This window comes from Actinacidiphila glaucinigra (assembly GCF_900188405.1).
Classification (GTDB): domain Bacteria; phylum Actinomycetota; class Actinomycetes; order Streptomycetales; family Streptomycetaceae; genus Actinacidiphila; species Actinacidiphila glaucinigra.
The window spans coordinates 113898-226932 of the sequence record NZ_FZOF01000003.1 but is presented as its reverse complement, the minus strand read 5'-3'; the positions used below and the strand labels follow the sequence as shown (position 1 = coordinate 226932).

Sequence of the window (113035 nt, the reverse complement as noted above, 5' to 3'; positions counted from 1 at the left end):
CAGGGATCCGGTTTGCGTTTTTCGGAGGAATCTACAAGGCCAGCTTAGCGACCGGCGAAGTGCTTCATGTGTTCGGTGACTGCACCCGGCACGGTGCCCGGACGTGTACTGGGTCACACAGCGTGAACAGGACATGAAAAGCCATCCCGTCCCCTGACGAAGAAGAGAGCGCTCATGGACTTCCTGCGTCCCGCGACCTGGGAGGAGGCCCTCGCCGCCAAGGCGGAGCACCCCACGGCCGTACCCATCGCGGGTGGCACCGACGTGATGGTCGAGATCAACTTCGACCACCGCCGGCCCGATGTCCTGCTGGACCTGAACCGCGTCGTCGACCTGTACGAGTGGGAGGTGGGGGAGGAGACCGTACGGCTGGGCGCCGCGGTCCCCTACACCCGCGTCATCGAGGCGCTCGGCAGGGAACTGCCCGGCCTCGCGCTCGCCGCCCGCACCGTGGGCTCCCCGCAGATCCGCAACCGCGGCAGCGTCGGCGGCAACCTCGGCGCCGCCTCCCCGGCGGGCGACTCGCACCCGCCGCTGCTGGCCGCGGGCGCCGAGGTCGAGGCGGTGTCCGTACGCGGCACCCGGCTGATCCCGGTCGAGGAGTTCTACACCGGGGTGAAGCGCAACGCCCTCGCCCCGGACGAGCTCATCCGCGCCGTGCACATCGCCAAGGCCGACGGCCCCCAGCAGTTCTCCAAGGTCGGCACCCGCAACGCCATGGTCATCGCGGTCTGCGCCTTCGGCCTTGCCCTGCACCCGGCGACCCGCACGGTGCGCACCGGCATCGGCTCGGCCGCGCCCACCCCGGTCCGCGCCGGCACCGCCGAGGAGTTCCTCACCGCGGCGCTGGAGGAGGAGGGCCTGTGGGACAGCGGGCGGACCGTCCCGCCGTCCGTGGCACGCCAGTTCGCGGACCTGGTCGCCGCCTGCGCCAGCCCCATCGACGATGTGCGCGGCAGCGCCGCCTACCGCCGACACGCCCTGCGGGTGATGGCCCGCCGCACCCTCGGCTGGACCTGGGACGAGTACCTCGGCAACGAGAGGAGCGCCCGATGCGCGTGACCTTCACCGTCAACGGACGGCGCCAGGAGGCAGACGACGTGTGGGAGGGCGAGAGCCTGCTGTACGTCCTGCGCGAGCGCATGGGCCTGCCCGGCTCCAAGAACGCCTGCGAGCAGGGCGAGTGCGGCTCCTGCACGGTCCGGCTGGACGGGGTGCCGGTGTGCGCCTGCCTGGTCGCCGCCGGCCAGGTGCAGGACCGTGAGGTCGTGACCGTCGAGGGCCTGGCGGACTTCGCCAAGGAGCGCGACACGGGCGCGGCGGGCCCCGGCACCGACCCGGGCGCCGCACAGCGGTGGCAGCCGCGCCCCGCCGGCCCGGCCACGGAGCTGTCCCCGGTCCAGCAGGCCTTCGTCGACGCCGGAGCCGTCCAGTGCGGCTTCTGCACCCCGGGGCTGCTGGTCGCCGCCGACGAACTGCTGGAGCGCAACGCCCAGCCCACCGACGCCGACATCCGCGAGGCCCTCTCGGGCAACCTGTGCCGCTGCACCGGCTACGAGAAGATCCTCGACGCGGTCCGCCTCGCGGCCGCCCGTACAGGGACGGAGGCCTGAGCGCGATGGGCGTGACCCGTACCCCCACCCCCACCACCCAGGGCAGCGAGACCACGGGCGGCATCGGCGAGTCCACGCTGCGCCCCGACGGCGTCCTCAAGACCACCGGTGAGTTCGCCTACGCCTCCGACCTGTGGCACGAGGACATGCTGTGGGGCCACACCCTGCGCAGCCCGCACGCGCACGCCGAGATCGTCTCCCTCGACGTCTCCCGGGCGCTGGCGCAGCCGGGCGTGTACGCCGTGCTCACCTACGACGACCTGCCCACCGACGTGCGGCACTACGGACTGGAGATCCAGGACACCCCCGTCCTCGCCCACGGCCGGGTCCGCCACCACGGCGAACCGGTCGCGCTGGTCGCCGCCGACCACCCCGAGACCGCCCGCCGGGCCGCCGCGAAGATCCGGGTCGAGTACCGGCAACTGCCCGTCGTGGTCGACGAGGCCACCGCCACCGCCCCGGACGCGCCGCTGATCCACGAGGGCCGCACCGACCACCACAGCGGCCACGTCCCGCATCCCAACGTCGTGCACCGCCAGCCGATCGTCCGCGGCGACGCCGACGCGGCCGCCCGGCGCGCCGACGTGATCGTCACCGGCGACTACGAGGTCGGCATGCAGGACCAGGCCTTCCTCGGCCCCGAGTCGGGCCTCGCCGTCCCCGCCGAGGACGGCGGCGTCGACCTCTACATCGCCACCCAGTGGCTGCACGCCGACCTCCGCCAGATCGCCCCCGTCCTCGGCCTGCCCGAGGAGAAGGTCCGCATGACGCTCTCCGGCGTCGGCGGCGCCTTCGGCGGGCGCGAGGACCTGTCGATGCAGATCCACGCCTGCCTGCTGGCGCTGCGCACCGGCAAGCCCGTCAAGATGGTCTACAACCGCTTCGAGTCGTTCTTCGGGCACGTCCACCGGCACCCCGCCACGCTCCATTACGAGCACGGCGCCACCCGCGACGGGAAGATCACCCACATGCGGTGCCGCATCGTGCTGGACGGCGGCGCGTACGCCTCCTCCTCCCCGGCCGTCGTCGGCAACGCCTCCTCCCTCAGCGCCGGCCCGTACGTCATCGACGACGTCGACATCGAGGCCCTCGCGCTCTACACCAACAACCCGCCCTGCGGGGCGATGCGCGGCTTCGGCGCGGTCCAGGCCTGCTTCGCCTACGAGGCGCAGATGGACAAGCTCGCCGCCGCCCTCGGCATGGACCCGGTGGAGTTCCGGCGGCTCAACGCCATGTCCCAGGGCGCCGTCATGCCCACCGGGCAGGTCGTCGACTCACCGGCCCCCGTCGCCGAACTGCTGCGCCGCGTCAAGGCGATGCCGATGCCGCCCGAGCGGGAGTGGGAGAGCGCCGGCGGCGGCGTGGACGTCCGCGCGCTGCCCGGCGGGCTGTCCAACACCACCCACGGCGAGGGCGTCGTCCGCGGCGTCGGCTACGCCGTCGGCATCAAGAACGTCGGCTTCTCCGAGGGCTTCGACGACTACTCCACCGCCCGCGTCCGCCTGGAGGTGATCGCCGGGGAACCGGTGGCCACCGTGCACACCGCGATGGCCGAGGTCGGCCAGGGCGGCGTCACCGTCCACGCGCAGATCGCCCGTACCGAACTCGGCGTCACCCAGGTCACCATCGACCCCGCCGACACCCGGGTCGGTTCGGCCGGCTCCACGTCCGCCTCCCGGCAGACGTACGTCACCGGCGGCGCGGTGCGGCACACCTGCCAGGCGGTGCGCGAACGCGTCCTGGAACTCGGCCGGGCGAAGCTCGGCACCCACCACCCGGCCTGGGCCACCGCCGAACTCCTGCTGGAGAGCGGCAAGGTCGTCACCGACGACGGAGAGGTGCTCGCCGGGCTCGCCGAGGTGCTGGGCGACGAGGCGATCGACATCGAGCGCGAGTGGCGGCACCGCCCCACCGAACCCTTCGACCTGCGCACCGGCCAGGGCCGCGGACACGTCCAGTACTCCTTCGCCGCGCACCGCGCCGTCGTGGACGTCGACACCGAACTCGGCCTGGTCAAGGTCGTCGAACTCGCCTGCGCCCAGGACGTCGGAAAGGCGCTCAACCCGCTGTCGGTCGTCGGCCAGATCCAGGGCGGCACGACCCAGGGCCTCGGCCTGGCCGTCATGGAGGAGATCCTCGTCTCCGACCGGGCCACGGTGCGCAACCCCTCCTTCACCGACTACCTGATCCCCACCATCCTCGACACGCCGCCCATCCCGGTCGACGTGCTCGAACTCGCCGACGACCACGCCCCGTACGGGCTGCGCGGCGTCGGCGAGGCCCCCACCCTGTCCTCCACCCCGGCCGTCGTCGCCGCCATCCGCGCCGCGACGGGGCTCGCCCTCCGGCGCGTGCCGGTGAGGCCGGAGAACCTGACCGGTACGTGAGGCAGTTCCGCCCGGCGCCGGACGGCGCCGGGCGGTCACACCGCACCACTCTCGGGCCGTCCCCCGGTCGTGCTGCGGACCATCCCAAATCCCGTACGGCGCGGGCCGTCCGGGTGTCCCTGTGAACCTTGGGAGTGGCACCGCATGACCCAGTCGACCCCGTCAGCCACGGACAGAACCGCCCCCGACGCCACCACCGGCGCGCCGCCTCCCCGGCCGGCCGGACGAACCCGGCTCGACCGGTACTTCCACATATCCGAACGCGGCTCGACCGTCGCCCGCGAACTCCGCGGAGGTCTGACGACCTTCATGGCGATGGCGTACATCCTGCTGCTCAACCCGCTGCTGCTGTCCGGCCCCGACGTGGACGGCCACCGACTCGGACAGACCGGCCTGATCACCGCCACCGCGCTGGCGGCCGCCGTCTCCACCCTCCTCATGGGCCTGCTGGGCAGGGTGCCGCTCGCCCTCGCCGCGGGCCTGTCCGTCTCCGGTGTGCTCGCCACGCAGGTCGCCCCGCACATGACCTGGCCCCAGGCGATGGGGATGTGCGTGCTCTACGGCGCGGTGATCGTGGTCCTGGTGGTCTCCGGTCTGCGGGAGGTCATCATGAACGCGATCCCGCTGCCGCTGAAGCACGGGATCACCATCGGCATCGGCATGTTCATCGCCCTGATCGGGCTGGTCAACGCCGGGTTCGTGGGCCGGGGCGAGGGCGGCCCGCTCACCCTGGGCGCCGGCGGGCAGCTGGCCGGCTGGCCGGTGCTGGTCTTCTGCGTCACCCTGCTGCTGATCTTCATGCTGCAGGCACGCGAGGTCCCCGGCGCCATCCTCGTCGGCATCGTCACCGGGACCGTCCTCGCCGTGGCCGTCCACGCGGCCGGCGGCACCGACGCGAAGGTGTGGGGGCTGACCGTCCCCGAACTGCCCGGCCACCTCGTCTCCGCGCCCGACTTCGGGCTGTTCGGGCAGGTCGAGTTCGGCGGCTGGGAGCACATCGGGGCACTGAGCGTCGGCATGATCGTCTTCACGCTCGTGCTGGCGGGCTTCTTCGACGCGATGGCCACCATCATCGGCGTCGGCACGGAGGCGAAGCTCGCCGACGACAGGGGACGCATGCCGGGGCTCGGCAAGGCCCTGTTCGTCGACGGCGCGGGCGGCGCGATCGGCGGCGCCTGCGGGGCCTCCGGGCAGACCGTCTTCATCGAGTCCGCGACCGGCGTCGGCGAGGGCGCCCGCACGGGCCTGTCGTCGGTGGTCACCGGAGTCCTCTTCGCCGCGGGGCTGTTCTTCACCCCGCTGGCGCAGATCGTCCCGGGTCAGGTCGCCGCTGCGGCCCTGGTCGTGATCGGCGCCATGATGATGGGCAACGCCCGGCACGTGGACTGGGGCGACCGCTCGGTGGCCGTACCCGTCTTCCTCACCGTGGCCCTGATGCCCTTCACCTACTCCATCACCGCCGGGGTCGGCGCCGGGGTCATCGCGTACACCGCGATCAAGTCGGCCCAGGGCAGGTTCCGCGAGCCCGGGATCTTCATGTGGGTGCTCACGGTCGTCTTCGTCGTCTACTTCGCCCTGCACCCCCTCGAGGGCTGGCTGGGCGTCGGCTAGGAGGAGTTGCCGCCATGCTCGACATCGCCGACGCGCTCGACCGCTGGTCGGCCGAGGGCAGGCCGTTCGCCGTGGCGACCGTCGTCGCGGTCGGCGGCAGCGCACCCCGGCAGCCCGGAGCGGCGCTCGCCGTCGACGCCGAGGGCACCGCCGTCGGCAGCGTCTCCGGCGGGTGCGTCGAAGGCGCCGTCTACGAGCTCTGCCAGGAGGTGCTGGAGACCGGCGAGCCGCTGCTCAGGCGCTTCGGGTACTCCGACGACGACGCCTTCGCCGTGGGGCTGACCTGCGGCGGCGTCATCGACATCTTCGTCCAGCGGATCGCGCCCGATGCGCGACCGCAGTTCGCCGGGGCACTGGCCGCCGCCTCCCGCGGGGAGGCGGCGGCGCTCGCCAGGGTCGTCGCGGGCCCCGCCGGCCTGCCCGGCCGGGCTCTGCTGGTGCGCCCCGGCGGGACGTACGAGGGCACCCTCGGCGATCCGGAGCTGGACCGCACCGCCGCGGCCGAGGCCCACGCCCTGCTGGGCGCGGGCCGCACCGCCACCGTCGGCATCGGCGCGGACGGCGGGCGCTGCGGCGAGCCGCTCACGCTGCTGGTCGAGACCAGCGTCCCGCCGCCCCGCCTGCTGGTGTTCGGGGCGATCGACTTCGCCGCCGCGCTGGTGCGGGTCGGCACGTTCCTCGGCTACCGGGTGACGGTCTGCGACGCGCGCCCGGTCTTCGCGACCGCCCGGCGCTTCCCCGAGGCCGACGAGGTCGTCGTGGAGTGGCCGCACCGGTATCTCGAGCGCACCCCGGTCGACGGGCGCACCGTCGTCTGCGTCCTCACGCACGACGCCAAGTTCGACGTACCGCTGCTGGAGCGGGCCCTGCGCATGCCCGTCGCGTACGTCGGGGCCATGGGGTCCCGGCGCACCCACGAGCAGCGGCTCGCCCGGCTGCGCGAGACGGGCCTCGGCGAGGCCGAACTGGGGAGGCTGCGCAGCCCGATCGGCCTCGACCTCGGCGCGCGCACGCCGGAGGAGACGGCGCTTTCCATCGCGGCGGAGTTCGTCGCCGCGCGTTGTGGCGGCACGGGGCGCCCCTTGCGGGGCGCCCGCACCCCCATCCACGGGGTGCGGTGAGCCAGTGCGTCGTGGTTGCGGTCCGTTGTTGTGTGCGGGTTGTTTGCGCCTGCGGCGGGCTGTTTCCCCGCCCGCCCTCCCGATTGCCCGGCGCGGTCGGTGCGGGTCCCGCACCGTGTGCGTGGGTCGGTGCCGCGCCGGCGCACGTCCTCAACGCTCGCGGTTTGGCCCGACATCATTCGGCGCCGGGTCCGCCGCTCGTCGTTTCCGGGCGCACCCCGCCACACCCCCTCCGGTCGTGTGGGCGCATGACGGCCGGAGGGGGTAGGGGGCGATTCGGGGTTGCCGCACGCGCCTCACGGAACGCCCACGGACGTGAGGCCTCCATGGGCAACGGAGCAGATCGGGGCGCGCGGGCACGGATCGCACTGCCGAGCGGCCGCCCTCCCTCAGTCTTCGGCCAACGGCGGCCTCATTCGCTGTGGGATGGCGTCCCGCCAAGTGATGTAGCCGATCATGCTGGCGGAATCCGCAGGTAGCGTCCCGAATCGTGCTCGCCGGAGGCCGTGTTGAGGCTCCCCGAGCCGGGACCAGCGGTGGTCGCACGACGCCGCGCATGGGCACGTGCCGGACGGCGCCGAAGCGGAGGCGACGGACCGTGATCGGCTACACCACGACGGGGGACACGACCCGCTGTGGCCGGTGTGGTTGTCGGCTGCTCGCCGGAGGTCGGAGTGCGTCCCCAACCCGCCGCTTGTCGTGTGCCGCGACAAGTCGGGCTCCGTGGCCGGCTGATGACCCTCGGCGTTGCCGTGACGCAGGAGCGCCGGTGGGCGTGTTGCCCCAGCCGTCCAGTGGGAGGTGTCCCCGGCGCGCACCCTTGCTCGGCCTGCGGCCGGGGGACCCCTGCTGGGGGCAGCTTCCAGCGGTGCGGGGAGGGGTGCACCCCATCACCACCCTCCGGCCGTTGGTCGCCGAACCGGCCGAGGGGGCGGGGTCGTAGGGGTGGGCGTTCTGGACGCTGACGTGTATTTGTTGTGCGGCATCGGGGGCGGGGAGCTGGGGTGCCCGCCATGCACATAAATATGCGGTACAGAATGCCCACCCCGGAGGCCCCGCACCCGGCCCACCACACACGCGCGCAGGCCCGCACCAACCGCGCCGGGCAATCGGGCGGGAGGGCGGGGAAACCCCCAACCGCAACCACGACGCACCCGCACACAACAACGCACCGGACACAGGACCGGCGCCCCCCGGAGGGTCACCGCACCTGCTGCTCGGCCCAGATGACCTTCCCCTCGGGCGTGTAGCGCGTCCCCCATCGTTCCGCGAACTGCGAGACGAGGAACAGCCCCCGCCCGCCCTCGTCCGTGGCGGCCGCGTAGCGCAGATGCGGGGAGGTGCTGCCGGCGTCGGAGACCTCGCAGATCAGCACCCGGTCGAGTATCAGGCGGACCTGGATGGGTTCGGCCCCGTAGCGGATGGCGTTGGTGATGAGCTCGCTCAGCAGCAGTTCCGTCGTGAAGGACAGCTCCTCCAGCCCCCACGCGGCCAGTTGACGCTGGACCGCCGCCCGTACCCCGGAGACCGCGGCCGGGTCGCCGGGTACGTCCCAGTCCGCGACGTGGGCGGGGTTCAGGACGCGGGTGCGGGCGACGAGCAGGGCGATGTCGTCGGACGGCCGGGCGGGCAGCATGGCCTTGAACACGTCCCGGCAGGTCTGTTCGGGGTCGCGGCCGGCCTCGGACAGGGACCGGCGCAGGAGTTCCAGGCCCTCGTCGATGTCCCGGTCGCGGTCCTCCACCAGGCCGTCGGTGTAGAGCACCAGGCTGCTGCCCTCGGGCAGTGTCAGCTCCACCGCCTCGAAGGGCAGTCCGCCCAGGCCCAGCGGGGGTCCGGCGGGTACGTCGGGGAACTCGACGGTCCCGTCGGGGTGCACGACCGCGGGCAGCAGGTGTCCGGCGCGGGCCACCGCGCAGGTGCCGGTCACCGGGTCGTAGACGGCGTACAGGCAGGTCGCGCCCGCGACGGTGGTCCCCGCGGGGGCGGCACCGTCACCGGTGGGCCCGGAGTCGTTCAGGTCGATGCGGCCGACCAACTCGTCGAGGTGCCCCAGCAGTTCGTCCGGCGGCAGGTCCAGCGTGCTGAAGTTGTGCACGGCGGTGCGCAGCCGGCCCATCGTGGCGGCCGCGTGCAGTCCGTGGCCCACGACGTCGCCGACCACCAGGGCGACCCGTGCCCCGGGCAGCGGCAGGACGTCGAACCAGTCGCCGCCCACCCCCGCCTGAGCGGGCAGGTAGCGGTAGGCGGCGTCCAGGGCGGTCAGTTGCGGCAGCTCCCTCGGCAGCAGGCTGTGCTGGAGGGTGACCGCCATGGCGTGCTCGCGGGTGTAGCGGCGGGCGTTGTCGACGCAGACCGCGGCCCGTGCCGCCAGCTCCTCGGCGAGCGAGAGGTCCTCCTCGTCGAAGGGCTCCGGGGCCTGCGAGCGCCAGAAGTTCACCATCCCGAGGAGCACACCGCGGGCGCTGAGCGGGGCGCAGATCAGCGAGTGGATGCCGAAGCCGACGACCCGCGCGCCGCGTTCCGGGTCCTGCGCCTGCCAGCCGGGGGAGTCGGCGAGGCGGGGTTCCAGGACGGCCCGGCCGCTGACGATGCCGGCTGCCTGCGGGCTGGACGGCACGAAGAGCAGCGGGTGCCCCGTGGGGTACAGCGGGTGGTCGTCGCGGACGCCGCTCACGGCGACCCGGCGCATCTCCACCGACGGGCCCGCCAGCGGTTCGTCGCCGCGCAGCACGCGTACCGCGAGGTCCACGGTGACGTAGTCGGCGAAGCGCGGCACCGCCACCTGCGCCAGTTCCTCGGCGGTCCGGGTGATGTCGAGCGTCGTGCCGATGCCCATGCTCGCGTCGTACAGCAGCCGCAGCCGGGTCCTGGCCGTCTCGGCCCGGCCGGACAGCGCCCGCAGTTCGGTCGCGTCGCGCAGGGTGGCCACGCTGCCGGGCGGGCCGCCGTTGCGGTCGGTGTGGCGGTTGTTGAGCACCAGCAGCCGCTCCCCGGCCGGCAGCACCTCGTCGGTGGCGTCCCGGCCGGAGGCCAGCAGTTCGCAGGCCCGCTCCTCGAGCCCGAGCCCGGTGACGGGCCTGCCCTCCGCGTCGGCCGGCAGGTCCAGCAGCCGTCGCGCCTCGTCGTTGGCGAGCAGCAGCCGCCGGTCGCCGTCGAGGATGAGGACGCCCTCGCGCACGGCGTGCAGCACGGCGTCGTGGTGCTCGTACATGCGCGTCATCTCGACCGGGCCGAGGCCCCTGGTCTGCCGGGTGAGGCGTCTGGCGATCAGCCAGGTGCCGGCGGTGGCCAGGGCCAGCACGCCCGCCGCGAACCCCAGCAGGACCGGCAGTTGATCGTTGACCGCGCCGCTGACCTTGGCGATGGTGATGCCCGAGGAGACGATGCCGACGACCCTGCCCCGGTCGTCGAGGACGGGCACGTTCGCCTGCACCAGGGGGCCGATGGTGCCCACGATGCTCTCCGTGACCACCTGGCCGCGCAGGGCCGGGCCGATGTCCCCGACGAACTTCTTGCCGATGCGGTCGGGCTTGGGGTGGGTGTAGCGGATCCCCTGACGGTCCGTCACCACGATGAAGTCCACCCCGGAGAGCCGGCGCGCCTGTTCGGCCCTCGGCTGCAGCACCGCGGTCGGATCGGGGGACTCCAGCGCCGCCGCGATCCCCGGTGAGCTCGCGAAGGTCGTGGCCACCGCCACCGACCGGTTGCGGGCCTCCTGTTCGCTGTCGTGCCGCGCCTGGACGAGGAGTTCGACGACGGCCGCGACGACCAGCAGGACGACGACCACGACCTGCAGCAGGAAGACCTGCCCGGCCACGCTGCGCCCCGCGGGCAGCGCTGGCAGCCCCCGCTCCGGTGGTTTCCTCGAGGCGCGATGATCGCTCGGCCCGCCCATAGGCTATGTCTACACTCCCGGGCACTTCCGGGGCGACTGTTACCCCCGAGTTCTTCGTGGCCGTACGGTGTCCGCATGCGCAGGACGACACCGGGGGCCGTGCTGGGCCGCCGTACGCTCAACCGGGCCCTGCTGGACCGGCAACTGCTGCTGGCGCGCTCGCGGATGGGCCCCGCGGAGGCGGTCGCGCATCTGGTGGGCCTTCAGTCGCAGGCCCCGCACGCGGCGTACACCGCGCTGTGGACCCGGCTCGACGGCTTCGCCTTCGGCGACCTGTCGCGTCTGCTGCTGGACCGCGGGGTCGTCCGGATCGCGCTGCTGCGCGGCACCGTCCACCTGGTCACCGCGGACGACGCGCTGCGGCTGCGGCCGGTGCTGCAGCCCCTGCTGGACCGGCAGATCGCCCAGGGCGCCTGGGCCCCCGGGGTGCGGGGCGTGGACCGCGAGGAGGCCATCGCCGCCTGCCGGGCGCTGGTCGAGGCGGAGCCGCGCACCCCGGGCGAACTGCGCGACCTGCTCGGCCCGCGCTGGCCGGACGCAGATCCGGTGTCGCTCGTCAACGCGCTGCGCAACTGGCTGGCGCTGGTGCAGGTGCCGCCGCGCGGCGTGTGGGGGGTGGCCGGGCGGACCGCGTACACCACGGCCGATTCCTGGCTCGGGCGTTCCCCCGCCGACGCCCCCGACGCGCGGGCGCTGGTGCGCCGCTACCTGGCGGCCTTCGGTCCCGCCTCCGTCGCCGACGCGCAGAAGTGGTCGGGGCTCACCGGGCTGCGGGAGGTCTTCGCCGCGATGGAGCTGCGCGCCTACCGCGACGAGGACGGCCGGGTGCTGTACGACGTCCCGGACGCCCCGTCGCTGCCCGACCCGGACCGGCCGGCGGCCGTGCGCTTCGTCGCCGACTTCGACAACCTGGTGCTCTCGCACGCCGACCGCTCGCGGATCCTGGCCCGGGAGCACGTGCGCCGGGTGATGACGGTCAACGGCATCGTCCGCGGCACGGTCCTCGTCGACGGCTTCGTGGCCGGCACCTGGCGCACCGACCGGGCGCGGGGCTCGGCCGTGGTCACGGTCGCGCCGTTCGCGCCACTGGCAGCCGCCGACCGCGACGCGCTGGAGGCGGAGGGCGGGCGGCTGCTGGCCGCCTCCGACCCGGAGGCCGGCCACCACGACGTGCGCTTCGCCTGACCGGCGCGGGCAGCACACGGGGCCGGGCGGAGGATCACTCCGCCCGGCCCCGGGCGCTGCCCGTCCGCCCGTTCGCCGGGCCGGGACGGCGCGGAGGTCAGCCGCGCAGCGGCGCCAGGGCGCTGCTCCACTCGATGACCTCGTCGATGAGGGTCGACAGGCTCGCGGCCTGGTGCTCGCCCGGGGCGAACTCGCTGAAGTTGACGAAGTCGGTGAAGAGGGAGAGCGCGACCTGGGTGCGCACGTCGGCCATCTTCAGCTCGCCGGCGATCAGGCGCAGGTGCTCGGCGGCACGGGCGCCGCCCACGGAGCCGTAGGACACCACGCCCAGCGCCTTGTGGTTCCACTCGGCGTGCAGGTAGTCGATGGCGTTCTTCAGCACGCCCGAGGTGGAGTGGTTGTACTCCGGGGTGACGAAGATGAAGCCGTCGAAGCTGCCGATCTTGGCGGCCCACTCCTTGGTGTGGGCGTTCTGGTACTGGCCCATGGCCGGCGGGATCGGCTCGTCGAGGTGCGGGAGCGGGTAGTCGGCGAGGTCCACGAGCTCGAAGGTGGCGTCGCCGGTGTGCTTGGCGGCCTGCTCGACGACCCAGTGCGCGACCTTCTCGCCGTTGCGGCCGGGGCGGGTGCTGCCGAGGATGATGCCGATCCTGGTCATGAGGCGTGATTCCCGATCTGTGTGGTGCGGGGTGTGGATTGAAGCTTCAACTTGAAGCTTCAAGTGCACTGTAACAGACCAGCTTGAAGCTTCAAGCGGTCCGATAGCCTGGCGACCATGACGAAGAACACAGCGGATCCGCCCGCGCCCGCCGCCGAGCCACGCTGGCTGCAGGGCGGCGAGCTGACCGCGTGGATGTCGATGGCCCGGGTCATGGCCCGGCTCCTGCCGGCCCTGGAGCGCGAGCTGGAGCGCGACGCGGATCTGAACTGGATGGAGTACCACGTCCTCGCGATGCTCTCCGAGCAGGAGCGGCACACCATCAGGATGAGCGTGCTCGCGGACCGCGCGAGCTCGTCCCTGTCGCGGCTGTCGCACGTGGTGCGGCGTCTGGAGCACCAGGGCTTCGTCCGCCGCGAGCCGGACCCCGGGGACGGCCGCTACACGCTGGCGATCCTCACGCCCGAGGGGTACGAGAAGCTGGTGGCCTCCGCGCCCGCGCACGTCGAGGCCGTGCGCCGGATGGTCCTGGATCCGCTGGACCCGGGCGAGCTGGAGGGCCTGGGGCCCGTCTTCGACCGGATCTACGCCGCCGTCGACGCCGCCGAGCGCGGCCGCTGACGTGGAGAGGGGTCGCTGCGGGCGGCTCGTGGCAGCCCGCAGCGACCCCCGGCTCGGCCTGACCTGACGTCAGGAGTCCGACCGGGCCCGCCCCCGGCGGCGCGGGTGCGGACGTTCCGCCGGGAACGAGGGCGGCGGCTCGCCTCGCCCGGGTGAGCCGTGACACGGAGCCCCTCGGGATGCCGGTGGGGGAACGCGCGGGTCGCCGGTGGGGCGGCGCCGCATCCCGCGCGTACGGCACGGACCGGGCCGGCGTCTTCGCCGGTGGCCGAGGACGAGGGGCGTTGGCGCACGTGCACTCGTGGGACGGGTCGGCCTGCTCGCTCTGTGCGGCACCCAGGCTAGGGTCGCGGCCCGGGCACCCCAAGGAGGGAATCCCCTGGCGCGGTCGCGTAGGGAAACCCCTCGGTCACGCCGCGTGCCCGGCCGAGGGCGCACGCGGCGGCCTGCGGCCCGTACGGTCGCGGTGGCCGCCTCAGCCGGCCCGGCGGCCCGCCGCCAGTCGCACGATGTCCACCCGTGAGCGGATGCCCAGCTTGCGGTACACGCGGGTCAGGGTCGCCTCGACCGTCTTCACGCTGACGAACAGCGCCGCGGCGATCTCCCGGTTGGTGGCGCCCTCCAGGACGAGCGCGGCCACCTGCCGCTCCATCGAGGCCAGCCCGTCCAGCTCCGGTGGCGCCGCCGCCGCGGGGGCCGCCGGGGCCTGGCCCGTCTGCTCCAGCCACGGCAGGGCCTTCGACCGCCGGAACAGCCGGCCGGCCTCGTCCAGCGCCGCCCCGGCCGCCCCGCGGTTGCGCCGGTCCGCCTCGACCCGGGCCAGCGCGAGGACGGCGCGGGCCTCGTCCAGCCCGTAGCCGAGGGCCGACATCCGCTGCCGGGCCCCGGTCAGCACCGCCACCGCCCCGTCGGTGTCGCCGCGCGCGGCGAGGAGCATCCCCTCGGCGCGCTCCAGGACGGCCAGGATGCTCTGCCGGCCGAGCCGCAGGGCGTGCCGGCGCGTCTCGTCGATGACCTCCCGCGCCTCACCGAGCGCGCCCGTCAGCACCAGTGCCTCGGCGAGGTCGCCCTGCCAGCGGCCGCGCGCGGGCTCCGTCACGCCCATCTCGCGTTCGAGCGCGCGCACCCGGCGCAGCGCGTCCACCGCGCCCTGCGGGTCGGCGCCGACCAGCCGGGCGTGCCCGAGCGCGTACAGCGCCCGCGTCATGTACGGCATGTCGCTGTCGGCCTCGGCCCGCCGCACCGCGTCCCCGGCCAGCGACAGGGCGCGTTCCACCGTGCCGCCGGCCGCCTCTGCCAGGGAGGCGATCTGCAGCGCGAAGCCCTCGCCGATGCCGATGTCCTCGGCCAGCCGCAGGCTCTCGCGGGCCAGGTCGAGCGCCGTGCCGCAGCGTCCCGAGCGCAGTTCGATCTCGGCGAGGCTGCGTACCGAGTAGACCTCCGTCTCCACCGCGCCGCGCTGCCGCGCCTCGCCGGCCAGCCAGGTCAACGCGGCCCGCGCCTCGTCGAGCTGATCGCTCATCAGCAGATAGCGGGAGCGGATGTAGACCGGGCCGTTGTGGTTCATGGCGACGTCCGGGTCCTGCGGCTCGGCGGAGGCCAGGGCCAGGGTCGCGGCGGCGTCGGGGTGCCCCATGGTCGTCTCGTTGAGGGCCTTGAAGGAGAGCGCCAGCAATTCGGTGCGCCGGTCCCCGGCCTGCGCGGCGAGTGCCGCCGAGCGGGCGGCCTCGGCCCGCGCCTCGTGCATCTGGCCGTCCACCAGGGCCCGCCAGGCGAGCTGGTAGCGCACCAGGCCCTGCAGCCGGGGGTCGTCGCCCGCGTCCGCCAGGGCCTGCGGGAAGACGTCGTCCACCTCGGACAGCGCCTGCCCGGCCGAGTCGATCACCACGCTCCACGCGCGCACCCGGTCCGCCGGGATCGTGGCCCGCGCGAGCACCTCGCGGGCGGTGGCGCGGGCGAGTTCGGGCTCCCCGGCGGTCAGCGCGTCCTCGGCGGCCCGCAGCCGCCGCTCGTCCGCGGTGGGCACCGCGCCCTCGGGGCTGTGCCGGGCGGCCAGCAGGCCGAGTTGGGCGGCCATCGAGGGGGCGCCGCGGGACCGGGCCTCTTCCGCGGCCTCGGCAAGGCTGGCCGCGACCCGCTCGTCCTTGCCGCTCGTCGCCAGCGCCAGGTGCCGGGCCCGTTCGATCGGGTCGACGGCGGCCGCGGCCAGCGCGGCGTGGGCGCTGCGCCGGTCCTCCGGGGTCGCCTCCGCGTACAGCGCCGCGGAGATCAGCGGATGCGCGAAACGCACCGGCCCGCTGCCGTCGTCGGGGTCCATCTCCACCAGGCCGAGGGAGGCGGCCACCCCCGTCTCGCCCTCGGCGTTGGCGCGACCGGCGCTGCGCAGCGTCGCGAGGGTCGGGCGGGCCCCCGCGCTGGCGATCAGCAGCGTGCGGCGGGTCTCCGCGGAGAGCATCTCCAGCCGGTTGAGCACCAGGGCGCGCAGCGAGGTCGGCACCGGCAGCGGCTCCCCGGGGCGCGGCGGGGTGCGGCTCTCCGCGAGGGCACGGCCGAGTTCCAGGGCGAACAGCGGATTGCCGCCGCTGGTGCGGTGGATGTCCCGGACGACCGCGCGCGGCAGACCCGTGTGGCCGCGCCCGTCGAGGAGCTCGGAGACGTCCGGGCGGGACAGCGGCGTCACCCGAAGCGTGAGCACGTCCTGCGGGAAGGCGCGCAGATAGCGGTCGTGCTGGTCCTGCGGATCGGCGTCGGTGCGGACGGCGCCCAGCACCCGCACCGGCAGTTCGGCGACCCGGCGGGCCGCGAAGGCCAGCAGTTCGGCGCTGGCCGGGTCCATCCACTGCAGGTCGTCCACGACGATCAGCACCGGGCCGTCGGCGGCCAGCGCCCGCAGCACCGACAGCACGGCCAGCCGCAGCGCCAGTCCGTCCCGTTGCAGCGAGGACTCCCCGCGGCCGGTGAGCGCCGACTCCAGCGCGGCCCGCTGCGGAGCGGGCAGCCGGTCGGACACCTGGTCGGCGACCAGGCCGAGCAGATCGACCAGGGCGAGGAAGGGGAGGTGCGATTCGGATTCGGTCGCGGAACAGCGCAGCACCGTGGGTTCGCCGTTGCATTCCTCGGCGAGTGTCCGCAATACGGTGGACTTCCCGATTCCGGCCGGTCCGTACAGCAGCAGGCTGCCACCGTGGGCGAGGTGCCCGCGGGCCCGTGCGAGCACATCGGCGCGCCCGATCACCTGGTCGGGCCGGGGTCTGGCCGGCACGTCGAAGACCTGCTCCACGGTCGCCGCTCCCCTCGTGTCGTGTCCGGGACAATGTTATGCAGAGAGCCGTGGAAATCCGCCGTCGTTGGCGTGGCTCTTCGGCTTCCGTCCGGTGCAGGGAAATTCACCGCCGCCGCCGAAATCGATGTCGCGCGAGGGGCGGCAGGCCGGGAAATGCGCGGGGGCAGCGACCTGTTGAACACCGGACCGTTCGTCAGGCCGGCCCCCGTCCCGCGCGTGCCGGTGGACACACCCCGAATGATCGGTCCGATCCCGCCGGCGGTCAAACCCCGAAATCGCCCCGGGCGAGGCGAACGCGGCGGCTTGTCCGCGGTTCCGCTGCTGCCCCGATCACGGTGCTTTGCGGGTGAACGCCGTACCGGTGCGCGGCCGGCGCGGCCGTTTCCGCCGCCGGCATCACCCCGCGGGCGCCGCCGGCGTGCACCGGCCGGCCACCGGTCCGGGTCCGCGTCTCAGGGGAGCAGGCCGGCCCGGCGGGCGGCGACGACCGCCTCGAGACGGGTACGCGCGCCGAGCTTGCGCATGGCCGAGCGCAGATAGCTCTTCACCGTCTCCGGACGCAGTCCCAGCCGGTCGGCGGCAGCGGCGTTGGTGGCCCCCACGGCCACGCACGCCAGGACGTCCAGCTCCCGCGAGGAGACGGCGACCGGCCGCCCGGCGGGGAGGCCGTCGCCGCCCCCGGCGGCCCCGGTCGCCGCGGCGAGCCGGCCGCACACGGCGAGCAGTTCCTGCCGCAGCAGCGGATCGGCGACCCGGCCGGCCAGCGCCCGCAGCTCACCGTGGGCCTCGCGGACCTCCTCCCAGGCCGCCGGGTCCCCGGCGGTCGGCTGGCGGCAGGTCGACAGCAGGCGGTCGGCCTCGTCCCGAACCGCCAGCCGCTGCTCCAGCTCGCGCGCCGCCTCCACCGCGGCGCTCACCGGGCGGTCGCCGAGCGCCAGCGGATGGCGCAGCGCACCGTAGAGCACCCCGCGCACCCGGCGGCGCACGACCACCGGCACGGCCAGCACCGAGCGCAGGCCCTCGGCGGCGACCGCCGCGTCGTACTCGTGGCTGATCACCCGCGAGGTGCTGTAGTCGGTGACGGCCAGCGGCCGGGACAGCGCGATCGTCTTGCCGCCCAGGCCGTTGCCCGCGGTGATGGTGAGCCCCTGCAGGGAGGCGGTGGCCGTGCCGGACAGCTCGGTGATCCGCAGCCGGCGCGGTTCGGGGAGCAGCCCTCCGAAGGCCACCGGCAGACCGCTGGTGCGCCTCATCCGCAGCAGCGCCGCCCGCAGCTCCGCCGCCTCGCCCGGTCCCGTCACGCCCCCGCCGCTTCCTCACCCCCGTTCGGGGGTAGTGAGAGCCTCGTCACTGACAACAGGATGCTACCGAGGGGGCCGGCGACGAGGAGGACACATGACGGCAACCAGCCGGACGGAAGAGTTCCGGGCGGCCCGGGACTTCCTGCTGCGCCACCGCGAGGACTACCGGGCGGCGTACGAGGGCTTCCGCTGGCCGCGTCCCGAGCACTTCAACTGGGCGCTGGACTGGTTCGACGTCATCGCCCGTGACAACGAGCGCCCCGCGCTGCACATCGTCGAGGAGGACGGCAGCGAGTCCGTCGTCTCCTTCGCCGCCATGTCCGAGCGCTCCGCCCGGGTCGCGAACCGGCTCCGCGGCCTCGGGGTGGGCGCCGGCGACCGGATCGTGGTCATGCTCGGCAACCAGACCGAGCTCTGGGAGACCGCCCTGGCCGCCATGAAGCTGCGCGCCGTGGTCATCCCCGCCACCCCGCTGCTCGGTCCCGCCGACCTCAGCGACCGCGTGGAGCGCGGCCGGGCCCGCCATGTGATCGTCCGGGCGGCGGACGCGGCGAAGTTCGAGCAGGTGCCGGGGGAGTACACCAGGATCGCCGTCGGCGGCACGCCCGCGGGCTGGCACGCCTACGAGGACGCGTACGACGCCCCCGCGGACTTCACGCCCGACGGGGACACCCGCGGCGACGACCCGCTGATGCTCTACTTCACCTCGGGCACCACCGCCAAGCCCAAGCTCGTCGAGCACACCCATCTGTCCTACCCGGTGGGCCACCTGGCGACGATGTACTGGATCGGCCTGCGCCCCGGCGACGTCCACCTCAACATCTCCTCGCCCGGCTGGGCCAAGCACGCCTGGTCCAACCTCTTCGCCCCGTGGAACGCCGAGGCGACGGTCTTCATCCATAACTACACGCGCTTCGACGCGGGCCGCCTGATGGCCGAGATGGACCGGGCCGGCGTCACCAGCTTCTGCGCTCCGCCCACCGTCTGGCGGATGCTGATCCAGGCCGACCTCGGTGTGCTGCGCACCCCGCCGCGCGAGGTCGTCGCCGCCGGCGAACCGCTCAACCCCGAGGTCATCGAGCACGTACGGCGCGCCTGGGGGCTGACCATCCGGGACGGCTTCGGCCAGACCGAGACGGCCGTCCAGGTCTCCAACCCGCCCGGGCAGCCGCTCAAGCCGGGCTCCATGGGCCGCCCCAGCCCCGGGTACGCCGTGGAACTCGTCGACCCCGTCACCGGCAAGCCCGGCGACGAGGGGGAGATCTGCCTCGACCTGTCCACCCGCCCGGTCGGCCTGATGACCGGCTACGAGGGCGACCCGGAGCGCACCGCCGAGGCCATGGCCGGCGGCTGGTACCGCACCGGCGACATCGGCTCCCGCGACGCCGAGGGCTACATCACCTACATCGGGCGAGCCGACGACGTCTTCAAGGCCTCCGACTACAAGATCTCCCCCTTCGAGCTGGAGAGCGCCCTGCTGGAGCACGAGTGCGTGGCCGAGGCCGCCGTCGTCCCGGCGCCCGACGCGCTGCGGCTGGCCGTGCCCAAGGCGTACGTCGTCCTCGCCGAGGGCTGGGAGCCGGGACCGGAGACCGCCGCGGCGCTGTTCGCGCACTCGCGGGCCGTGCTCGCCCCGTACAAGCGGGTGCGGCGCATCGAGTTCGCCGAGCTGCCCAAGACCGTGTCCGGCAAGATCCGCCGTATCGAGCTGCGGCAGCGCACCGCCGAAGGGGCCGTCGGCACCGAGTACCGCGAGGAGGACCACCGGTGAGCACCCCCGCGACGCCCGTCGAGCCGTCCTACGCGAGCGGCACCGGCACCACGCCCCTGCTCGGCGACACCATCGGCCGCAACCTGGACCGGGCGGTCGCCGCCTGGCCGCACAGCGACGCGCTGGTCGACGTGCCCAGCGGCCGCCGCTGGACCTACGCGCAGCTCGGCGACGCCGTCGACGACGTGGCGCGCGGCCTGCTCGCCAAGGGCGTCGGCAAGGGCGACCGGGTGGGCATCTGGGCCGTCAACTGCCCCGAGTGGGTGCTCGTCCAGTACGCCACCGCCCGCATCGGCGCGATCATGGTCACCATCAACCCGGCCTACCGCGTCCACGAGCTGGCGTTCGTGCTCGACCAGGCCGGCATCGAGGTGCTGGTCGCCTCCACCGAGTTCAAGTCCAGCGACTACCGCGCCATGGTGGAGCAGGTGCGCGGCGGGTGCCGCTCGCTGACCGAGGTCGTGTACATCGGCGACCCCACGTGGGACGCCCTCGTCGAGGCCGGGTCGAACGTCCCGTACGGGCAGCTCGCCGAGCGCGGGGCGGAGCTGTCCTGCGACGACCCCGTCAACATCCAGTACACCTCGGGCACCACCGGCTTCCCCAAGGGCGCGACCCTCTCCCACCACAACATCCTCAACAACGGCTACTTCGTGGGCGAACTGGTGGGCTACACCGAACAGGACCGGGTCTGCCTGCCGGTGCCCTTCTACCACTGCTTCGGCATGGTCATGGGAAACCTGGGCGCAACCTCGCACGGCGCCTGCATCGTCATCCCCGCGCCCGGCTTCGACCCGGCGGCGACGCTGCGAGCGGTCCAACAGGAGCGCTGCACCTCGCTGTACGGGGTGCCGACGATGTTCATCGCCGAGCTCAACCTGCCGGACTTCGCGGGCTACGACCTCTCCTCGCTGCGCACCGGCATCATGGCGGGCTCGCCCTGCCCGGTCGAGGTGATGAAGCGGGTCGTCGCCGAGATGCACATGGCCGAGGTCTCCATCTGCTACGGCATGACCGAGACCTCGCCGGTCTCCACCCAGACCCGCCGGGACGACGACCTCGAGCGCCGCACCGGAACCGTCGGCCGGGTGCTGCCGCACGTGGAGGTCAAGGTCGTCGGCCCGGACGGCGTGACCGTGCCGCGCGGCACGGCGGGCGAACTGTGCACCCGCGGCTACTCGGTGATGCTGGGCTACTGGGACGAGCCGGAGAGGACCGCGGAGGCGATCGACGCCGGCCGCTGGATGCACACCGGCGACCTGGCGGTGATGCGGGAGGACGGGTATCTGCAGATCGTCGGCCGCATCAAGGACATGATCATCCGCGGTGGGGAGAACGTCTACCCGCGCGAGATCGAGGAGTTCCTCTACGCGCACCCGAAGATCGCGGACGTCCAGGTGGTCGGCGTCCCCGACGAGCGGTACGGCGAGGAGATCCTGGCCTGCGTCGTCCTCAAGGACCCGGCTTCCGCGCTGACGGTGGAGGAACTCGGCGAGTTCTGCCGCGGCCGGCTCGCCCACTACAAGGTCCCGCGCCACCTGCGGCTGATGGACGCCTTCCCGATGACCGTCAGCGGCAAGGTCCGCAAGGTCGAACTGCGGGAGTCCTTCCGCTCCATGTGATGAGGGCGCGCTTGCCGCGGGTGATCGCCCGCGCCACTGCAGCCGCCGCCGCTACCCTGGCAACACACCTGACACGTACGGGAGACGGGGGCGACGGGGATGGGTCACTGGGAGGACGTCCGGCCGGGGGGCGGTGACCAGTCCGCCATTCCGGAATTGGTGTCCGCCGTGGTCGGTGCGGGCGGTGTGGTGCTGCTGAGCTCGTTCATGCAGGCCATGGGGACCAGGCTCGGCGAGATGACCGCCGCGCGCATGGGCGGCCGGGGCTTCTGGCGGCGGCGCGCGGCCACCGAGGAGGAGCAGATGGCGGCCGCGTTCATCGCGGCGGTGAGGAAGCTCGGCTCGGTCCGGCGCGAGGGCGGCGGGGTGCTGCGGCTGGAGGACGAGGCCTCGCGGACCAAGGTGCAGGTGCACCCGTTGCTGCCGGTCGGGGCGGTCGCCCAGTTCCAGCGGCTGGACCTGAGCCACCCGGAGGTCGCCGGACTGGAGATCGCCTGGACCGACACCCTCGGCGGCCACCCGCAGGGCGTCTGGGCCACCACGGGCGGCGCCGGGGGCGCCGGCACCCGCTACCTGTGGAACGACGTCCGCCGCACCTGGGAGCCCCACCGGCGCACGCCCTGAGGGACACCGTCGCCCGCGGGGAACCCGCAGTTCACGCAGCAGACACCGGGCCGTCATGGTGCGCGTCGTCCCGGCCGGGAGCGGTTGCTAGGGTGCGTGCTGCGCCGCCGCGGACACCCCCTTGCGGGGTGACGGTGCGGCGCGGATGCCCCGGGGGACGGATGTGCCCGAGCCCCGGCCCACGCGGCGGGGCGGCTCTCGGCACATCTTGGGTTTGGAAGGATTCATGACGGCTTCTCCCGACGATCCGGCGGCCGGCGAGGCCCCGGAGGCGGGCTCCCCCGCCGGTACGGCGCTGCCCCGGCGGACCCGGAGGACGTCCGCGATCGCCGACGCCTCCGCCACCACCAGCCGGACCCCCACGGAGTGGAACGGCGGCGACGCGCCCACACTGCGGGCCAGGCCGACCGCCGCCGCCCTGCCGGAGCGTCAGGAGGAGGGCGCGGAGCCGGAGTCCACCTACGCGGACGGCTTCGCCGCGGGGCTCGCCTTCGCGTCCCGCCCCGCATCCGAGGCCGACGAGGAGCACGCTCCGCCGGCGGTCGCGGGGACGGCCCCGCAGGCGCCGCCCCCTGCCGCTCCCCCGGCGAAGCGCCGCGGATGGTCCCGCCCGCTGCTGCTGGTCGGCGGGGGCCTGGCGGTCGGCGTGCTCGTCTGCGTGCCGTTCCTCCTGCGGGGTTCGGGCGGGCAGGAGCGCGGCGGAGCCGCCGTCACCCTCGCGGACGAGGACCCGGTGGTCGGGACCCCCGGGACCGGCCCGGCCACGGCGAGCCCGAACGGCGGCCGGTCGCCGTCCCCCGGGGACACTCCCCGCCGGCGGGCGGAGTCCGGGTCCCCGGACGGGCCGACCGCCACCCCGAGCACGACCGGGGGCAAGGCCACCCCCCGCGCAACGGGCGGGGGATCGGCGCAGCAACCCGCCTCCGGGCCCTCGCACTCCGCCGCAGCCTCCGGCATGGCGATCCGGAGCCACGACTCGGGCCGCTGCATCGACGGGAGCCCCCCGTGGGGCAGTCCGCTGCAGCTCTGGGACTGCACCGGCGGCGCGGCGCAGTCCTGGCAGATCAAGGCCGACGGCAGCATCCGCTCCCGGGGCCAGTGCATGGACGTCGCCGGGGGTTCGCGGGACGACGGCGCGGCGGTCCAGCTGGTCGACTGCAACGGCACCGGCGCCCAGCAGTTCCGCCTCAACGCCGCTCACGACCTGGTCAACGTCCAGGCCGACAAGTGCGTCGAGGCGGAGGACTCGCCGGGGGGCAACGGCACCAGGCTGCGGCTGTGGAGCTGCAACGGCCACGACAACCAGAAGTGGAGCCGCGGCTGACCGCCGTTCCGGCGGTCAGCGCGGGCGGCGGTCAGGTGTTGTCGTTCGACGCCAGGCACAACACGTACTTGGTCGAGCCGCGTTCCGCCTGCAACGTGGCCACCGTGCGCGGGTAGGCGGCGCACCCGCCGGTGTCGGTGGTGTTGTCGAAGCGGCCGACGACCTCGAACTGCGCCTCCGCCGAACCGCAGTCGACGACCGTCACGTCCGGGAAGAGGACTTCTCCGTTGCTGTGGACGCAGTCGCCGACCTCGGCGAACTCGGGGTCGTTGTGGAGCACCAACCAGCCTGCACCGATGAGCAGCACGGGTATCAGCAGGCCCAGGGCGGTGGGGCGGAGCAGGATCGGCCGGCCGGGGTCGGCGGGCGTGCCGGGGGCGCCGGGGACCGGCTCGGGCAGGCGGCTGATCCTCCACCGCTGGAACAGGTTGACCAGCAGGGTGAGCGGGTTGAGCAGCATCGAGGCCGGACTCCACCAGCCCTGCACCAGGCTGTCGGACACCATCTTGCGGTGCGTGGCGATGCCGCAGCGCCGGCAGAACGGGGCCCGGACCTTCAGGAAGCGCATCATCACGACCATGCCCTGGTGGCCCCGGACGGTCGCCTGGACCGCCGGCACCGAGCCGCAGAACAGGCAGGAGCGTCCGTAGCCCGGCACCTCCTGCCCGAAGGGCGGCAGCGGCCTCGGCCGCGCGGCCGGGGGCGCCGCCGGTGCCTGCGGCTCCGCCTGCGTCTGCGTGTGCGCGGGCGCCTGCGGCGGGGGAGCGGACGGCTGGGGCTGTGCGGGCGACGGCGTCGGCGTGGTCAAGGAGATCACCTGGGGTCCGTGTGAAGCCGATGTGAAGGGCGAGCGGAACCCTAGTGGGTGGTACCGACATCGATCGAGCGGATTGTCGAACGGCTTTGGCGTCTCCTTCTTGACCCGCGAGCCGGGGGCGCCCTATGTTCGCAGTAGTTCCGCATGACAAAAGAACACTTCCGCAATGTGGAATGCAGCACCGGGCGCGACAACCTGGACCGCAGGACGACGCAGGAGTGACCGAATGCCTCGAATGACCGCCGCCCGAGCGGCAGTGGAGATCCTCAAGCGCGAGGGCGTGGACACCGCGTTCGGCGTGCCCGGCGCCGCGATCAACCCCTTCTACGCCGCCCTCAAGGCCGCCGGCGGCATCCAGCACACGCTGGCCCGGCACGTGGAGGGCGCCTCCCACATGGCCGAGGGCTACACGCGCACCGCCCCCGGCAACATCGGCGTCTGCATCGGCACATCGGGCCCCGCGGGCACCGACATGATCACCGGCCTCTACTCGGCGACCGGCGACTCGATCCCGATCCTGTGCATCACCGGCCAGGCGCCGACCGCGGTGATCCACAAGGAGGACTTCCAGGCCGTGGACATCGCGTCCATCGCCGCGCCCGTGACCAAGGCGGCCACCACCGTCCTGGAGGCGGCCCAGGTCCCCGGGGTCTTCCAGAAGGCGTTCCACCTCATGCGCTCCGGCCGCCCCGGCCCGGTCCTGATCGACCTGCCGGTCGACGTCCAGCTCACCGAGATCGAGTTCGACCCCGACACCTACGAGCCGCTGCCGGTCTGGAAGCCCACCGCCACCCGCCGTCAGATCGAGAAGGCGCTCGCCATGATGGCCGCCGCCGAGCGGCCGATGATCGTCGCGGGCGGCGGGGTGATCAACGCCGACGCGGCCGGTCTGCTGGTGGAGTTCGCCGAACTGACCGGCACGCCGGTGGTGCCGACCCTGATGGGCTGGGGCGCCATCCCGGACGACCACGACCTCAACGCGGGCATGGTCGGCCTGCAGACCTCGCACCGCTACGGCAACGCGACCTTCCTGGAGTCGGACTTCGTCCTCGGCATCGGCAACCGCTGGGCCAACCGCCACACGGGCCGGATCGACGTCTACACCAAGGGCCGCACCTTCGTGCACGTCGACATCGAACCCACCCAGATCGGCAAGATCTTCGCCCCCGACTACGGGATCGCCTCCGACGCCGGCGCCGCGCTGGAGCTGTTCGTCGACGTGGCCCGGGAACTGAAGGCCGCCGGTGAACTGCCGGACCGCTCCGAGTGGGCCGCCTCCGCCCGGGAGCGCAAGGCGACCCTGCACCGCCGTACGCACTTCGACGACATCCCGATGAAGCCGCAGCGCGTGTACGAGGAGATGAACCGCGCCTTCGGCCCCGACACCCGGTACGTCACCACGATCGGCCTCTCCCAGATCGCCGGCGCGCAGATGCTGCACGTCTACCGGCCGCGCCACTGGATCAACTGCGGCCAGGCCGGGCCCCTCGGCTGGACCGTGCCGGCCGCCCTGGGCGTGGCGAAGGCCGACCCGTCGTCTCCGGTGGTGGCCCTGTCGGGCGACTACGACTTCCAGTTCATGATCGAGGAGCTCGCGGTCGGCGCGCAGCACCGGATCCCGTACGTCCACGTACTGGTGAACAACGCCTACCTGGGCCTGATCCGCCAGGCGCAGCGGGCGTTCGACATCGACTTCGAGGTCAACCTGGAGTTCGAGAACGTCAACTCGCCCGAGCTGGGCGCCTACGGCGTCGACCACGTCAAGGTCGCCGAGGGCCTGGGCTGCAAGGCGATCCGGGTCACCGACCCGGACGGGCTCGGGGCCGCCTTCGAGCAGGCGAAGAAGCTCGCGGCCGAGTACCGGGTGCCGGTCGTGGTCGAGGCGATCCTGGAACGGGTCACCAACATCTCCATGAGCGTCACCAACGACATCGGCAACGTCGTGGAGTTCGAGGAGCTGGCCACCGAACCCGGCCACGCGCCCACCGAGATCATCCCGCTCACGGGCTCCTGAGCCCGTTCGACCGCCGTGCCACCGGCCGCCACGTCCTGACCTCCCGGGCGCGGCGGCCGGACTCCACACACACCGTCCCGGGCAGGCTCCCGGAGGGCCCCGGACCGGTCCGCCCTACAGCGGCCCGAAGAGCCAGTTGCCGGGAGCCTCGGGGTCGGTGCCGATGTAGTAGGCACGGATGGCCGCCACCAGTTCGGCGGTGCTCACACAGCCGTCGCCGTCGGTGTCGATGCGGTTGAAGGCGGCGGCGATGTCACTGACGGGGGTGTTGAAGGCCCGCTGCAGGACCTCGAACTCCCCCCGCACGACATGGCCGTCGCCGTCGGTGTCGCACAGATGCGCGACGGCCTCGGCCGCCGGATGGAAGACGGGGTCGAAGGCGGGTCCCTCGATGAAGGCCTTGGTCATCCCGTGGTGGTACTCCGCGGAGGACAGCCGCCCGTCGCGGTCTCTGTCGGCGTACGCCGCCAGCTCCGCCCAGACGGCGTCCAGGCGCACCGCCACCGCCTTGCCCTTGGGCGAGGTGGGCGACATGCCGAAGCCGTGGATCAGCCGCGCGCCGACGTCCTGGAAGTCGGCGCGCTCGGCATATCCGTTGCCGTCCGTGTCCAGACGGCGGAAGGATTTGTCGAGCTTGCGCTTCAGAAGGGCCGTAGACATCGCTGCGTCCTTGACGTAGTCCTGGGTTGCCGTACGGAGGGGGAACCTCTCGATACTCCCCCGGGAGCGGCGGTCGCGCGACCCGAGTGACCACGGACGGTGAAGGGTTGGGCTGAGCTCGGCCCGGTTCAGGGTGTGGCGTGCGGGCCGGTCCTGATCAGGGCGTCGGCGGCGTCGTTGACCGGTTGCGGCGTGCCGGTGAGGTCCATGACGAAGAGCGGCACCCCCAGCCGGTCCGCGCGCAGCCGGGCGTCGTGGGCGTAGCCGGCCAGCGAGAAGAAGGCGCCGGTGGAGTCCTCGTTGAGGCAGTTCAGCCAGAGGGTCTCGACGTCCCGCAGCGGCGTCGGCCGGGTCGTCGGGTCGACCTGGGCCACGACCCCGTCGCCGCGCAGGTCGATGCCGTTGGCCGAGCGGTCCCCCGCGGTGCGCACACCCGCGAAGCCGAGCCACTTGAGGTACTGCGCGGCGGCGGTGACGGCGTCCCGCGCGGTACGGATGGTCACCGGCCGGAACGGCGGCCGCGGTGCCGCCGCCAAGGGCCCCGGGCCGGTCTGCCGCACCGGGGGGACGGGGCGCCGCTCGGGCGCGCGCAGGGCCCGGGTGTCCACCGGCAGCCGGACCACCGCCCCGCAGTCGCAGCCGAGTTCGGGCTGCGGCCACTGGTCGTCGCGTCCGCAGTCAGGGCAGCGCATGGCCACCCAGGAGTCGTCCCAGGACCGGTGGCGGATCTGCAGCGGGACGCCCCCGCGAAGGATCGGCAGGGCCAGCGGCGTGCCGCAGGCGCAGGGGAAGGTGGGTGCGGTGTAGGCGTGCTCCCGGCGGCAGGCCGGACAGCGCACGGGCACGCTCTCTGCCATGGTTCGCGACTCCTGGGCGGTGCGGGCGGTGCGGAGGGACGGCGGTGCTCGCCGGAACGGTCCTGCGCTCCATCGTCCCGCACGGGGAGCCCGTCGCGCACCCGTCTTCGCGTCCCCGGTCGCCCCGGGACACACCACCGCCCGGGGACCCGGTCCGCGTCCGGCCCGGTCGCGGCTCGGGTCCCCGGGCGGGGCCCGGCCCGCGCCGCCTCGACCTACCCCTCAGAAGCTCTCGGCGGCGCGGACGTTCGTGGTTCCGGGCGGCGGCGCCCCATCGGGCGCGACAGGACAGGTCGGGGCGCCGCCGCCCGGAAGTCGGGGGTCAGCCGGCGACCGGCCGGCCGGACAGGCGCTCCACGCCGCGCAGCAGGGCGGAGTGGTCCAGGCCGCCGTCGCCCTGGGCCCGCAGCGAGGCGACGAGGTTCGCCACCACCGAGCCGACCGGCAGGGCCGCGCCGACGTTGCGGGCGGCGTCGGTGACGATGCCCATGTCCTTGTGGTGCAGGTCGATGCGGAAGCCCGGGGCGTACTCCCGGTCGAGGAAGTTGCGCTTCTTGCGGGTCAGCACCGTGGATCCGGCGAGGCCCCCGTTCAGCACCTCCAGGGCCGCCGCCAGGTCGACCCCGGACTTCTCCAGGAAGACCACGGCCTCGGCGCACGCCTGGATGTTCACCGCCACGATCAGCTGGTTGGCCGCCTTGACGGTCTGCCCGGCGCCGTGCGGACCGCACAGGACGACGGTCCTGCCGAGGGCGTCGAACAGGGGCCGCGCCTCGTCGAAGTCTGCCCGCTCGCCGCCCACCATGATCGAGAGCACCGCCTCGACGGCGCCGGCCTCGCCCCCCGAGACGGGGGCGTCCAGGACCCGGATGCCCCTGGCGGCCGCGGCCTTGGCGAGGTCGACGGAGGTCTGCGGGGTGATCGACGACATGTCGATCAGGAGCGCGCCCGGCCGGGCGTTCGCCAGGATGCCGTCCTCGCCGTAGGCGACGGCCTCCACCTGGGGCGAGGCCGGGACCATCGTGACGATGACGTCGGCGTCCTTGACGGCCTCCGCGATCGAGCCCGCGGGAGTGCCGCCGGCTGCGGCCAGGCGGTCGAGCTTGTCCTGCTCCAGGGTGTGGCCGGTGACGGAGTACCCGGCCTTGATCAGGTTCTCCGACATCGGGGAGCCCATGATGCCGAGGCCGATCCACGCGACCGTGGGAAGTGAGGTGGTCATGATGTCCTCTCCGGATTACTTGTCGGCGTCGGCGAGCCAGTCGAAGGAGGCGGCGCTGCCCTGCGGGCCCGGCTTGTACTCCAGGCCGACCCAGCCGTCGTAGCCCGCGTCGCGCAGCCGGCCCAGGAGGGCGGCCAGCGGCAGGGAGCCCGTACCGGGCGCGCCGCGGCCGGGATTGTCGGCGATCTGGACGTGGCCGGTGCGGTCCGCGTAGGCGTCGATCGCGGCGGGCAGGTCCTCGCCGTTCATCGACAGGTGGTAGAGGTCGAGCAGGAACCTGGCGTTGCCCAGACCCGTCTCGGCGTTGACCTTGTCGACCACCTCGACCGCGGCGGCCGCGCTCACCAGCGGATAGCGCGGCGACTCCGGCTTGTTGAGGGTCTCGACCAGCAGCACCGCGCCGACCCGGTCGGCCGCGTGCGCGGCCCGGACCAGGTTCTCCAGGGCGAGTTCGTCCTGTGCCTCGGGGCTCACGCCGTCCACGCGGTTGCCGTACAGCGCGTTGAGCGCCGTGCAGCCCACCGAGTGGGCGAAGTCGGCGGCGACGTCGATGTTGGCGCGGAAGCGCGCGGACTCCTCGCCCGGCACGGACAGGGCGCCGCGGTCGGGGCCGGGGAGTTCGCCGGCGTAGAAGTTGAGGCCCACCAGTTGGGTGCCGGCCTCCCGCAGCGCGTCGCGCAGGGCGTCGAGTTCGGACTGCGGAGGGCTCGGCATCCGGGTCCACGGCCACCACAGCTCGACCGCGGAGAAGCCGGCCGCGGCGGCGGCCGCGGGGCGCTCCAGGAGCGGGAGTTCGGTGAAGAGGATCGAGAGGTTCACATCGAAGCGCGTGGAGTCGAAGCCCATCGCCTGCGCCCTTCCGTAATACGGAAACTTGTTTCTACCTAACGGAAGACTCCATGAGCCGGACGGCGGCTGTCAAGAGGGATGTTCCGGAAAGCCGCTGACCAGCTAGGTTGAAGGCGTGCGCCTGAGACTCGAATTCACCACCGAGCCGTTCGACCTGGACGAGCCCCCGCGGCACGCCGTGGTGGGCCGCGAGGTCCTGGAGGCTGCCGGGCTCGACGCCGTCGACGTCGGGCCCTTCGGCAACTCGGCCGAGGGCGGCACGGAGCAGGTGGTGGCCGTGGTCGGCGATCTGCTGCGGCGCACCCTGGAGGCCGGCGCGACCCGGGTGTCGCTGCAGGTCAACGTCCTCGGCGAGGCGGACCGGTGACCGGGCCTGCCGAGCATCCGTTCAGCGCGGCGATCAAGCCGCTCGCCGACGCCATGGGCGCGGAACTGGTGCCTCCCGGCGAGGCGCGCGGTGACGACGTCGTGCTCAGCTGGCAGGGCGCGGAGGTCGTCGCCGTACGGCTGCCGCACCTCGCGGACTCGCTCGACCACATCCTGGCCGACCTCGAGAGGCGGCACGGCAAGGCGCTGTCGGAACTGGAGCGCAAGGAGAAGCAGACGGTCGTCCGCATCCTGGAGGAGCGCGGTGCCTTCTCGGTGCGGCACGGGGTGGAGACGGTCGCCTCGGCGCTCGGCGTGAGCCGCTTCACCGTCTACAACTACCTCAACAGGGAGAACGCGGCGAAGGGCGGCCGCCAGAGCACCGCGTGAGGCGTCCGTCCGGGCGTTGCGGGCAGCGACTTTTCAACAAACTGTTGACGTCATGCGGTGGGCGCTCCTAGCGTGCCCTTGTGACTTCCAGCCCATCCCCGGGCCTGGCCCGGTTCAACGCCGCCGGCGGACCGGAGGCGATCGCGCTGCTGCACGAGGTCTGCGCGAGCCGCTCCTGGGGTGCCGCCGTCACGGCGGCCCGCCCGTACGACACCCTTGACGCGCTGCTCGCCGCCTCCGACGACGCGACGGCCGACCTCACGCCGGACGACCTGGCCGAGGCGATGGCGGGCCACCCGCCGATCGGCCGCCCCCGGCCCGGTGACCCGGTCTCCGCCCGCGAGCAGGGCGGGGTGCGGGACTCCCAGCGCGAGGAACTGCTCGCACTGAACCTCGCCTACCAGGAGCGGCACGGCCACGTCTTCCTCATCTGCGCCACCGGCAGGACCGGCGACCAGATGCTGGCCGCGCTCAAGGAGCGCATCGGCAACGACCCCGGCACCGAGCGCGAGACCGTCCGCACCGAACTGGGAAGGATCAACCGCCTCCGCCTCACCCGGCTCGTCGAGGCCGCGAAGGAGGACCCCGCATGACCTCCGTGTCCACGCACGTCCTGGACACCAGCGCCGGCCGCCCCGCGCGGGGCGTCGCCGTCACCCTGGCGGTACGTGCCGGAAGCGGTGCCCCCTGGGTCCCGCACGGCACCTCGGAGACCGACGCCGACGGCCGCTGCAAGGACCTGCCCGACCCGCCGCAGGGCACGAGCCACGTACGGCTGGAGTTCGCCACCGAGCCCTACCTCACCCGCCAGAGCACCGACCACCGCAGTCGAGCCGAGGACCAGCAGGACGCCCCCCGCACCAGGGACAGCGGAGCCTTCTTCCCGGAGGTGGCGATCGTCTTCGCCGTCGAGCCGGGCGAGCACTACCACGTACCGCTGCTGCTCAACCCGTTCGGCTACTCCGTATACCGAGGGAGCTAGCACCGACATGTCGCCCACCCGGCTCGGCCAGAACCAGTACGGCAAGGCGGAGACCCGCGTCGTCCGCGTCACCCGCGACGGCGCGACCCACCACGTCAAGGACCTCAACGTCTCCGTCGCCCTGTCCGGCGCGATGGACGACGTCCACACTTCCGGCAGCAACGCCGCCGTGCTGCCCACCGACACCACCAAGAACACCGTCTTCGCCTTCGCCAAGCAGCACGGCATCGACTCCGCCGAGCAGTTCGGCATCCACCTCGCCCGGCACTTCGTCACCGGACAGGAGTCCATCGAGCGGGCCAGGATCCGCATCGAGGAGTACGACTGGGAGCGGATCACGCCGGAGCACTCCTTCGTCCGCGGCGGACGCGAGACCCGCACCACCGAGGTCACCTTCGACGGCGCGCGCTGGCAGGTCGTCTCCGGGCTGAAGGACCTGGTGGTCATGAACACCACCGACTCCGAGTTCTGGGGCTTCGTCAAGGACCGCTACACCACGCTGCCGGAGACCCGCGACCGCGTCCTGGCCACCGAGGTCAGCGCCCGCTGGCGGTTCCACTGGGCCCGCGACGAGGACCCCGCCCCGCAGTGGCAGGAGTCCTGGGCCGAGGTCCGCGGGCACCTCCTCGACGCCTTCGCCGGCACCTACTCGCTCTCCCTGCAGCAGACGCTGTACGCGATGGGCGACCGCGTGCTCGAGCACCGCCCCGAGATCGACGAGGTACGGCTCTCGCTTCCCAACAAGCACCACTTCCTCGTCGACCTGGAGCCGTTCGGCCTCAAGAACGACACCCCCGACAGCGCGGTGTACTTCGCGGCCGACCGCCCCTACGGCCTCATCGAGGGCACGGTCCTGCGCGACGGAGCCGAGCCCCGCATCCCGGTGACGGACTGAGAGGCCACACCATGACCGCCCCAGCAGAGCGCATCGTCATCGAGAACTGCGCCGTCGCCACCGTCGACGCGGACGGCACCGAGTACCCGGCCGGCCACCTCGTCGTCGCCGGCGACCGCATCGAGTCCGTCGGCCCGGGACCGGCCCCCGCGGGACTGGAGGGCGTCGTACGGCGGGTGGACGGCACCGGCCACCTGCTCACCCCGGGCCTGGTCAACACCCACCACCACTTCTACCAGTGGATCACCCGGGGGCTGGCCACCGACCACAACCTCTTCGACTGGCTCGTCGCCCTCTACCCCACCTGGGCCCGCATCGACGAGGCGATGACCCACGCGGCCGCCCAGGGCTCCCTGGCGATGATGGCCCGCGGCGGCGTCACCACCGCCATGGACCACCACTACGTCTTCCCCCGCGGCACGGGCGACCTGTCCGGCTCCATCATCCGGGCCGCCGCCGGCATGGGGGTGCGCTTCACCCTCGCCCGCGGCTCGATGGACCGCGGCGAGTCCGACGGCGGACTGCCCCCGGACTTCGCGGTCGAGACCCTCGACGACGCCCTCGCCGCCACCGAGGAGACGATCGACAAGCACCACGACGCCTCGTTCGGCGCCATGACGCGGATCGCCGTCGCCCCCTGCTCACCGTTCTCGGTCTCCACCGAACTGCTGCGCCAGGGAGCCGAACTCGCCCGGCGCAAGGGCGTGCGGCTGCACACCCACGGTAGTGAGACCGTGGAGGAGGAGCAGTTCTGCAGGGAACTGTTCGGCATGGGCCCCACGGACTACTTCGAGTCCACCGGCTGGCTCGGCGAGGACGTGTGGATGGCGCACTGCGTCCACATGGCCGACTCCGACATCGCCGCCTTCGCCCGCACGCGGACCGGCGTCGCCCACTGCCCGTCCTCCAACGCCCGCCTGGCCGCCGGCATCGCCCGCGTGCCGGACATGCTGGCGGCCGGCGTCCCGGTCGGGCTCGGTGTGGACGGCACCGCGTCCAACGAATCGGGCGAGCTGCACACCGAGTTGCGCAACGCGCTGCTCATCAACCGCCTCGGCGCGCACCGCGAGGCGGCACTGACCGCCCGTCAGGCGCTGCGCCTCGGCACGTACGGCGGGGCCCGGGTGCTCGGCCGGGCCGGCGAGATCGGCTCCCTGGAGGCTGGCAAGCTCGCCGACCTCGTCCTGTGGCGGATGGACACCCTCGCCCACGCCTCGATCGCCGACCCCGTCGCCGCCCTCGTCCTCGGCGCGGCCGCCCCCGTCACCCTCTCCCTGGTGAACGGCCGGCCGGTGGTCGAGGACGGCCGCCTCGTCACCGCCGACGAGGACGCCATCGCGCGCGCCACCCGCGAGCAGGCCCGGCGGCTCGCCCGGATCGCGGGCCTGACCGGCTGATCACCGCTCACCCGCGGACCCCGGTCGGGGGAGGGACGGCCCTCCGACCGGTGCCGGGTCCCGCCCCCGCCGGGGCGGGACCCGGCGAACCCCGCGCCCGGCCGGGAATCCCGTTGGAGCACCCCGCACCGGCTCTGTTACGGTCGCCGTGCCGGCCGCGGGACTACGGTGCGACTTCCGGAACCTGCCTCTGAAGCAATGATTCGCTGCTCGTGCCCCCATTCCCCGGCCGGCGTCCAAGACAGGGGGAGCCGACGCCATGAGCGAGCGGGGGGCGGCCGTCGCCGCCGAGGACGTGCTGCTGTTCGTCAACGCGGCGATCACCGCGACCGGCCAGCGCGAGTTCCGTTCCGGCGCGGGGGAGCAGCGGCTGTCGCTGGACTTCCTCCACGCGTACATGCTGGGCAACTACCGCGACCTGTACGCCGGGGTCCTCGCCCTCGACATCAACGACCACAACGCGGCACTGATCGTCCGCCGCCTGCTGGAGACCGCCGCCGAGGCCGGCGCGGAACAGCGCCGCACCGAGGGCCGGCTCATCGCCTGCCGTCTGGCCCTGCTGCCGCCGCAGCGCGTGTACGGGATCTTCGGCGCCCTGCGCCGGGCCGGGGTGAACAACCGGCGGACGAGGGCGATCATCCGCGACTGGATCGCCGCCCGCCCGGACCCGGCCTTCGACGCCGTGAAGTACCGCGGCGGGTTCAAGCGGGCGCTGCGGCACGCCCATCTCGCCCCCACGGGGGAGGAACTGGGCACGTTCGTGTTCCGGCCGCTGAGCCGGGGCCGGTACGACACACCGCTCCTGGAGGCCTGGCGCCGCGCGCACTTCGCGCAGGACGCCCTGTACGAACTGCCCTACACCGTCGCCGAGGGCTTCGCCGCGAAGCACGGTGTGCCGCGCGAGGTGTTCCTGGAGCGCATCGCCCCGCGCATGACGCGCCTGGAGACCCTGCGGCTGCAGGAGTCCGCCCGGCGGCACGAGGCGGGCGCGGTGCCGGCCGCCCTGGACCGCATGCCCCTGACCCGGCTCGCCTCCTACGTGCTCTCGCTGCCGGTCGAGGAGCGCCTGCGGCGGCGCCGGGAACTGACCGGGGCCCTGGACGCGGCCGCCGTACGGGTGGCCGGGGAGCACCGGGGAAGCTGGGGGCGGGTCGCCGCCGTCCTCGACGACAGCTTCTCCGCCTCGGGTTCGGGCACCAAGCGCCGCCGGCCGCTGGCCGTCGCCCTGGCCTGCCACCACCTGCTCGCCGCGCTCGCCTGCGAGTACACCGGGCTGTGGACGTCCGGGCGGACCGACGCCCTGCTCGTCCGTCCGTACGGGGCGACGCCGCTGGGCCGGCGGATCCTGGACGCGCTGGAGACCGGGCCGTCCCGGCTGCTGATCGTCTCCGACGGCTGGGACAACGCGCCCCCGGGCCTGGCCGGCGAGGTGCTCCGCGTGTGGCGCACCCGCATCGACCCCGGCCGCCGCACCGAGGTCGTGCACCTCAACCCGGTCTACGACGCCGAGGACTTCGACGTGCTCCGGCTGTCCCCGGCCGTGGCCACGGCAGGCATCCGCGACGCCGAGGACCTGCCCGCGCTCGTCGAACTCGCCCAGTTCGCCGAGGGCCGCACCGGCCCGGCCGAACTGGCCGCCTACCTCGACGCCCGCGCGCGACGACTGCTCGACCGAACCCACCGGGGGGAGCACACCCGATGACCGCACTCGACCTGACCGGCCTGGACACCCGCCCCTCCCAGGTCTGGGGCGCCGTGCGCCTGGTCCCGCTGGTACGCGAACAGCCCGTCGAGGACCTGCGGCTGCACCCGAGGATCCTCACCGACGGGCCGTCCGTCGTGCAGGCCGGCCCGCGGCACGCGTACGTCTCGTACATCCCGCACGCGTTCGTCGCCACCTGGACCGGTGACGGAACCCCGGCCGCGGCCTACGGGACGCAGCTGGCCGAGGGCGCGGACGACGCGCGCCCCGCCACGGGCGCCCTGCGCATGCACCGCCGGATGGCCCGGCGCGAGGCCAAGGGCCGGCTGCGCTTCCTGCCCCTGCACCTCGCGCTGGAGGGCTATCTGGCACTGCACTTCGGCGGCCCCTCGGTCGCCTGGGAGGAATGGTCGCAGCGCGCGCTGCGCCGGGGCCTGTCCCCGCGCGCGGAGGAGGCGTACACGGGGGCCGAGGTGCGCGGACTCGCCGACGCGCTGCGGGTCTTCGAGATCCACCCCGGCCAGTGCGGCGTCCTGCTCTACGTCGCCGACGCCCTGGCCGCGGCCTTCGTCGTGCCGCACCCCGACGACTACCGCGCGCTGCACCCGACCCTCGTGCAGGACCTCTACGGCGAACTCGTCCACCACTACGCCACGCTGATGCCGCCTGTCCCGGAGTTCCGCGCCCGCATCCCCGGCACGGGCATCCGCTCCCTGGCAGAGCTGCGTGCCGCGGCGGCCGGACAGGAGCGGGCCTGGGCGCGGTTCCACGACACGACCATGGCCGCCGCGCTCCTGGAGCAGCCCCGCACCTGGCGGACGGTGTACCGGATGGGCCCCTTCACGCTCTCCCGGTTCCTGCCGGAGTTCCGCCCCGGGCGGGAGAACCACATCGGCGAGGCCGTCACGGACCGGCGGGGCCGGACCGTCTATCTCAAGACCTTCCGGCTCTCGGAGAGCCAGGCGCGCCGCGGCCATCTGCTCGACCGCCTCGCCGCCCACGACTGGCACCTGGCCCGCACCGCGGCCGCCCTCGGGGTCGACGAGGCGCAACTCGGCCGGCGTCTGGACTCCGCCGGCTTCGGCTCACTGCTCCGGCAGGACGTCCTCGACGGCCACCGGGCGCGGGCCCGCACCCGCTGAACCTCCGTGACGCGACGGGCCGCGCCCCTGGGAGCGGCCCTGGGCCTCGCGCCGGACCGCGCCGCCGCGGGAGATGGTGTACAGGTCGGTCGGCACCGGCCAGCCCTTCTGCCCGGCGTGGTCGCCGTTGAGCCCGCGCGCCCACTTGCTGTAGTCGGTCTCCAGCCCGTTCCCGGTGATGCGGATCCCGGGCGGCACCATCCGGGCCGCCCCCGAGGCCGGTTCGGCCACGGTGTGCCGCAGGGTGACGAACAGGGCCTGGTTCGCGGGATGGTCCGGCCCCGCGTCCAGGTGCCGGGCGACGACCTCCCGGCGCACCGGCAGCCAGAGCCGCAGCGCCGTCCGCGCCGACCGGGGCAGCGCGAAATCCTGCCGCGTAGCCGCCGTGCGGCCGGGCAGGTTCACGGTGAGCCGGATGCGGGACTCCTGCGCCGACAGGTCGGTGACGTCCGCGGCCACCAGGCCCTCGCGGGGCACCGCCGTCGCCCACAGCACCTCCAGCGCCGCCAGCAGCCGCAGCCGGTACGGCTCGCGGCGCGGCTCCACGGGGGTGCTCAGGGCCCGGCGCAGCACGATGTGCCCGGTGAAGTCCAGGGGCTCCTTGGTGTGCTTGGACCAGGGGCGCATCCCGCGGGCCTGCCACCCGAACGCGGGGCGCCCGGCGGCCCGGTTGAGGTCGGCGATGCCGTCCATGATGTCGCGCTGGCTGGCGGGGGTGAGCTGCCTGCCCACCTGGCCCGCCCGGGTGCGGTACAGACCGGCCGCGATGCGGCCGAGCACGGTGTCCGGCCGTCCGGGGTGGCCGAGGACGGCGTCGGCGAACAGCTCTTCGAGGCCGCCCAGCGCCTGGGGCGGGACGTCGGCGGCCGCGCGCTCCAGCACCGCGGCGGCTTTCCGCAGCCGTTCCTCCCGGGAGCGGGAGGTGGCGATGGCCGGGTCGGCGAGGGCGCGTTCCAGGGCGGCGCGGAGCTGGTGGAGAGCGGGCGCGGTCACGGCAGCAGCGTAGGGGCAGGGTGTGACAGACGGGGAGCGGCAAGCAGGTGGAGCAAGAAGTAATGCGAGGGTCGAGATCCTCCCGAGGGCCCGCGCGCCGCCTCCGACGCGTCCGCGCGGTCCCCGCTCCGCGGCCGTTGCCGCCGGCGGAGCCCGACCGGTAGAAACCTGTGGATCACCGCCGCACGCGCAGTGCGTACAGTGCGTGGCAGCAGCGGCTCGCGACACCGCCCGCCCGGAGCACCAAGGGGAACACCGTGCGACTCCACGTCGACCAGCGCCACGAACGGGTACTGGAGTTGGTCCGCCAGCGCGGCACCCTCCGCGTGTCCGACCTCGCCGACGAGCTGGGCGTGTCGACCGTGACCGTGCGCCGGGACGTGGAGACGCTGGCCGAGCAGGGCCGGCTGCGCCGGGTCCACGGCTCCGTCCTGGGGCCCGCCGCCGGGGGCGTGAGGGAGCCCGCTCTGGCGGGGGCGCGGGATGCCGAGGGGCTCGTGGTCGGCATGGTGGTGCCCACCCTCGACTACTCGTTCGGCGAGATCGTGCAGGGCGCCCGGGAGGCCCTGGAGGCCCGCGGCGGGCGGCTGGTCCTGGGCCTGTCCGGCTACGTGGCCGAGGGCGACGAGGAGCAGGCCGGCCGGCTGGTCGCCTCCGGGGTGGACGGGCTGCTGCTGACCCCGGGCTGGACGCCCGCCCCCGGGTGCGGGGCCCGGATCGCCGAGCGCGCGGTGCCGCTGGTGCTGGTGGAGCGGCTGGCGCCGCCCGGGAGCCAGGCCGCCGAGCTGGACCGGGTGCGGACGGACTCGGCGCAGGGGGCGGCCATGGCGGTGCGGCACCTTGCGGCACTGGGGCACGGCTCGGTCGCGCTGGTGCTCCAGGAGACCGCGCACGCCGGGCAGTTGCGGTCGGGGTACGCGGCCGCGGTGGAGGCGCTGGGGCTGGCCCCGGCCCCCGGGTCGCCGTACACCGCGCCGCCGGAGCTGCCGGAGGCGGAGCGGGTGGACGTGACGGTGCGGCACGTGCGGGGGCTGGTGGAGGAGCACGGGGTGCACGCGGTGCTGATGCACGGTGACGAACTGGCGGTCATGGTGGTCTCGCGGTTGAAGGCGCTGGGGCTGCGTGTCCCGGAGGATCTGGCGGTCGTGGTCCATGACGACCAGGCGGCCGGTCTGGCGGATCCGCCGCTGACGGCGGTCGCGGCGCCCAAGCGGGCGGTGGGGGAGGCGGCCGTCGCCCTGCTGCTGGAGCGCGTCGCGGCGGGCGGGGCGTCTTCGCCGCGCCGGCACGTGGATCTGCTGCCCTCGCTGCGGGTGCGGTCCTCCTGCGGGGCGGCGTACGGGGCCTGAGCGGCGCCGAAGGCCGGGTTCGGCACGGAGGCGCGGGCGGGTCAGAAGTGGCAGACCGCCAGGAGTGCCATGTCGTCGCTGCGGGGGCCGCCGGTGTGTGCGTGGACGTCGTCCAGGAGCGCGTCGAGCAGTTCGGCGGGGCCGGCGAAGGCCACGCCGTCCAGCCGGGTGACGGGGTCGTAGAAGGTGCCGTCGGCGTCGCGGGCCTCGGTGACGCCGTCGGTGTGCATGAGCAGGGTGGAACCGGGCGGGAAGGGGACGGTGTCGACGCGGTCGGCGGCCTCGCACAGGCCCATTCCGAGGGGCAGGGCGTGGCCGGCCGGTTCGGCGCAGCGCACGGCGCCCTGGTGCAGCACCAGTGGGGGCGGGTGCCCGCGGTTGACCAGGCGCAGCCCGGTGCCGTCGGCCGGGAATTCGGCGAGGACGGCGGTGACGAACCATTCCAGGCGGTCCATGCCCTCGCGGCGTTCGGCCTCGCGCCACAGCGCCCGGTCCATGCGGGCCGCCACCCCCGCGAGGGTGGGTTCCTCGTCGGCGGCCATGCGGAACGCGCCGAGCACGACGGTGGCCGCCTCCACGGCCGCCATGCCCTTGCCGCGTACGTCGCCCATGATGCAGCGCAGCCCGTAGGGGGTGTCCTGGACGGCGTAGAGGTCGCCGCCGATCTCCGCCTCGGCCTCGGCGGTCTCGTAGCGGGCGGCGATGCGGTACAGCCCGACCTGCCGCGGCGGAACGGGCAGCACGGCGCGTTGCACGGCGGCGGCGACGCTGCGCGCGGAGCGCAGCCGTACCTCGCGGACGTGGAGCAGGCGGTTGATGAACACGGCGACGACGGCGACGGCGCAGATCGACAGCAGTTCGCTGATGCCGCCGGGGCCGCCGATGTATCCGAAGTGGGCGAGGATGCCCGCGTCGGCGGCGATGGCGCCCACTCCGACCAGCACGGTGCCGGGCAGGGACATCAGGGGGGCGGCGAGCATGGGGGCGACGGAGTAGAAGGCGGTGGCGCTGAACTGGGCGGGGGTCAGGTAGTCGACCAGGAAGCCGCCGACGAGCAGCACGACGGGGAGCAGCCGGACGTACCGCAGGACGTCGCGTCCTTCGTCGGTGAGGTCCTCGCCCCCACTCGCCACGCGTGTGCTCCTGCCGTCGCTGTCGGGCCGCCGGGCTGGATCCCAGGGTCGCCGTGGTCCCGTCGCGTGGCCAGTCGTGGCGGTCCCCGCGGGTGAACGGCAGGCGGGCCGCCCGGCCCCGGGTAGCGCGCGGGGGCCGCTCGGGCGAGGCTGGTGGCACGACCCGTGAGCACAGGGAGCAGCAGCGATGATCCGCACCGACGCCCTCAACGAACCGGCCGTCCGCGCCTTCGTCTCGGCGGTGAACGCCGGGGACCGGGAGGCCTTCGAGGCCGCGCTCGCCGAGAACGCGACGATGTCCGACGACGGTTCCGACCGCGACCTGCAGGAGTGGGCGGAGCGGGAGATCTTCGATTCCCACGGCCACATGGACGTGCAGTCCCAGGACTCGGCGGGGCTCACCCTCATCGCGGACTACCGCAACGACGCGTGGGGTGAGATGCGCACGAAGTGGCGTTTCACCGTGGACGGCGGCAAGGTCAGCCGTTTCGACACCGGCCAGGCCTGAGCGGGGCCGGTCAGCCGGGCGTGCCGTCGCGGTACACCAGCAGGTAGCGCCAGAACAGCAGGCGTCGGATACGGCTGCCCGGCAGCAGGCGCGCCGCTTCGGTGCGGATCTGCGGCAGGGGTGTGCCCGGTGGGCGTACGGGGGCCCGGACCGGCTGCGGTTCGTGGCCGCGGATCCGGTCGGCGGCGGCTACGGCCAGCCGGGCGGCGGCGTTGACGGGGACGGCCGTCAGGCTCACCGCCCAGTCGGCGGGGGTGCGTTCGGGATAGCAGCCCAGGACGAGCAGGGTGCCGCCGGGGGCGAGCGCGGCGCGCAGTGCGGTGACCGTGGCGAGCGGCATGTGGTGCAGGGCGGCCAGGCAGGTGATGACGTCGTAGTGGGCCGGGGGGAGGTCCACGCGGGTGACGTCCGCGGTGCGGAAGGTGACCCCGGGTGCGGTTCCGGCCGCGGCCACGGCCTCGGGGGAGGCGTCGATCGCGTCGACCCGCAGTCCGCGGGCGGCCAGGCGCCGGGCGAAGCGGCCGGTGCCGCAGCCGACGTCCAGGGCGGTGAGCGCGCCGGGCGGGACCTTGCGCAGGAGCAGCCGGTGGTAGTGGTCGTTGTGGTCAAAGGGCATGCGCGGTGCCCTTCCAGTTCATGAGGTTGGCGAAGAGTTCGGCCTGCTCGACTGCGTCGTCGAGGGCGTGGTGGGTGTGGTGGCGGCGGGAGAGCAGTTCGCGGGGCATGGTGGCCTTGGCGACGGCGCGCAGCGGCACGTGGGCCTTGGCCGCGTACAGCGTCTTCATGTCGAGGCAGCCGGAGTGCCCGAAGGGGCTGGAGCCGGTGAAGCGGATGAGGTACCAGTACAGGAACATCCAGTCGTATGCGGCGGGGTAGCCGGTCATGACGGGCTGGGCGCCTTCGCTGACGGTGCCCACCCATGCGGTGAACTCGGCCATTGCGGCGGCCGGTTCGCTGCCCTCGGTGGTCAGGCGTGCCCGGTCCAGGCCGCTGACGGCGAGTGCCTGCGGGTCGGTCTCGGTCCCGGTGGGGCGCAGTTCGCGGTAGAAGGTGTCCCGTTCGGGGTCGGCGGCGGTGAATCCGCCGGCGTCCTGCCGGCCCGCGACGGCGGCCCCGAGGCTGAGCATCGAGTACGGGCCGGGGATGGGCCCGTCCGCCTCGATGTCCACCGAGATGTACAGGCTGGGCCGCACGGCGCGCGGTCGGGGTGCTGGCATGGCGACGATCATGCCAGCGGTCGCGCGCCGGCTGCCCGGCTTTTCCCGGGGTCGCGGGAAGTCTCGCGGCGCGCGGCGGCTCTCCCCGGCGGTGGCCGGGGAGAGCGGCGCGTGGTTCAGTCGAGCAGTTCGTAGGCCGGCAGCGTCAGGAAGTCGACGTAGGTCTCGTCGAGTGCCGTCTTCAGGAGCAGGTCGTGGGCCTGCTGCCAGCGGCCGGCGGCGAAGGCCTGCTCGCCGGTCTCCTCGCGGATGGCGGTGAGTTCCCGGTCGGCCAGGGAGCGCACGAGGTCGGCGGTGGCCTTCTCGCCGTTGTCGGCGAAGACGACGCCGGCGTTGACCCACTGCCAGATCTGGGAGCGGGAGATCTCGGCGGTGGCGGCGTCTTCCATGAGGTTGAAGATGGCGACGGCGCCCATGCCCCGCAGCCAGGCCTCGATGTAGCGGGTGCCGACCTGGACGGCGTTGCGCAGTCCCTCGTAGGTGGGTTTGGCGTCGAGGGAGTCGACGGCCAGCAGGTCGGCGGCGGTGACGTGGACGTCCTCGCGCAGCCGGTCCTTCTGGTGGGGCCGGTCGCCGAGGACGGCGTCGAAGGAGGCGCGGGCGATGGGCACGAGGTCGGGGTGGGCGACCCAGGAGCCGTCGAAGCCGTCGTGGGCCTCGCGGTCCTTGTCGGCCTTGACCTTCTCGAAGGCGACCGCGTTGACCTCGGGGTCGCGCCGGGAGGGGATGAAGGCGGCCATGCCGCCGATGGCGTGGGCGCCGCGCTTGTGGCAGGTGCGGACCAGCAGTTCGGTGTAGGCGCGCATGAAGGGCGCGGTCATCGTCACGGCGTTGCGGTCGGGCAGGATGTAGCGCTCGCCGGCGTCGCGGAAGTTCTTGACGATGGAGAACAGGTAGTCCCAGCGGCCGGCGTTGAGGCCGGAGGCGTGGTCGCGCAGTTCGTGGAGGATCTCCTCCATCTCGAAGGCCGCGGTGATCGTCTCGATGAGGACGGTGGCGCGGATGGTGCCCTGTGGCACGCCGAGGAGGTCCTGGGCGAGGACGAACACGTCGTTCCACAGGCGGGCTTCGAGGTGGGACTCGGTTTTGGGGAGGTAGAAGTAGGGGCCTTTGCCCTTGGCGAGCAGGCGCTGCGCGTTGTGGAAGAAGTAGAGGCCGAAGTCGACGAGGGCGCCGGGGACGGGTTCGCCGTCGACGGTCAGGTGGCGTTCGTCGAGGTGCCAGCCGCGCGGGCGCACGACGACGGTGGCGAGTTCGCTCTCGTCCTTCAGCGCGTAGGACTTGCCCTCGGGGGAGGTGAAGTCGATGCGGCGCTCGTAGGCGTCGATCAGGTTGACCTGGCCGCCGACCACGTTCTCCCAGGTGGGGGCGGAGGCGTCCTCGAAGTCGGCGAGCCAGATCCGGGCGCCGGAGTTGAGGGCGTTGATGGTCATCTTGCGGTCGGTGGGGCCGGTGATCTCCACCCGGCGGTCGTTCAGCGCGGCGGGGGCGTCGGCGACGCGCCAGTCGCCTTCGCGGATGTGGGCGGTCTCCGGGAGGAAGTCCAGGGTGCCGGTGCGGGCGATCTCGGCGCGGCGTTCCCCGCGCTTGGCGAGGAGTTCGGCGCGGCGGGGCGCGAACCGGCGGTGCAGTTCGGCCAGGAAGGCGAGCGCCCCGTCGGTCAGCACCTCCTCCGCGCGCTCGACGGGGGGTGCGGTGTCGGCGACGACGGCGTGCGGTGCGGGCCCTGATGCGGACATGAACCTGACTCTCCTCTTGCCGATGAGGGGTGGTGCCGTGCGGCCGGAGGAGCCGGGCGGCCACCGCGCCCCGGCCCTGGCACGGGGTGCCGGACGGGGCGGGTTTCGGCTGCGAGGCGCGCCGACCGTACGGGCGCTTCTGCTGGGTGGAGCATAGTTTTTGCATTGCGGAAGTTCAACGTTCTGTGGCACCCGGTGCAGGGGGCTCCGGCGGGTCCGCCAGCAGCCGCAGGTCGTCCGGGGTGTCGATGTCGGCGGGGACCGCGATGTCCCCGCACTCGACGAGTGCGATCGCCTCCTCGTGCCGCCTCAGGTAGGAGCGTGCCCCCTGGTCCCCCACCGCACTCGCGGCGATCGCCGCCCAGTGGGCGGAGCCCAGCAGGATCGGGTGGCCCCGCCTGCCGCCGTACGAGGCGGAGGCGAGGGTGCGCGGCGAGGCGTACGCGCCCACCACCCGGGCCACCGCCGTGGCCCCGATCCCGGGCTGGTCCACCAGTGCCACGACCACGGCCGGTGCGCCGGTGCCGGCCAGTGCCTCCAGGCCCGCGCGCAGCGAGGAACCCATGCCCTGCTCCCAGTGCGGGTTCACGGTGACGGCGTAGTCGTCCAGGGCGGCCCGTTCGCGCACCTGCGCGGCGTCCGCGCCCAGCACGATGTGGACGGGGCCGCAGCCGCCGGCCCGCAGCGCCCGCGCCGTGTGCTCGACCAGCGGGCGGCCGCCGTACTCCAGCAGCGCCTTGGGGCGGCCGCCCAGCCGCCTGCCCCCGCCGGCGGCCAGCAGCAGCCCGGCCACCGTGCCCGTGCTCGCGTCGCGTTCCATGCCCCCTGGATACCGTGGACGGGGGGCGGGGGAAAGGACCGGCCATGACGAGCTGGATCATCGCCGTACGCCACGGCGAGAGCGAGGCCAACGCCGCCTTCGCCCGTGGCAGGTCCCTGGACGGGGTCCGGGACGCCGGCGTGGCGCTGACCGCGCTCGGGCGGGAGCAGTCGGCGCGGCTGGGCCGTGACCTGCTGACGCTGCCCGGTGCGCAGGCGCCCGGCCGTGTCCGCTGCTCGCCCTTCGAGCGGGCCCGGCAGACCCTGCGCGCCGTCGAGGAGGCCGGGGCGGCCGCGGGCCGCGAACCGCTGCCCGTCACCTACGACGAACGCCTCCGGGACCGCGGCATGGGCCTGCTGGAGCTGATCACCCCGCAAGGGGTGCGCGAGCGCTTCCCCGAGGAGGCGCTGCGGCGCGAGCGTGAGGGCGAGGCCGCCTACCGTCCGCCCGGCGGGGAGTCGCCGCGGGACGTCGAGGCCCGCGTCCGGGACTTCCTGGGGGAGGCCGTCGCCCGCCCGGGCCCGCCCGTGCTGGTCGTCACGCACGACGCGGTGGTGCTGGCACTGTGCCGCCTGCTCGGGACCCCGCCGCCCGGCGACGCCCGCGTGGTCAACGCCTCGATGGCCCGCTGGTGGCGCGACGGCGCGGGGGACTGGCGGCTCGCCGACTGGAACCGGATCGCGGGTCCCGGACGTTGATGTCGGCAAGTCGTCACGTGGCGAAGGAAGTTACGGCGGATTTCGCTCTCCGTATAGCGGGGGAAGCGCTCCGTCGCGTTTACTGTCCTCCCCGATACGGCGGACCGGATGGGGCCGGCCGGCCATGGGGAAACATCGGGGGCCTACCTGTGGGGGACGTATCAGTGGTGAAGGACGTGGCCGCCCGCGCGGCGGTGGACGACGACGGGACCCTCGACCCGAGGGTGAGCGCCCTGCGGGCCGCGGTCGCCCGCTGTCGCCGTGAACTCGCCGGATACCGCGGCAACTTACCGGACCGGCACATCGCCGAGGACGAGCTCTCCGCGCTGGCCGCCGCCGCGGACGCCGGTGTCCCGGACGTCCCGCGGCTGCGCCGCGGCCTGCTCGTGATCGCCGGGGCGCTCGGCTCCGTCAGTGCCCTGGCCGGCGCCCTCACCGAGGTGCGGCGGGCGATCGAGCTGTTCGGCACCCCGCGTCCCCGGTGACGCGGGGTGCCCGCCGGGCCGGTCAGCCGAGTTCGGCCAGCCGGGGGACGGCCGGTGCGCAGTGGCTGTCGATCCAGCCGGCCGGCTCGGCGTCCGGCGGCACCACGATGACCGTGTCGACGCCGAGCTTGGCGTAGCCGGCCATGTCGGCGACGAAGGCGTCGGTGTCGCCGTCGCGGATGGAGTCGCCGACGAAGAGCATGGTCTTGCGGATCCGCTCGTAGTCGCGTCCGGCCTCGTCGCAGTGGGCGCGCAGCACGTCCAGCTTGTGCGCGACCTCGGCGGCCGAGGAGGCGAAGAGGTTGCAGGCGTCCGCGTACCGGGCGACCAGGCGGAGCGTCTTGCGCTCACCGCCGCCCCCGATCATGATCTCCGGGCGGGGTGTGCTCACCGAGGCCGGGGCGCTGCGGGTCTCCGCCAGGGAGTAGTGCGTGCCCTCGAAGGGGCCGTCGTCGTCCCCGTCCCACATCTGCAGGCAGATCCGCAGGGTCTCCTCCAGCCGTTCGAAGCGCTCCGCGAGCGCCGGGAAGGGCACGCCCAGGCCCAGGTGCTCACGCTCGTACCAGGCCGCGCCGAGCCCCAGGGTCGCCCGCCCGCCGGACAGGACGTCGAGGGTGGTCGCGATCTTCGCCAGCAGGCCGGGGTGGCGGTAGGTGACCCCCGTGACGAGGACGCCGAGCCGCACGGAGGAGGTCCGGGCGGCGAGGAAGCCCAGCGTCGTGTAGGCCTCCAGCATGGCGGCCTCGGCGCCGCCGTTGTTCTCCATCTGGAAGTAGTGGTCCATCACCGACAGCCAGCCCGCGCCGGCCGACTCGGCGGCCTCGCCTGCCGCGGCCAGCGCGGGCGCGAGCCCGGCCGGTCCTGCGGGATGGTCGAACTTCGTGAGGTGCAAGCCCAGTTGCATGGTCCCCCCGTCCGGGGTCGTGGTCGCTACGGTGACGACCGTAGGCCTTGGAGTGCGCTCGAGGTCAAGCCGCCGCGGCGGCACGACGACGTGCCTGTGCGGTTACCGCTGCCCACGCTGCCGACGCGGCCCCGGCCGTGCGGGTCCGCCCTCGGCCCGATGTGGGCCCCGGCTTTCGCGGCGTCCGCGGCCACCTCGGCTTCCCGGTGCGGCGGGTCCCCCCGGCCGGCACTCCAGCGCGGCGCAGGGCGTGGCAGGCGTCGCTGGGCGGCTTTCCCGTCGTCTCGCGCCCTTCTCGGCGCGGTGCGGGTGGGTTCGTGGCGGGGGTTCGACGCCGGAGCGGGGCCGGTTGCTCGTACGGTTGCGGTCTCGTCGCCGTCCGCGGGTGCAGACGGCCGGTACCACGCCCACCCTTTGTGGGTGGCGCGCCCGCCCTGACCTGCGTCTGCGGGAGCTTCCCCGGCAGGCACGGGGCTCGGTGGGTGGACTTCCGAGATCGGGCTCTGTTCCACCGAACATGTCGGCGCAAGCGGGCCCGATCTTGCGCCCGCCGCTCGACAGCACCCCGGAGCAGCCGCAGACGCCGGTCGCGGCGGGCGCGCCCACCACCCACCGAAGGCGTGGAAGCGGCCGTCTGCACCCGCGGACGGCAACGAGACCCACGCCGACGGAAAGGCAGCCCGCTGCGGAGCCCGAACCCCCACCGCGAACCCGCCCGCACACCGCCGACCGGCCGTGCGCCCCACGCTCCCGTCCGCAGCCGGCCGCTTCGCGCCCGAAGGGCGCGGGACGAACCCGCACCCGCCCACCGGCGCGGCCACCGGCGCGGCCGCCGCGCCGACCGCGTGCGTTCAGGGCGTCCCGTTGCTGGCCAGCGCGGTCGACAGCTGCCGTGCCACGCCCTGCAGCACCGGCACGATCTTCTCCGTGGCCGCCTCGGTCACCCGTCCGGCGGGTCCGGAGATGGAAATGGCGGCGGCCGTCGGGGAGTCGGGGACGGTGACCGCCAGGCAGCGGACCCCGACCTCCTGCTCGTTGTCGTCGACGGCGTAGCCCTGGGCGCGGATGTGCTCCAGTTCCGCGAGGAAGGCGTCCGGGTCGACGATGGTCCGCTCGGTGGCCGCCGGCATCCCGGTGCGGGCCAGCAGGGCGCGTACCTCCTCCGGCGGGACGTGCGCCAGCAGGGCCTTGCCGACGCCCGTGGAGTGCGGCAGGACCCGCCGTCCGACCTCGGTGAACATCCGCATCGAGTGCCGTGAGGGGACCTGGGCGACGTAGACGACCTCGTCGCCGTCCAGGAGCGCCATGTTGGCGGTCTCGCCGGTCGCCTCGACCAGCTCCGCCAGATAGGGGCGGGCCCAGGTGCCCAGGAGGCGGGCCGAGCTCTCGCCGAGGCGGATCAGCCGGGGCCCCAGCGCGTAGCGGCGGTTGGGCTGCTGGCGTACGTAGCCGCAGTCGACCAGGGTGCGCATCAGCCGGTGGATCGTGGGCAGCGGCAGCCCGCTGCTCGCGGACAGTTCGCTGAGGCCCACCTCGCCGCCCGCGTCGGCCATCCGCTCCAGCAGGTCGAAGGCGCGTTCGAGGGACTGCACGCCCCCGGCGCGGTCTGACGCCACGTTTCCTCCCCAGGCGGACGGTGGTGATGGTGCAGCCTACCGGCCCTGACCAGGCAGGTGACCGCTGTTCGGGGCGGTCGTGGGCGCGGCGGCGGCCGGTGAGCGCGGAAAACGCATTCCATTGGGTGGAATTCTCCAACTGTACTGCCGAGGCCGCGTGCGGCGCCGGGGAAGGGGTTGACGGCGGCTCGCGCGCGAGCGGAGGATGCATTTCAACAGAACGTTGAATTTCTGTGCGACGCCGGTGGAAGGGGAACCCGTGTCCGAGGCCGCTGACGCGATCGAGCTCGTGCTGCGTTCACCGCGGGTCGTCACCCCGCAGGGCGAGCGCCCCGCCGACGTGGCCGTCGCGGGCGGCCGGATCGCCGCCGTCCTGCCGTACGGGACAGAGCCCCCGCCCGGCGCGCGACTGGTCGACCTCGGCACGGACGCCCTGCTCCCCGGCCTGGTCGACACCCACGTCCACGTCAACGACCCCGGGCGCAGCGAATGGGAGGGCTTCGAGACCGCCACCCGGGCGGCCGCGGCCGGCGGCGTCACGACCCTGGTCGACATGCCGCTCAACAGCATCCCGCCGACCACCACCACCGCCCACCTGGAGGTCAAGCGCGCCGCCGCCCGCGGCCGGATCCACACCGACGTCGGCTTCTGGGGCGGCGCCGTCCCCGGCAACGCCAAGGACCTGCACCCCCTCCACGAGGCCGGGGTCTTCGGCTTCAAGTGCTTCCTGCTGCCCTCCGGCGTCGAGGAGTTCCCCCAGCTCGGCCCCTCCGAACTGGAGGAGGCGATGCGCGAGATCGCCCGCTTCGACGGGCTGCTGATCGTCCACGCCGAGGACCCCCGGCTCATCTTGGGCGCCCCGCAGCCCTCCGGCCCCGCATACGCCGGCTTCCTCGCCTCCCGCCCCCGCGCCGCCGAGAACGCCGCCGTCGAGGCGCTGATCGCCCTCGCCCGCCGCCTGGACTGCCGGGTGCACGTCCTGCACCTGTCCTCCGCCGAGGCGCTGCCCCTGATCGCCGCCGCCCGCCGCGACGGCGTGCGGCTGACGGCCGAGACCTGCCCGCACTACCTGACGCTCACCGCCGAGGAGGTCCCCGACGGCGCGACCCAGTTCAAGTGCTGCCCGCCGATCCGCGAGGCGGGCAACCGGGAGGCCCTGTGGCAGGGCCTGCTCGACGGCACCCTCGACTGCGTCGTCTCCGACCACTCGCCCTCGACCGCCGACCTCAAGCACCTCGACACCGGCGACTTCGGCGCCGCCTGGGGAGGGATCTCCTCCCTCCAGCTCGGCCTGCCCGCCGTCTGGACCGAGGCCCGCCGGCGTGGCGCCACGCTCGCCGACGTGGTCCGCTGGATGGCGCGGGGCCCGGCACGCCTCGCCGGGCTCACCACCAAGGGCGCCGTCGCGCCCGGCCACGACGCCGACTTCGCCGTCCTTTCACCCGACGAGAGCTTCACCGTGGACCCGGCCGCGCTCCACCACCGCAACCAGGTCACCGCCTACGCGGGCCGCACCCTCCAGGGGGTCGTACGGAGCACCTGGCTGCGCGGTGAGCGGATCGCCGACCACGGCACCCCGACCGACCCCTCCGGCCGCCTCATCACAAGGGAGAACGCGTGACCGCCACACCCCGGTACACCGGCGCCGCCCAGCCGTACCCCGGAGGGGACCCCTACGCCGACTACCGCGGCGCCGACCTGCCCTTCACGGGTCTCGTCGACCTCGCCGACCGGCGCCTGGGCGCCGGGGTGATCGCCGCCAACGACGAGTTCTTCGCCGAACGGGAGAACCTGCTCGTCCCCGGGCGGCCCGAGTTCCGCGCCGAGCACTTCGGCCACAAGGGGCAGGTCATGGACGGCTGGGAGACCCGCCGCCGCCGCGGCGCCGACGCCGCCGACCCGCACCCCGCCGACGCCGACCACGACTGGGCGCTGATCCGCCTCGCCGCCCCCGGGATCGTGCGGGGCGTGGTCGTGGACACCGCCCACTTCCGCGGCAACCACCCGCAGCAGATCGCCGTCGAGGCCACCTGCGCGCCCCTGTCCGCCGCGCCCGGGGACCTTCTCGCCGACGGCGTGGAGTGGACGGAACTCGTGCCCCGCACGGCCGTCGGCGGCCACGCCGCCAACGGCTTCGAGGCGGCCGTGGAGCGCCGCTTCACCCACCTGCGGCTCAAGCAGTTCCCCGACGGCGGCATCGCCCGGCTGCGCGTCCACGGCGAGGTCGTCCCCGACCCGGCGTGGCTGACCGCGCTCGGCACCTTCGACCTGGTCGCGCTGGAGAACGGCGGCGCCCCCGAGGACGTCTCCGACCGCTTCTACTCCTCCCCGGTCAACCCCATCCTGCCGGGCACCTCCCGCCGCATGGGCGACGGCTGGGAGACCCGCCGCCGCCGCGACAAGGGCCACGACTGGGCGCGCTACCGCCTCGCCGGGCAGGGCACCGTCCGCGCCGTCGAGATCGACACCGGCTACTACAAGGGCAACGCCGCCGGCTGGGCCGCCCTGCTCGGCCGCGACGGCGAGGACGGCGAGTGGTTCGAGATCCTGCCCCGCACCCCCCTGCAACCCGACACCGTCCACCGCTTCGTGGTCGGCGTCCCGCCCGCCACCCACGTGCGCCTGGAGACCTATCCCGACGGCGGCATCGCCCGCCTGCGCCTGTGGGGCTCGCTGACCGGGGCGGGCGCCGACCGCCTCGTCCGGCGGTGGGAGGACCTGGCCTGACGGCCCTGCTCAGGGGGCGGCCGGCACGAGCCGTACCAGGCCGAGCGAGGTGCGGTCGCCGACCGTCGTCTCGACGGCCTGGACCGCCCAGCGGCCGGGAGGCAGCGGGACGGCGGCCTGTTCGGGCATGCCGCCGCCGGGGTACTCGACGCCCAGCAGGCCGCCCGCCTCGGCGGAGTCCATGAGCACCGCGGGCCCGTCGGTCTCCCACGTCCCGCACTCCTGCCACTCGACGGCGGGATCGGCGAGGACCACCTCGGCCGCCGCGACGAGTTCGGCCTCGGAGTCGGCGCCTCCCCAGCGCAGGAAAGCCCGGCGCGCGGTGAGGTAGCAGGTCGTGGCGGGCAGGTCCCCGAGGACCAGCGCCCGGACGCCGTCGCCGCCGACGGGCACCACGCCCGCCAGGTCGTCCACGGCGCAGGCCCGGTCGTAGTCGTCGGGGGCGTTCCCGTCGCCGACGACCGTCCCCCGCTCCGCGCAGCCGCCCCAGGCGGCCAGGGCGGAGACGGGGACGGCGACCAGCGGGCCGCCCATCGACTCCACCCACGCGGGGGCGGGCAGGGCCGGCGCGGGCACGTCACGCGTGAAGGCATCCATGGCGCAAGTCTGGCGCCCGCCGCCGACGGTGAGCCCCCTCCGGGGCCCCGGTGCCCCGGAGGGGGTGCTGGTGCCGCGCGGCGCCGGCGTCTCCCTCGTACGTCGGCGCCGCGCGGGGCCGGTCAGCCCGCCGGCGTCAGCCGGAAGGACTGGGCTGCGGTGCCGTTGCAGGTGTACTGCTGCAGCAGGGCGCCGTCGGCCGCCGAAGCGGACGCGACGTCCAGGCACTTGCCGCTGTGCCGGGCCGTGAGGACGTACGAACCGTCCGCCTGGAGCACCGGCTTCCACTGCTGGTTGGCGCCCGAGGACCACTGCCAGGTCTGCAGCGGCACCGAGTCGCCCGTCGCCGACGCGCCACCGGTGACGTCCCAGACCTGCTCGGTGGCGGTCGCGTTGCGGTTGACGACGCGGTAGTAGCCGCCGTCGACCGGGCGGAACTGCCACTGCTGGTTGGCCTGCCCGGCCACGCAGCTCCACTGCTGCACCGCCGTGCCGTTGGCGGTGCCCCGGTCCTTGGCGTCCACGCACTTGCCCGAGCCGGCGCCGGCCACCTGGTACCAGGCGGAGGTGCTGATGCCGTCCCCGTCGCCGCCCCCGCCGCCGGTCGGCGCGCCGGACCAGGTGAAGGTGGTCGTGGCGCGGGCGGGCAGGCTGTAGCTGAAGTGCTGCCCGGCCTCGCGGACCGTGACCTGCTGGGTGGACGACGAGGAGTTGTGGGTGACCAGCACCCGCTGCCCGTCGCTGTTGACGAAGGCGGTGTTCCACACGGGGTCGGTGGCGTTGCTGCCGATCCGCACCGCGCCCGCGCGGACGAACTTCGTCAGCTGCCCCATCGTGTAGTACTCGACGGTGTAGTCGACCTGCCCGCTGCGCGCGTCCCCGTTGTGCACCGTGATCAGCCCGCTGCAGCTGTCGCAGCCGCCCGCGTGCGGGCCCCTGGCCTGGTCCAGCGCCAGCGACCACTTCACGTACGCGCGGGCCCAGTTGCGGGTGAAGCCGGTGATGTCGCGCAGGTCCTCCAGCTGCTGGTCGCCCACCCACGTGCCGCCGGAGTGCTCCGTCTCGTACTGCGCCACGCCCGGGTACTGGCTCTGGATCGTGCTGCCCAGCGCGTAGTTCGGCGGGGTCGGGGTGTAGCCGTGCCAGGCGACGCCCCCGAAGAGCGGGTCGCCGCGCAGCGCGGCGTCGGCGAGCTGGCCGGCGCCCGTGGTGTTCCAGTCGCCGTGGTTCCAGTCGTGGATCAGCGCCTTGGTGGTGATCCCGGCCGAACGGAACGCCGGGAAGAGGTGGTTCCTGGTGAAGTCCAGCAGCGTGGCCGCCGTCCACTCCATGGTGGGGTAGTTGCTGTTCGCGCCGCAGCACTGCGGCTCGTTCTGCACCGAGACGTAGTCGACGTGGACGCCGCGCTGCTCGTACGCCTGCAGGTACTTCACGAAGTACTGCGCGTACGTGTCGTAGTACTCGGGCCGCAGCTTGCCCATCTGGGTCAGCCTGCCGTTGTCCTTCATCCACGCCGGCGCCGACCACGGCACCGCCATGACCTTCAGGTCGGGGTTGAGCTGCCGCGCCCGCTGCGTCATCGGCAGGACGTCGGCCAGGTCCCGGGATATGGAGAAGTCCGACAGGTCGCAGCAGGTGTCGTCGTACGTGTAGTGGCTGCGCGCGATGTCCGAGGCGCCCATCGGGTTGCGCAGGAAGCCCAGGCCGATGCCCTCCGTGGGGGAGAACAGCTTGCGCATGGTGGCGTCACGGGTGGCCGCCGACAGCGCGCCGGATGAGTTCATCAGCCAGGCGGCGCTGTCGGTGAAGGACGCCCCGCCGCCCTCGAAGGGCTGGTAGCGGGCGGCGGGGTCCACCGTGATGACCGTGCCGCCGCTGCCGTTGCCCGCCTCGAAGGCGGCCGGGGTCTGCGTCTGCAGGCCCTGCACGACGGTTTTGCCGTCGGAGGTGGTGGTCATGGTGACCTGGACGGCCGTGGCGGCGGCCGCCCCAGGTCCGGCGAGCACTAATCCGGCGAAGACCGCCGCGACCGCCGCGAGCACGGCGATCAGGCGTCCGGTGTGGGGGTGGTGTGGCATCGCGGATCTCCTGTGTGGGGGGTGGAGACGGGATGACGAGGGAGGTCAGGCCGCGCTGCGGGCGCGGGCGCGGTGGGCGGCGATGATGTCGGCGTAGCGGCGGCCGCTGCCCTTCACGGTCCGGCGCTGGGTCTCGTAGTCGACGTGGACGAGGCCGAAGCGCTTGTCGTAGCCGTACGCCCACTCGAAGTTGTCCAGCAGCGACCAGGCGAAGTAGCCGGCGAGCGGGGCACCGCCGCGCACGGCGCGGGCGCAGGCCGCCAGGTGCTCCTCCAGGTAGGCGGTGCGCTCGGGGTCGTGGACCTGCCCGTCGGGGCCGACGCGGTCCTCGTACGCCGAGCCGTTCTCGGTGACGTAGATCTTGCGGGCGCCGTACTCCTCGGTCAGCCGCAGCAGCAGCCGCTCCAGGCCGCCGGCGTGCACCTCCCAGTCCATCGCGGTGCGGCGGACGTCCGGGACGCGTACGGCACGGGTGTGGGGGACCGGCCCCGCCGGGTCGTCGGCGACGATGTCGCGGAAGTAGTAGTTGAGGCCCAGCCAGTCCAGCGGCGCCGCGATCGTCTCCATGTCGCCTGCCTGGACGGGCAGTTCGACCCCGTACAGCTCCAGCATGTCCTCGGGGTAGCCGCGGCCGTGGATCGGGTCCAGCCACCAGCGGTTGGTGTGCCCGTCGGAGCGCAGCGCCGCGGCGACGTCCTCGGGCCGGTCGGAGGCCGGCTCGCAGGGGCTGAGGTTGTTGACGATGCCGACCTGGGCGTTCGGGACCGCGGCGCGCAGCGCCTGCACCGCCAGCCCGTGGCCCAGGTGCAGGTGGTACGAGGCGCGGACGGCGGCCTTCAGATCGGTGAGGCCGGGGGCCATCACGCCCTGCAGATGGCCGATCCAGGCCGAGCACAGCGGCTCGTTGAGCGTGGCCCAGTGGGTGACCCGGTCCCCGAGCCGCTCGGCCACCACGGCCGCGTACTCGGCGAAGCGCAGCGCGGTCTCCCGCTCCGGCCAGCCGCCGCGGTCCTGCTGCGCCTGCGGCAGGTCCCAGTGGTACAGGGTCGGGAAGGGGGTGATGCCCGCCTCCAGCAGGGCGTCGACCAGGCGGTCGTAGAAGGCCAGGCCCGCGGGGTTGACCGGCCCGCCGCCCTGCGGCATCACGCGCGGCCAGGCGAGGGAGAAGCGGTACGCGTCCAGGCCGAGCCGGCCCATCAGGCCGATGTCCTCCGGCACCCGGTGGTAGTGGTCGCAGGCGACGTCGCCGGTGTCGCCGTTCGCGACCTTCCCCGGAGTGCGGGAGAAGGTGTCCCAGATGGAGGGCGCTCGGCCGTCCTCGGCCACGGCTCCTTCGATCTGGTACGCGGCCGTCGCGGCGCCCCACACGAATCCGTCGGGGAGGGCGCTGAGGTCGAGGGTCACGGACTGCCTTTCGTTCGGGTGACGCTGAGGGGCGGTGGGGCTCACTTGACGGCGCCGGCGGTCAGCCCGGCGACGAGGTAGCGCTGCAGGAGCAGGAACCCGGCGACGACGGGCACGCTGACCACGAGCGAGGCGGCCATGACCTGGTTCCAGTACACGTCGGTCTGCGTGGCGTAGCCCTGCAGGCCGACGGCGAGGGTGCGGGTGGTGTCGTTGGTCATGACGGAGGCGAACAGCACCTCGCCCCAGGCCGTCATGAAGGCGTACACGCAGACCGCGACGATGCCGGGCACGGCGGCCGGGACGACCACCCGGAACAGCGCGCCCAGCGGCCCGCAGCCGTCGACCATGGCGGCCTCGTCCAGGTCCCGGGGGATCGAGTCGAAGTAGCCCGCCAGCATCCAGATGGAGAAGGGGAGCGAGAAGGTGAGGTAGGTCAGGATCAGGCCGCCGCGGCTGCCGTACAGGGCGATGCCCGTGGCGTTCCCGAGGTTGACGAAGATCAGGAAGAGCGGCAGCAGGAAGAGGATGCCGGGGAACATCTGGGTGGACAGGATCGTCACCGAGAAGAAGCGGCGCCCCTTGAAGTCGTAGCGGCTCACGGCGTACGCCGCGAAGATCGCCACCGCCACCGAGCACAGCGTCGCCCCACCCGCCACGAGCAGCGAGTTCACGAAGTACCGGGCGAGCGGCACGGTGTGCCAGATGTCCGCGTACGGGCGCAGGGTGAAGCCGCTGGGGAACCAGCGGAACGGGCCCTGCACGTCCTGCAGCGGCTTCAGCGACGAGACGACCATGACGAACACCGGCGCCAGCGCGAAGGCCGTCAGCACGGTCAGCACGATCCGCCGGGTCCACACGAAGGAGCGCGGCGCGGCCATGGGGCTGCGGGCGTCAGGCATCCTTCCTCCTCAGGGAGGTGGCGAGCAGGTAGAGCACCGTCACGACGAGCAGGAACAGCAGCAGGAGCACGGACATCGCCGAGCCGGAGCCGAAGTTCCAGGTCACGAAGGACGACTGGTAGATGTGGATCGAGATCAGGTCCGCGGCGTCCGGCGCGGCTCGCCCGAACAGCACATAGGGCGTGTTGAAGTCGTTGAACGTCCACAGGAACAGCACCAGCACCAGCACCTGGTTGACCGGGCGCAGCGACGGCAGGGTGATCCTGCGGATCTGCTGCCAGATCCCGGCGCCGTCCATCGCCGCCGCCTCGTACAGCTCGCGCGGGATGTTCTGCAGACCGGCCATCAGGCACAGGAACGCGAACGGCCACTGCCGCCAGACCGACACCGTCACCAGCGCGAAGAAGCTGTTGTCGCCGATCAGCCAGAACGGCCGGCCGTCGGTGAGGTGGAGCTGGTCGTGGATGACGTGGTTGATCATGCCGGTGTCCCGCTGGAACATGAACGACCAGGTGATCACCGCCGCGTAGACCGGCAGCGCGTACGGCACCAGGAAGACCGCGCGCAGCAGCCCGCGGCCGCGGAAGGCGTCCTGCATCAGGATCGCGGCGGCGGTGCCGAACAGCCAGGACAGCCCGACCGCCAGCACCGTGAACTCGCAGGTGACGAGGAAGGACTTGAGCAGGTCCTCGCCGACCGGGGCGTTGAAGTCCACCGCCACGCGGTAGTTGTCCAGGCCCTTCCAGGGGGCGGCCGACCAGTCGCTGATGAAGAACTGGGTGAGCTCCTTGAAGCTCATCACCACGCCGACGACCATCGGCACGAGGTGGATGAGCAGTTCCAGCGCGAGGGCCGGCAGAAGCAGGACGTACGGGAGCGACGCGCGCCGCAGCCGCGCCGGCAGGCGCAGCCGCGACAGCGGGGTCCTCCCCCCGGCGGCCCGCCGGCCGCCGGGGGAAGGCGTCTTGGAGCTGTGCCGGACGGGCGGCACGGTGGCGGTCATGGGTTCCTTCACGCTCACGACGCCGGCATCTGCTGCTGGGCCTTTTCGAGGGCGGCCTTGACGCTCTCGGTGGTGACCGGCTTCCCGGCGGCGGCGTCGGCGAACAGGTCCTTCATCGCGGTGCCGACGGCGGTCTCGAACTGGCTCTCGTTGGCGACCTGCGGCAGCGGCGCCGCGCTGTTGGCGAGCGCGTCCGCGAGGACCTTCAGGTCCGGGGTGGCGAAGGCCGGGTCGGACTGGGCGGCCTTGACCGGCGGGAGCGAGCCGTAGGTGCCGTTGAGGAGCTTCTGCTCGTCGTCGCTGGTCATGAACTTCACGAACTTCAGCGCGCCGTCGACGTTGTCGGTCTTCTTGAAGACGGCCAGGTTGATGCCCGCGACCATCGAGTTCACGGCGGTGTCGCCGGAGGCGCCCGCGGTCTGGAACGGCACCTGGGCGACGCCGTAGTCCTCGGGCTTCATGCCGTGGGACTTCAGCGAGGAGCCGGCGGCCTGCCACAGCAGCATGGCGGCCTTGCCGGTGGCGAAGTCGGCGACGGACTGGTTGGCGGCGTACTCGGCGTTGCCGGGGGCCGTGATCTTGTCCTTGGCGATGAAGTCGATGTACTGCTTGACGGCCGTGACCGCCTCGGGGGTGGTGAAGGTCGGCTTGCCGGAGGCGTCGAAGAAGTCGGCGCCGTGCTGCTTGCCGAAGACGAAGGCGTGGTGGACGTTCTCGGAGAGGTTGCCGCCCTCGACGGCGAGGCCGTACTTGCCGCCCTTGGTGAGCTTCTTGCCGTCGGCGACGAGCTCGTCCCAGGTGGCGGGCGGGTTGGCTATGCCCGCGTCGGCGAACATCTTCTTGTTGTAGTACAGGCCGTACGCCAGCGAGTACAGCGGGACCGCGGCCGGGTCCTTGCCCTCGGCGCCCGTCGCGCCCAGGGCCGAGGAGACGAAGCGGTCCTTGCCGCCGATGGCGTCGAAGGCCTTGGCGTCGAAGGGGCGCAGGGCGCCGGTGGCCTGCAGCGAGGCGGACCAGGTGTTGCCGATGTTGAGGACGTCGGGGCCCTGGCCGGAGGTGGCCGCGGCGAGGATCCGGTTGAGCAGGTCGGACCACGGGATGACCTCGAGCTTGACCTTGATCCCGGTCTGCTTCTCGAACTTCTCGAGCTCGGGTGTCAGGGTCGCCTTGTCGGCCTCGAGGCTGGCGCCCTGGTTGCTGGCCCAGTAGGTGAGCTCCTTGGGGCTGCCGTTGCCGCTGCCGTCGGTCGAGGAGCCGCCGCCGCACGCGGTGGCGGAGGCGATGAGAGCGGCCGCGAGCGTCGCGGCGGCCGTGGTACGGGTGATGTGCATGACCGGGGATCCCTCTCCAGGGTGGGTGCCTTCGGGAAGTGAAGAACGTCACGCCTTAATTCAAGGCGTGATTTAACGTCTGAGAAAACCTGGCGTCAAGACTTGGCGCAGCGATAGATTCAGCCGGGGAGGGAGCACCATGGCAGACCGAGGCAAGCGGACCGTACGCGACCTGCGGCGGGGCAACCGTTCGGCGCTCTTGCGTCACCTGTACTTCGAAGGACCCCTCAGCCGTCAGGAGTTGGCCAGGGACACGGGACTGAGCACAGGTTCCATCAGCAACGTCGTGGCCGAGCTCATCGCCGACGGCGTCGTCGAGGAGGCCGGCTCCGTCGAGTCCGACGGCGGCCGCCCCCGCGTCATGCTCAAGGTCGCCCCCCGGCACGGCTTCCTCATCGGCGTCGACGTCGGCGAGACCCGGGTCCGCGTCACCCTCTTCGATCTCGCCCTCGCCGAACTCTCCTCCACCGACCGCCCGCTGGCCGACAGCGGCCACGACGTCGCCCTCGTCGTCCAGCTCATCCTCGACGGCCTCTCCGTCGTCCTGGAGGACACCCGGGTCGACCCCGCCCTCGTGCTCGGCGTCGGCATCGGCGTCCCCGGCATCGTCGAGCAGGGCACCGGCGGCGCCGGCGCGGTCGTCCACGGCCAGACCATCGGCTGGGACGCCGTCCCCCTGGGCGCGCTGCTCGCCGAGGGCACCGCCCTGCCGCTGCACATCGACAACGGCGCCAAGACCCTCGGCCAGGCCGAGATGTGGTTCGGCGCCGGCCGCGGCGCCCGCAACGCCGTGATCGCCCTGCTCGGTTCCGGGGTCGGCGCGTGCGTGGTCGCCGACGGCAAGCCCTACCGCGGCGCCAGCAGCAGCGCGGGGGAGTGGGGCCACACCACCCTCCAGGTCGGCGGGCGGCTCTGCCGCTGCGGCGCCCGCGGCTGCCTGGAGGCCTACGTGGGCGCCGAGGCGCTCATCGAGCGCTGGGACGCGCCCACCGGGGTGAGCGAGGAGTCCGCGATCGCCGCCCTCCTCGCCGCCGCCGAGGCCGGTGAGGCCGCCGCCGTCGCGCTGCTCGACGAGGCCGCCGAGTACCTCGGCGCCGGCATCGCCGACCTCGTCAACCTCTTCAACCCCGAGCGCATCGTGCTGTCCGGCTGGACCGGGCTGATGATCGGCCCCCGGCTGCTGGACGCCGTCCGCGAGGCCACCGCCGCCTACGCGCTGCACCACCCCTGCGCCCAGACCTCCATCGAACTGGGCCGGCTCGGGACGGACGCCGTCACGGTCGGCGCCGCCACTCTGCCCCTCGCCCGTTTCCTCGACGCCGGCGGCCGCCCGCCCGCCCCCGCCGCACGGCCGGAGGAGCAATCGGAATCGAATCGTCCGGGTCGTTCGTTGTCGGGTACATCCGTCTGAACGAGAGCACCCCGAGACACCCGGAGCAGCGCAGTGACCCTCAAGCAGCAGATCGTCGGCAACGCCATGCAGATGGCCGTGTGCACCCTCCAGCCCGGCCAGACCGTCTACTGCGAGGCGGGGAAGTTCCTGTTCAAGACCGCGAACGTGAGCATGGACACCCGGCTGGCCGGCCCCGGCGCCCAGCGCCAGGACCAGGGCGGCGCGGCGGGCGGCGGCATGGGCGGCATGCTGCGCCAGGCGATGGGCACGGCCATGCAGGTCGGCCAGCGCATGCTGGCGGGCGAGAGCATCGCCTTCCAGTACTTCAGCGCGAGCGGCGGGGAGGGCACCGTCGGATTCGCGGGCGTCCTGCCCGGCGAGATGCGCGCCCTGGAACTGGACGGCTCGCGCGCCTGGTACGCGGAGAAGGACGCCTTCGTGGCCGCCGAGTCGACCGTCGACTTCGGCATCGCCTTCCAGGGCGGCCGCACGGGAACCAGCGGCGGCGAGGGCTTCATCCTGGAGAAGTTCACCGGCCGCGGCACGGTGATCATCGCGGGCGCGGGCAACTTCATCGACCTCAACCCCGCCGACTTCGGCGGCCGCATCGAGGTCGACACCGGCTGCATCGTCGCCTTCGAGGACGGCGTCCGCTACGGCGTGCAGCGCATCGGCGGGCTCAACCGGCAGGGGATCATGAACGCCGTCTTCGGCGGCGAGGGGCTGTCGCTGGCGACCCTGGAGGGCGACGGCCGCGTCATCCTGCAGTCCATGACCATCGAGGGCCTGGCCAACGCCCTGAAGAAGGCCCAGGGCGGCGACAAGCAGGGCCCGACCGGCGGGCTGTTCTCCACCCACGCCGGCTGAGCCCGGCCGGAAGGCTGCCTTGCGCGGGGCCCGCACGCCGCGGAGGCCGACCGGCGCCGACCGGGCGGCCCCGGGCCGCGCCGGGCCGCGCCGTGCCGGGAGCGCTCACCCCACCCCGGCCGAGCGCAGGACGTGCCGGACCGCCCGGTCCAGGGAGGCGCGTACCGCGTCCGCGTCACCCAGCGCCGCGGTCATCACGGCGCCGTCGCGCAGCATCATCAGCGTCGCCGCGTCCTCGGCGGCCTCGGGGGCGCCCGCCTCGGCGAGCAGCCGGGCGACCAGCCCCCGCAGCCAGTCCCGGTGGGCCACGATCGCGCGCGAGACGGGGTCGGCCGGGTCCGGGTACTCCGCGGCCGCGTTGAGGAACGGGCAGCCGCGGAAGCCCGGCGAGCACAACTGGTCGCCGAGCGCGCCGGCCACCCCCGCCAGGGCCTCCCGGGCGCCCAGACCCTCCAGCGCCGCCGTGGTGAAGGCGCGGATCTGCTCGTCGGTGGCCTGGATGTAGCTCAGGACGAGCTGCTCCTTGCCCAGGAAGTGCCGGTAGAGCGTCGCCCTGGTGGTGGACGCCTCCGTGACGATCCGGTCCATGCCCACCGCGTGGATGCCCTCGGTGTAGAACAGCCGGGCCGCGGTGGCCAGGATGCGGTCGCGCGGCGGCGCGTCCGCGGCGGCGAACGTGACGAGGGGAACGGCGGGAGGGGCACTCATGTCCTTGACGGTAGCGGACGGCACCGCGTAGCGTCGCGGCAAGAACGAACGTTCTGTCTCGCAGTTCTCCGGACCCGCCGAGCCACCCCCTTGTGAGAGGACCCCCCATGCCCGTGCCCGAGATCGGCACCCCCGCCCCCGACTTCACCCTCCAGGGAGTCCTGCTCGACGGATCGGGTGCCGAGCGCGGCGCGTACTCCCTGTCCGCGCAGCGCGGCGCCCCCGTCGTGCTCGCCTTCTATCCCGGGGACGACTCGGCCGTGTGCACCAAGCAGCTCTGCTCCTACACCTCCGACCTGGACCGCTTCCGCGACCTGGGGGCGACGGTGTGGGGCGTCAACTTCAGCGACCTCGACAGCCACGAGCACTTCGCCCGCAAGCGCGACCTGCGCTTCCCGCTGCTCGCCGACACCGAGCGCACGGTGGCCAAGGCCTACGGCGTCACCATGCCGGGCCTGGGCCTCAAGCGCTCGGTCTTCATCGTGGACGCGGAGGGCCTGGTGCGCTGGAAGCACGTCGCCCGCATCGGTCTGACCTTCCAGGACACCGACACCATCACCGCGCAGCTGGCCGCTCTCGGCCGGCGCTGAGCCGCCGCGACGCCGGTCGGCGGCGGTCTGTGTCGCCCTTCCGGCCGAGCGTGAAGCTGCGCTGTTGCCGAGCTTAAGAAAAGATCGATGGACTGAACGCTCGAAGCCGGGCAGATTGCTGTCTGCCCGGCGCAACGCGCGAGCCGGCGCCGACGGGCGCCGCCGCTTCCGCCCGGGTTCCCTCGTGCCCGGTCCGCGTCCCCCCGCGCGGGCCGGGCCACCCCTCGTCTGCCGGCAGGAGTCGCAAGAGTGAAGGCACTGGTGAAGGAGAAGGCCGCGCCCGGCCTGTGGCTGCGGGACGTCCCGGAGCCGGAGATCGGTCCCGGGGACGTCCTCATCAAGGTGCTCCGTACCGGGATCTGCGGCACCGACCTGCACATCCGTGCCTGGGACGGCTGGGCCCAGCAGGCGGTCACCACCCCGCTCGTGCTCGGTCACGAGTTCGTCGGCGAGGTCGCGGCCGTCGGCTCCGACGTCGCCGAGATCACGACCGGCGACCTCGTCAGCGGCGAGGGCCACCTCGTCTGCGGCAAGTGCCGCAACTGCCTGGCCGGCCGCCGCCACCTGTGCCGCAACACGATCGGCCTCGGGGTCGGCCGCGACGGCGCCTTCGCCGAGTACGTCGCGCTGCCCGCGTCCAACGTGTGGGTGCACCGGGTCCCCGTCGACCTCGACATAGCGGCGATCTTCGACCCGTTCGGCAACGCCGTCCACACCGCCCTGTCCTTCCCGCTGGTCGGCGAGGACGTGCTGATCACCGGCGCCGGGCCGATCGGCATCATGGCCGCCGCCGTCGCCCGGCACGCCGGCGCGCGCAACGTCGTCATCACCGACGTCAGCGAGTACCGCCTGGAACTCGCCCGCAAGGTCGGCGTCAGCCTCGCCCTCAACGTCGCCGAGACCAGCATCGCCGAAGGCCAGCGCAAGCTCGGCCTGCGCGAGGGCTTCGACATCGGCCTGGAGATGTCCGGCCGCCCCGAGGCCATGCGCGACATGATCGCCAACATGACGAACGGCGGCCGCATCGCGATGCTCGGCCTGCCCTCGGAGGACTTCTCTGTCGACTTCGCCAAGATCGTCACGTCGATGATCACCATCAAGGGCATCTACGGCCGCGAGATGTTCGAGACCTGGTACGCCATGTCCGTGCTGCTGGAGGGCGGCCTCGACATCGCCCCCGTGGTCACCGGCCGCTACTCCTACCGCGACTTCGACGCCGCCTTCGACGACGCGGCGAGCGGCCGCTGCGGCAAGGTCGTCCTCGACTGGACCGCCTGACCCTCCCGGCCCCCGGGGCACGGCCCACCCGTACCACCCGCAGCTTCCCAGGGAGAACCCCGATGTTCGACTCCGTCCGCGACGACCTGCGCGGCACCCTCGACGAGATCCGCGAGGCCGGACTCTTCAAGCCCGAGCGCGTGATCGGCAGCCCGCAGAGCGCCTCCGTCTCGGTCACCGGCGGGGGCGCCCCCGGCGACGTCCTCAACTTCTGCGCCAACAACTACCTCGGCCTGGCCGACCACCCCGAGGTCACCGCCGCCGCCAAGGACGCCCTGGACCGCTGGGGCTACGGCATGGCGTCCGTCCGCTTCATCTGCGGCACCCAGGAGGTCCACAAGGAGCTCGAGGCCCGGCTGTCCGCCTTCCTCGGGACCGAGGACACGATCCTCTACAGCTCCTGCTTCGACGCCAACGGCGGCGTCTTCGAGACCCTCCTCGACGAGAACGACGCCGTCATCTCCGACGCGCTCAACCACGCCAGCATCATCGACGGCATCCGGCTGTCCAAGGCCCGCCGCCTGCGCTACGCCAACCGCGACATGGCCGAGCTGGAGGCCCGCCTCAAGGAGGCGTCCGACGCCCGCCGCCGCCTCATCGTCACCGACGGTGTCTTCTCGATGGACGGCTACATCGCGCCGCTGGACGAGATCTGCGACCTCGCCGACCGCTACGACGCCATGGTCATGGTCGACGACTCGCACGCCGTCGGCTTCACCGGCCCCGGCGGCCGCGGCACCCACGCCCTGCACGGCGTGATGGACCGTGTCGACATCCTCACCGGCACCCTCGGCAAGGCCCTCGGCGGTGCCTCCGGCGGCTACGTCGCGGCCCGCGCGGAGATCGTCGCGCTGCTGCGCCAGCGCTCCCGCCCGTACCTGTTCTCCAACTCCCTCGCGCCGGTCATCGCCGCCGCCTCCCTCAAGGTCCTGGACCTGATCGAGGACTCCGAGGACCTGCGCACCCGCCTCGCGGAGAACACCGCGCTCTTCCGCTCGCGCATGACCGAGGCCGGCTTCGAGATCCTGCCCGGCGAGCACCCGATCGCGCCGGTCATGATCGGCGACGCCTCGGAGGCCGGCCGCATGGCGGAGCTGCTGCTGGAGCACGGCGTCTACGTGATCGGCTTCTCCTACCCCGTCGTGCCCCACGGCAAGGCCCGCATCCGGGTCCAGCTGTCGGCCGCGCACTCCACCGCGGACGTCGAGAAGGCGGTGGACGCATTCATCGCCGCGCGCGATGCCCTGGCAGGATGAATGGGTGATTGACGCACGACGGCTGCGGACCCTGCGGGCCGTGGCGGACCACCGTACGGTGACCGCCGCGGCCGCGGCGCTGTATCTGACCCCCTCCGCGGTCTCCCAGCAGCTCGCGGCCCTGGAGCACGAGACCGGCCACCGGCTGCTGGAGCGCGGCGGCCGCGGTGTCCAGCTCACCCCCGTCGGCGAGATCCTGCTCGCCCACGCCAACACGGTCCTCGCCCAGCTCGAACGGGCCGAGGCCGAGCTGGCCGCCTACACCTCCGGTGCCGCCGGCGAGGTGACCGTGGCCTCCTTCGCCACCGGCATCGCACTGGTGCTCGCCCCGGCCATCGCCGCCCTGGCCGGCACCGCCCCGGGCATCCGGGTCCGGGTCCGGGACGCCGAGGGCGACGAGTCGCTGCCCATGGTGCTGGACGGCCGCGCCGAGATCGCGGTCGCCGTCGAGTACCGCGGCGCCCCCCGCGCCGACGACCAGCGGCTCTCCCGCGTCCCCCTGTACGCCGAGCCCTTCGACGCCGTCCTCCCGTCGGGCCACCCCCTCGCCGGCGCCGGGACGGGCTCCGTCCGCGTCGCCGACCTCGCCGGCGAGACCTGGATCGGCCCGTACCCCGGCAACCCCTGCCACGACGTGGTCGTCCTCGCCTGCGAGTACGCCGGTTTCCAGCCCCGCCTGGAGCACTCCTCCGACGACTTCCGCGCGGTCGTCGCCCTCGCGGCGGCGGGCGCGGGCGTGGCCCTCGTCCCGCGCAGCGCCCTGCGCGACATGGACCTGTCCGGCGTCGCGGTCCACCCCGTCGACGACGTCGTCGCCACCCGCCGCGTCTTCGCCGCCGTCCGCCGCGGCGCCGAGGAGCACCCCCTGCTCCGCCCGGTCCTGGAGGCCCTGCGCGAGGCGGCGGAGGGCGCGGGCGGCACGGACTGAGGCAGGCGGCCGGAAGGTGTGAACTCCCGGGGAACATCCCGTGATTGTCGTTGACATGACAGGCTCTACGCGCGTCATCCTGAGTCCATGAGAATCCCCCCACGGATCCTTCGCATCGGCGCCCTGGGCGCCCTCGCCTCGGCCCTTCTCGTCGGCGGCCCCGCCGTCGCCACCGCCGCCCCGGCGCCCGCCGGCACCACGGCCGCGGCGGTCGTCGCGGCCGCGTCGGCCGGTGACATCTGCTACTCCGACCTGCCGTCCCAGGCCCACACCACGCTGCGGCTGATCGACCAGGGCGGCCCGTTCCCGTACCCGCAGGACGGGACGGTCTTCCAGAACCGCGAGGGCGTGCTGCCCGCCCACGCGAACGGCTACTACCACGAGTACACGGTCAAGACGCCCGGCTCCTCGACCCGCGGCGCCCGGCGGATCGTCACCGGCCAGGGTGCCGACGAGGACTACTACACGAGCGACCACTATGTGACGTTCGACCTGATCGACCACGGCTGCTGACGCGGCCCGGTCCACCGTCCCCGGGGCGGCGCCCGGCAGGTCCCACCGGGCGCCGCCCTTCGGTGTGTCAGTGCTCCCCCGCCCCTGCCCCGAAGAGCCGCTCCAGGGCGCGGGCCACACCGTCGTCCTCGTTGGAGGCCGTGCGGTGGGGGACCGCCGCGAGCACGGCCGGGTGGGCGTTGGCGACGGCGCAGGCGGTGCCCGCCCAGGTGAGGACGGGCAGGTCGTTGGGCATGTCGCCGAAGGCGACGACCCGCTCGGCCGGGATGCCGCGGTCCGCGCACAGGGCCGCGAGGGCGGCCGCCTTGGTGACGCCGCGGGCGCTGACCTCCAGCAGGCCGCGGCCGCCGGAGTGGGTGAACTGGGCCCCGCCGCCCGCGGCGCGCTCCGCGACGGCCAGCAGGGTGTCCGCGTCGAGCGCGGGGGACCAGACGAGCAGCTTCACGACGGGGCCAGGGGCCGTCCACAGTTCGGCGAGGGAGCGTACGGGGAGTTCGGCGTCCGCGTCCTCGGGCAGGTGGTGCCCGTACCCCGGGGCCCAGCGCAGATGATGGCCCGTCTCCACGGCGAAGCCGACGCCGGGCGCCGCGTCCCGCAGGGCGGCGGCGACGCTCCGCGCGACGGGGGCGGCGAGCGGGGTGGACCCCGTGACGGTGCGGCTGCCGATGTCGTACACGATCGCGCCGTTGGAGCACACCGCGGTCCCGGTGAGGCCGGTGGCGGCGGCCAGGGCGTCGAGATACCGGGGCGGCCGGGCGGTGACGAGGACGACCTCCGCGCCCGCGGCGGCCGTGGCGCGCAGGGCGTCCAGCGTACGGGCGGAGAGCGTGCCGTCGTCGCGCAGGAGCGTGCCGTCGAGATCGGTGGCGACCAGGAGGGGGCGGGGCATCGCCGCATCCTACGGAACCCCGCGGGGCCGGGTGCCGGGACCCCTTCCAGGTCACCGGAAGATCGCGTTTTTAAGTTAATTAGCAATTAATATTGACAGGCTTCGGGGGTCCGGCCACAGTTTCCGCCGTGGCACCGACGCCCGGTACGACCGGAGTGGGGTGTCCCGTACCCCCAACTCCCGGGAGAACCCATTGGCTTCGCATCGTGCAGGCGCGGCGCGACCGCGGCGGGCCGTGGCGGCCTTCGGCTGTCGTGGACGACGGCTCGCCGCGTTCGCCACCTCCCGTGAGGTGGGCGGCCGCGTCCACCGGGCCGCGCTCTGAGTCGCGCGCGACCGTCGTCCCGCCGCGCCTCGCAGCACCCGGCCTTACCCGTTCCACCCCGTTCCACCCCGCTTCACCTGCGTCGACCCGTGCCATCCGGCACCAATGGGTGTGTCCCCGGGCCTTGTTCGGCCCGAGGGTGGACCCTCCAGAAAATAAATTAGTAATTAATCTTGACGGGACGCTGACCCCTGCGACAGGCTCTTCCTGCCGCACCCAGAGCCGGGCCGTCAGGGGGCCTCAGCTCCGTTCCGTGGGCACCAAGGGAGTGCACATATGACCGCCTTCAACGCCAGCCGCCGCCGGTTCCTCGCCGTGTCCGGCGCAGTCGGCACCGGCGCGCTGCTCAGCAGCTGCGTCACCCAGAGCCCGTCCGCCTCCGGAGGAAAGTCCGGCGGCCCGGTGACCCTGCAGTCCAACCTCTCCTCCCCGCAGGCGAAGACCTCGATGCAGCAGCTCGTGGCCGCCTTCAACAAGAGCGGCGGGGCCGAGGCGAAGCTCAACACCGTAGCGTCGGAGACCTTCCGCACGCAGCTGCCGACGTACCTCACCTCGGCCAACCCGCCGGACATCTACACCTGGTACCCGGGTTCCGTCGCCGAGTCGTACGCCAAGAAGGACCTGCTCCTCGACCTGGACGACATCTGGGGCAAGCCCGAGCTGTCGGGCTACTCCGACGCCCTGAAGAAGCTGTGCACCTCGACCTCCAGCGGCAAGAAGGTCTTCGTGCCCACCAGCTACTACTGGTGGGGCATGTTCTACCGGAAGTCCAACTTCGCCAAGTGGGGCGTCCAGGAGCCGAAGAACTGGGACGAGTTCCTCGACCTGTGCGACAAGCTCAAGAGCAAGGGCGTCGCCCCGATCGGCCTCGGCGCCGGCGGCGACACCCCGTGGGTGGCCTCCGCCTGGTTCGACTACCTCAACATCCGCGTCAACGGTGCGACGTACCACCGCGAACTGCTCGCGGGCAAGCACCGCTTCGACGACCCCGAGGTCCGCAAGGTCTTCGACACGTGGGACGAGGCCCGCCCGTACTTCGACCCCAACGGCACGGCGATACCGTTCCAGGACGCCACCACTGCCCTGCTGCAGGGCCGGACCGGCATGATGCTCATCGGCACCTTCTTCGCCGATGCCGCGCCGAAGGACGCCCTGGGCGACCTGGACTTCTTCCAGTTCCCGATCATCGACCCCAAGGTGCCGGTCGCCGAGGAGGCGCCCACCGACGGGTACTTCGCCAGCGCCCGCAGCAAGCGCGCCGACGGCGTCAAGGAGCTGCTGAGCTACCTGGCCGGCGCTGAGGCGCAGGAGCTCTACCTCAAGAACTCCTCCGGCACCGCGCTGCCCACCCACCCGGACGCCAAGGACGCGGGCACCCCGCTGGTGGTCAAGGGCCGCAAGCTCATCGAGAGCGCCGCCGACGTGACGCAGTTCTTCAACCGCGACTCCAGCGACGCCCTCCAGCCGACCGCGGACACCGCGCTGGTGCACTACCTGGCCAAGCCCAAGCAGATCGGCTCCATCCTCACCACGTGGCAGCGCAGCGCACAGAAGATCTGGAGCCAGTGACAATGGCGCTGATCGGCTCCACACGTCGGTCCAGGGCCACCCGGGTGCCCCCGGTGGTCCTGGCCTTCGTCCTCATCCCGCTGCTCGCCGAGGCCTTCTGGGTCTTCTGGCCGGCCCTCCAGGGCTTCTACCTGTCCCTGACCTCCTGGGACGGCCTGGCGGCCCCGAAGTTCGTGGGCCTCGGCAACTTCAGCGAGATGGTGCACGACCCGGTCTTCCGCACCGCCGCGATCAACACGGTGCTGTGGCTGGTGCTCTTCGGCGGGCTCTCCGCCGCCCTGGGACTCGGTGCCGCGCTGCTGCTCCAGCAGGAGCGGCGCGGCGTCGGGTTCTACCGGGCGGCGCTCTTCCTGCCGGTGGTCTTCTCGCTGGTCGCCACCGCGCTGGTCTGGCAGGCCATGTACCAGCCGGACGGCCTGATCAACAACGTGCTGGACGGCGTCGGCCTCGGCAGCTGGAAGCACGCCTGGCTCGCCGACCAGGACACCGCCTTCTACGCGGTGATCGTGCCCGCGCTGTGGCGGCAGGTCGGCTACGTCATGGTGCTGTACCTGGCCGGCCTCAAGGGCGTCGACCCCGCCCTGTACGAGGCGGCAAAGGTCGACGGCGCCACCCGCTGGCAGCAGTTCCGGCACATCACGCTGCCGCAGCTGCGCAGCGTCAACGCGGTCGTCCTGTCGGTGATCGTCATCGACTCGCTGCGCTCGTTCGACGTGGTCTGGGCGCTCACCCGCGGCGGCCCGTACCACTCCTCCGAACTGCTGAGCACCTACATGTACTCCACCGCGTTCCAGTCCCTGCGCCTGGGATACGGCTCCGCGCTCGCCGTCGTCATCTTCGTGCTGGCCTTCGGCGTCATCGCGAGCTACCTCGTGCGCGCCTTCCGGGAGGCCGACTGATGACCGCCACCCACGCCGCCGCGCGCGTCGAGGAACCGTCCGACGGCGACGGCCGGACCGCCAAGGTTCCGGCCGCGGCGCCCCGCCGGTCCGTCCTGCGCGGCCGTGCCCTGCGCACCACGGGCTTCCACCTCGCCGCGGGCCTGCTGTCCGCGCTGTGGCTGCTGCCGATCGTCCTCGTGCTGGTCACCAGCACCCGGACCTTCGACGACATCGCCGCGCACGGCGTCGGCAGCTGGCCGCACTCCTTCACCCTCGACGGCTTCCGCCAGGCGTGGGTGGACGGCGGCCAGCAGCGCGCCCTCATCAACAGCCTGCTGGTCACGATCCCCAGCGTGCTGCTCTCCCTGGGCCTGGCCTCCATGGCCGCCTTCGGGCTCAGCCGCTACGACCTGCCGTTCCGGCGTGTCCTGCTGCTGCTCATGCTCGGCGGCAACCTGCTGCCCCCGCAGATCCTGCTGATCCCGGTCTCCAAGCTCAGCGAAGTGCTCGGCATCTACGACCAGCTGTACGCCCTGATCGGGGTGCAGGTCGGCTTCGGAGTCGGCTTCTACGTCTTCGTGCTGCACGGCTTCATGCGGGCGATCCCCGGCGAGATCCAGCAGGCCGCCGTCATCGACGGCGCGGGCCCATGGCAGATCTACTGGCGGATCATCCTGCCGCTGGCCCGCCCCGCGCTGGCCGCGCTGAGCGCCCTGTCGTTCACCTGGATCTTCAACGACCTGCTGTGGGCCATCACGGTGCTGCGCACCGACACCCAGATGCCCATCACCGCGTCCCTCATCGGACTGCAGGGCCAGTACGTCTCCATGTGGAACGTCATCGCGGCCGGCTCGGTGATCGCCGCCGCCCCGACTGTGGCCGTCTTCCTCCGCTTCCAGCGCCACTTCGTGGCCGGACTCAACCTCGGAGCCGTCAAGTGACCGCGCACGACCGGTGGCTGCTGCGCACCGACACCACCACCTACGCCGTCACCCTCGGCGGCGACGGCCGCTGGGCCGAACTCGCCGCCTGGGGGCCGCACGGCGCCGAGGATGGGCCGTCGCCCATGGACTGGTCGCGCCGCACCCACTTCATCACCCCCGCGGACGCCGCCCCGGCGGAGTACATCCCTTACGGGCTGCGGCCGTTCACCGGGGCCGACCTGGTCGCCTCCCGCCCCGGCGGCGACCGCGGCAGCTGGTGGCGGTTCGACGGAGCCACCCAGGACGGCGACCGGGCCCTGCGCCTGGACTTCGCCGACGACCTCCTCGGGCTGCGTACCGCGCTGCACTACGAGACGGTGCCCGGCACCGACGTCGTCCTGCGCTGGACGGAGCTGACCTGCACCGGCGAGGACGAGGTGCGGCTGGAGCGCTTCGACTCCGCCGCCGTCAACGTGCCCGTCCAGGGCGGCGCGCGGCTGACCTACCTGGCCGGCCAGTGGTCCCAGGAGTTCCAGCTCAGGGACGTGGAAGTGCAGCGCGGGCGCTTCGAGATGGAGAGCACCCAGGGCTCCGCCGGGCACGCGTACCACCCGTGGCTCGCGATCCAGGACGCCGCTGCCCCCGCCGAGGGCGCCACCCCCACCTACGGGATCGCCCTGGAGTGGTCCGGCAACTGGCGGATCACCGCCGACGCCGAGCCCGGCGGCGCGGTGCGCGTACGGGCCGGCCGCGTGCCCCACGAGGGCGCCGTCCGCCTCGCCCCCGGCGCCACCCTCGTCACGCCCCGGCTGGCCTGCGCGTTCAGCCCCGACGGCCTCGACGGCCTGGCCCGCGTCTGGCACCGCTATGAGCGGCACCTGACCGGCGAGCGCATGGACCGGCCCCGCAAGGTCCTCTACAACTCCTGGGAGGCCACCGGCTTCGACGTCGACGCCGAAGGCCAGCTGGAGCTCGCCAAGGTCGCCGCCGAACTCGGCGCCGAACTCTTCGTCGTCGACGACGGCTGGTTCACCGGCCGGCCGGACGACACCGGCGGCCTCGGCGACTGGGACCCGGACCCGGCCGAATTCCCCGGCGGATTCGACCGGTTCGTCGAGGACGTGCGCGCCCTCGGCCTGGACTTCGGCCTGTGGGTCGAACCCGAGGGGATCAGCCCCCGCTCGAAGCTCTACGCCGAGCACCCCGAGTGGGTCTACCGGATCGACGGCCGGCCCGCGACGCTCGTGCGCAACCAGCTGCTGCTCGACCTCGGACGCGAGGACGTCCAGGAATTCGTCATCGGCACGCTCGACGGGTTGCTCGGCTCCCATGCCATCAGCTATCTCAAGTGGGACATGAACCGTCCGCCCACCGAGCGCGGCCGCCCCGGCCACCCGGCGGGCGCCGACCCCGAGCACCAGGACCTCGACGCCGCGCACATCGCCGGCTACCTCCGCGTCCTGGACCACCTGCGCACCGCCCACCCCCACGTCACCGTCGAGGGCTGCGCGGGCGGCGGCGGGCGCGTCGAGCACGCCACCATCGCCCGCACCGACGTGGTGTGGCCCAGCGACAACACCGCGCCCATGGACCGGCTGCGCATCCAGTACGGATACCTCCACGCGCACGCCCCGCACACCATGAGTTCCTGGGTCACCGACGCCCCCGGTGTCTTCGACCCGCGGCCGCGCTCGCTCGCCTTCCGCTTCGTCAACTCCATGGCGGGCGTGCTGGGCATCGGAGCCGACATCCGCCACTGGACGCCCGGGCAGCGGTCCGAGGCCGCGCGGTGGATCGCCCGCTACAAGGAGGTCCGCGACGTCGTCCACCACGGCGAGGTCCACCTGCTGGGCAGCCCCGCCGACCCGACCTGCGGCGTCCAGTACGAGGAACCGGGCGGTGACCGCCTGGTGGTGACGGCCTGGAACACCGGCCTCCTCGACGGAGCGCCCCTGGTGCCCGGCCGGGCCGCCCGGCTCCGCCTGCGCGGGCTGCGACCGGACGCCGTCTACGCCGACGCCGCCACCGGCACCCGCTACAGCGGCGCGTACCTGCTCCACTCCGGGCTGCCGTTCGCCTGGACCGCCGAACACGACGCGGAGTTGACCGTCCTGGCACGGCAGTGACAACAGCGGAAGAATCCTCCCCCCACCCCCGCTCGAACAGGAGACGTCCCACCCCATGAACCCAGCGGCCCGTTTCACCAACCGCGTCGCCGTCGTCACCGGCGCCGCGTCGGGCATCGGTGCGGCAAGCGCGGCCCGCCTCGCGGCGGAGGGCGCGGCCGTCGTCCTCGTCGACATCGACGCCGAACGCGGCGAGGAGACCGCCGAACTGCTGCGCAAGGAGGGGGCCCGTGCCCTGTTCGTCGCCGCCGACGTCGCCGACGAGGACGACTGGGCGCGGGTGATCACCGCCGCCCACACCTTCGGGCCCGTCGGCGTCCTGGTCAGCAACGCGTACACGGTGGCGGTCGCGCCGGCCCACGAGACCAGCCTGGCCTCCTGGGAACGGCAGCTGTCGGTCAACCTCACCGGCGCCTTCCTGGGCGTGAAGGCGACGCTGCCCGATCTGCGCGAGCACCAGGGGGCGGTGGTGCTGGTCTCCTCGGTCCACGCCCACCGCGGCATCCCCGGCCACCCGGCGTACGCGGCGAGCAAGGGCGCCCTGCTGTCGCTGTGCGGTCAGCTCGCCGTCGAGTACGGCCCGGACGTCCGCGTCAACGCGGTGCTGCCGGGCCCGATCCTGACCGCCGCCTGGGACCGCGTCCCGGAGGCCGACCGCGAGTCGAGCGTCGCCGAGACCGCGGCCCGCCGCTTCGGCACTCCCGAGGAGGTCGCCGCCGCCGTCGCCTTCCTCGCCGCCGGCGAAGCCTCCTACATCACCGGATCGAACCTGCTCGTGGACGGGGGCTGGAGCGTCACCAAGGCCTCGGCCTGACGGAACAGAACGCACCGGCCACCGACCGAACAGTAAGAAAGGCAAACACATGACGCCATACGCGCGCCGGGGAGTGCACGGCCAGACCGTGGAGACCCTCGCCCGCCGGGTGCTCAGCGGCGAGATCCCCGAGGGAGCGACGCTCGACATGGCGGCCCTGCAGAGCGAGCTGGACGTCAGCCTGACGGCTCTGCGTGAATCGTTGAAGGTGCTCGCGGCCAAGGGAATGGTCGACGCGCGGCAGAAGCGCGGCACGTTCGTCCGGCCCCGCTCGGACTGGAACCTGCTCGACGCCGACGTGCTGCGCTGGCAGTTCTCCGAGAGCAGCGGCACCGGCGCCGACACCGCGCTGCTGCGCAACCTCGGCGAGGTCCGCGGCATCATCGAACCGGCCGCCGTGCGCCTGGCCGCGGCCCGCCGCACCGACGCCGATCTGGAGGCGCTGGAGGCGGCACTGACCGCCATGGGCGAGGAGAGCGGCGCGAACCACGCCGTGGAGGCCGACCTCGCCTTCCACCGGGCGCTGCTCGCGGCCACCCACAACGAACTGCTGGAACGCATGGAGATGGTCATCGAGTCGGGCCTGGCCCAGCGTGACCAGCTCGTGCACAGCGCCCCGCACAGCGAGGACCCGGTGCCCAGCCACCGGGCCGTCCTCGACGCCGTGCGCGACCGGGACCCGGACGCCGCGGAACACGCCATGCGCGCCCTGCTCGACCAGGCGACGCGCGATCTCGACAAGGTCAGCGGCCCGAAGGCGCCCGAGGGCGCGGACGGTTCCGCCGAGCAGAAGGACGGCCAGGCACAGTGAAGATCGCGCGCGTCGAGACCTTCCTCGTCCCGCCCCGCTGGCTGTTCTGCCGCATCGAGACCGACGACGGCGTCGTCGGCTGGGGCGAGCCGGTGGTGGAGGGCCGGGCCGAGGTGGTGCGGACGGCCGTGGAGGTGCTCGCCGAGCACCTCGTGGGCCAGGACCCGCTGCGGATCCAGGACCACTGGCAGGTGCTCAGCAAGGGCGGCTTCTACCGGGGCGGGCCCGTGCTCTCCAGCGCGGTGGCCGGCATCGACCAGGCCCTGTGGGACATCGCCGGCCGCGCCCTCGGCGTTCCGGTGCACACCCTGCTCGGCGGCCCCGTCCGCGACTCGGTCCGGGTGTACGCCTGGGTCGGCGGCGACGAGCCGGACCGGCTCAAGGAGGAGATCAACGCCCAGGTGGAGGCGGGCTTCTCGGCCGTCAAGATGAACGCCGCCGGGCGCACCCCGCCGCTGGGCAGCCCGGCCGAGACGGCCGCCGTCGTGCAGCGCGTCGCGGCCGCCCGCGAGGCCCTCGGCCCGCACCGGGACGTCGCGGTCGACTTCCACGGACGGTTCAGCGCCGCCAACGCGCGGCGCGTGCTGCACGAGATAGCCCCGCTGCACCCGTTGTTCGTCGAGGAGCCCGTCCTGCCGGAGCAGGCGCACCTGCTGCCGGGCCTGGTCGCCGCCTCGTCCGTGCCGCTCGCCACCGGTGAACGGCTCTACGGGCGGGCGGACTTCCTCCCGGCCCTGACGGCGGGCATCGCCGTGGCCCAGCCGGACCTGTCGCACGCCGGCGGGATATCGGAGGTCACCCGGATCGCCTCGCTCGCCGAGACGTTCGGCGCGCACCTGGCGCCGCACTGCCCGCTCGGTCCGATCGCGCTGGCCGCTAGCCTGCAGGTCGCCTTCGCCACGCCGAACTTCCTGATCCAGGAGCAGAGCCGGGGCATCCACTACAACAAGGACGCCGACCTGCTGTCCTACCTGGTCGACACCGAGCCCTTCCGGTTCGTCGACGGCCAGGCGCGCCGCACCGAACTGCCCGGGCTCGGCGTCGTGATCGACGAGAACGCGGTCCGCGCCGCGGACCGTTCGGGCCACTCCTGGCGCAACCCGGTGTGGCGGCACGCCGACGGCTCCTTCGCCGAATGGTGACCGGTGACCGGGTCCCGGTCGCCGTGGTCACCGACCCGGACCACGGCGGCCGCTGGACCTCGCTGACCGCGGGCGGCCGCGAATGGCTCTGGCACCGCGACGAGCCCCGCCGCCCCGGGGTCCGGCCCGGCGACCCCTTCGCCGACGCCGGCGGCCTGGAGGAGTGCGTACCCACCGTGCGCGGGCTGCCCGACCACGGGGACGCCTGGTCACGGCCCTGGCGCCGGGAGGGGGACGCGGAGGTCGCGGACTGCCCCGACTTCCGGCTGACCCGGCGCCTGAGTTCGCGGGCGGGGGCCGCCGTCGCCGACTACACGCTCACCGCCGAACCGGGCTACCGCTTCGTGTGGGCCGCCCACGCCCTGCTGGAACTCTCCCCGGACGCCTGGCTGGGCGTCGACGCGGGCACGGAGACCCGGCTCTACCCGGACGAGGGCGCGGGCTGGGTCACCGGTGCCTGGCCGCGCGTCGAGGGCATCCCCCTCGACCGGCTCGGACCGGACGACGGAAGTGCCGTCGGGGCGGTCGTCCTCACCCCGGGCGTGACCGTGCACGACGGCCCCGACGCGCTGCACCTGGCCGTCGAGGCCGACGGCCTTCCCGTCGCGGTCGCCCTGTGGCGCAACCTCGGCGGCTTCCCCCAGGACGCGCCGTACCGGTCGATCGGCGTCGAGCCGATGCTCGGCCGCGTCTTCGACCGCGCCGGGGCGGAGGACGGCGACACGGTCGTCGTCCCGCCCTCCGGCGAGGTCGTCTGGCGGCTCACGGTCACCGCGACCCGCCGCCCCTGAACCCCCATCACCAGAAGGGATGTCGGATGGATCTGCTCGCCGCGCTGCGTGCCCACCGGCTGCTCGCCATCGTCCGCGGCAGCGACCCGGACGCCGCGCTGACCACCGTGCTCACCCTCGTCGAGGAGGGGATCACCCTCATCGAGGTGTCCCTCAGCGGGCGTGACGCGCTCGACGTCATCTCCCGGGCGCGGACCGCGCTCGGCCCGGACGCGACCCTCGGGGCCGGAACCGTGCTCAGCGCGGACGACGCACGGGCCGCCCACAAGGCCGGTGCCACCTTCCTGGTCACCCCCGCGGTCAGCGACGGCATCGCCACCGGGCGGGAACTCGGACTCCCGGTCCTCGCCGGGGTGATGACCCCCACCGACATCCTCCAGGCGCTGCGGCTGGGCGCCGACGCCCTCAAGCTGTTCCCGGCCGGCAGCGCCGGCGGCCCCGGCTATCTGAGGGATCTGCGAGGCCCCTTCCCCGAACTGCCGTTCGTTCCCGTGGGCGGAGTGGACGCGCAGGCCGCCGCGGAGTACCTGCGGGGCGGCGCCGTCGCCGTCGGCGTCGGATCGCCCCTGATCGGTGACGCCGCAGAGGGCGGCGACGTCACGGCCCTGCGTGAACGGGCCCGCACCTTCCTGGACGTCGTCCGCGCGGAGGCCCGTCCGTGACCGCGACCGTGCCCCCTGCGGTCCTGGGGACCGACCGCCTCGAACTCGGCGAGGGCATCCGCTGGACGGACGGCCGCGCCGTGCTCACCGACATCCTCAGCGGCCGGCTGCTCGCCGCCGCCGACGGCCCCGCCTCCCCGCACACCGTTGTCGCACAACTCCCCTTCCCGCTGGGCGCGGTGGCGCCGGTGGAGGGCTGCCCCGGCCACTGGATCGCCGCCGCGGGCACCGGCATCTGCCGCATCGACCCCGCGGGCCGGGCCGAGTGGATCGCCCGCCCCGAGGACGACGCCCCGGTGCCGATGCGGATGAACGACGGCGTCGCCGACCCGCACGGCCGCTTCTGGGCGGGCAGCATGGCCTACGACACCACCGCGGACGCCGGCTCGCTCTACCGCCTGGACCGCGACGGCCGCGTCACCCGCGTGCTGCGGGACGTCACGATCCCCAACGGCCCGGCCTTCACCGCCGACGGCACCGTCATGTACCTCGCCGACAGCGCCCGGGGCGTCATCCGGCGCTACCCCGTCGACCCCGCGAGCGGCGACCTCGGCACCCCCGAGACCTTCGTCACCGTCGCCGAGGGCAGCCCCGACGGCATGACCACCGACAGCGAGGGCGGGCTGTGGACCGCCGTCTGGGGCACCGGGCAGGCCCACCGCTACCTCCCTGACGGCAGCCTCGACCGGATCGTCGACCTGCCCGCGGGACAGCCCGCCGGGCTCTGCCTCGGCGGCCCCGACGGCCGGACCCTCCTCGTCACCAGCGCGCACATCGGCCTTGCCGCCCCGGGACCGCTCGACGGCGCCGTCTTCGCCGTCCGGGTGGACGTGCCCGGCAAACCGGCCGCCGCGTACCGTCCGGCGGACCGCGCCGACACCCCCTAGGAAGCCACCATGAGCACCCCCCGGACGCTGCGACCCGGACCCGTGGTCTGCGTCGGCGAGACGATGGCCGCCCTCGCCCCCGACCCGCTCGGGCCGCTGGACGACGCGGACCTGCTGCGCGTCGACATCGCGGGCGCCGAGTCCAACGTCGCGCTCTACCTCGCCGACCACGGCATCCCCGCCCGATGGGTCTCCGCGGTCGGCGACGACCCCTTCGGCCGGCGGGTCCGAGCGCGGATCGCCGCGGGCGGCGTCGATGTCGCCGGGGTGCGCACCGACCCCGCCCGGCCCACCGGGCTCCTGCTCAAGGACCCGGGCGCGCACGGCACCCGCGTCCACTACCACCGCGCGGGGTCCGCCGCCTCGGCGCTCACCCCGGACGTGCTCGACGACCCGGCACTGACCGGGGCCGCGCTCGTCCACCTCAGCGGCATCACGCCCGCGCTGTCGCCCGGCTGCCACGCCCTCGTCGAACGGGCGCTGCGCCCCGACCGCCCGTGGCCCGTCAGCTTCGACGTCAACCACCGCCCCGCGCTGTGGACCGGCCGCTCCGCCGCCGACGTCCTGCGGCCGCTCGCCGACCGGGCCGACATCGTCCTCGTGGGCCTCGACGAGGCCCAGGCACTGTGGGGCGAGCGGATCACCGACGCCCGCTCGGTCCGTGAACTGCTGCCCGGGCCCGGAGTCCTCGTCGTCAAGGACGGATCCCACGCGGCCACGGCCTTCACCGGGACGGACGCCCACACCGTGCCCGCCCTCACCGTCCGGGTGGCGGAACCGGTGGGCGCCGGGGACGCCTTCGCCGCCGGATTCCTCAGCGGTCTGCTGCGGGACCTGCCCGTGGAGCGCGCCCTTCGGCTCGGCCATCTGACGGCGGCCTCCGCCCTGCGCGTCGCCGCCGACCACGGACCCCTGCCGGACGCCGCTCTCGTCGCCTCGCTCCTGGAGGCGGACGAGAAGACCTGGCGTGCCGCCACGATCGGCTGAGTCCTTCGGATGAGACCGTCCGGGGTGTCTCGTCCCGCAGGGTGACGTGTCGCGCCGGGCCCCCGGGTTACCGTGCGACACATGGACACGGTCGATCTCACGGTCTACGGCGAGGAGTTCACCGCCGATCCCTATCCCTTCTACGCCAGGCTCCGCGAGAAGGGGCCCGTGCACCGCGTGCGCACCGCCGACGTCGGGGAGCTGTGGCTGATCGTCGGCCACGACCAGGCCCGGGCCGCGCTCGCCGACACCCGGTTCGCCAAGGACTCCCGCGCACTGGGCTGGCTGTCCTACGACGAGGAACTCCTCGGCCGCCACATGCTCGTCTCCGACCCGCCCGAGCACACCCGGCTGCGCAAGCTGGTGGCCAGGGAGTTCACCGGCCGCCGTGTCGAGGAACTGGCGCCGCGCGTGGAGGAGATCACCACCGGGCTGCTCGACGCGATGCTGGCCCGCCCGGACGGCACCGCCGACCTCGTCGAGGCGCTCGCCTACCCGCTGCCCATCACGGTCATCTGCGAGCTGCTCGGGGTCCCCGACCTGGACCGGGAGGCCTTCCGGGCCTGGTCGAACGAGGTCGTCGCCCCGACCGGACCGGAGGCCGAGCGCAGCGCCTTCGAGGAACTGGCGGCCTACCTCCACGAGCTGATCGAGGACAAGCGCTGCGCGCCCGGCGACGACCTGATGAGCGCGCTCATCCGCACCACCTCCGAGGACGGCGACCGGCTCTCGCGCCCCGAGCTCAGCGGCATGGCCTTCCTGCTGCTGATCGCCGGACACGAGACCACGGTCAACCTGATCTCCAACGGTGTCCGCGCGCTGCTCACCCATCCGGACCAACTGGCGCTCCTGCGAGCCGACATGGGCCTCATCGACGGCGCCGTGGAGGAGATGCTCCGCTACGACGGCCCGGTGGAGACCGCCACCTTCCGCTTCACGACGGAACCGGTCGACGTCGCCGGCACCGTCATCCCGGCCCGCGAACCCGTCCTCGTCGCCCTGGCCGCCGCCGACCGCGACCCGGGCCGCTTCCCCGAGGCGGACCGCTTCGACATCCGCCGGGACACCCGCGGCCACGTCGCCTTCGGGCACGGCCTGCACTTCTGCCTCGGCGCCCCGCTCGCCCGGCTCGAAGGACGCGTCGCCGTCCGCGCCCTCCTGGAGCGCTGCCCCGACCTCGCCCTCGACGCCGATCCCGTGAAGCTGGACTGGCTGCCCGGCATGCTGATGCGCGGTGTACGCCGGCTCCCCGTGCGCTTCACGCCCACCGGCTCCGGCACGCCCGGCGCCTAGCACGGCCGGTTCCCGGCGGCGGCCGAGGGGAAGGCCACCCCGCGGCGGCCGCCGCAATCCGACGACACCGCCGGCCGCGCCGACGGGCCGGGCCGGTGCGGGCACCGCGTGGACCGCGACCCGGTCCGCGTCCACGGGGCGTTCGGCGCGCCACGCGCGGAGCAGGGCCCGTAGCGGTGGACCGCACCGGCCCGCCGTCCCGACGATCTTCCTGTCCATGCCGGATGTCCCTTCCCCCGTGGCGGCCCTGACGGCCCTGCCGCCCTGACGGCCCTGCCGCCGTGACGGCCGCGCTCGCTGTAACAGCCCTGCGAAATGGGAAACCGCCACCGCCGCGGATCGCGTTGCACGCCCGAGCCGAATTAACCGGATGCGGTGAACCTCCCGTCCTGCGAAGCTGCGCCGATGGACCGTCGCCGCATCTCACGCATCGCACACACCCACCACCCCATCGCCGCGCCGCTCGACGACGCGGTGGTGCGCCGTCTCCTCGGCAGGGCGCTGCGCCGCGGCGACGAACGCATCCTCGACCTCGGCTGCGGGGAGGCCGCCTGGCTCCTGCGGGCCCTCGACGGCCACCCGGGCGTCACCGCGGAGGGCGTCGACCTGGACACCGGCGCACTGCGGAAGGCGGCCCGCGAGGCCGCCGCGCTCGGCGTCGGCGACCGGCTGACCCTCCACGAACAGGACGCGGGCGACTTCGCCACGAAGCGCCCCTTCGACCTCGTCCTCAGCGTCGGCGCCGCGCACGCATTCGGCGGCCTCCTGCCCACCCTCGCCGCCGCCCGCGCCCACCTTGCCACCGGAGGTGCCGTCCTCGTCGGCGACGGCTTCTGGGAGCGCGAACCGACCCCGGACCTCGTCGACATGCTGGGGGAGTACGAGGACCTGGCGAGCACCGTGGACCGGATCGTCGCGGACGGCTGGACCCCGGTTCTCGCCCATGTCAGCACCGTCCGCGAGTGGGACGACTACGAGTGGTCCTGGACCGGCTCCCTCTCCGAGTGGGCCCTGGACCACCCCGGCGACCCCGACAGCGGCGCCGCCCTCGAAGCCGCCGCCGTCCACCGCGCCGAGTGGCTGCACGGCTACCGCGGCAGGTTCGGCTTCGTCACGCTGCTGCTGCGCCGCACGACCTCCTGACCGCCGGCCACTCAGGCGCCCGGCAGCCCCGTCGGCCGGGAACGGAAGCTCGCCACCACGATGTGGAGGCTCACGACCAGCGCCCAGAGGGGGAAGACCAGCTCGGCCAGCGGCACGTTCGGCACCACGAACAACAGGGTGACGCCCACGAGGTACCCCAGCAGCACCAGCCAGCGCGGGAACGACCCCAGCCGCATCCCGACGGTCGAGGCCGACAGCACGAACACCGCCGCCATGCGCATCGAGTACGTCGTCAGCAGGCTGTAGGTGAAGTGCTGCCCGAAATACGACAGCTCGGCCCGCGGGGTACCGGGCGAGGCGATCTCCGTGGTGGCCAGCAGGCTGCCGGCCGCGGCGGCGGCGCCGAAGAGCGTCGCGACGAACACCAGGCCGCTGCCGAGGAACACCGTCGAGAGGAACTTGTCCTCGCCCGGGCCGACGTGCGCGCGCACCGCGCCGATGAACCACAGGAAGAAGATGCCGGCGAAGGGGATGAGGGCCAGCGCCGTCTGCACGCCGCCGCGCGAGGACAGGCTGAGCGGCGAGCCGGTCAGCGCGCCCTCACCGCTCGGGATGGAGGCCCGGACCAGGACGATGGCGGCGCCGATCAGCACCGCGAACGCGATCCCCACCAGCCCCGCCGCTCGAGGCGTGCGCAGCGCCTGGGCCTTCATCGCCATGAAAGGTTCTTCCCTCGTGGACAGCCGGGACCGACTCATCCCAGGAAGCACCTGCGCAGGTGATCACGCCACCCGGGGCGGACCGCGGGGGTGACGTGCCCGAGGCGCCCCGCGGCGTCATCCCGCGCGCTTGCCGGCGCGCTCCGCGACCTCGGCCATCTCGGCGATCGTGACGGGCCGCCGCTCGCTGCGCGAGACCTCGCACGCCTCCGCCACGAGCAGCGCGTCGAGCGCCTCGCGCCCGTCGCAGGGGTTCTCCGCCCGGCCCGTCACCACCCGCAGGAAGGCGTCGATCTCCGCCCGGTACGCGTCCCCGAAGCGGTCCACGAACCCGGTCCAGGGGTCGGGCACGCCCGGCGCCGCGCCCGGTTCCACGGACGTGAGCGGCGTACGGGGACCGACGCCGACCGCGATCTGGTCAAGCGATCCGGCGAGTTCCATGCGGATGTCGTATCCCGCTCCGTTGTAGCGGGTGGAGGTGGCGGTCGCGAGGGTGCCGTCGTCGAGGGTGAGGAGCGCCGCCGCGGTGTCCACGTCGCCCGCCGCGCGGAAGAAGTCGGCCCCGCCGTCGGCACCCGTGGCGTACACCTCGACGACCTCACGGCCGGTCACCCACCGCACCGCGTCGAAGTCGTGGATCAGGCAGTCCCGGTAGAGCCCGCCGGACAGCGGCACGAACTCCGGCGGCGGGGGCACCATGTCGGAGGTCAGCGCACGTACGGTGTGCAGCCGTCCGAGCCGGCCGGCCCGGACGGCCTCCCGGGCGGCGCGGTAGCCGGGGTCGAAGCGGCGCTGGAAGCCCATCTGGAGGACGGTGCCGGCCTCCTCGACCTCGTGCAGCGCGACGACCGTCGACTCCAGGTCGAGGGCGACCGGCTTCTCGCAGTAGGCGGGGAGGCCGGCCCGCACCGCGCGCGAGATCAGCCCGGCGTGCGCGGCGGTCGCCGAGGCGATGACGACCGCGTCCGCGCCGCCCGCGAACGCCGCGTCGACCGAGGCCGCCGCCCGGGCCCCGGCACCGAGTCGCGCGGCGGCCTCGGCGGCCCGCGCGGCGTCGGCGTCCGCGAGGACCAGTTCGGAGACCTCGGGATGGGCGTGGAGGGTGGCCGCGTGGAAGGAACCGAGGCGCCCGACGCCGAAGAGGACAACGCGCATGTACGGGGTGCCTTTCTCACGGGTGCGGTGGAGGCGGGGGCGGGGCGGCCAGGGAGTAACCGCCCCACCCGCGCCGGATCCGGGGTGGCCGGGGACGTGCGTCCCTCAGCGGTAGAACGCCGGGCGGTCGACGAGTTCGACCTCGACGCGCCCGCCCTCGCTCTGCGAGCGGACTCCCGCCTCGCAGACGGCCGCGGCGGCGTAGCCGTCCCAGACACTGGGGCCGGTGACCTCGCCGCGCCGGGTGGCGTCGACCCAGGCCTGGACCTCGCGGTCGTAGGCGTCGGCGAAGCGCTCCACGAAGTCCTGGGCGATCGTGCCTCCCCAGCGGCCCGCGGTGTTGACGAGCAGGTCGTGCGCGTCGCCGATGCGGGCGCTGCCGCGTTCGCAGACCGCCTCGGCCTGCACCTGGTAGCCGAAACCGCAGTTGAGGAAGACCTCCACGTCGACGACCGCTCCGCCGTCGGTCTCGAAGACCACGAACTGCGGGTCGTCCAGGCCCTCGGGCGCGTGCGAGGACGGACGCGGGCGCAGCACGGTCACGGAGGTGATCTCCTGGCCGAGCAGCCAGCGGGTCACGTCCATCTCGTGCACGAGCGAGTCGTTGACGAGGTTGGCGTTGGTGAAGCCGGACGGGATGCTCGCGTTGCGGTGCCGGTTGTGCAGCATCAGCGTCCGGCCGAGTTCACCGCTGTCCAGCAGGGTCTTGAGCTTGGTGTACTCCGCGTCGTAGCGCCGCATGAAGCCGACCTGCACCCGCCGGTGCCCCAGCCGCTGTTCGGCCTCCATCACCCGCAGCGCGGAGGCGGCGTCCGGAGTGAGCGGCTTCTCGCACAGCACCGGCAGGTCGTGCTCGAAGGCGGTGAGCAGTGCCGCCTCGTGGGCGGGGCCGGGAGAGGCGATCAGGACGGCGTCCACGTCGGCCGCGGCCATGGCCGCCGCGGGGTCGGTGTAGGCCGTGCAGCCCTCGATGCCGTCGGCGACCGCCTTCACACGTTCGGCGTCGACGTCGACGACGGCGGTCACCCGGGCGCCGCTCACGACCTCGTTGATGCGGCGTACGTGGTCGGCGCCCATCTTGCCGGTGCCGATGACGGCGACCCCGAGCGGTCCGTGCTGCGTCATGATGCGTGTCTTCCCTTTCGTGGGCGGTGCGTCAGGCACCGCAGGAGCGCAGGAACTTCCGGGTGCGCTGCGCGATGGGCAGCGGCCGCTCCGGCTCGCAGGGGTACATGTCCTGCTCGACGATGGCGAACAGGTCGACGCCCAGCCTCTGGGCGGCGGCCAGCACCGGTTCCAGGGCGGGCACCCCGCCCGGCGGCTCGCACATGACGCCGCGCTGCACGGCCGGGCCGAAGGGGACGCCGTTCTTGACGACGTCGGCGAGGATCTCCGGGTCGACCTGCTTCAGGTGCAGGTAGCCGATCCGCTCCCCGTAGGTCTCGATGAGCTTGACGCTGTCGCCGCCGCAGTAGGCGTAGTGACCGGTGTCCAGGCAGAGGCTGACCAGGCCCGGGTCGGTGGCGTCGAGGAAGCGCTCGACGTGCTCCTCGGTGTCGATGTGCGTGTCGGCGTGCGGGTGGACCACGATGTCCAGGCCGTAGGTGTCGCGGACCTGGCGGCCCAGCCGCTCCATGCCGGTGGCGAGGTGGCCCCACTGCTCGGCGGTGAGTTCGCGCGGCTCGATGATCTCGGCGGTCTTGTCGTCGCGCCAGAAGGACGGGATGACCACCAGGTGCCGGGCGTCCATCGCCTGGGCGAGCGCCGCGACCTGGCCGACGTGCTCCCAGGTGGCGTCCCAGACCGACGGGCCGCGGTGCAGGGAGGTGAAGACGGTGCCCGCGGAGACCTTCAGGCCCCGGCGAGCGGTCTCCTCGGTGAGCCGGGCCGGGTCGGTCGGCAGGTAGCCGTACGGGCCGAGCTCGATCCACTCGTAGCCCGACTGGGAGACCTCGTCGAGGAAGCGCTGCCAGGGCACCTGCTGCGGGTCGTCGGGGAACCAGACGCCCCACGAGTCGGGCGCGGAGCCGATCCGGATCCGGTCCAGAACGGGGGAGGGGGCAGTCATGAGGAGGGCTCCTCTCACCGGTCGCCGCGGACCGGTCGTGGTTCGGTAGGGCGGCCCGTCAGGGCGGTGGTACGGATGCCCGCGGAGCTCCGTGGTCCCGCTGGAAGCTTCGCCGTCCGGCCGGGCAGCCGTCAAGAGTTAGTCCTGACATACGGACGTCATGTCAGGGTGGGGGAGGCCCGGGGCCGGCCCCTCACGGGGAGGGGCGACGCTCGGCCAGGTCCTCCAGTTCGGGCAGTTCCTCCACGTCGACACCGCGGACCTGGGCCAGTTCGTGCTTGAGCGCGGCCAGCTCGGCGCCGCCCGCCATGTGGTTGGTGAGTTCCTCCAGGGAGACCTCCTCGCGGCCCGCGCTCAGTTCCAGGGTGCCCAGCCGCAGCACGGAGAAGTGGTCGCCCACCATGAACGCGTGGTGCGGATTGTGGGTGATGAAGATGACGCCCAGGCCCCGGTCGCGTGCGGCCGCGATGTACTTCAGGACGACCCCCGACTGCTTGACGCCCAGCGCCGCGGTCGGCTCGTCCAGGATCAGCACCCGCGCGCCGAAGTGGACCGCGCGGGCGATGGCCACGGACTGCCGCTGGCCGCCGGAGAGGGTGCCGATGGGCTGTTCGAGGTCGTCCAGGACGATGCCCATCGCCCGCAGTTCCTCGTCCGCGGTCCGTTTCATCCGGGCGATGTCCAGGCGGCGTACGGGCCAGGGGCCGCGGGTCAGCTCGGAGCCGAGGAAGAAGTTCCGCCAGACCGGCATCAGCGGAACGGTCGCGAGGTCCTGGTAGACCGCGGCGATGCCGCGGTCCAGCGCCTCCCGCGGGGTGTTCAGCCGTACGGGTGCGCCGTCGATGCGGAACTCGCCCTCCGTGTGCCGGTGCAGCCCGGAGATGATCTTGATCAGTGTGGACTTGCCCGCGCCGTTGTCACCGAGGACGCAGGTGACCTGCCCCGGACGGACGGCCAGGTCGACCCCGTGCAGGGCGCGGACGTTGCCGTAGCTCTTGCCCACCCCGTCCAGTTCGACGAGGGGCTCGGTGCCGGCGGCGGGGCCGCCGGCAGTGGTGGCAGTGGTCATCGGGCTCACCTCCGGGTCGCCGTGCGGCGGACCCACAGATTGACGAGGGTCGCGATCAGGAGCATCACGCCGAGGAAGAACTTGAACCAGTCGGGGTTCCAGTTGGCGTACACGATGCCCTGCGAGACCATCCCGAAGATGAAGGCGCCGATCACCGAGCCGATCGCCGAACCGTAGCCGCCGGTGAGCAGGCAGCCGCCGATGACCGCCGCGATGATGTACAGGAACTCATTGCCGACGCCCTCACCGGACTGCACCGCGTTGAACGAGAAGAGCAGGTGCATGCCGGTGAACCAGGCACCGAAGCCCACGGCCATGAACAGCGCGATCTTCGTGAAGGCCACCGGTACGCCGACCGCCCGCGCGCTGTCCTTGTTCCCGCCGACCGCGAAGGTCCAGTTGCCCAACCGGGTGCGCAGCAGCACCCAGGTGGCGAGAGCCGCGAAGCCCAGCCACCACAGCACCGTCACCTTGAGCTGGACACCGCCGACGCCGATCTCCGAGGCGAACACGGCGCGCGCCTGGTCGAAGCCGTCCATGTCGCTGATGGAGTCGGTGGCGACGTTGCCGGTGAAGATCTTGGTGACCGCCAGGTTGAGGCCCTGCAGCATCAGGAAGGTGGCCAGGGTGATGAGGAAGCTGGGCAGCCCCGTCTTCACCAGCATGTAGCCGTTGAGCGCCCCGATGCCCAGGGACACCACCAGGGCGACGGCCACGCCCGTCCACACGTTCATGCTGAGCTGGAAGCTGAACATGCTCGCGGTCAGGGCCGACGCGGTGACCGCGACGCCGGCCGAGAGGTCGAACTCGCCGCCGATCATCAGCAGGGCCACGGGCAGCGCCATGATGCCCATGACCGACGCCTGGTAGAGCACGGTCGCCAGGGAGCCCGCCTCGCGGAAGGACGGCGCCACCGCGAAGAAGAAGAGGTAGACCGCGACGGCGGCGATCAGCGCGCCGATCTCCGGGCGGGCCAGTGTCCTGCGCAGCAGCGAGCGTTCTGCGGTGCGGCCGTCCGCCCCGGAGGCGGGTGCCGCGGGTGGTGAGGGGGACGCCGCGGGGGCGGCTGCCTGGGACACAGGGATCACCGGGTGCCCTTCGCGGCGAACGCGGCCACGGACTCGACGTTGTCCTTGTCGACGAAGGCCGGGCCGGTCAGGACCGGTGCCACCCCGCCGCCGCTGACGTTGCCGTTGGTCTTGTACAGCCACAGGGAGTCGACGGACAGGTAGCCCTGCAGATACGGCTGCTGGTCGACGGCGAACTGCACCCCGCCGTCCTTGACGGCCTTGACCAGGTCCTTGTTGAGGTCGAACGTGCCGACCTTGGCGTCGCTGCCGGCGTCCGCGACCGACTGGACGGCCGTGAGCGCGAAGGGCGCGCCCAGGGTGACGACGTAGTCGATGCCGGAGTCCTGCTTGAGCTTCGCGGTGATCGTGGACTTCACCGACGGCATGTCCGTGCCGTTGACGTAGAGGTTCTCGGTCTTCCCCTTGAACGTCTTCTTCACACCGGCGCAGCGGGCCTCGAGGGCGACGTGGCCCTGCTCGTGGATCACGCAGATGTAGTGCTTGGCGCCCAGGTCGTTGAGCTTGTCGCCCAGCGCCTCGCCGGCGACGCTCTCGTCCTGCCCGAAGTACTCCAGGAGCCCCTGGTCCTTCCAGTCGTCCAGGCCCGCGTTGAAGCCGACCACCGGGATGCCCGCGGCCTCGGCCTTGGCGACGACGTCCTTCATGGCGTCAGGCTTGGCCAGGGTGACGGCTATCCCGTCGACCTTCTGGTCGATCGCGTTCTGGATCAGGTTGGCCTGGGTCGCGGCGTTGGGGTCGTTGGAGTAGATCAGCTCCACGTTGTCCTTGGCGGCGGCGGCCTGGGCGCCCTTGCGGATCAGGTCCCAGAAGGTGTCGCCGGGGGCCGCGTGCGTGACCATCGCGATCTTCATCCGCGGCGTGTCCGCCTTGCCCGCGGCGGCGGTGTCCGGCGACTCCTCGGCCTTCTTACCGCCTGAGCTGCTGGAACAGCCGGCTGCGAGGAGGAGCGCGGCGGCGGAGAGGGCCGCGGCGGCGGAGATCCGACGGTTTCTGCGAGAGCGTTCCATGTTCCTGCACCTCACTGCGGTGGGAGGGAGAAGGGGACGGACGTGTTCACATGGCCGGGTGCTGCACGGGAGCAAACCCCTCCCCAGGGCCCCTGTCAAGACTTTGTCAAGACATCAATTCATCTCGACGTAACGACAAGATAACGACCCGGACTTCCGGTGGACGGTACGTTCGTATGTAAGGACATAGTGTTGACATCCCGCGACCGGGCGGGCTAGACCTGACAGGGCCGCAGAGCGACCCCCCGGTGACACACGACGAGGAGTCACGTCCATGACCGAGCCGTACGACCTGATCACGATGGGCCGGATCGGGGTGGACCTCTACCCCCTGCAGACCGGTGTCCCGCTGCCCCAGGTCGAGACGTTCGGCAAGTTCCTCGGCGGCTCCGCCACCAACGTCGCGGTCGCCGCCGCCCGCCTCGGCCGCAGCACGGCCGTCATCACCCGCACCGGCGACGACCCCTTCGGCACCTACTGCCACCAGGCGCTCAAGGAGTTCGGGGTCGACGACCGCTACGTCACCCCGGTCGCCGCGTACCCGACGCCCGTCACCTTCTGCGAGATCTTCCCGCCGGACGACTTCCCGCTCTACTTCTACCGGCTCCCCAAGGCCCCCGACCTGGAGATCCACGCCGACGAGCTGGACCTGGACGCCGTCCGGGCCGCCCGCATCTTCTGGATGACCGGAACCGGACTGTGCGCCGAGCCGAGCCGCACCGCCACGCTCACCGCCCTCGAGGCCAGGGCGCGGCGCGGCACCACCGTCTTCGACCTCGACTGGCGCCCCATGTTCTGGAAGGACCCGGAAGAGGCCCGCCCCTACTACGCACGGGCGCTGGCCTCGGCCACCGTCGCCGTCGGCAACCTCGACGAGTGCGAGATCGCCACCGGGGTCCGCGAACCGCGCGCCGCCGCCGAGGCGCTGCTCGCCGCCGGTGTCGAACTCGCCGTCGTCAAGCAGGGCCCCAAGGGCGTGCTCGCCGTCCACCGCGACGGCACCACCGCCGAGGTGCCGCCGGTACCCGTCGAGGTGGTCAACGGGCTCGGCGCGGGCGACGCCTTCGGCGGCTCCCTCTGCCACGGGCTGCTCGCCGGCTGGGACCTGGAACGGATCATGCGCCATGCCAACGCCGCGGGCGCGATCGTGGCCTCCCGCCTCGCCTGCTCCTCCGCGATGCCCACCGCTTCGGAGGTCCAGGACCTCCTCGGCCGCGGCTGACGGTCCGCCCTCTGCCCGAAAGTGAGCTCCTCTTGAGCATCAGCATCTCCGACCTGGTGAAGGTGCGGACCCACCACCCCGAGGCGATCGCCGAGGCCGCCGCCCGCCGTGTCCGGCGCCCGCTCGTCGGCGACAGCGGCCGGCTGATGATCCTCGCCGCGGACCACCCCGCGCGGGGCGCCTTCGCCGTGGGGGACCGCGAGTTCGCCATGGCCAACCGCGTCGACCTGCTGGAGCGGCTGTGCACCGCGCTCTCCCGCCCCGGTGTGGACGGGGTCCTCGGCACCGCGGACATCCTGGAGGACCTGCTGCTGCTCGGCGCGCTCGAGGGCAAGGTCGTCATGGGGTCGATGAACCGCGGCGGCCTGGCCGGCGCCTCCTTCGAGCTCGACGACCGCTTCACCGGCCACCGCGCCCAGGACATAGCCCGGCTCGGCTTCGACGCGGGCAAGCTGCTGCTGCGCATCAGCTACGAGGACAGCGGCTCGCTGAGCACCATGGTCGCCACCGCCCGTGCCATCGACGAGATGGCCGAGCACCGGCTCCCGGTCTTCGTCGAGCCCTTCATATCCCGCCGCGTCGACGGCCGGGTCCGCAACGACCTCAGCGCGGAGGCCGTCACCAAGTCCATCGCCATCGCCTCGGGTCTCGCCGGGACCTCCGCCTACACCTGGCTCAAGGTGCCCGTCACCGAGGACGTCGACGACATGGCCACCGTCATGGAGGCCTCCACCCTGCCCGCCGTCCTGCTCGGCGGCGAGGTGGGCAGGGAACAGGACGCGGTCTACGAGAAGTGGCGCAAGGCGCTGCGGCTGCCCACCGTCCAGGGCCTGGTCGTCGGCCGCACCCTGCTCTACCCGCCGGAGGGCAGCGTGGAGACCGCCGTCGACACCGCCGTCGGTCTGCTGTGAAGTCCTGGTCGAACCGCGAGAAGTGCGAGGCCCACGCCATGACCAGCACCGAGAACCACCTGGCCGCCGGGAAGGCCGCCGCCGGCCCGTACGCCGTCGACGTCGACCCCGGCCGGGCCGGCTGGGAGCACTCCTCGCTGCGGATCCTGGACCTCCCGCCCGGCGGACGGCACGAGTTCGCCACCGGCGACAGCGAGTGGATCGTGCTCCCGCTCTCCGGCGGCTGCGAGGTCTCCGCCCAGGGCGAGACGTTCCGGCTCACCGGGCGCGAGAGCGTGTTCACGGCGGTCAGCGACTTCGCGTACGTCCCGCGCGACGAGACGGTGACCCTCACCACCGCCTCCGGGGGCCGCTTCGCCCTGACCGGAGCCCGCTGCGAACGCCGGCTGCCCGCCCGCTACGGACCGGCCTCCGCCGTCCCCGTCGAACTGCGGGGCAGCGGCAGTTGCAGCCGCCAGGTCAACAACTTCGGCGCCGCCGGTGTCTTCGAGTGCGACCGCCTGATCGCGGTCGAGGTGCTCACCCCGGCGGGCAACTGGTCGTCCTTCCCACCGCACAAGCACGACGAGGACCGCGAGGGCGAATCGCGCCTGGAGGAGATCTACTACTTCGAGATCGCCCCGGCACACGGCAGGGAGGGCATCGGATACCAGCGCGTCTCGCCCTCCGGCAACGGCCGGGGCACCGACGTCCTCGCCGAGGTCCGGGGCGGCGACGTCGTCCTCATCCCCGACGGCTGGCACGGCCCCTCGATGGCCGTCCCCGGCCACGACATGTACTACCTCAACGTCATGGCGGGCCCGGGGGAGGAGCGCGCCTGGCTGATCTGCGACCACCCCGACCACGCCTGGATCCGGGACACCTGGCCGGACCAGCCCGTCGACCCGCGTCTGCCCCTGTACACCGCCCCCGCCGCCCCCGGCGAAGCCCCCGAGAGGTCCTGATGAGCAGCCAGTCCGTACGCCGCCTCACGGTCGCCCAGGCGCTGGTGCGGTTCCTGTCCGCGCAGTACACCGAGCGCGACGGAGTCCGCCGCCGGCTCGTCGCCGGCACGTGGGGCATCTTCGGCCACGGCAACGTCGCCGGCATCGGCCAGGCGCTGGTGGAGTACCGGCAGGAGATGCCGTACCACCAGGGCCGCAACGAGCAGGCCATGGTGCACGCCGCCGTCGGCTACGCCCGCCAGCTCAACCGGCTGTCCGCGCAGGCCGTCACCACCTCCATCGGCCCCGGCGCCACCAACCTCGTCACCGGTGCGGCGCTCGCCACCGTCAACCGGCTGCCGGTGCTGCTGCTCCCCGGCGACTCCTTCGCCAACCGGGTCCCCGACCCGGTGCTCCAGCAACTGGAGCACACCCAGTACGGCGACGTCTCCGTCAACGACACGCTGCGCCCGGTCTCCCGCTGGTTCGACCGGATCACCCGGCCCGAGGCGCTGATCCCGTCCGCGCTCCAGGCGATGCGGGTGCTCGCCGACCCCGCCGAGACCGGCGCCGTCACGCTCGCCCTCCCGCAGGACGTCCAGACCGAGGCGTACGACTGGCCCGAGGAGTTCTTCGCCGAGCGCGTGTGGCACGTACGCCGCCCGGCCCCCGAGGCCGCCGAACTCGCCGCCGCCGCCGAGGCGGTGCGCACCGCCCGGCGTCCGCTGATCATCGCGGGCGGCGGCGTCCACCACAGCGAGGCCGAGCCGGCCCTGGAGGCACTGGCCGAGGCGACCGGCATCCCCGTGGCCTCCACGCAGGCGGGCAAGGGCTCACTGCGCCACGACCACCCGGCCGACCTCGGCGGCGTCGGCCACACCGGCACCGCCGTCGCCGACGACATCGCGCGCACCGCCGACCTGGTCATCGGCGTGGGCACCCGCTACACCGACTTCACCACCGCCTCCTCCACGCTCTTCGCCGCTCCCGGGGTCCGCTTCCTCAACCTCAACATCACCGGCTTCGACGCCCACAAGCTCGGCGCCCGCACCCTGGTCGGCGACGCCCGCACGAGCCTCGAAGCCCTCGCGCAGGCCGTGGCGGGACACCGCGTCGAGCCGGAGTACGAGGCCGAGTACCGCGCCGGCAAGGAGCGCTGGGAGCGTGTCGTCGACGCCGCGTACGCCGCGGACGACACCGACCGCCCCACCCAGACCCAGGTCCTCGGCGCCCTGGACTCGGTGGTCGGCGACGACGACGTGCTGATCAACGCCGCCGGCTCCCTCCCCGGTGACCTGCACAAGCTGTGGCGCGCCCGCTCCCCGCGCCAGTACCACCTGGAGTACGGCTACTCCTGCATGGGCTACGAGATCCCGGCCTCCATCGGTGTGCGGATGGCGGCGCCCGACCGGCCCGTGTGGGCGCTCGTCGGCGACGGCACCTACCTGATGATGCCGACGGAGATCGTGACCGCCGTCCAGGAGGGCCTGAACATCAACCTCCTCCTCATCCAGAACCACGGATACGCCTCCATCGGCGGACTGTCCTCCGAGGTCGGCGGCGAGCGCTACGGCACCGCCTACCGCTACCGCGCCGCCGACGGCTCCTTCACCGGCGACCCGCTCCCCGTGGACCTCGCCGCCAACGCCGCCAGCCTCGGGATGGACGTGCTGCGCGCGGAAACGGTGCGCGAACTGCGCGAGGCGCTGGCCGCCGCCCGTGCCTCCGACCGTCCGACCTGCGTGTACGTCGAGACCGACCCCACACCGACGGCCCCCGCCGCCCAGGCGTGGTGGGACGTGCCGGTCGCCGAGACCGCCTCCCGCGAGGCGGCCGTCGAGGCCCGCAAGTCCTATGAGCGGCACCTGGGCGACCGCCGCCGCCACCTGTGAGGGGGCGCCCCGCAACCCGCTCCCGGAACCCCGCACCACCGACCGCACCGGCCCGTCCACAGGCCCTCGAGAAGGCGTGGATCCTCATGTTCGGACAATGTGATGTCAGAGTTTCCTGAGATCGAGACCGGCGGATACGCTCCCCCTGTGTCCAAAGCAGAGTCCGCGCCGCTCGAGTTCGAGGTGGACCGCTCCAGTCCGGTGCCGCTGTACTACCAGCTCGCCCAGCAGCTGGAGGGCGCCATCGAGCACGGCAGGCTCGCCCCGGGCAGCCTCCTGGGCAACGAGATCGAACTCGCCGGACGCCTCGGTCTCTCCCGGCCGACCGTCCGGCAGGCCATCCAGTCCCTGGTCGACAAGGGGCTGCTGGTGCGCCGGCGCGGCGTGGGCACCCAGGTCGTGCACAGCCAGGTCAAGCGGCCCCTGGAGCTGAGCAGCCTCTTCGACGACCTCCAGGCCGCCGGGCAGAGCCCCGCCACCCAGGTGCTGCGCAACGAGACCGAGCCGGCCACCGCCCAGGTCGCCGCCGCCCTCGGCATCGCGGAGGGCAGTGACGTCGTCGTACTCCAGCGGCTGCGCTTCACCCATGGCGAGCCGATGGCCCACATGTGCAACTACCTGCCGCCCGGACTCATCCCCCTGGACAACGCCAAGCTGGAGTCCACCGGTCTCTACCGCATGATGCGCGCCGCCGGGATCACCCTGCACAGCGCCCGTCAGTCGGTCGGTGCCCGCTGCGCCACCGAGGCGGAGGGCGAGCTGCTCGCCGAGGAGCCGGGAGCGGCGCTGCTCACCATGAGCCGGACGACGTACGACGACACCGGACGGGCCGTCGAGTACGGCACGCACATCTACCGCGCCTCCCGCTACGCCTTCGAGTTCCAGCTGCTCGTACGGGCCTGAACGGCCGCGGAACCCCCCCTTCCGCAAGCATCGCCCCCTGTGACGGATACTTGGTCGGTTCCAAGACCAGCAGGGAAAGGCACGACGTGGAGAGCGCGAACAGGGGAAAGCGTGCGCTCGGTGCGCTACTGACAGTGGTCATCGGTGTGGCGCTGGCGGGCTGCAGCAGCACCGGAGGCCTGCGCGCGGAGCAGCGGGCCAAGGAGGCCCAGGCCAACGGTTCGGCCGTCGACACACCGAAGTGGACGGTCGCCATGGTCACCCACGCCGGTGCCGGCGACAGCTTCTGGGACATCGTCCAGAAGGGCGCCCGGCAGGCCGCCGCCAAGGACAACATCAAATTCCTGTACTCCAACAGCGACCAGGGCAAGGACCAGGCGCAGCTGGTGCAGACGGCCATCGACCAGAAGGTCGACGGCCTGGTCGTCACGCTCGCCAAGCCCGAGGCCATGAAGGACGTGGTCCTGAAGGCGGAGAAGGCGGGCATTCCGGTCATCACCATCAACTCCGGGTCCGCCCAGTCCAAGGAGTTCGGGGCCCTGGCCCACATCGGCCAGGACGAGACCATCGCCGGCGAGGCGGTCGGCGACGAGCTCACGGAGCGCGGCAGGAAGCACGTCCTGTGCGTGCTGCACGAGCAGGGCAACGTCGGCCACGAGCAGCGCTGCGCGGGCGTGAAGAACACCATCGAGGGCACGACGGAGAACCTCTACGTCAACGGCACCAACATGCCCGACGTCCAGTCCGCCCTCCAGGCCAAGCTGGCGGCCGACCGCTCCATCGACGCCGTCGTGACCCTCGGCGCGCCCTACGCCGCGACCGCCGCCAAGGCGAAGGATCAGGCGGGCAGCCAGGCCGAGGTCGACACCTTCGACCTCAACGGGCAGGTCGCGGCCGCGCTGGAGGCCGGCACCATCGGCTTCGCCGTGGACCAGCAGCCGTACCTGCAGGGATACGAGGCCGTCGACCTGCTGTGGCTCTACCGCTACAACGCCGACGTCCTCGGTGGCGGCAAGCCCGTGCTCACCGGCCCGCAGATCGTCACCAAGGACGACGCGGCCGCGCTGAAGGACTACGCGAAGCGGGGCACCCGATGACCGCGGACAGCCTCGCGCCCCCGAGACGGCTCGGGAACCGCCTGTTCGGCCGCCCCGAGCTGGGCGCGGTCGTCGGCGCCGTGGCCGTCTTCGTCTTCTTCTCGGTGGCCGCCGACTCCTTCCTGCGGCCGGCGAGCCTCGGGACCGTCCTGTACGCGGCGTCCACCATCGGGATCATGGCGGTGCCGGTGGCGCTGCTGATGATCGGCGGCGAGTTCGACCTGTCGGCGGGCGTCCTGGTGACGTCCTCCGCCCTGGTGTCGTCGATGTTCAGCTACCAGATGACGGCGAACGTCTGGGTGGGCGTCGGCGTCTCGCTGCTCGTCACCCTCGCCATCGGCTTCTTCAACGGCATCATGCTCTCCCGCACCAAGCTGCCGAGCTTCATCATCACGCTGGGCACCTTCCTGATGCTCACCGGCCTCAACCTGGGCTTCACCAAGCTCATCGACGGGACGGTCAGCACCAAGTCCATCGCCGACATGGAGGGCTTCGCCTCGGCGCGTGCGCTGTTCGCCTCGCACCTGACCATCGGCGACGTCGGCCTCCAGGTCACCATCCTGTGGTGGATCGTCCTGGTCGCCGTCGCCACCTGGGTGCTGCTGCGCACCCGCGCCGGCAACTGGATCTTCGCGTCCGGCGGCGGCCCCGACGCGGCCCGCGCGGTCGGCGTCCCCGTCACCCGTACGAAGACGGGCCTCTACATGGCCGTGGCCTTCTGCGCGTGGATCTCCGGGCAGCACCTGCTGTTCTCCTTCGACGTGGTGCAGTCGGGAGAGGGCATCGGCAACGAGTTCCTGTACATCATCGCCGCCGTGATCGGCGGCTGTCTGATGACCGGCGGCTACGGTTCCGCCATCGGCTCGGCGGTCGGCGCGTTCATCTTCGGCATGACCAGCAAGGGCATCGTCTACGCCGAGTGGAACCCGGACTGGTTCAAGTTCTTCCTGGGCGCCATGCTGCTGCTGGCGACGCTGCTCAACGCCTGGGTCCGCAAGCGGGCGGAGGCGGCGAAGTGACGGCCCTGGTGAAGCTGACCGGCGTCAGCAAGGCGTACGGGCACGTGCGCGCCCTGGAGGACGTCTCCCTGGAGGTGCACGCGGGGGAGATCACCTGCGTCCTCGGTGACAACGGCGCCGGGAAGTCCACGCTGATCAAGATCATCGCGGGGCTGCACCAGCACGACCGGGGCAGCTACGAGATCGAGGGCGCGCCCGTGCGCCACGCGTCCCCCCGCGAGGCGCTCGACCACGGCATCGCCACCGTGTACCAGGACCTGGCGGTCGTCCCGCTGATGCCGGTGTGGCGGAACTTCTTCCTCGGCTCCGAGCCGAGGAAGGGCCGCGGCCCCTTCAAGCGCCTGGACGTCGCCATGATGCGGGAGACGACCCGCACGGCCCTGCGCGACATGGGCATCGACCTGCGCGACGTGGACCAGCCCATCGGCACCCTGTCGGGCGGGCAGCGCCAGTGCGTCGCCATCGCCCGGGCCGTGCACTTCGGGGCCAAGGTGCTCATCCTCGACGAGCCCACGGCGGCGCTCGGCGTCCGGCAGTCCGGCGTCGTCCTGAAGTACGTCGCCGCGGCGCGGGACGCCGGGCTCGGCGTGGTCCTCATCACGCACAACCCCCACCACGCCCACCTCGTCGGCGACCGCTTCGTCCTGCTGCGCCGCGGCACCATGACCGGCTCCTACACCAGGGACGGGATCACGGTGGACGAGCTCACCCGGGAGATGGCGGGAGGCACGGACCTGGAGGCCCTCGCCCACGAGCTGCGCCGCCCGGCGCCGTGACGGCGGGCGGGCGGCCCCGGCCGCCCGCCCCGCGCACCCGCCCGCCGTCGCGGCGGGCCGGGGCCACGCCCCCGCGACCACCGGCACTTTAGAATCACTCGGAGAAACGCCCCCGACCCCGGAGAGACGAGCCTTGCGAGCGACGACCGAGCTGCAGTTCGGGACCGAGTCCGGGATCGGAACCACGGGGGTGAACCGATGAGCATGTACCGAGGTGCCGCCCGCACCTCCAGCAGCTCCACACTGCTGAGCACGGTGGGCCGCCGTGAGCGCCGCTCACACCTCACCGCGCCCCGCGTCCCCACCGTCGGCATCGACATCGGCGGCACCAAGGTGATGGCCGGCGTGGTCGACGCGGACGGCAACATCCTGGAGAAGCTGCGCACCGAGACCCCGGACAAGAGCAAGAGCCCGAAGGTGGTGGAGGACACCATCACCGAGCTCGTCCTCGACCTGTCCGAGCGCCACGACGTGCACGCCGTCGGCATCGGCGCGGCCGGCTGGGTCGACGCGGACCGCTCACGGGTGCTCTTCGCGCCCCATCTGTCGTGGCGTGACGAGCCGCTGAAGGCCCGCCTCACCGAGCGCCTGCGCGTTCCCGTCATGGTGGACAACGACGCCAACACCGCCGCCTGGGCGGAATGGCGCTTCGGCGCGGGCCGCGGCGAGAACGACCTCGTCATGATCACGCTCGGCACCGGCATCGGCGGCGCCATCCTGGAGGACGGCCATGTCAAGCGGGGCCGCTACGGCGTCGCGGGCGAGTTCGGCCACATGCAGGTGGTGCCCGGCGGGCACCGCTGCGCCTGCGGCAACCGCGGCTGCTGGGAGCAGTACAGCTCGGGCAACGCCCTGGTGCGCGAGGCCCGCGAGCTGGCGGCGGCCGAGTCCCCGGTGGCGTACGGGATCATCGACCGGGTCGGCGGCCAGGTGCGGGAGATCACCGGTCCGCTCATCACGGAGCTCGCCCGTGAGGGTGATGCGATGTGCGTCGAGCTCTTCCAGGACATCGGCCAGTGGCTGGGCGTCGGCATCGCCAACCTCGCCGCGGCCCTGGACCCTTCCTGCTTCGTCATCGGCGGCGGCGTCAGCGCGGCCGACGACCTGCTGATCGCCCCGGCCCGCGACGCGTTCCGGCGCCACCTGACCGGGCGCGGCTACCGGCCGGAGGCGCGTATCGTCAAGGCGCAGCTCGGCCCGGAGGCCGGGATGGTCGGCGCCGCGGATCTGGCGCGGCTGGTCGCGCGCCGCTTCCGGCGGGCCAACCGGCGGCGGGTCGAGCGGTACGAGCGCTACGCGAAGGTTGTCGGCAAGTGAGTGCCATGCCCCCGAGGAAGCCGCCGCGCTGGGTGCAGTGGACGGTCGTCCCGCTGCTGATCCTGGTCCCGATCGGCTATGTGATCATCTCCGCGGAGCAGAGCCGGGACAGCGGCGAGGAGAAACAGCAGCAGGCCGCCGCCACCACGCTCACCCACCTGTGGCCCACCAAGGTGCAGCGGCGGATCTACGAGGTGACGATCCCGTCCGGTTCGGATCCGGTGGCGTACCTGGAGACCAACAACTGGGCGTCCAGCTCCTTCTACGTGCAGTTCCGCACCAACCAGGGCGGCCTGGACACCTTCCTCGCCCAGTACGGCAAGAGCCGCTCCGCCCTCGCGGACGCCGACGTGACGGTGAGTCCCAAGCAGGCCCGCACCGTGCGCTGGACCTTCGGCGCGGACCGCCGGTGGGCGGGCCTCAAGCTCAAGCAGCACGGCGACAAGCCGGACCACAACATCACGGTCGACTTCTCCGACACGGACCATCCCGTGGTCTATGTCGTGTCCACGATAAACTTCCGCTGATCGGCGCCCAGGCGCCCCAAGGGTTCCGCGCCGTCGCGGGGCCCGGCCGTCGACGCCCGCGAACGCCTGGATAGCGTGGAGCGAGTGAGCGACGAGCAGAGCCCCAAGACCCTCCAGCACCGCATCGACGGCCCGCAGGACGCGCCGGTCCTGGTCCTCGGCCCCTCACTGGGCACGACGTGGCACATGTGGGACCGGCAGATACCCGAGTTGACCCGGCAGTGGCGGGTCCTGCGGTACGACCTCCCTGGGCACGGCGGTGCGCCCGCCGACCCCTCCATCTCCACCGCGGACCTCGCCGACCGCCTGCTGCGCACCCTGGACGAGGCCGGCGTCGAGCGCTTCGGCTACGCGGGCTGCGCCTTCGGCGGCGCCATCGGCACCCAGCTCGCGCTGCGCGCCCCGCAGCGCGTCGCCTCGCTCGCCCTGGTCTCCTCGGCAGCCCGCTTCGGCACGCCCGACGCCTGGCGGCAGCTCGGGGTGGTCGTGCGCGCCAACGGCCTGGAACAGATCGCCCTGAGCGCCCCAGAGCGCTGGTTCGCCCCCGCCTTCCGTGAGGTCCAGGCCGCCATCGTGGACTGGTCCGTCCAGATGGCCCGCGCCGTCGACCCCGAGTGCTACATCGCCGCCTGCGAGGCGCTGGCCGCTTACGACGTGCGCGCGGAGCTGGGCCTGATCACCGTGCCGACGCTGGTCCTGGGCGGCGCCGAGGACCAGGTGACGCCGCCGGCCGACGCCCGGGCCCTGGTCGCCGGCATACCCGACGCGCGGCTCGCGGTCGTCCCCGGAGCCTCGCACCTGGTGCCGGTCGAACAGCCCGCCGCCGTGGGCGAGCTCCTCGCGCGCCACTTCGAGGCCACCTGGACCGAGCAGCCCGCGGCCGTGGCCGTACCCGCGCAGCCCGCCCCCTTCGTCCCCGAGCCGGCACCGGCGGCGGCCCCTGCGCGGCCCGCCCCGCAGTACCAGGGCGGCACTGCGGCCGGGCCGGACCGGTACGCCGAGGGCGACCGGACCCGGCGCGAGCTCCTGGGCGACGCATACGTCGACCGGGCGGCCGAGGAGACCGAGGAGGCCGCCGGGGACTTCGAGGACTTCGTCACCCGCTACGCCTGGGGCGAGGTCTGGAACCGGCCCGGGCTCGACCGGCGGACCCGCAGCGTCATCACCCTGACCGCGCTCGTCGCCGGCGGCCACCACACGGAACTGGCCGCACACACCAGGGCCGCGCTCCGCGGCGGCCTCACCCCGGCCGAGATCGAGGAGGTGCTGCTGCACACCGCCGTCTACTGCGGGTGCCCGCCGCCACCTCCGCCTTCGCGGTGGCGCGGCGGGTCATCCGGGAGGAGACTCGGCCACGGGAGTGAGCCCGCGCGCACGGCGACCTGGTCGCCCCGTCAGCCCATCGGCATCTCCACCTGGATACGGCGTGTGCGGCGCGCGGGGCCTCGGCCATGATGGCCATGCAAAGGATCACCGCTCCGGAGGAGAGTCATGAAGCTGACGAAGAGGGGCCACGCCTGCGTGCGGCTGGAGAAGGACGGGCGGGCGCTCGTCATCGATCCCGGAGGCTTCACCGAGCCGGACGCGGCGGTGGGTGCCGAGGCGATCCTCGTCACGCACGAGCACCCGGACCACTTCAACGAGCAGCAGCTGCGCGCCGCCCTGGAGGCCGACCCCGCCGCCGAGATCTGGACCCTGAAGAGCGTCGCCGACCAGGTCTCGGCCGCCTTCCCGGGCCGGGTCCACACCGTCGGCGAGGGCGACACCTTCAGTGCGGCCGGCTTCGACGTCGAGGTGCACGGCCAGATGCACGCCGTGATCCACCCCGACATCCCGCGCATCACCAACGTCGGCTTCCTCGTCGACGGCTCCCTCTTCCACCCCGGCGACGCGCTGACCGTGCCCGGCCGGTCCGTCGAGACGCTGCTGCTGCCCGTGCACGCGCCCTGGAACAAGGTCTCCGAGGTCATCGACTACCTCCGCGAGGTGAAGCCGGCCCGCGCCATCGACGTGCACGACGGGCTGCTCAACGACCTCGCCCGCACCATGTACGACCGGCTGCTCGGCCCCGACGGGCCCGGCGTCGGCGGCGCGGAGCACGACAGGATGGCCTCCGGCGACAGCACCGACCTGGGCTGACGTCCCAGGCCGGCGACCTGCCGCGGACGGTCTCCGGGAACGCCCCGGGACCGGTTGTCGTAGGCGGGCGGTACATTCGGGTCCATGCGCATCGCCACCTGGAACGTCAACTCGATCACCGCCCGCCTGCCGCGGCTGCTGGCCTGGCTGGAGAAGAACAGCCCGGACGTGCTGTGCATCCAGGAGACCAAGTGCGCCGAGGAGCAGTTCCCGTTCGACGAGCTGCGCGCCCTCGGCTACGAGACCGCCGTCAACGCCACCGGCCGGTGGAACGGCGTCGCCCTCCTGTCCAAGGTGGGGCTCGAGGACGTCGTCGTCGGCCTGCCCGGCGGCCCGCTGTACGAGGAGGTCGACGAGCCCCGCGCGGTCTCGGCGACCTGCGGCCCGGTCCGGGTCTGGTCGGTGTACGTGCCCAACGGCCGTGAGGTCGGCCACGAGCACTACGCGTACAAGTTGCGCTGGTTCCAGGCGCTGCGCGCGGCGGTCGCGCAGGACGCGGCGGGCGAGCGTCCCTTCGCCGTCCTCGGCGACTACAACGTGGCGCCCACCGACGAGGACGTGTGGGACCCGTCGGTCTTCGAGGGGATGACCCACGTCACCCCCGCCGAGCGGGAGGCGCTGGCGCACCTGCGCGAGGCCGGGCTCAGCGACGTGGTGCCCCGCCCCCTGAAGTACGACCGTCCCTACACCTACTGGGACTACCGTCAGCTGGCCTTCCCCAAGAACCGCGGCATGCGGATCGACCTGGTCTACGCGAACCAGTCCTTCGGCAAGGCGGTCGGCGACGCCTACGTCGACCGCGAGGAGCGCAAGGGCAAGGGCGCCTCCGACCACGCCCCGGTCGTGGTCGACCTCGACGTCTGACCGGTCCGGGGGAGGCCCACCGCGAAGCGCCCGCCGGCCCTGCGCTGGAATTCGACGTGGCCGCGCAGCCCCGGCGGGCAGGGCAGGTGCAAGGTGGCCGGGTGCGCCACCTCGCGCAGGTCCACCACCAAGGCGTCGTCCGGTAGCCCGGCCAGCACGGCGGCCAGCTCCGGGTCGGCCTCCGGGCGGGCCCGGCCCACCGGGGTGCCCCGCACGTCGGGCCGGTAGGAGAAGACGTGCGAGGTCTCGGCGAGCCGCTCCAGCACCGCGGCGTGCTCCGGGACCGTCCCGTCCGCCCGTTCCGGCAGCGACACCGGCCCGGGCCCTGACTCCCGTCCCGCCTCGGGCGCCATGCGGTCCAGGGCGGCGAGCCCCGCCCCGGCGAGCAGGGTGACCCAGTCGACCAGCGAGGGCGCCACGTACGCCCAGGTGTCTAGGAAGACCCCGGTGGCCGCGAACACCCGGCCCCAGGCACCCGTGTCCCCGTCCACGTCGACGAAGAGCGTGTCCCCGCCGGACTCGTGCAGCAGGTGCGCGGTGCCCGGCGGCCCCACGGCCCAGCCGCCCGGGTGCAGACCGCGCTCGGGGGCCAGCCGGTACTCCTCCAAGTCGCCGATGCGGATCGACCTCACCCTGCCGACCAGGTGCCGCACCTCGTGCGGCAGCGGCACGCCCCATGCCGCGACCTCGGCGTCGTCCGCGCCGGGTGCCAGCCGCACCGCCCCCGGGGCCCGTGCTGCCAGCTCCTCCAGCAGGCGCCAGGCGCGGTCCGCCTCCCGCACCCCGGCTTCCCGTTCATCCCGCATTGCGTGGCCCTTCTCGCGCCGTGCAGCCTTACGTTACGTATTGTGCGGCAACGGAACGTATACAACGTGTCGTTACCGTTGGCATACGCCCGCGCGTACGCTCCGGCCATGAAGAGCTTCTCCGTCGACATCGCCGCCGCCGTGCTCGAACCCGAGCCCCTGGATCCGGGGCAGATCGTCTCCGGCTCGCCGGAGGTGACCGGGAAAGTGCTGTGGCGGTCGCCCGACGGCACCCGCACGAGGGGGATCTGGCAGATCACCCCGGGCGTGGTGACCGACACCGAGGCGGACGAGATGTTCGTGGTCGTCAGCGGGCGCGCCACCGTCGAGGTGGAGGGCGGACCGACCCTGGAGCTCGGCCCGGGCGACGTCTGCGTCCTCCGCGAAGGAGACAGCACGACATGGACCGTCCACGAGACACTGCGGAAGGCCTACGCCATAGGCTGATGCCCATGGACATCTCCTTCCTGGACAGGTGGCGCAAACGGTACGGCGAGGTCCGCGGCGCGGCCGTACCGGAGTCCCTCGCCGAGGACCCGGAAGGAGTCGCCGAACTGCTCTCGGAGTGCGAGCTGCTGCGTGCCAGGGCCGAGGCCGAGGGAGTCGAACTGGACGACACGTCCGTCTCCTTGGAGCGTCTGGACCAGCTGGTCCCGCGCTGGCGCGACGACCCGGACGAGCTGTCCTGGCTCGGCAACGACGCCGGGCTCTACCTCGGCACGGTCGTCGTGCGCACCGTGCCGGGCGCCAGCTGGCAGATCTGGCCCAACGGCCGGCCCGTCATCCTGCTGGCCTCCGGCCGTGAACTCGACGTCGTCGAGGCCGGCCACGAGTGGGCGGAGAGCGGCACCCCGGAGCTGTCCCAGGTCTACGCCGAAGCCTCCGAGGCCTGAGCGCCGCCAGGGCACGTGGCCGGGCGCCTAGATGACGCGTTCGGCCTCGCCGAGCATGGCCTCGAACCAGCGGTCGAAGCCGTAGAGCAGCGAACCGGGCGGGGTGGCGGAGAGCCGGTAGACCAGCGAGCCACGTGGGTCCGCCGGCGGTCCGATGACAGAGACGAAGGCGGCGCCGTCGAGGCGTACCAGCCGCCACACCGGCGTGGTGCGGTACCGGTAGACCTCGAGGTGAATCGTTCCTTCTTCGGCGAGGGCGCCGAGCATGTCCTCCGCGAAGCGCAGGCTCGAGGCGAAGAAGCGCGGTGTCTCGCCGACCTCCTCCGCGATCCGGGCGACCGCCGGGCTCTCCGGGTGCAGCAACAGCAGCCGCATACGGGCCGGGGACCGCCCCCGGCGCGTCAGCGGCCCGCGCAGCAGCGAGTCGCCGAGCGCCAGCAGCCCCAGGGCGCGCACCCCGACCACGTCCACCGCGTCGGCGCCTGCCGCCACCTCGCGGATCTCCGCGGCCGCCTCCGGCTTGGTCAGCGCGACCGCGGCGACCTGCGGATGGTCCATCAGGTCCCGGACGCCGTAGGAGCGCAGACGGCGCGGCGCGAGCCCCATGAGCAGCCGCGCGTGGTCCGGCATGAGCAGGCCCTGCGCGATCCGCTCGAACACGTCGAACCGCACCACCGAACGGCGGCCCCGCACGATCTCGTTGACCCGGCCCTGCAGCAGCCCCGTCGCGGCCGCGATGCGCGACTGGCTCGCGCCCCCGTACTGCTGCGCGAACCGCAGGATCGCTCCGGCGTCGCGGGTCCGCAGGGCCTCGCGTATCTCCTCGCGCTCCCAGGCCCACGCGGGGATTTCGACGGCATCACCGGAAACCGGTTCCGACATCCACGACTCCCGTCCACCCCGTCGGCGTTCCACCGGCGTTACCAGCGGGTATGTCGTGGTGAGAATAGCGCGGGGGTATCGCGTGCACGTGGGCTTCACGGGAATGCTCGGCGCCACCTACGACACCTGTGAGGTGGTCACATGGGGGACAACCTGGCCGCGCGGCCCCCGTTCCGGCGCGTCGCCCCCGGCGCCGGCCGGGATGCGGGCGGCGAGTCGCCCCCGGATACCCTCCATACCCACGATCCGGCGGCCGAACCCGTTCCGGCCCCGCCCGCCACGGTGCTGCTGGGTGAGGTCTTCCTGCCCGCCGACGACCTGGCGCCCGCGCAGGCGCGCCGCATCCTGGCGGCGACCCTGGACGTGTGGGGTCTCGGGTACCTGCTGGACACCGCGGGCATCGTGCTCGCCGAGCTCGTCTCCAACGCCGTACGGCACGCCGGCGGCCGGCGTGGGGGCGTGATGCTGTCGCGGCGGCTGACGCTGGTGCACATGTCGGTCCGCGACGGCTCCCGCACTCCGCCCTGCCTGGTGCTGACCGGGCGGGTCCCCGACACGACCGGGAGCACCCGCGGTCTCCAGGTGGTTTCAGCCCTCACGTACCGCTGGGGGACAGAACTCCTCCCGGGCGGCAAGCGTGTCTGGGCCGAGATCGCCGTCTGACGGGGCGTCGGGAGGTGCATGATGGGGTCATGGACTCCCTGCAGCAGATGCCCAACATCGGCGCGGTCCTGGCCGAGCGCCTCCGCAGCGCCGGCGTGCCGGACGCCGACGAGCTGCGCCGACTCGGATCCGGAGGGGCCTTCGCGATGATCCGCGAGGGGCTTCCCGAGGACGCCCGCACCCACACCCTGCTCGCCCTCGAGGGCGCGATCCGCGGTACCCGCTGGACCGCCATCCCCAAGGCCGACCGCGACGCGCTGGTCGGCCGGGTGCTCGGCGAGGGCCACGCGGGCGCTGCCGCCGGAGGCCGATAGCCACAGTACGCAGACACCGCCGCCGGCGGCGGGGCGCGGCCTCACCGGACCCCGTCAGGACGAGAAGTCGATGCTGTACGCCACGCGCCAGCGGTCGGCGCGGATCACCGTGTCCGAGGTCTCGACGGCGCGGTCGTCGGCGTCGAAGTGCGTCCGCTGGACCGCCGTCACGCACTGTCCGTGCGCGCAGCCGAGCGCCTGTGCCTCCCAGCCGGTGGCCGGCCGCGACTCCAGGATCTCGCGGGCCCGTACGACGCGGACCCCGATCGCGGCCAGCCGCCCCCGCACCCCGCGACGGGCGTAGGGGCCGCGCTCGGGGTGCGCGACGTCCGTGCCGTCGGTGATGGCCAGCGGCTCCCAACTGGTGGCGAGCTGCACGGGCCGGCGGTTTGCCAGGTACTCGTAACGGGTCATCACCACCGGGTCGCCGGTGGCGATGCCCAGCCGCTCGGCGATGGCCGGCGGGGCGGTCATGGTGACGGTCGAGGCCTCCCAGTCCACCTCCGCGGTGTCTCCGACGACCCGTGTGGCGAAGGGCGAGTCCACGGAGCCCGTGCCGCGGTCGAGCGTCGCGCGGGCGGAACGGTCCACCACGAACACCCCTCGCCCGAACTGCCCTTCGACGTATCCCGCCGCCTTCAGCACGCGCACGGCCCGGTCGACGGTCTGGTCGCTCGCCCGGTAGGCCTCCTTGAGCCGGGAACGGGAGGGGATGGGGGACTCGGGCTTGAGGAGTCCCTCGTCGATCCGCCGCATGAGGTCGTCGGCGATCCACTGGTACACCGGCCCCGGCTCGGCCATCCGCGCCGTCCTCTCTCCCGCTCGTGGCACGACCTTAGGTACGCAGGCCACGGCTGCGTACCGAGGTACGCACGCTACGGGAGTGACGGTCGGCGAAGCGGTACGGAGAGCCGCGAGGGCTGCGCCGCCGGGGAGGAGAAGGCCAGGCCGGAGATGCTCGACGCGGAGGGGGCCGACGGTGTCCGCGGCCGCCGCCCGGCCGCGGCCGGCCGGGATCTCGTAGGCGGTGGAGTACGGCATCAGGTCCACTCCGAAGGGGGCCTTCGGGTGTTCGCTCCCCGCCCCGGTGACCGAGGGCGTCACACTGCCGATACGTCCGGATGCGGTGCGCCGGCAGCGGTTGCCGGGCCTGAGGGAACGTCAGTCCGTCGAGCGAACTTGCGACACATCCATTGACTCGGGACGCGCGGGGCGCCGAGTCTGAACCCGTCAGCGTCGACAGGGGGAGGGCCCGATGGGTGTCGGACGTGCATCGATCCTGGGAGCGGCCGTGGCGTCGGCCGCGCTCGTGCTCACCGCGGTGAGCACGGTTCCGGCCACCGCGCACACGCGCGACGGCCACCGTCCGGGACACGGCCACGGCAACGGCCACCGGGACGCGTACGTCGCGCTCGGGGACTCGTACACCTCGGGACCGCTCATCCCCGACCAGGTGGACGCCAACTGCGCCCGGTCGAACCGCAACTACCCCTCGCTGGTCGCGCAGCGCCTGAGAGGCACGACGCTCACCGACGTGAGCTGCGGCGGGGCCACCACCGCCGAGATGTGGAAGGCGCAGGGCAGCAACCCACCGCAACTGGACGCCCTGAGCCGGCGTACCTCCCTGGTCACCCTGCAGATCGGCGGCAACGACGTCGGCTTCGGCAGCATCATCCGCACCTGCGCGGGCGCCGCGGTCTCCGACCCGACCGGCAATCCCTGCCAGAAGTACTACTCGGCCGGCGGCACCGACCAGTTGCGGGCCGCCGTGGAGGCGACGGCGCCGAAGATCGACGCCGTGCTCGACGCCATCCACCACCGCGCGCCGCGGGCCCGTGTCGTGGTCGTCGGCTACCCGGCGCTGCTCCCCGACAGCGGCGTCGGCTGCCGCCCGGCCGTGCCCTTCGCCGACGGGGACTTCGCCTACCTCCGGGACACCGAGAAGCGGCTCAACGCCATGCTGGCCCGGCGTGCCAAGGCCGCCCACGCGACCTATGTCGACACCTACACCCCGACCGTCGGCCACGACATGTGCACGGCCCCGGGCGTCCGCTGGATCGAGCCGCTCACACCCGCCGCTCCGGCCGCGCCCGCCCACCCCAACGCGCTGGGTGAGAAGGCCATGGCCGCCGCCGTCCTGGACCGGCTCTGCGTCCGCGGCCGCATATGACGGGGCCGCGGGGGCCCGTGCCCCCGCGGCCGCCCGTCCGGCGCCGGGCCCGTCACTCCGCGGCGACGGCCACCGGGCGACTGGCGGGGGTCCTGGCCTCACGGGTGACGTCGGCGACGACCTCCACCACATCGGGTCCGTAGGCGTCGGAGTTGACGACCTTCAGCAGCAGGCAGAAGGTGCCGTCCACTCCGTACTTGCGGGACAGCCGCAGGTAGTGGCGGGCGAGGTAGCGCACGGCGGCCTGGTTGGTCACCCCGCGCTGGCCGGAGGCGAGGAAGACCGGGCGGTTGTTCCCGGTGTTCTCGTCGGCGGCCAGCCGGGCCAGGAAGACATACTCCACCTTGCCCTTCTCCATGCGGTAGGTCTCGCCGCCCACGGTCAGCGCGCCCTGGTCCTCGACGGGCCCGGTGAAGTCGTTGACCTGGAAACCGGGCAGCATGGAGCGCAGGTGCGCCGCCATGCGATGGTTGGATATGGGACCGCCGATGCAGAACTCCGTGCGCGCGCCGAAGCCCTGCCACGCGGTGTCGTGGGGCAGGATCTCGGCGTGCGCAGCGCACTCCTTGATCAGCGCGGACAGTTCGATCAGCGCGAAGACGTCATGGCGCGCCACGCTCCATCCCCGCGTCGAGCCCGGATCGCGGTTGATCACCATCAGGCACTCCGAGCCGGAGGGCAGCCCGAAGAAACGCTGTTTGCGGTGCAGCTTGCGCCGCCACAGGTACGTGCGGACGAACCAGCCCAGCGCGGCGCTGATACCGCTCGCGGCCAGTCCCAGGAGGATGTTGCGCACGTCGTCGCTCATGGGCCGGGATGGTAGTTGAGGCGTTCCTGACGAGAAAGGCAGGGTGGGGTTAGGCTGCCCGGACGGTCGCCCCAGTGGAGGTCCACGTATGCGTCGTCACGCTGTACGGAGTCTGTCGCTGCTCGCCGTAACCGCCACCGCCGCGTTGTCGGTGGCCGCGGCCCCGCCAGGGGTGGACGCCCGCGCACGGGACGCCACGCCCGCCAAGGTCCCGCTCGCCGTCGGCTACGGGGGCGCGGTCTCCAGTGTCGACGCCGACGCTTCCGCCGCGGGCATCGAGGTGCTGCGGCGCGGGGGGAACGCCGTGGACGCCGCGGTCGCCACCGCGGCCGCCCTGGGTGTCACCGAGCCGTACTCCGCGGGAGTCGGCGGCGGCGGTTACTTCGTCTACTACGACGCCAAGCACCGCAAGGTCCACACCATCGACGGCCGTGAGACGGCCCCCAGGAGCGCCACCGACAAGCTCTTCGTCGAGAACGGGCAACCCCTTCCCTTCAACGACGCCGTCACCAGCGGTCTGAGCGTCGGCGTTCCCGGCACGCCCGCGACCTGGGACACCGCCCTGCGGTCCTGGGGCAGCCGCAGCCTGCGGGACGTGCTGGGGCCGGCCGAGCGCCTCGCGCACGACGGCTTCGCCGTGGACGCGACCTTCCGCAGCCAGACGGAGGCCAATCAGGCGCGCTTCAAGGACTTCCCGGCCACCGCGGCGCTCTTCCTGCCCGGCGGGCAACCGCCCGCCGTCGGCTCCACCCTCAAGAACCCCGATCTCGCCCGCACCTACGCGGAGCTGGGCCGCAAGGGCGTCTCCGCCGTCTACAGCGGCGGCATAGGCGCCGACATCGTGAACACCGTGCGCAAGCCGCCGGTGGACCCGGCGGCGACCCGCGTCGTCCGCCCGGGCGACCTCACGACGGCGGACCTCAAGGCCTACAAGGCCAAGCCGCAGAGCCCCACCCGCGTCTCGTACCGCGGTCTGGACGTCTACGGCATGGCCCCCTCCTCCTCCGGCGGCACCACGGTGGGCGAGGCGCTGAACATCCTGGAGCGCACCGGCAGGCTCTCGCGGCTGTCCGAGGCGCAGTACCTGCACCGCTTCCTCGAGGCGAGCCGGATCTCGTTCGCCGACCGCGGTCGCTGGGTCGGCGACCCGGCCTTCGAGAAGGTCCCGACCTCGGGGCTGCTGTCCCGGAAGTTCGCCGACTCCCGGGCCTGCCTGATCAAGGACGACGCGGTGCTGACCAGCCCGGTCGCCCCGGGGGACCCGTACCACCCGGCGCGCTGCGCCAGTGGCGGCAAGGCCGCCCCGACGACGTACGAGGGCGAGAGCACCACGCACCTCACGGTCGCCGACAAGTGGGGCAACGTCGTCGCGTACACGTTGACGATCGAGCAGACCGGCGGCAGCGCGATCACCGTCCCCGGGCGCGGTTTCCTGCTGAACAACGAGCTGACCGACTTCTCGTTCGTCCCGGCCAGTCCCGCCGTCCACGACCCGAACCTGCCGGGCCCCGGGAAGCGGCCCCGCTCCTCGATGTCGCCGACGATCGTGCTCAAGGACGGCCGTGTCGACTTCGCGCTGGGCTCGCCCGGCGGCGCCACGATCATCACCACCGTGCTGCAGGTGCTCACCGAGCACGTCGACCGCGGCATGCCGCTGGTGGACGCGATCGCCGCGCCGCGTGCCAGCCAGCGCAATGCCGCGGCCACCCAGGTCGAGCCCGCCTTCCTCGCGAGCGACGTGGCGGCGGAGCTGAAGGACATCGGGCACAGCTTCGCCGACGCGGGTGAGATCGGCGCCACGACCGGCGTGCAGCGGCTGCCGGACGGCCGCTGGCTCGCCGCCGCCGAGACGGTGCGCCGCGGCGGCGGCTCGGCGATGGTGGTTCAGAGCACCACGCGGTAGTGGGTCGTCAGGCGCCGCTCGTCGTCCAGCACATGGAAGGCGACGCCGGGCGGCGCCGAGCGGTCGGCCACCGAGCCGTCCTGCTCGCCCTCCCACGGCATGCGCAGCGTCCACGTCACCCCGGGCGCGGCGATCAGCGGCCGCCCGCCGAAGGTGGTGGCGGCGGGCGTGTGCGCGTGCCCGGTCAGGACGGCGACCACCTCCGGGTGCGCGGACAGCAGTTCCTCCAGGGCCGCGGGCCGGCCGAGCCGGTAGCCGTCGGGCAGCGGATGGTGCAGGGCGACGGGCGGATGGTGGAAGGCCAGCAGCGCCGGGGTGCCGGGGGCCAGCCCGCCCAGGGTCGCGGACACCCACCCCAGGGTCTCCTCGTCGAGGAGGCCGTCGTCCTCGCCCGGGATCGTCGAGTCGCACATCAGGACCGCGGTCCCGGCCACGAGGTGCGCCCGGTTCACCGGTCCCGTCTCCTCGGCCTCGCCCAGCAGCGCCTTGCGGTAGGCGGCCCGCCGGTCGTGGTTGCCCGGACAGGGAAGGACCGGGAAGGGCGCGTCGAGGATCCGGACGGCCTCCTCGTACTCGGCCGGGGCGCCGTGGTCGGCGATGTCGCCGGTGACCAGCAGCGCGTCCGGCGGCCGCGGGAGCCCGCGCAGATAGGACATGACGCGGGTGGCGCGCTCCGTCGAGCGTTCGGTGCCGTCCAGATGCAGATCGCTGATGTGAGCCAGCAGCATGGGCCGCTCCCCTCCAGGCTTAATGCTTGATTACTCTTCTGCCATTAGAACGGTAGGGTGCGGCCGGCGGACGATCAAGAGGAGGGGCGCTGTGGAGCGCTACCTGGCCCTGGAACTGGTGAGCACCATCCGGCACGACGGCGACGGAGGGGTCGCCGACGACCTCGTCGATCCCTCCGCGCTCACGGCCTGGGTCCGCGAACACGTCCCCGACTACGGAGACTTCACCGCGGACGGCGCCGCGCTCGCCGATGTCCTCGCCCTCCGCCGCGCCGTGCGCGCCCTCTTCGCCCGCGCCGTGGCGCCGGCACAGCCCAGCTCCGCCGACGCTCGGCGCCTGACGCCCGCCGAGCAGGCCCTCGCGCACCTCAACGCCGCCGCGGCGCGGGTCCCCGTCGTGCCCCGGCTTGTGTGGGAAGCGGAGGAGGCGCCCGTGGCCCGCCTCGTGCCCGCGGCGGAGGGTGACGACCCCGCCGCCCGGGTCGTCGCCGAACTCGCCCGCGCCGCCGTCGGCTTCCTCGCAGGACCCGAGCGCGAACGGCTGCGGGCCTGCACCGCGCCCCGCTGCGTCCGGTACTTCGTGAAGTCCCACGGCCGCCAGGAGTGGTGCAAGCCGTCCTGCGGCAACCGCGCCCGTGTCGCACGCCATTACCGCCGTCACCACCCGGAGGCGGCCCCGTCCTGAGGCCCGGGGACGCCCTGGTGCCGGGCCGCCGGTGAGGGGGCGCACCGCCGTGCCTCCGCGCGGGGTCCGGGCGCCCGTGCAACCTCCGCCCCCTGCGTGAAAACTCTCCGTAGCGCCGCCGTAACACGACGGGTGTCGAATGCCGTGCGGACCACACGCTTCCGCCGCCGGGCGGCGGGCAGGGAGGAGCGAGCGTGGAACGCGGGGCGCGCAGCCAGGTCATCGGCTCGGTCGACGAGTTCGCCCGGTACCTCCGGGGGCTCGTCGGCGCGGTGGGCGACACGCCCGGCTGGTACGCGGTCTTCGCCGAACGCGATCCCGAAGGCGTCAGGGCCTGGCTCGACGGGTCCGACGTCCCGCCGTGGGACGTCGTCCTCTCCCTGCTCCAGCACGCCGCCGCCGCGCGCGGCACCCACCCGGAGGAGGCGGCGGCCGAGCCCGCCCGCAGACTGCACGCCGCCGCCGTCGCCGCCCATGACGCCGCACCGGGCGGCGAGGCGGCGCTGAGCACGCGACTGGACGCCTTATCCAGGGAACGCCGGTACGCGGTGCTGCACGAGCGCGACGTCGCCGCCGCGCTGCGTGCGGCCGCCACCCCCGCCGAGGCGGAGCGCCTCGGCAACGAGCTCGCCTGGGCCCGCGACGACCGCGAACGGGCCGTCGCGCGCTGCGCGGAGTTCCAGGCGCGCCTGGACGCGGTCCGCTCCCGCCCCGTCGTTCCCGAGGGCTGGTTCCGCCCGCAGACGGCCCCGGCCTCCCGCGTGCCGGCACCCCGCGCCCCGGCCGCGTCCCCGCCCCCGGACGAGGACGCTCCGGCCGCCGCACCCGGCCGTGGTGACGACGACGCCGCCCAGCCCGGGACGGCCCACCGGCCCTCCGCCCGTGGGCGCAGGCAGCGCCCCCGCGGTGGAGCGCGGTACGGCGGTGCCCGCTTCGCCGGCGCACCCGAGGCCGAGGCGGCCGCAGCCCCTGTCGCGCCGCCCGTCGTCGCGGCACCGGAGGGCGGCGCCGCCCCAGGTCCCCGCGGAGCGCGCTTCGCCGGCGCGGCGGGCCGTGAGACGCCCGGCACCCGCGAGGCCGGGCAGCCGCGCACCGACGTCCGTGAGGCGCACGCCCGCAGGGAGGCCGCGCGGCTGGCCGCGGCACGTATGGCGGAACTGCGCCGCACCGGCCGCACCGGCGAGGCGTACGTGCTGATGAGCGAGGCCGTGGCGGGCCCGCCCGAGGACGTCCCCGAGCTCGCGGCCGCGCTGGAGCGGTCGGGACTGGCCGCGGACGTGGCCACCCTGCTGTGGGAGCTGGCCGCACAGCCCCCGCGGCGTCTGGCGGCCGCCGCGACCGCCCTGGACTCCGCCGGCCGCGGCGACGACCGGCGGACCCTGCTGCACCAGGCGGCCGCCAGGCCCGCCGCCGAGGTCGCCGCGACCGCCGAGGCCCTCCTCGACGCCGGCCACCGGGACGCCGCGCTGAGCCTCCTGGCCGCCCTCGTCCGCGCCCGCAGCCCGGAGGCGGCCGCCGGCATCGTCCGCGAGGGCGCCGGGCTCGTCGGCCCGCTCCTGGACGCGGCGGGGCTGGTGTCGGTCTCCAAACGCCGCGACGTGGCCGCCGCACTGCGCCGAGCGGGTCTGCCCGACCGCGAAATCTGATCGGCTTCGTTGAGTAACGGCGCCGGTATTGCCACAGTGGGCTGTGGGCTCTTACGTTCGTCCCAGCGCCGGATCTACGTGCGTAGACCAGCCCGCCGTTCCGGCGTGACCTCGCGTCAAAGGAGCTGTCATGCCCAATGTCGTACGCGCCGCGCTCGTCCAGGCGACGTGGACCGGTGACACCGAGTCGATGATCGCGAAGCACGAGGAGCACGCCCGCGAGGCGGCCGCGCGGGGCGCCCAGGTGATCGGCTTCCAGGAGGTGTTCAACTCCCCGTACTTCTG

Annotated in this window: 104 protein-coding genes and 1 pseudogene (1 of these 105 running past the window's edge); 68 read left to right on the top strand and 37 right to left on the bottom strand. The window is 73.3% G+C overall.

Features of this window, described 5'->3' with window-relative positions; genetic code table 11:
* Positions 1–174 precede the first annotated feature (174 nt).
* The 5 genes from CHF15_RS07755 (at position 175) to CHF15_RS07735 (ending at position 6732) form a co-directional block, all read left to right on the top strand.
* Entirely contained in the window at positions 175–1062 is an 888-nt protein-coding gene (locus CHF15_RS07755) for an FAD binding domain-containing protein (RefSeq protein WP_089222892.1), read from the top strand.
* Entirely contained in the window at positions 1053–1613 is a 561-nt protein-coding gene (locus CHF15_RS07750; protein WP_089222891.1) for a (2Fe-2S)-binding protein, read from the top strand. The genes CHF15_RS07755 and CHF15_RS07750 overlap by 10 nt, the downstream gene beginning before the upstream one ends.
* A gap of 5 nt (positions 1614–1618) precedes the next feature.
* Positions 1619–4000, top strand: coding sequence for a xanthine dehydrogenase subunit D (gene pucD, locus CHF15_RS07745; RefSeq protein WP_089222890.1), 2382 nt, complete (start codon positions 1619–1621; stop codon positions 3998–4000).
* Between the two features lie 144 nt (positions 4001–4144).
* Positions 4145–5611 carry an NCS2 family permease gene (locus CHF15_RS07740; protein WP_089222889.1) on the top strand — a complete coding sequence of 489 codons (1467 nt, stop codon included), beginning with the start codon at positions 4145–4147 and terminating at the stop codon, positions 5609–5611.
* 14 nt (positions 5612–5625) lie between these two features.
* A complete protein-coding gene (locus tag CHF15_RS07735; protein WP_089222888.1) occupies positions 5626–6732 on the top strand; it encodes an XdhC family protein in 1107 nt (368 codons plus the stop codon).
* Positions 6733–7933: 1201 nt separating this feature from the next.
* Here CHF15_RS07735 and CHF15_RS07730 read toward each other — a convergent pair.
* Complete coding sequence (locus CHF15_RS07730) at positions 7934–10630, bottom strand: SpoIIE family protein phosphatase (RefSeq protein WP_089222887.1); 2697 nt, start codon at positions 10628–10630, stop codon at positions 7934–7936.
* A gap of 75 nt (positions 10631–10705) precedes the next feature.
* Between CHF15_RS07730 and CHF15_RS07725 the strand changes: the two genes are divergently transcribed.
* On the top strand, positions 10706–11815 hold the full coding sequence (locus CHF15_RS07725) for a winged helix DNA-binding domain-containing protein (protein WP_089222886.1): 1110 nt from the start codon (positions 10706–10708) through the stop codon (positions 11813–11815).
* Positions 11816–11912: 97 nt separating this feature from the next.
* On the opposite strand, the gene CHF15_RS07720 is transcribed toward CHF15_RS07725, so the two are convergent.
* Complete coding sequence (locus CHF15_RS07720) at positions 11913–12473, bottom strand: NADPH-dependent FMN reductase (protein ID WP_089222885.1); 561 nt, start codon at positions 12471–12473, stop codon at positions 11913–11915.
* Positions 12474–12590: 117 nt separating this feature from the next.
* Here CHF15_RS07720 and CHF15_RS07715 point away from each other — a divergent pair, with 117 nt between their 5' ends.
* Positions 12591–13094, top strand: coding sequence for a MarR family winged helix-turn-helix transcriptional regulator (locus tag CHF15_RS07715; RefSeq protein WP_089222884.1), 504 nt, complete (start codon positions 12591–12593; stop codon positions 13092–13094).
* A gap of 475 nt (positions 13095–13569) precedes the next feature.
* Here CHF15_RS07715 and CHF15_RS07710 read toward each other — a convergent pair whose 3' ends face one another.
* A complete protein-coding gene (locus CHF15_RS07710) occupies positions 13570–16374 on the bottom strand; it encodes a helix-turn-helix transcriptional regulator (RefSeq protein ID WP_089222883.1) in 2805 nt (934 codons plus the stop codon).
* Between the two features lie 455 nt (positions 16375–16829).
* Positions 16830–17678, bottom strand: a complete 849-nt coding sequence (locus CHF15_RS07705; RefSeq protein ID WP_179279691.1) for a helix-turn-helix transcriptional regulator — start codon at positions 17676–17678, stop codon at positions 16830–16832.
* Between the two features lie 94 nt (positions 17679–17772).
* Between CHF15_RS07705 and CHF15_RS07700 the strand changes: the two genes are divergently transcribed.
* From CHF15_RS07700 to CHF15_RS07685, 4 genes are all read left to right on the top strand, one after another.
* A complete protein-coding gene (locus tag CHF15_RS07700) occupies positions 17773–19449 on the top strand; it encodes an AMP-binding protein (protein WP_089222882.1) in 1677 nt (558 codons plus the stop codon).
* Entirely contained in the window at positions 19446–21071 is a 1626-nt protein-coding gene (locus CHF15_RS07695) for an AMP-binding protein (RefSeq protein ID WP_089222881.1), read from the top strand. Before CHF15_RS07700 ends, CHF15_RS07695 begins: the two co-directional genes overlap by 4 nt.
* A gap of 99 nt (positions 21072–21170) precedes the next feature.
* Entirely contained in the window at positions 21171–21695 is a 525-nt protein-coding gene (locus CHF15_RS07690) for a hypothetical protein (RefSeq protein ID WP_089222880.1), read from the top strand.
* A 226-nt stretch (positions 21696–21921) separates the two neighbouring features.
* A complete protein-coding gene (locus tag CHF15_RS07685; RefSeq protein WP_107418535.1) occupies positions 21922–23019 on the top strand; it encodes an RICIN domain-containing protein in 1098 nt (365 codons plus the stop codon).
* 31 nt (positions 23020–23050) lie between these two features.
* Here the strand turns inward: CHF15_RS07685 and CHF15_RS07680 are convergent, their stop codons facing one another.
* The gene (locus CHF15_RS07680; RefSeq protein ID WP_143681536.1) at positions 23051–23827 is read right to left on the bottom strand and encodes an LppU/SCO3897 family protein; all 777 of its coding nucleotides are present in this window, start codon (positions 23825–23827) and stop codon (positions 23051–23053) included.
* A 235-nt stretch (positions 23828–24062) separates the two neighbouring features.
* Here CHF15_RS07680 and gcl point away from each other — a divergent pair, with 235 nt between their 5' ends.
* On the top strand, positions 24063–25850 hold the full coding sequence (gene gcl, locus CHF15_RS07675) for a glyoxylate carboligase (RefSeq protein ID WP_089222877.1): 1788 nt from the start codon (positions 24063–24065) through the stop codon (positions 25848–25850).
* Positions 25851–25964: 114 nt separating this feature from the next.
* Here gcl and CHF15_RS07670 read toward each other — a convergent pair whose 3' ends face one another.
* The 4 genes from CHF15_RS07670 to CHF15_RS07655 all read right to left on the bottom strand — a co-directional run bounded on the left by CHF15_RS07670 (position 25965) and on the right by CHF15_RS07655 (position 29435).
* Positions 25965–26510, bottom strand: a complete 546-nt coding sequence (locus CHF15_RS07670; protein WP_089222876.1) for an EF-hand domain-containing protein — start codon at positions 26508–26510, stop codon at positions 25965–25967.
* A gap of 128 nt (positions 26511–26638) precedes the next feature.
* Positions 26639–27367: a hypothetical protein gene (locus tag CHF15_RS07665; RefSeq protein WP_089222875.1), complete on the bottom strand. Its 729-nt coding sequence runs from the start codon at positions 27365–27367 to the stop codon at positions 26639–26641.
* A 322-nt stretch (positions 27368–27689) separates the two neighbouring features.
* The gene (locus tag CHF15_RS07660; protein ID WP_089222874.1) at positions 27690–28589 is read right to left on the bottom strand and encodes a 2-hydroxy-3-oxopropionate reductase; all 900 of its coding nucleotides are present in this window, start codon (positions 28587–28589) and stop codon (positions 27690–27692) included.
* Positions 28590–28604: 15 nt separating this feature from the next.
* Positions 28605–29435: a TIM barrel protein gene (locus tag CHF15_RS07655; protein WP_089222873.1), complete on the bottom strand. Its 831-nt coding sequence runs from the start codon at positions 29433–29435 to the stop codon at positions 28605–28607.
* Between the two features lie 118 nt (positions 29436–29553).
* Here CHF15_RS07655 and CHF15_RS07650 point away from each other — a divergent pair, with 118 nt between their 5' ends.
* The 8 genes from CHF15_RS07650 to CHF15_RS07615 all read left to right on the top strand — a co-directional run bounded on the left by CHF15_RS07650 (position 29554) and on the right by CHF15_RS07615 (position 36312).
* On the top strand, positions 29554–29805 hold the full coding sequence (locus tag CHF15_RS07650; RefSeq protein ID WP_089222872.1) for a hypothetical protein: 252 nt from the start codon (positions 29554–29556) through the stop codon (positions 29803–29805).
* The gene (locus tag CHF15_RS07645) at positions 29802–30194 is read left to right on the top strand and encodes a helix-turn-helix domain-containing protein (RefSeq protein WP_089222871.1); all 393 of its coding nucleotides are present in this window, start codon (positions 29802–29804) and stop codon (positions 30192–30194) included. Before CHF15_RS07650 ends, CHF15_RS07645 begins: the two co-directional genes overlap by 4 nt.
* 80 nt (positions 30195–30274) lie before the next feature.
* On the top strand, positions 30275–30787 hold the full coding sequence (uraD, locus tag CHF15_RS07640; RefSeq protein WP_089222870.1) for a 2-oxo-4-hydroxy-4-carboxy-5-ureidoimidazoline decarboxylase: 513 nt from the start codon (positions 30275–30277) through the stop codon (positions 30785–30787).
* The gene (uraH, locus tag CHF15_RS07635; RefSeq protein WP_089222869.1) at positions 30784–31176 is read left to right on the top strand and encodes a hydroxyisourate hydrolase; all 393 of its coding nucleotides are present in this window, start codon (positions 30784–30786) and stop codon (positions 31174–31176) included. Before uraD ends, uraH begins: the two co-directional genes overlap by 4 nt.
* A gap of 7 nt (positions 31177–31183) precedes the next feature.
* Positions 31184–32071 carry a factor-independent urate hydroxylase gene (pucL, locus tag CHF15_RS07630; protein WP_089222868.1) on the top strand — a complete coding sequence of 296 codons (888 nt, stop codon included), beginning with the start codon at positions 31184–31186 and terminating at the stop codon, positions 32069–32071.
* A gap of 11 nt (positions 32072–32082) precedes the next feature.
* Complete coding sequence (locus CHF15_RS07625; RefSeq protein ID WP_089222867.1) at positions 32083–33468, top strand: 8-oxoguanine deaminase; 1386 nt, start codon at positions 32083–32085, stop codon at positions 33466–33468.
* Between the two features lie 259 nt (positions 33469–33727).
* Positions 33728–35170: a hypothetical protein gene (locus tag CHF15_RS07620; RefSeq protein ID WP_089222866.1), complete on the top strand. Its 1443-nt coding sequence runs from the start codon at positions 33728–33730 to the stop codon at positions 35168–35170.
* The gene (locus tag CHF15_RS07615) at positions 35167–36312 is read left to right on the top strand and encodes an ARPP-2 domain-containing protein (RefSeq protein WP_089222865.1); all 1146 of its coding nucleotides are present in this window, start codon (positions 35167–35169) and stop codon (positions 36310–36312) included. The genes CHF15_RS07620 and CHF15_RS07615 overlap by 4 nt, the downstream gene beginning before the upstream one ends.
* Here CHF15_RS07615 and CHF15_RS07610 read toward each other — a convergent pair.
* Entirely contained in the window at positions 36256–37305 is a 1050-nt protein-coding gene (locus tag CHF15_RS07610; RefSeq protein WP_089222864.1) for a hypothetical protein, read from the bottom strand. The two genes, CHF15_RS07615 and CHF15_RS07610, sit on opposite strands and share 57 nt — an antisense overlap.
* 257 nt (positions 37306–37562) lie before the next feature.
* Here CHF15_RS07610 and CHF15_RS07605 point away from each other — a divergent pair, with 257 nt between their 5' ends.
* Positions 37563–38654, top strand: a complete 1092-nt coding sequence (locus tag CHF15_RS07605) for a LacI family DNA-binding transcriptional regulator (protein WP_089223120.1) — start codon at positions 37563–37565, stop codon at positions 38652–38654.
* A 41-nt stretch (positions 38655–38695) separates the two neighbouring features.
* Here the strand turns inward: CHF15_RS07605 and CHF15_RS07600 are convergent, their stop codons facing one another.
* Positions 38696–39787: a PP2C family protein-serine/threonine phosphatase gene (locus CHF15_RS07600; RefSeq protein WP_089222863.1), complete on the bottom strand. Its 1092-nt coding sequence runs from the start codon at positions 39785–39787 to the stop codon at positions 38696–38698.
* Positions 39788–39974: 187 nt separating this feature from the next.
* Here CHF15_RS07600 and CHF15_RS07595 point away from each other — a divergent pair, with 187 nt between their 5' ends.
* Entirely contained in the window at positions 39975–40295 is a 321-nt protein-coding gene (locus CHF15_RS07595; RefSeq protein WP_089222862.1) for a hypothetical protein, read from the top strand.
* Between the two features lie 10 nt (positions 40296–40305).
* On the opposite strand, the gene CHF15_RS07590 is transcribed toward CHF15_RS07595, so the two are convergent.
* From CHF15_RS07590 to CHF15_RS07575, 4 genes are all read right to left on the bottom strand, one after another.
* Positions 40306–40911 carry a class I SAM-dependent methyltransferase gene (locus CHF15_RS07590; RefSeq protein ID WP_089222861.1) on the bottom strand — a complete coding sequence of 202 codons (606 nt, stop codon included), beginning with the start codon at positions 40909–40911 and terminating at the stop codon, positions 40306–40308.
* Positions 40901–41512: a 3'-5' exonuclease gene (locus tag CHF15_RS07585; protein WP_245938715.1), complete on the bottom strand. Its 612-nt coding sequence runs from the start codon at positions 41510–41512 to the stop codon at positions 40901–40903. The genes CHF15_RS07590 and CHF15_RS07585 overlap by 11 nt, the downstream gene beginning before the upstream one ends.
* Positions 41513–41628: 116 nt before the next feature.
* Positions 41629–43251 carry a malate synthase A gene (gene aceB / locus CHF15_RS07580; protein WP_089222859.1) on the bottom strand — a complete coding sequence of 541 codons (1623 nt, stop codon included), beginning with the start codon at positions 43249–43251 and terminating at the stop codon, positions 41629–41631.
* Positions 43252–43426: 175 nt separating this feature from the next.
* Positions 43427–44071: a nucleotidyltransferase family protein gene (locus tag CHF15_RS07575; RefSeq protein WP_089222858.1), complete on the bottom strand. Its 645-nt coding sequence runs from the start codon at positions 44069–44071 to the stop codon at positions 43427–43429.
* Between the two features lie 44 nt (positions 44072–44115).
* Between CHF15_RS07575 and CHF15_RS07570 the strand changes: the two genes are divergently transcribed.
* Together CHF15_RS07570 and CHF15_RS07565 are read left to right on the top strand one after the other, a co-directional pair.
* A complete protein-coding gene (locus CHF15_RS07570; RefSeq protein WP_089222857.1) occupies positions 44116–44769 on the top strand; it encodes a histidine phosphatase family protein in 654 nt (217 codons plus the stop codon).
* A gap of 164 nt (positions 44770–44933) precedes the next feature.
* Positions 44934–45254 carry a DUF5955 family protein gene (locus tag CHF15_RS07565; protein WP_089222856.1) on the top strand — a complete coding sequence of 107 codons (321 nt, stop codon included), beginning with the start codon at positions 44934–44936 and terminating at the stop codon, positions 45252–45254.
* Between the two features lie 22 nt (positions 45255–45276).
* Here the strand turns inward: CHF15_RS07565 and CHF15_RS07560 are convergent, their stop codons facing one another.
* Positions 45277–46158 (bottom strand): LLM class F420-dependent oxidoreductase, encoded by an 882-nt coding sequence (locus tag CHF15_RS07560; protein WP_089222855.1) that lies wholly within the window; start codon positions 46156–46158, stop codon positions 45277–45279.
* Between the two features lie 851 nt (positions 46159–47009).
* A complete protein-coding gene (locus CHF15_RS07555) occupies positions 47010–47774 on the bottom strand; it encodes an IclR family transcriptional regulator (RefSeq protein ID WP_089222854.1) in 765 nt (254 codons plus the stop codon).
* A 259-nt stretch (positions 47775–48033) separates the two neighbouring features.
* Between CHF15_RS07555 and allB the strand changes: the two genes are divergently transcribed.
* Together allB and alc are read left to right on the top strand one after the other, a co-directional pair.
* Positions 48034–49395, top strand: a complete 1362-nt coding sequence (gene allB / locus CHF15_RS07550) for an allantoinase AllB (RefSeq protein ID WP_089222853.1) — start codon at positions 48034–48036, stop codon at positions 49393–49395.
* Positions 49392–50501 (top strand): allantoicase, encoded by a 1110-nt coding sequence (alc, locus tag CHF15_RS07545; protein WP_089222852.1) that lies wholly within the window; start codon positions 49392–49394, stop codon positions 50499–50501. Before allB ends, alc begins: the two co-directional genes overlap by 4 nt.
* Before the next feature lie 9 nt (positions 50502–50510).
* Here alc and CHF15_RS07540 read toward each other — a convergent pair whose 3' ends face one another.
* The 6 genes from CHF15_RS07540 to CHF15_RS07515 form a co-directional block, all read right to left on the bottom strand.
* The gene (locus CHF15_RS07540) at positions 50511–51098 is read right to left on the bottom strand and encodes an Imm21 family immunity protein (RefSeq protein WP_245938714.1); all 588 of its coding nucleotides are present in this window, start codon (positions 51096–51098) and stop codon (positions 50511–50513) included.
* 122 nt (positions 51099–51220) lie between these two features.
* Entirely contained in the window at positions 51221–53176 is a 1956-nt protein-coding gene (locus CHF15_RS07535; protein ID WP_089222851.1) for an RICIN domain-containing protein, read from the bottom strand.
* A gap of 45 nt (positions 53177–53221) precedes the next feature.
* The gene (locus CHF15_RS07530; protein WP_089222850.1) at positions 53222–54580 is read right to left on the bottom strand and encodes a GH1 family beta-glucosidase; all 1359 of its coding nucleotides are present in this window, start codon (positions 54578–54580) and stop codon (positions 53222–53224) included.
* A gap of 41 nt (positions 54581–54621) precedes the next feature.
* Positions 54622–55482, bottom strand: a complete 861-nt coding sequence (locus CHF15_RS07525) for a carbohydrate ABC transporter permease (protein WP_106435098.1) — start codon at positions 55480–55482, stop codon at positions 54622–54624.
* Positions 55475–56485, bottom strand: a complete 1011-nt coding sequence (locus CHF15_RS07520) for a carbohydrate ABC transporter permease (protein WP_089222849.1) — start codon at positions 56483–56485, stop codon at positions 55475–55477. The genes CHF15_RS07525 and CHF15_RS07520 overlap by 8 nt, the downstream gene beginning before the upstream one ends.
* Positions 56486–56499: 14 nt before the next feature.
* On the bottom strand, positions 56500–57816 hold the full coding sequence (locus tag CHF15_RS07515; RefSeq protein WP_089222848.1) for an ABC transporter substrate-binding protein: 1317 nt from the start codon (positions 57814–57816) through the stop codon (positions 56500–56502).
* A gap of 139 nt (positions 57817–57955) precedes the next feature.
* Here CHF15_RS07515 and CHF15_RS07510 point away from each other — a divergent pair, with 139 nt between their 5' ends.
* Entirely contained in the window at positions 57956–59227 is a 1272-nt protein-coding gene (locus CHF15_RS07510; RefSeq protein WP_089222847.1) for an ROK family transcriptional regulator, read from the top strand.
* Positions 59228–59260: 33 nt separating this feature from the next.
* A complete protein-coding gene (locus CHF15_RS07505; protein ID WP_089222846.1) occupies positions 59261–60076 on the top strand; it encodes an AIM24 family protein in 816 nt (271 codons plus the stop codon).
* Positions 60077–60181: 105 nt separating this feature from the next.
* Here the strand turns inward: CHF15_RS07505 and CHF15_RS07500 are convergent, their stop codons facing one another.
* Positions 60182–60784, bottom strand: a complete 603-nt coding sequence (locus CHF15_RS07500) for a TetR/AcrR family transcriptional regulator (RefSeq protein WP_089222845.1) — start codon at positions 60782–60784, stop codon at positions 60182–60184.
* A gap of 107 nt (positions 60785–60891) precedes the next feature.
* Between CHF15_RS07500 and CHF15_RS07495 the strand changes: the two genes are divergently transcribed.
* From CHF15_RS07495 to CHF15_RS07475, 5 genes are all read left to right on the top strand, one after another.
* Positions 60892–61374, top strand: coding sequence for a peroxiredoxin (locus tag CHF15_RS07495; protein ID WP_089222844.1), 483 nt, complete (start codon positions 60892–60894; stop codon positions 61372–61374).
* Between the two features lie 249 nt (positions 61375–61623).
* The gene (gene tdh, locus CHF15_RS07490; RefSeq protein ID WP_089222843.1) at positions 61624–62652 is read left to right on the top strand and encodes an L-threonine 3-dehydrogenase; all 1029 of its coding nucleotides are present in this window, start codon (positions 61624–61626) and stop codon (positions 62650–62652) included.
* 62 nt (positions 62653–62714) lie between these two features.
* Positions 62715–63908 (top strand): glycine C-acetyltransferase, encoded by a 1194-nt coding sequence (locus CHF15_RS07485; RefSeq protein WP_089222842.1) that lies wholly within the window; start codon positions 62715–62717, stop codon positions 63906–63908.
* 4 nt (positions 63909–63912) lie between these two features.
* A complete protein-coding gene (locus tag CHF15_RS07480; protein WP_089222841.1) occupies positions 63913–64836 on the top strand; it encodes a LysR family transcriptional regulator in 924 nt (307 codons plus the stop codon).
* An 87-nt stretch (positions 64837–64923) separates the two neighbouring features.
* Positions 64924–65349 carry a guanyl-specific ribonuclease gene (locus tag CHF15_RS07475; RefSeq protein ID WP_089222840.1) on the top strand — a complete coding sequence of 142 codons (426 nt, stop codon included), beginning with the start codon at positions 64924–64926 and terminating at the stop codon, positions 65347–65349.
* A gap of 67 nt (positions 65350–65416) precedes the next feature.
* On the opposite strand, the gene CHF15_RS07470 is transcribed toward CHF15_RS07475, so the two are convergent.
* Positions 65417–66238, bottom strand: coding sequence for an HAD family hydrolase (locus CHF15_RS07470; protein WP_089222839.1), 822 nt, complete (start codon positions 66236–66238; stop codon positions 65417–65419).
* A 601-nt stretch (positions 66239–66839) separates the two neighbouring features.
* On the opposite strand from CHF15_RS07470, the gene CHF15_RS07465 reads away from it, so the two are divergent.
* From CHF15_RS07465 to CHF15_RS07405, 13 genes are all read left to right on the top strand, one after another.
* A complete protein-coding gene (locus tag CHF15_RS07465; protein WP_089222838.1) occupies positions 66840–68132 on the top strand; it encodes an ABC transporter substrate-binding protein in 1293 nt (430 codons plus the stop codon).
* A 2-nt stretch (positions 68133–68134) separates the two neighbouring features.
* Entirely contained in the window at positions 68135–69031 is an 897-nt protein-coding gene (locus CHF15_RS07460; protein ID WP_089222837.1) for a carbohydrate ABC transporter permease, read from the top strand.
* On the top strand, positions 69031–69954 hold the full coding sequence (locus CHF15_RS07455) for a carbohydrate ABC transporter permease (protein WP_245938713.1): 924 nt from the start codon (positions 69031–69033) through the stop codon (positions 69952–69954). Before CHF15_RS07460 ends, CHF15_RS07455 begins: the two co-directional genes overlap by 1 nt.
* Positions 69951–72062 carry an alpha-galactosidase gene (locus CHF15_RS07450; RefSeq protein ID WP_089222836.1) on the top strand — a complete coding sequence of 704 codons (2112 nt, stop codon included), beginning with the start codon at positions 69951–69953 and terminating at the stop codon, positions 72060–72062. The genes CHF15_RS07455 and CHF15_RS07450 overlap by 4 nt, the downstream gene beginning before the upstream one ends.
* Before the next feature lie 55 nt (positions 72063–72117).
* Entirely contained in the window at positions 72118–72876 is a 759-nt protein-coding gene (locus CHF15_RS07445; RefSeq protein ID WP_089222835.1) for an SDR family NAD(P)-dependent oxidoreductase, read from the top strand.
* A 49-nt stretch (positions 72877–72925) separates the two neighbouring features.
* A complete protein-coding gene (locus tag CHF15_RS07440; RefSeq protein WP_089222834.1) occupies positions 72926–73687 on the top strand; it encodes a FadR/GntR family transcriptional regulator in 762 nt (253 codons plus the stop codon).
* Positions 73684–74829, top strand: coding sequence for a galactonate dehydratase (dgoD, locus tag CHF15_RS07435; RefSeq protein ID WP_089222833.1), 1146 nt, complete (start codon positions 73684–73686; stop codon positions 74827–74829). Before CHF15_RS07440 ends, dgoD begins: the two co-directional genes overlap by 4 nt.
* Positions 74823–75620: a hypothetical protein gene (locus tag CHF15_RS07430; protein ID WP_089222832.1), complete on the top strand. Its 798-nt coding sequence runs from the start codon at positions 74823–74825 to the stop codon at positions 75618–75620. Before dgoD ends, CHF15_RS07430 begins: the two co-directional genes overlap by 7 nt.
* Positions 75621–75646: 26 nt before the next feature.
* Positions 75647–76282 (top strand): bifunctional 4-hydroxy-2-oxoglutarate aldolase/2-dehydro-3-deoxy-phosphogluconate aldolase, encoded by a 636-nt coding sequence (locus tag CHF15_RS07425; protein WP_089222831.1) that lies wholly within the window; start codon positions 75647–75649, stop codon positions 76280–76282.
* The gene (locus CHF15_RS07420; protein WP_089222830.1) at positions 76279–77169 is read left to right on the top strand and encodes an SMP-30/gluconolactonase/LRE family protein; all 891 of its coding nucleotides are present in this window, start codon (positions 76279–76281) and stop codon (positions 77167–77169) included. The genes CHF15_RS07425 and CHF15_RS07420 overlap by 4 nt, the downstream gene beginning before the upstream one ends.
* A 9-nt stretch (positions 77170–77178) precedes the next feature.
* Positions 77179–78156 (top strand): sugar kinase, encoded by a 978-nt coding sequence (locus CHF15_RS07415; RefSeq protein WP_089222829.1) that lies wholly within the window; start codon positions 77179–77181, stop codon positions 78154–78156.
* 81 nt (positions 78157–78237) lie between these two features.
* Complete coding sequence (locus CHF15_RS07410; RefSeq protein ID WP_089222828.1) at positions 78238–79449, top strand: cytochrome P450 family protein; 1212 nt, start codon at positions 78238–78240, stop codon at positions 79447–79449.
* 405 nt (positions 79450–79854) lie between these two features.
* Entirely contained in the window at positions 79855–80592 is a 738-nt protein-coding gene (locus CHF15_RS07405; protein ID WP_089222827.1) for an SAM-dependent methyltransferase, read from the top strand.
* Positions 80593–80603: 11 nt separating this feature from the next.
* Here CHF15_RS07405 and CHF15_RS07400 read toward each other — a convergent pair whose 3' ends face one another.
* The 7 genes from CHF15_RS07400 to CHF15_RS07370 all read right to left on the bottom strand — a co-directional run bounded on the left by CHF15_RS07400 (position 80604) and on the right by CHF15_RS07370 (position 87662).
* Positions 80604–81272 (bottom strand): hypothetical protein, encoded by a 669-nt coding sequence (locus CHF15_RS07400; protein ID WP_089222826.1) that lies wholly within the window; start codon positions 81270–81272, stop codon positions 80604–80606.
* 117 nt (positions 81273–81389) lie between these two features.
* Positions 81390–82427, bottom strand: coding sequence for a Gfo/Idh/MocA family protein (locus tag CHF15_RS07395; RefSeq protein ID WP_089222825.1), 1038 nt, complete (start codon positions 82425–82427; stop codon positions 81390–81392).
* A gap of 105 nt (positions 82428–82532) precedes the next feature.
* Positions 82533–83552, bottom strand: a complete 1020-nt coding sequence (locus tag CHF15_RS07390; protein ID WP_089222824.1) for a Gfo/Idh/MocA family protein — start codon at positions 83550–83552, stop codon at positions 82533–82535.
* A 31-nt stretch (positions 83553–83583) separates the two neighbouring features.
* Positions 83584–84495, bottom strand: coding sequence for a sugar phosphate isomerase/epimerase family protein (locus CHF15_RS07385; protein WP_089222823.1), 912 nt, complete (start codon positions 84493–84495; stop codon positions 83584–83586).
* A gap of 193 nt (positions 84496–84688) precedes the next feature.
* Complete coding sequence (locus tag CHF15_RS07380; protein WP_089223117.1) at positions 84689–85564, bottom strand: ATP-binding cassette domain-containing protein; 876 nt, start codon at positions 85562–85564, stop codon at positions 84689–84691.
* 5 nt (positions 85565–85569) lie between these two features.
* Positions 85570–86643 carry an ABC transporter permease gene (locus CHF15_RS07375; protein ID WP_089222822.1) on the bottom strand — a complete coding sequence of 358 codons (1074 nt, stop codon included), beginning with the start codon at positions 86641–86643 and terminating at the stop codon, positions 85570–85572.
* Positions 86644–86648: 5 nt separating this feature from the next.
* Complete coding sequence (locus CHF15_RS07370) at positions 86649–87662, bottom strand: sugar ABC transporter substrate-binding protein (RefSeq protein ID WP_089222821.1); 1014 nt, start codon at positions 87660–87662, stop codon at positions 86649–86651.
* 274 nt (positions 87663–87936) lie between these two features.
* Between CHF15_RS07370 and iolC the strand changes: the two genes are divergently transcribed.
* The 13 genes and pseudogenes from iolC (at position 87937) to CHF15_RS07305 (ending at position 101252) form a co-directional block, all read left to right on the top strand.
* The gene (iolC, locus tag CHF15_RS07365; RefSeq protein ID WP_089222820.1) at positions 87937–88884 is read left to right on the top strand and encodes a 5-dehydro-2-deoxygluconokinase; all 948 of its coding nucleotides are present in this window, start codon (positions 87937–87939) and stop codon (positions 88882–88884) included.
* A gap of 32 nt (positions 88885–88916) precedes the next feature.
* Complete coding sequence (locus tag CHF15_RS07360; protein ID WP_018563027.1) at positions 88917–89795, top strand: Cgl0159 family (beta/alpha)8-fold protein; 879 nt, start codon at positions 88917–88919, stop codon at positions 89793–89795.
* Between the two features lie 38 nt (positions 89796–89833).
* Positions 89834–90739 carry a 5-deoxy-glucuronate isomerase gene (iolB, locus tag CHF15_RS07355; protein ID WP_089223116.1) on the top strand — a complete coding sequence of 302 codons (906 nt, stop codon included), beginning with the start codon at positions 89834–89836 and terminating at the stop codon, positions 90737–90739.
* Positions 90739–92610, top strand: a complete 1872-nt coding sequence (gene iolD / locus CHF15_RS07350) for a 3D-(3,5/4)-trihydroxycyclohexane-1,2-dione acylhydrolase (decyclizing) (protein WP_089222819.1) — start codon at positions 90739–90741, stop codon at positions 92608–92610. Before iolB ends, iolD begins: the two co-directional genes overlap by 1 nt.
* Positions 92611–92793: 183 nt before the next feature.
* Entirely contained in the window at positions 92794–93513 is a 720-nt protein-coding gene (locus CHF15_RS07345; protein WP_089223115.1) for a GntR family transcriptional regulator, read from the top strand.
* 134 nt (positions 93514–93647) lie between these two features.
* Positions 93648–94610, top strand: coding sequence for a sugar ABC transporter substrate-binding protein (locus CHF15_RS07340; RefSeq protein WP_245938712.1), 963 nt, complete (start codon positions 93648–93650; stop codon positions 94608–94610).
* The gene (locus CHF15_RS07335) at positions 94607–95629 is read left to right on the top strand and encodes an ABC transporter permease (protein WP_089222817.1); all 1023 of its coding nucleotides are present in this window, start codon (positions 94607–94609) and stop codon (positions 95627–95629) included. Before CHF15_RS07340 ends, CHF15_RS07335 begins: the two co-directional genes overlap by 4 nt.
* Entirely contained in the window at positions 95626–96405 is a 780-nt protein-coding gene (locus tag CHF15_RS07330) for an ATP-binding cassette domain-containing protein (RefSeq protein ID WP_089222816.1), read from the top strand. The genes CHF15_RS07335 and CHF15_RS07330 overlap by 4 nt, the downstream gene beginning before the upstream one ends.
* A gap of 198 nt (positions 96406–96603) precedes the next feature.
* Entirely contained in the window at positions 96604–97722 is a 1119-nt protein-coding gene (locus CHF15_RS07325) for an ROK family glucokinase (protein ID WP_089222815.1), read from the top strand.
* A gap of 5 nt (positions 97723–97727) precedes the next feature.
* Complete coding sequence (locus CHF15_RS07320) at positions 97728–98249, top strand: hypothetical protein (protein WP_245938736.1); 522 nt, start codon at positions 97728–97730, stop codon at positions 98247–98249.
* An 84-nt stretch (positions 98250–98333) separates the two neighbouring features.
* A pseudogene (gene pcaDC, locus CHF15_RS07315) lies at positions 98334–99613 on the top strand (bifunctional 3-oxoadipate enol-lactonase/4-carboxymuconolactone decarboxylase PcaDC).
* A 127-nt stretch (positions 99614–99740) separates the two neighbouring features.
* Positions 99741–100388 carry an MBL fold metallo-hydrolase gene (locus CHF15_RS07310; RefSeq protein WP_089222813.1) on the top strand — a complete coding sequence of 216 codons (648 nt, stop codon included), beginning with the start codon at positions 99741–99743 and terminating at the stop codon, positions 100386–100388.
* 84 nt (positions 100389–100472) lie between these two features.
* Complete coding sequence (locus tag CHF15_RS07305; protein WP_089222812.1) at positions 100473–101252, top strand: exodeoxyribonuclease III; 780 nt, start codon at positions 100473–100475, stop codon at positions 101250–101252.
* Here the strand turns inward: CHF15_RS07305 and CHF15_RS07300 are convergent.
* Positions 101177–102058, bottom strand: coding sequence for a hypothetical protein (locus CHF15_RS07300; RefSeq protein WP_143681535.1), 882 nt, complete (start codon positions 102056–102058; stop codon positions 101177–101179). The genes CHF15_RS07305 and CHF15_RS07300 overlap by 76 nt on opposite strands.
* 108 nt (positions 102059–102166) lie before the next feature.
* On the opposite strand from CHF15_RS07300, the gene CHF15_RS07295 reads away from it, so the two are divergent.
* Both CHF15_RS07295 and CHF15_RS07290 read left to right on the top strand, forming a co-directional pair.
* Positions 102167–102505, top strand: a complete 339-nt coding sequence (locus CHF15_RS07295; protein ID WP_089223114.1) for a cupin domain-containing protein — start codon at positions 102167–102169, stop codon at positions 102503–102505.
* A 5-nt stretch (positions 102506–102510) separates the two neighbouring features.
* Positions 102511–102951 (top strand): DUF6278 family protein, encoded by a 441-nt coding sequence (locus CHF15_RS07290; protein WP_018563013.1) that lies wholly within the window; start codon positions 102511–102513, stop codon positions 102949–102951.
* A gap of 27 nt (positions 102952–102978) precedes the next feature.
* Here the strand turns inward: CHF15_RS07290 and CHF15_RS07285 are convergent, their stop codons facing one another.
* Positions 102979–103833, bottom strand: a complete 855-nt coding sequence (locus CHF15_RS07285; protein ID WP_089222810.1) for a hypothetical protein — start codon at positions 103831–103833, stop codon at positions 102979–102981.
* Between the two features lie 141 nt (positions 103834–103974).
* Here CHF15_RS07285 and CHF15_RS07280 point away from each other — a divergent pair, with 141 nt between their 5' ends.
* The gene (locus CHF15_RS07280) at positions 103975–104496 is read left to right on the top strand and encodes an ATP-binding protein (protein WP_089222809.1); all 522 of its coding nucleotides are present in this window, start codon (positions 103975–103977) and stop codon (positions 104494–104496) included.
* A gap of 29 nt (positions 104497–104525) precedes the next feature.
* A complete protein-coding gene (locus tag CHF15_RS07275) occupies positions 104526–104810 on the top strand; it encodes a TfoX/Sxy family DNA transformation protein (protein ID WP_018563010.1) in 285 nt (94 codons plus the stop codon).
* Positions 104811–104864: 54 nt separating this feature from the next.
* Here CHF15_RS07275 and CHF15_RS07270 read toward each other — a convergent pair whose 3' ends face one another.
* A complete protein-coding gene (locus tag CHF15_RS07270; RefSeq protein WP_089222808.1) occupies positions 104865–105611 on the bottom strand; it encodes a GntR family transcriptional regulator in 747 nt (248 codons plus the stop codon).
* A 454-nt stretch (positions 105612–106065) separates the two neighbouring features.
* Between CHF15_RS07270 and CHF15_RS07265 the strand changes: the two genes are divergently transcribed.
* Positions 106066–106980 (top strand): SGNH/GDSL hydrolase family protein, encoded by a 915-nt coding sequence (locus CHF15_RS07265; protein ID WP_089222807.1) that lies wholly within the window; start codon positions 106066–106068, stop codon positions 106978–106980.
* Positions 106981–107032: 52 nt separating this feature from the next.
* Here CHF15_RS07265 and CHF15_RS07260 read toward each other — a convergent pair whose 3' ends face one another.
* Positions 107033–107788, bottom strand: a complete 756-nt coding sequence (locus CHF15_RS07260; protein ID WP_089222806.1) for a hypothetical protein — start codon at positions 107786–107788, stop codon at positions 107033–107035.
* An 88-nt stretch (positions 107789–107876) separates the two neighbouring features.
* Here CHF15_RS07260 and ggt point away from each other — a divergent pair, with 88 nt between their 5' ends.
* Positions 107877–109691: a gamma-glutamyltransferase gene (gene ggt, locus CHF15_RS07255; RefSeq protein WP_089222805.1), complete on the top strand. Its 1815-nt coding sequence runs from the start codon at positions 107877–107879 to the stop codon at positions 109689–109691.
* Here ggt and CHF15_RS07250 read toward each other — a convergent pair.
* Entirely contained in the window at positions 109673–110419 is a 747-nt protein-coding gene (locus CHF15_RS07250; RefSeq protein WP_089222804.1) for a metallophosphoesterase, read from the bottom strand. The two genes, ggt and CHF15_RS07250, sit on opposite strands and share 19 nt — an antisense overlap.
* 91 nt (positions 110420–110510) lie before the next feature.
* Between CHF15_RS07250 and CHF15_RS07245 the strand changes: the two genes are divergently transcribed.
* The 3 genes from CHF15_RS07245 to CHF15_RS07235 form a co-directional block, all read left to right on the top strand.
* Positions 110511–111104 (top strand): CGNR zinc finger domain-containing protein, encoded by a 594-nt coding sequence (locus CHF15_RS07245; protein ID WP_089222803.1) that lies wholly within the window; start codon positions 110511–110513, stop codon positions 111102–111104.
* A 194-nt stretch (positions 111105–111298) separates the two neighbouring features.
* On the top strand, positions 111299–112750 hold the full coding sequence (locus CHF15_RS46365; RefSeq protein WP_265737389.1) for a hypothetical protein: 1452 nt from the start codon (positions 111299–111301) through the stop codon (positions 112748–112750).
* A gap of 130 nt (positions 112751–112880) precedes the next feature.
* Positions 112881–113035: the start of a nitrilase-related carbon-nitrogen hydrolase gene (locus tag CHF15_RS07235; RefSeq protein ID WP_089222802.1), read on the top strand. 691 nt of this gene lie beyond the right edge of the window; only the first 155 of its 846 coding nucleotides appear in the window; it begins with the start codon at positions 112881–112883; the stop codon falls past the right edge of the window.

Coding starts and splice junctions, on each gene's coding strand:
- CHF15_RS07755 (WP_089222892.1), top strand. CDS start 175: ATGGACTTCCTGCGTCCCGCGACCTGGGAGGAGGCCCTCGCCGCCAAG.
- CHF15_RS07750 (WP_089222891.1), top strand. CDS start 1,053: ATGCGCGTGACCTTCACCGTCAACGGACGGCGCCAGGAGGCAGACGAC.
- pucD (WP_089222890.1), top strand. CDS start 1,619: ATGGGCGTGACCCGTACCCCCACCCCCACCACCCAGGGCAGCGAGACC.
- CHF15_RS07740 (WP_089222889.1), top strand. CDS start 4,145: ATGACCCAGTCGACCCCGTCAGCCACGGACAGAACCGCCCCCGACGCC.
- CHF15_RS07735 (WP_089222888.1), top strand. CDS start 5,626: ATGCTCGACATCGCCGACGCGCTCGACCGCTGGTCGGCCGAGGGCAGG.
- CHF15_RS07730 (WP_089222887.1), bottom strand. CDS start 10,630: ATGGGCGGGCCGAGCGATCATCGCGCCTCGAGGAAACCACCGGAGCGG.
- CHF15_RS07725 (WP_089222886.1), top strand. CDS start 10,706: ATGCGCAGGACGACACCGGGGGCCGTGCTGGGCCGCCGTACGCTCAAC.
- CHF15_RS07720 (WP_089222885.1), bottom strand. CDS start 12,473: ATGACCAGGATCGGCATCATCCTCGGCAGCACCCGCCCCGGCCGCAAC.
- CHF15_RS07715 (WP_089222884.1), top strand. CDS start 12,591: ATGACGAAGAACACAGCGGATCCGCCCGCGCCCGCCGCCGAGCCACGC.
- CHF15_RS07700 (WP_089222882.1), top strand. CDS start 17,773: ATGACGGCAACCAGCCGGACGGAAGAGTTCCGGGCGGCCCGGGACTTC.
- CHF15_RS07690 (WP_089222880.1), top strand. CDS start 21,171: ATGGGTCACTGGGAGGACGTCCGGCCGGGGGGCGGTGACCAGTCCGCC.
- CHF15_RS07685 (WP_107418535.1), top strand. CDS start 21,922: ATGACGGCTTCTCCCGACGATCCGGCGGCCGGCGAGGCCCCGGAGGCG.
- gcl (WP_089222877.1), top strand. CDS start 24,063: ATGCCTCGAATGACCGCCGCCCGAGCGGCAGTGGAGATCCTCAAGCGC.
- CHF15_RS07670 (WP_089222876.1), bottom strand. CDS start 26,510: ATGTCTACGGCCCTTCTGAAGCGCAAGCTCGACAAATCCTTCCGCCGT.
- CHF15_RS07665 (WP_089222875.1), bottom strand. CDS start 27,367: ATGGCAGAGAGCGTGCCCGTGCGCTGTCCGGCCTGCCGCCGGGAGCAC.
- CHF15_RS07660 (WP_089222874.1), bottom strand. CDS start 28,589: ATGACCACCTCACTTCCCACGGTCGCGTGGATCGGCCTCGGCATCATG.
- CHF15_RS07655 (WP_089222873.1), bottom strand. CDS start 29,435: ATGGGCTTCGACTCCACGCGCTTCGATGTGAACCTCTCGATCCTCTTC.
- uraH (WP_089222869.1), top strand. CDS start 30,784: ATGACCTCCGTGTCCACGCACGTCCTGGACACCAGCGCCGGCCGCCCC.
- pucL (WP_089222868.1), top strand. CDS start 31,184: ATGTCGCCCACCCGGCTCGGCCAGAACCAGTACGGCAAGGCGGAGACC.
- CHF15_RS07625 (WP_089222867.1), top strand. CDS start 32,083: ATGACCGCCCCAGCAGAGCGCATCGTCATCGAGAACTGCGCCGTCGCC.
- CHF15_RS07620 (WP_089222866.1), top strand. CDS start 33,728: ATGAGCGAGCGGGGGGCGGCCGTCGCCGCCGAGGACGTGCTGCTGTTC.
- CHF15_RS07615 (WP_089222865.1), top strand. CDS start 35,167: ATGACCGCACTCGACCTGACCGGCCTGGACACCCGCCCCTCCCAGGTC.
- CHF15_RS07595 (WP_089222862.1), top strand. CDS start 39,975: ATGATCCGCACCGACGCCCTCAACGAACCGGCCGTCCGCGCCTTCGTC.
- CHF15_RS07590 (WP_089222861.1), bottom strand. CDS start 40,911: ATGCCCTTTGACCACAACGACCACTACCACCGGCTGCTCCTGCGCAAG.
- CHF15_RS07585 (WP_245938715.1), bottom strand. CDS start 41,512: ATGCCAGCACCCCGACCGCGCGCCGTGCGGCCCAGCCTGTACATCTCG.
- aceB (WP_089222859.1), bottom strand. CDS start 43,251: ATGTCCGCATCAGGGCCCGCACCGCACGCCGTCGTCGCCGACACCGCA.
- CHF15_RS07575 (WP_089222858.1), bottom strand. CDS start 44,071: ATGGAACGCGACGCGAGCACGGGCACGGTGGCCGGGCTGCTGCTGGCC.
- CHF15_RS07570 (WP_089222857.1), top strand. CDS start 44,116: ATGACGAGCTGGATCATCGCCGTACGCCACGGCGAGAGCGAGGCCAAC.
- CHF15_RS07560 (WP_089222855.1), bottom strand. CDS start 46,158: ATGCAACTGGGCTTGCACCTCACGAAGTTCGACCATCCCGCAGGACCG.
- CHF15_RS07540 (WP_245938714.1), bottom strand. CDS start 51,098: ATGGATGCCTTCACGCGTGACGTGCCCGCGCCGGCCCTGCCCGCCCCC.
- CHF15_RS07535 (WP_089222851.1), bottom strand. CDS start 53,176: ATGCCACACCACCCCCACACCGGACGCCTGATCGCCGTGCTCGCGGCG.
- CHF15_RS07525 (WP_106435098.1), bottom strand. CDS start 55,482: ATGCCTGACGCCCGCAGCCCCATGGCCGCGCCGCGCTCCTTCGTGTGG.
- CHF15_RS07520 (WP_089222849.1), bottom strand. CDS start 56,485: ATGACCGCCACCGTGCCGCCCGTCCGGCACAGCTCCAAGACGCCTTCC.
- CHF15_RS07515 (WP_089222848.1), bottom strand. CDS start 57,816: ATGCACATCACCCGTACCACGGCCGCCGCGACGCTCGCGGCCGCTCTC.
- CHF15_RS07510 (WP_089222847.1), top strand. CDS start 57,956: ATGGCAGACCGAGGCAAGCGGACCGTACGCGACCTGCGGCGGGGCAAC.
- CHF15_RS07500 (WP_089222845.1), bottom strand. CDS start 60,784: ATGAGTGCCCCTCCCGCCGTTCCCCTCGTCACGTTCGCCGCCGCGGAC.
- CHF15_RS07495 (WP_089222844.1), top strand. CDS start 60,892: ATGCCCGTGCCCGAGATCGGCACCCCCGCCCCCGACTTCACCCTCCAG.
- CHF15_RS07485 (WP_089222842.1), top strand. CDS start 62,715: ATGTTCGACTCCGTCCGCGACGACCTGCGCGGCACCCTCGACGAGATC.
- CHF15_RS07475 (WP_089222840.1), top strand. CDS start 64,924: ATGAGAATCCCCCCACGGATCCTTCGCATCGGCGCCCTGGGCGCCCTC.
- CHF15_RS07470 (WP_089222839.1), bottom strand. CDS start 66,238: ATGCCCCGCCCCCTCCTGGTCGCCACCGATCTCGACGGCACGCTCCTG.
- CHF15_RS07465 (WP_089222838.1), top strand. CDS start 66,840: ATGACCGCCTTCAACGCCAGCCGCCGCCGGTTCCTCGCCGTGTCCGGC.
- CHF15_RS07460 (WP_089222837.1), top strand. CDS start 68,135: ATGGCGCTGATCGGCTCCACACGTCGGTCCAGGGCCACCCGGGTGCCC.
- CHF15_RS07455 (WP_245938713.1), top strand. CDS start 69,031: ATGACCGCCACCCACGCCGCCGCGCGCGTCGAGGAACCGTCCGACGGC.
- CHF15_RS07445 (WP_089222835.1), top strand. CDS start 72,118: ATGAACCCAGCGGCCCGTTTCACCAACCGCGTCGCCGTCGTCACCGGC.
- CHF15_RS07440 (WP_089222834.1), top strand. CDS start 72,926: ATGACGCCATACGCGCGCCGGGGAGTGCACGGCCAGACCGTGGAGACC.
- CHF15_RS07430 (WP_089222832.1), top strand. CDS start 74,823: ATGGTGACCGGTGACCGGGTCCCGGTCGCCGTGGTCACCGACCCGGAC.
- CHF15_RS07425 (WP_089222831.1), top strand. CDS start 75,647: ATGGATCTGCTCGCCGCGCTGCGTGCCCACCGGCTGCTCGCCATCGTC.
- CHF15_RS07415 (WP_089222829.1), top strand. CDS start 77,179: ATGAGCACCCCCCGGACGCTGCGACCCGGACCCGTGGTCTGCGTCGGC.
- CHF15_RS07410 (WP_089222828.1), top strand. CDS start 78,238: ATGGACACGGTCGATCTCACGGTCTACGGCGAGGAGTTCACCGCCGAT.
- CHF15_RS07405 (WP_089222827.1), top strand. CDS start 79,855: ATGGACCGTCGCCGCATCTCACGCATCGCACACACCCACCACCCCATC.
- CHF15_RS07400 (WP_089222826.1), bottom strand. CDS start 81,272: ATGGCGATGAAGGCCCAGGCGCTGCGCACGCCTCGAGCGGCGGGGCTG.
- CHF15_RS07395 (WP_089222825.1), bottom strand. CDS start 82,427: ATGCGCGTTGTCCTCTTCGGCGTCGGGCGCCTCGGTTCCTTCCACGCG.
- CHF15_RS07390 (WP_089222824.1), bottom strand. CDS start 83,552: ATGACGCAGCACGGACCGCTCGGGGTCGCCGTCATCGGCACCGGCAAG.
- CHF15_RS07385 (WP_089222823.1), bottom strand. CDS start 84,495: ATGACTGCCCCCTCCCCCGTTCTGGACCGGATCCGGATCGGCTCCGCG.
- CHF15_RS07380 (WP_089223117.1), bottom strand. CDS start 85,564: ATGACCACTGCCACCACTGCCGGCGGCCCCGCCGCCGGCACCGAGCCC.
- CHF15_RS07370 (WP_089222821.1), bottom strand. CDS start 87,662: ATGGAACGCTCTCGCAGAAACCGTCGGATCTCCGCCGCCGCGGCCCTC.
- iolC (WP_089222820.1), top strand. CDS start 87,937: ATGACCGAGCCGTACGACCTGATCACGATGGGCCGGATCGGGGTGGAC.
- iolB (WP_089223116.1), top strand. CDS start 89,834: ATGACCAGCACCGAGAACCACCTGGCCGCCGGGAAGGCCGCCGCCGGC.
- iolD (WP_089222819.1), top strand. CDS start 90,739: ATGAGCAGCCAGTCCGTACGCCGCCTCACGGTCGCCCAGGCGCTGGTG.
- CHF15_RS07335 (WP_089222817.1), top strand. CDS start 94,607: ATGACCGCGGACAGCCTCGCGCCCCCGAGACGGCTCGGGAACCGCCTG.
- CHF15_RS07325 (WP_089222815.1), top strand. CDS start 96,604: ATGAGCATGTACCGAGGTGCCGCCCGCACCTCCAGCAGCTCCACACTG.
- CHF15_RS07320 (WP_245938736.1), top strand. CDS start 97,728: ATGCCCCCGAGGAAGCCGCCGCGCTGGGTGCAGTGGACGGTCGTCCCG.
- CHF15_RS07310 (WP_089222813.1), top strand. CDS start 99,741: ATGAAGCTGACGAAGAGGGGCCACGCCTGCGTGCGGCTGGAGAAGGAC.
- CHF15_RS07305 (WP_089222812.1), top strand. CDS start 100,473: ATGCGCATCGCCACCTGGAACGTCAACTCGATCACCGCCCGCCTGCCG.
- CHF15_RS07300 (WP_143681535.1), bottom strand. CDS start 102,058: ATGCGGGATGAACGGGAAGCCGGGGTGCGGGAGGCGGACCGCGCCTGG.
- CHF15_RS07295 (WP_089223114.1), top strand. CDS start 102,167: ATGAAGAGCTTCTCCGTCGACATCGCCGCCGCCGTGCTCGAACCCGAG.
- CHF15_RS07290 (WP_018563013.1), top strand. CDS start 102,511: ATGGACATCTCCTTCCTGGACAGGTGGCGCAAACGGTACGGCGAGGTC.
- CHF15_RS07285 (WP_089222810.1), bottom strand. CDS start 103,833: ATGTCGGAACCGGTTTCCGGTGATGCCGTCGAAATCCCCGCGTGGGCC.
- CHF15_RS07280 (WP_089222809.1), top strand. CDS start 103,975: ATGGGGGACAACCTGGCCGCGCGGCCCCCGTTCCGGCGCGTCGCCCCC.
- CHF15_RS07275 (WP_018563010.1), top strand. CDS start 104,526: ATGGACTCCCTGCAGCAGATGCCCAACATCGGCGCGGTCCTGGCCGAG.
- CHF15_RS07270 (WP_089222808.1), bottom strand. CDS start 105,611: ATGGCCGAGCCGGGGCCGGTGTACCAGTGGATCGCCGACGACCTCATG.
- CHF15_RS07265 (WP_089222807.1), top strand. CDS start 106,066: ATGGGTGTCGGACGTGCATCGATCCTGGGAGCGGCCGTGGCGTCGGCC.
- CHF15_RS07260 (WP_089222806.1), bottom strand. CDS start 107,788: ATGAGCGACGACGTGCGCAACATCCTCCTGGGACTGGCCGCGAGCGGT.
- ggt (WP_089222805.1), top strand. CDS start 107,877: ATGCGTCGTCACGCTGTACGGAGTCTGTCGCTGCTCGCCGTAACCGCC.
- CHF15_RS07250 (WP_089222804.1), bottom strand. CDS start 110,419: ATGCTGCTGGCTCACATCAGCGATCTGCATCTGGACGGCACCGAACGC.